Here is a 115,343-nt window from a genome sequence, read left to right as displayed (position 1 = left end):
GTCGAATCGATGAAGACCAAACCCTGATCGAGCTTCGGCAGCAGCACGTCGCCGAACACGTCGAGCGTTGGCGAAGAGCGCCACTCCGGCGTCACCACGGTGATGCGAATCGAGCTGCAGAGTTCGCCATGCAGATAGACGCCGAACACCCAGGCATTCGGAGCATCATCGAACTGATCGACGACGCGCTCGTCCGCCGAGGGCCGGATCGCGCCTTCGCGCAGATAGGCGCGGTAGCGAAGCCGGTAAATCTCGTCTTTCTGTTCGGGGGTCTGAGCGAGGCGGTAGTCGACTTGATCGAGAGGGTCCGCAAGCCTTCCTGTCGCGGGCTTGATGGCCTCGGCCGCGGACCTCATGTGGTAATCCCCTCAACAACCCAACAACTTCAACGCGTGCCAAAAGATTAACAGCTTCTTAATTTTCGTCAAAGCAATCGCGGCAATACAGTTAACTTGTGACCGCAAGGGTGCAATTCGAATCGAGCAGTCGAAAGGTTTCACAACTATCGATTGAGGAAATTGCGCTGGATCAAGCAATCGAGCGCGAGGGAACCACGTGCAGCTGGTCGTCGGTGCGCCGGCCGTGCGAGGCGTTGAGCAGCTGGCGGATGCGCACCGCGGGAACCGGCCGGCTGAACAGATATCCCTGTGCTTCGGTCACCGCGCCATCGGCGCTGATCAGTTCGAGCTGCTCATTGGTCTCGATGCCCTCGACCACCACCGACATGCCGAGATCCGCCGACAACCGCGCCACCCCGCGCAGCAGGGTCAACGGGCGATCGCTGTCGATGCCTTCCAGGAAGGAGCGGTCGATCTTGACCTTTTGCAGCGGGAAATTGTGCAGGTAGCTGAGCGACGAGTAGCCGGTGCCGAAATCATCCAGCGAGATCCGCACGCCGAGCGAACGCAGTTGCGACAACACGTCGTGGGTCAGCTCGGTGTTGTGCAGCAGCGAGGATTCGGTGATCTCGATCTCGAGGCGTTGCGCCGGCAGGCCGGAGACCTCGAGCGCGTAGCGGACCTCGCTCAGCACGTCGCGCTGATGGAACTGCTGCGGCGAGAAGTTGACCGCGACGCTCACTGCCTCCGGCCACTTCATGCATTCCATGCAGGCCTTGCGCAGGATCCAGCGGCCGAGATCGACGATCAGGCCCATGTCCTCGGCGACCGGAATGATGTCGACCGGCGAGACCGTGCCGCGCACCGGATGGTTCCAGCGCAGCAGCGCCTCGCAGGTGCTCACCTTGCCGGACTTCAGGTTGATCAGCGGCTGGTAGAACAGCTCGAATTCCTCGTTGGCGAGCGCCTTGCGCAGATCGAGCTCGAGGATCCGGCGGGCCTCGACGGTTTGCGCCATCTCGTCGCGGAAGAAGCAGAAAGTGCCGCGGCCGTCGGCCTTGGCGCGGTAGAGCGCCATGTCGGCGTTCTTCAGCAGCGTGTCGGCGCCGACGCCCGGCGCGGTCATGGCGATGCCGACGCTGGCGCCGATCTCGACCAGATGGTTGTCGATCTTGTAGCGCTCGCTGAGGCGGTCGACGATGCGCCGCGCCAATGCCGCGGCGTCCTCATGCGAGTGGATGTTCTGCTGGAACACGACGAACTCGTCGCCGCCGAACCGGGCCACGAAATCCTCCGGACGCAGCATCTCGCGCAGCCGTTCGGCGACCGCGCAGAGCAGCTGGTCGCCGCAGGGATGGCCGAGCGTATCGTTGACCTGCTTGAACTGGTCGAGGTCGACGAACAGCAATGCGGAGCGATGGTCGCCGTGCTGCACGGCGAGCAGCCGGCCGATCTCGTCGCGGAAATTGACGCGATTGGGCAGCGCGGTCAGCTCGTCGTAGCGCGCAAGGTGGCTGATCCTGGCCTCGGCGTCCTTGCGCTCGGTGATGTCCTCGACCAGCAAGACCGTGCCGCCGCCTGCCATCGGCTGGAACGTCCAGTCCAGCGAACGGTTCTGGGCCGGATCGGGGTCGCTGGTGACGATGTCGCCGCGCTGTGAGCTCTCGATCTCGTAGAGAATCTGTTGTGCGGCTGCGGCCGAGATCGCGCCGGACAGCACGCAGGCATTGCAGATGTCGGTCGCGCTGGCGCCGCGCTGCACGAAATCGTCCGACAGCTGCATCATCTCGATGAAGCGGTGGTTCATCACCGCAAGGCGGCCATCGGCGCTGAACATGCACAGGCCGTGCGGCATGTTGTTCAGCGCGGTATCGAACTGGCCCGCCAGCGCCGCCTCGCGCTCCTTGGCGATCCATGCGTTGACGTAGATGCGCTGCAGGCTGGAGGTGAGGTGCCGGATAGCGCTGAAGAACACCAGGCTCAGCAGCGCAAGGGCGATGTGATAGGGACCGCCGACATACATCAGCGCCGCGATCAGGGGACCGATCGACATCAGCAGATGCTGGTGGAAGATCTGCGGCCGGCCGAAGGTCCGCCCTACCCCCGCTGAGGTGTAGGCGACCACCGTGGTCACGCAGAGCATATGGGCGGCGGCATCGCTGGTCGTGAGCAGCACGGCTGCGCCCCACAGACCAAGCGTGATACCGTAGGCGAGGCTGCCGATCCGGTAGCGCTTCTCCCACGTCACGGATTCTTCGACGGTGAGACGGGAACTGCGCTGCTGATAGCGGTACATCTGCAGCGCGCGCGCCAGACCCACCACGATGAACAGCGGCACGCACAGCCAGGACAGCAGATTGCCGGTGACGAACGCAATCACGGCGCCCGCGATGGCGGGGCCGAAGGCGCCGAAGATCATGGGCGCGGGGTTCATGAACAGGGAATCGACCAGCGCCGCGGAGATCGTCGGCGACATCGACTGGTCCGGTTCTCCCGTCTGGCTTGCAAACTGCATTGAGAGCGCGCGTCCTTTTCAGCTCGCACTCTTACTGATCGCAGGTGAAGTCTTTCTGAGGGAACATCGTTAGCGATTCGTTGCCGCAACCCATTGGCAGCCGAAATTCGTCATAAAATTCAGTGCGCTAGGTAAGAAGTGCCGGCCGCCCCGGGGTTCCCCGGAGCAGCTCTGCGCGAACCTCACGACAACAGCGGCGACCAGGCGGGGTCGGAGGCAAAACCGGGGGTCGGCACCCTCAGTTCGTTGCGCCCGGAGACGTCGATCGTGAACAGCGACGGACCGCTGTTGCCGCCGGGATCGCGGAAGAACATCACGACGCGCCCGTTCGGCGCAAAGGTCGGGCCTTCATTGTGGAAGCCCGAGGTCAGGATGCGCTCGCCGGAGCCGTCCGGTTTCATGATGCCGATCGCGAACTGCCCGCCGCCCTGCTTGGTGAACGCGATGTAGTCGCCGCGCGGCGACCACACCGGCGTCGAATAGGTGCCGTCGCCGAACGAGATGCGCTGTGCTGCGCCGCCGGTTGCCGGCATCACGTAGATCTGCGGCTTGCCGCCGCGATCGGACTCGAAGCAGAGCCGCGTGCCGTCGGGCGCATAGGATGGCGAGGTGTCGATGGCCGGCGTGTCGGTCAGCCGCGTCATCGACTTGGAGCGCAGATCCATCACGAACAGGTTGGAGTTGCCGCCCTGCTGCAGGCTCATGATGACGCGCTGGCCGTCGGGCGAGAAGCGCGGCGAGAACGACATGCCCGGGAAGTTGCCGACGATCTCGCGCTGGCCGGTCTCGATGTTGAGCAGATAGACGCGCGGGTCGCCCTGCCCGAACTCCATGTAGGTGATTTCCTGGGTCGACGGCGAGAAGCGCGGCGTCAGCACGAGATCGGAGCCGCGGGTCAGATAGCGCACATTGGCGCCGTCCTGGTCCATCAGCGCGAGGCGCTTGACGCGGCGATCGGCAGCGCCACTCTCGTCGACGAACACGACGCGGGTATCGAAATAGCCCTTCTCGCCGGTCATGCGCTCGTAGATCTGGTCGGAGATGATGTGTGCGATGCGGCGCCAGTATTCGGCCGAGGTGTCGTACTGCTGGCCGGCGAGCTGCTGGCCGGTGTTGACGTCCCAGAGGCGGAATTCCGCCTTCACGCGCCCGTTGCCCTGGCGTGTCATGCGGCCGGTCACCAGCGCCTGCGCGTTGATGCTCTTCCAGTTGTTGAAGTTCGGCGCCGCGTCGATGTTGATCTGCTTCTCGAGATAGGCGGCCTGATCGATCGGCGCGAACAAGCCGCTGCGCTTCAGGTTGTTGGTGATCACCTGCGTGACGCCGACGCCGACTTCGGCGTCGCCAGGCGTGCCGGCGGCGAAGTTCGGGATCGCGATCGGCACCGGCGCGAACTCGCCCTCAGTGATGGTGATCCGCTTCTGAGCGGATGCGGGGCCGGTGAGACCACTCAGCATCACGCCGGCGGACGCCATGCCGGACAGGATCTGCCGGCGGCTCGGACGAAACAGCGCTTCAGGCAATCGGGTCTTGTCAATCATCGCTCGAACTCATGCTCGTAAACAGTGGCGCGCATTCTCAGCTCTGCCTCTCGGTAAAGGCCGGCTCAAAGAACTGCCACTCCTCAAAGAAACCTGGAGGCAACCGATAGGGCTGGCACTCGATGATCGCGCGCAAGCCGCTCTCCTGGTACACCCGAAGGTAAGGCGTCTTCGCCGTTCCCACCACGACCGGCATGCCTTCCAGCGTACCATCGCGCTTCAAATGGATTGAGAACACGGCCTCCGCCATTTGCGCTTCTATTCCACCGTAAGGCTTCTTCCAGCAGCGTTCGACCTGCTGCCGGAACATCGCGCCCCAGGTCGCGGAGTTGTCGGCGGCCTTGCCCTTTGCCGTGCCGAGCGCGGCGTTGGCGTTCAGCGCATCGCCGGTCGCCGCAGCCCGCGTCGGGTCACGCTTGTCGAGCAGCGCTGCGATCTTGCTCTGGTCGAACACGCGATCCTTCGGCTTCTGCTCCGGCGGCGGCTTGGCTGCCTGTTGAACCGGCTTCGGCGGCGGCTTCTTCTCTTCCTTCTTGATTGCTTCCGCGATCGGATCGGGCTTCACCGGATCGGGTTTCTTCTCGACCGGCTTCGGCTCTTCCTTCGGCTTGTTCTCGACCTTCTTCGGCGGATCCGGTTTCTTGTCTTCCGGCTTCTCCACCTTCGGCGCCGGCTGCGGCGCGGTGTCGGTCACGACAGGCGGCTTCTTCTCTTCGACCTTGCCGACGGTGTCGTCGACCGGCTTGGCCTCGGCGACCTTGTCGACCAGCGGCTTGGGATTTTCCTTCTTGCCGTCCTTCTGGCCGGTCATGACATGGGAGAGCTGGTCGGCGGAGATCACGTCGACCGCGACCGACTCTTCTTCGGGCATCACGTACGCCCTGGTCGAAAACGACACGAGGCCCCACCCGATCACGAGGACGTGCAGGACAATCGATGCCGCCAGAGTCTTGTCGACCTTGACCTTCAAATCAGGCTTCCCCGTGCCTTGGCATGATGGTTATCCGCCTTCCGGGATGATGACGATATTCGCCTTGAATCCCGCGGCCCGGACCTCCCCGAGCAATTTCATCATATCCGTGTAACAGACGTCCTTGTCGCCACGAAGATAGACCACTTTTTCGGCGTCCGACCGGGCATCCCCGATCGCCTTGATCTTGGCCGGAAAATCGGCGGCCGTGACCGGCGCGTCGCCGAGATAGAGCTCGACATTCGAGTTGCAGCCTCCACCGGTGCGCTTGACCGACAGCGTCAGCGGCGGCTGGTTCGACGAGATCGACTTGCCGCCGCTCGCGACCGGCAGGTCGATGTCGATGTTCGACGTCATCAGCGGCGCGGCGACCATGAAGATGATCAGCAGCACCAGCATCACGTCGACCATCGGCGTGACGTTGATCTCGGCCATCACTGGCTTGCGCCCGCGCCGGCGTCTGCCACCACCGCCGGACCCTGCCATGCTCATCGCCATGATCGTGCGCTCGCAAGGGTGACCATCGTGACCATCATAAGTCTCAGCCCCGCTCGTCGATCTGACGCGACAGGATGGCGGAGAACTCGTCGGCGAACCCCTCCAGGCGCGCGGCCTGCCGGTTCACCTCCGAAGTGAACTTATTGTAGAAAATAGTCGCCGGAATTGCGGCAATCAGGCCGATTGCGGTCGCAAACAGCGCTTCCGCGATACCGGGCGCCACCACCGCCAAAGAGGTGTTTTTCGAGGCCGCGATCGACTGGAAGCTCGACATGATGCCCCAGACGGTGCCGAACAGGCCGACAAAGGGGCCCGCCGAGCCGACGGTGGCGAGCACCAGCAGCCGCCGTTCCAGCCGCTCCACTTCCCGGGCGATCGAGACGTTCATGACCTTCTCGATCCGGGCCTGCAGGCCGGCAAAGGACCGCGATTGGCTCTCGAAGGAGCGCTTCCACTCCCGCATCGCCGCCACGAAACAGGCCGCCATCGACTGGGTCGGCTTGGCCGAGAGCGCCCGGTAGAGTTCCTCGATCGACTGACCGGACCAGAACGCCTGCTCGAACTTGTCCATCGCCCGCTTGGTGCGGGCGTAGAGCAGGATCTTGTCGATCGCGATCGCCCAAACCCACACCGAGCAGGACAAAAGTCCCAACATCACGCATTTGACGACCCAATGAGCCTGCCAAAACAGCGCGATCAGCGACACATCGCTCGATGCCAGTGGCAGAGTTGACTGAGCCACGTCGGCGGGATTCATCGGCAATATCCTCTCAACGCAAGTGTCCCCATCAGGCGGGCCGCCAATCGGCACCGATTCCACGGCCGCATCAGGCGCGGCGAAACTGCGCGAAAGCCTCTTGCATCTGTCGCATGGGGGGCCCATCCAAAGCCGGGCCCTGCTTCCCCTGCCAACATGTCAAAACGAGGGCTTCTCACGCGGCATTCCGATCCTAACCAAACGCTAATCATGGTTAAGGCGAGGTTACCAAAGGGAAATTTGGAGGCGGGAAATGCCGCCGGCGGAGGGGATTGGCGGGTTCCGCAGATGAATGGATTCGGCGGTTGGCGGGGTGATGCCGGGCGCCTCCTCCCCGCGTCGTCCCGGCGAAAGCCAGGATTCATAACCACCGCATTTGATTGTGAACGGGATCGTGGCTCCAGCGCCGGGCAACGGCTGATACTTGATGGGTCTTGGCTTTCGCCAGGACGACGTGGATGTCCATTGAACCGCAGAACAAGTGGTGGAATGGATTCCGGGCTCTCGCTTCGCGAGCCCTCAGGTGCGCAATTGCGCACCGGGGAATGACGAGCTGCGGTTAGCGAAGCGTAACCCGCCGCCCTTCTGCGAATGATGACGGAGCGTTGGTGGGTTACGCCTTCGGCTAACCCACGGCTACGGCTCTTTCGTCAGGTCAAATGCCTGACGATCGCAAGCCCGGCGAACAGACCCGCGATCGACAACGCCACCGAGCCCGCGACATACAGCGCGGCAAGGCCGAGTTCGCCGCGCTCATAGAGCAGTGCGGTGTCGAGCGAGAAGGCGGAGAAGGTGGTGTAGCCGCCGAGGATGCCGGTCATCAGGAACAGCCGCCAGGGCTGCGAGGCCTCGCCCTTGAAGGCGAGATAGCCGGCGATCAAGCCCATCACGGTCGAGCCTGTGATGTTGATGATGAAGGTGCCGTAGGGAAACGCGGTGCCGATGCAGCGCGCACAGGTGACGTTGATCAGATGCCGCAGCGTTGCGCCGAGGCCGCCGCCGAAGAAGACGAGGAGATAGCTTGCAGCGTTACCCACCAATGCCCCCGCCGGTGTGTCGAGAAGCTCACAATACACGCCGCTCAAAAGCTCACCCTCCCCTGGAGGGGGAGGGTCGGTTCGCATGAAGCGCAGCGGAATGCGAAACGGGGTGGGGTGATCTCTCAACACGGACGATGTCGCGCGTGGATAGACCGTCACCCCACCCCGCCGCTCATTTCATTCGCGTCGACCCTCCCCCTCCAGGGGAGGGCGAGAGGGTCGAGCCGAATTGCGACCCGCGCTTAGCCGGCCTTGCCGAACAGTTCGTCGACGTAATCCCAGTTGACGAGGCTGTCGACGAACGCCTTCAGATAGTCCGGGCGGCGGTTGCGGTAGTCGATGTAGTAGGAGTGCTCCCAGACGTCGACGCCGAGGATCGGCACCGCACCATGGACCAGCGGGTTCTCGCCGTTCGGGGTCTTGGCGATCTCGAGCTTGCCGCCCTTGACCTGCAGCCAGGCCCAGCCGGAGCCGAACTGGCCGACGCCGGCGGCGGCGAAGTCGGTCTTGAACTTCTCGAAGCCGCCGAGGTCCTCGTTAATCTTCTTCTCGAGCCGGCCGGGCAGCTTGCTGCCGCCGCCATTCGGCTTCATCCACTTCCAGAAGTGGATGTGGTTGTAGTGCTGACCAGCATTGTTGAAGACGGCCGCGTTCTTGCCGAACGAGCCCTTCACGATCTCCTCGAGGGACTCGCCTTCGAATTCGGTCCCCTTGATCGCGTTGTTGCCGTTCGTGACGTAGGCCTGGTGATGCTTGTCGTGGTGAAACTCCAGCGTTTCCTTGGACATGTAGGGCGCAAGGGCGTCGTGGGCGTAGGGCAGATCGGGTAGCGTGAAGGTCATGGGGTAATGTCCAACAGAGGGTGGGAGACTACACTTAACGGGTCCCCCTTATAGAAGGTTCCACGGCGGAGAAACACCGCATTTTCGGATCGTGTATGACAGATCGGCGCAGCCGAGGACCAAGTGCAAGGCCAAGACCTGGGACCTGAGACGATGAGCATCGAAATCGACATTCTCAACGGAGATGCGTCGTGGCGGCACGCCGAGCCGCTGCTCCGGGCGGTCTGGAGCCCGGATATCATGGAGAAGAAGCAGTGGGCGGACACCAAATGGGCTCACGCGGATTTGCGCGTGCTGCTCGACGCGCCCGACGACAGCGGGCTGGCCTGCCATGTCGGTATCTATTTCCGGACGATCACCTGGAATGGCCACAAGGTGCATGTCGCCGGCATCGGCGGGGTTGCGACCCGCGAGGACTGCCGGGGGCGCGGCTATGCGTCACTCGCGTTAGATGCCGCCGTGCACACCATTCGTGCCAATGACGCGGTGAAATTTGCAATCTTATTCTGCGAGCCGCACAATTTCGCATTCTATCAGGCGCGCGGCTGGCATCCCTTCGCCGGCGAGGTGATTTGCGAACAGCCCTCCGGGCAGATCCCCTTCGAGGCCATGGCGCCTTTCGTCAACGACATCGTCCGCGCGCCACGCCAGGGCAAGATCGACCTATGCGGCCTGCCGTGGTGACCCCTGCGCGAGCGCGGGTGGCCTGAGTCAGCCCCGCGCCGTAACATGTTGATCATCATTTATTGATTCCGAGTCCGAACAATTGAAGTCGAAGAGCGCCGCATCGGCAGTAGGCCCCCTCTCCCGCTTGCGGGGGAGGTGAAGGCAATCAGCGCATGACCATCGATGCCTCGATCGACGACATCAACCCCGCCGCGGCCACGCCTGCGGTACCGGTCGATCATTTGTTGACGGCGCCGATCCTGCCGACGCTGCTGCGGCTGGCGATCCCCAACACGATCGCGATGTTCGGCTCGACGCTGGTCGCGGTCGCCGAGACCTCCTATATCGGCCGGCTCGGCACCGAGCCGCTGGCCGGCATCGCGCTGGTGTTTCCGTTCGCGATGCTGACGCAGATGATGTCGGCCGGCGCGATGGGCGGCGGCGTCTCGTCGGCGATCAGCCGCGCGCTCGGCGCCGGCGACCGCGACCGCGCCGCCGACCTGGCGCTGCATGCGGCGATCATCGGTGGGTGCGCCGGATTGTTCTTCACCGTGATGATGCTGGGCTTCGGTCAAAACTTCTATGCGCTGCTCGGCGGCCGCGGCGGCGTGCTCGAACAATCAATGCATTACTCTCAGGTGCTGTTCTCGGGCGCAGTCTCGATCTGGCTGGTCAACACGCTCGCCTCCGTCGTGCGCGGCACCGGCGACATGCGCGTCCCCTCGATGACGCTGATCACCGTCTCGACGATCCAGATCGCGGTCGGCGGCGTGTTCGGTCTCGGGCTGTTCGGCATGCCGAGCCTCGGCATGCGTGGCGTTGCCGCGGGCCAGCTCACGGCTTTCACGTGTGGTGCGATCTTCCTCGCCTGGTATCTCGCCAGCGGCCGCAGCCGGCTGAAGCTCGACTTCGCCGCCTTCAGCTTTCAGCGCGCGATGTTCCTCGACATCCTGAAAGTGGGCGCGATCTCCTGCCTGTCGCCGCTGCAGAGCGTGCTGACCATCCTGATCTTCACCAAGATCCTCGCAGGCTTCGGCACCGAGACGCTGGCCGGATACGGCATGGGCTCGCGGCTGGAATTCCTGCTGATCCCGATCGCATTCGCGGTCGGCGTCGCCTCGGTGCCGATGGTCGGCATGGCTGTTGGCGCGGGCCTGGTGACGCGGGCCCGCAACGTGGCGTGGATCGCCGGCACGGTTGCCGGACTTGTCGTCGGATTGGTCGGACTCGTGGTCGCACTCAAGCCGACGCTATGGATTGCGCTGTTCACCACCGATCCCGGCGTGACCGCCGCAGCCTCGTCCTATTTCGCGCTGGCCGGCCCGGGCTTCGGCTTCTTCGGCGTCGGCGTCTGCCTGTATTTTTCCTCGCAAGGCGCAGCCAAGGTCGGCGGGCCGGTGCTGGCCGGGACCATCCGCCTGCTGCTGGTCGGCATCGGCGGCTGGTGGCTCGCCACCGCGAGCGCACCCGCGTGGACGCTGTTTGCGCTGGTGGGAGGTGCGATGGTGGCATTCGGCCTCGCGACCATCGTGTCGATCAAGCTGACCCGCTGGGGCTAGACCCGGAGGGCCGGGGCTCGCGCTGCGCATGCGGTCGCGACAAGGCACCGCCACCCTTCCGAGCCTTGCCGGAGCATGGCGGCCTCGGAAAAAAGCTGCAAAATTTCCGGATCATGCCCGCCTGATCGCGCGATTATTACATTGCAGAAATCTTTCGACTTGTTATGCAGGCCGACCTCTTGGGGAATACGTCATGGCCTGCAAATTCCGATTCGTGATCGCAATCATTGCGACGGCACTCGCCGTGCCTGCCGCGCATGCACAGGGCGCGCCCGAGCCTTTCGGCGTCTGGCAGACCCAGGCGGGCGATGCCCGCGTCAAGGTCAGCAAATGCGGCGGCGGCATCTGCGGCGTGGTGGTCAGCCTGCGCGACCCGATCGATCCGATGACCGGCAAGCCGCAGGTCGACAACAAGAATCCCAATCCGTCGCTGGCCAACAGGCCGATCATCGGACTGCCGCTGTTCTCCAGCATGCAGCCGGTTGCCGCGGGCAGATGGTCGGGCCAGATCTACAATGCCGACGATGGCGGCACCTATGCGAGCAGCATCTCGGTGACCAGCGAGAGCACGCTGCGCGTCGAAGGCTGCGTCGGCGCGCTATGCGGCGGCGAGACCTGGACACGCGTCGGGCGGTGAAGGCCAGGCGGGATTTTTCCTTCACCTCCCCCGCAAGCGTGAGAGAGGGCAGAATCCCGATGTTGCGACAACTTACACCGCGCGCGTCTTCAGCACGGTGGCGGCCGAGGCGTAGCCGCCGCGGGCGCCGTCGATGAAGTGGACGTGGTCGGCGCGCATCACCGACGGCGTGAAGCAGGTCATCATCGCGGCATCCTGCTCGTGCAGGCCATAGCGCACGATGCCCTGCCCGGCTGCGGCGACCAGGCGCTGCTCGAGCTCGGCGGCAAGCTCCGGCGTGCAATCCAGGATCATGCGCAGGCCGTCGTCGAACTTGCGGAAATCTGAGTTCTCGACCACCTGCTGAAGATAGAGCTTTGGCGCGAACGTGCCGACCTTGAGGCCGAGCCGAAACACGACAAAGGCCCAGAGCGCAAAACCGAGCACCGCGGCGCGCCGCATCGCCAGCGGTCCGCCGAACCGCTTGGCGCGCGCTTCGTATTCGATGCCCTGCGGCGGAAAGCGCAGCGGCGGGCCGCCCGGCGGCACCGGCCGTCCCGCGTCGGGGCTTTTCTCGATCCGCACGACGAGGTCTTCGATCACCTTGCGGAAGGCGGCGGGATCGGCGTCCTTCGCTGGCAGCACCAGCACCGAGAGGATGACGCCACGCGCCGACGGCATCACCTCGAAGCGGCAGGACAGGCCGGACAGATCGGGCTGTGTGCCCTCAGGCGCCGGATCGAGCGCGAACTCGCCGCGCTTCATCGCGGCATCGGCAAACGCAAGACCGCCGCCGGAGAACATCGCATAGGACAGATTGGCCGACGGACCGAAGCGCGCGACGCGCACGTCGGCCCCCGCGGCGCGGATCGCCGCGATCGGCACCAACGCCACCCGCAGCACCAGATCGAGATCATCGCGCACCCAGCGTGCCGTCGCGGCGAGTGCCTCGCGCGCCCTGTCGAGATCGGCGGGCGCGACCGCGAAGCTCGCGCCGTCGCCGCCGAACACGAACGGGAATTCGCGGCCATCCAGCGCATTGGTGACGGCGGCGACCACCGCGGCACCGGCCATGTTGACCGCCTTGTAGCGCTGCGCCGCGATCGCCTTGGTCGACTCGACGATATCGGCGACGCCGACCGTCCAGTCGTCGGGCAACGGCGCATACAGCGCCGGATCCATCAGGCGCGCGAAGCCGCGAAACACCGGAATGCCGCCGTAGAAGATCTCGCTGCCGCCAGCCATCGTAACGCCGTGCTGTTTCCGCCTGTCACGACACTCTCTAGCAGATACGCGGCTGGTTGGGACCGGGTTTTAGAAGCGTCGCCCGGATGGAGCGAAGTTCCGTCATCCTGAGGTGCGAGCGCGGCGAGCCTCGAAGGATACACAAGCGCCGGTGTGCGGCGCCGTCAGCTTGCGTCGCTTGCGAAACCGTAGCCCGGATGAAGCGCAGCGAAATCCGGCGGACCTCGCGACTACGGCAGCGTGCTGGTCCCGTCATGCTGAGGAGGCCGCGCAGCGGCCGTCTCGAAGCATGACGGGATAAGAGGGCTACGAGTGCCCCTACTTCCCCAAGCCCCGCAGCACGAGCTGGTTCAGGCGGCTGGCGAATGCGGCAGGGTCGTCGGGCATCTCGCCGTCGAGAATCTGCGCCTGCTCGAACAGCAGGAGCGACAGATCCTTCGCCTGCGCGGTGTCAGTCGCGAGCGCGGCAACCAGCGGATGGCGCAAATTGATCTCGAGGATCGGCTTGGTGATCTCGCCGCGGTTCTGCTGGGCGAGCAGCCGCTCCAGCGCGCGATCGCGCGCATCGCCGCCGGCGACGAGGCACGATGCGCTCGCGGTCAGCCGCTGCGAGGCGCGGACATCGGAGACGCGCCCGCCGAGCGCATCCTTGATCACGGCGATCGTGGTCGCGGCATCGGCAGCGGGCTCGTCCTTCTTATCCTCGGACTTGTCGTCGACCAGCGGGATCAGGCCGAAATCGACGTCGCCCTGGCTCAGCGACTTCAGCGGCTTGCCGCCGAACTCGAGCGGCGCCGAGGTCCAGAACGCATCGACCGGATCGGTCAGCAGCAGCACCTCGATGCCACGCGCGCGCGCGGATTCCAGCTTCGGGTTCGACTTCAGCCGCTCGACGCTGTCGCCGACCAGATAATAGATCTCGGTCTGGTTCGGCTTGAAGTCGTCGACAATCTGCTTCAGCGAGCGCTTCTCGCCCGACGTCGTGGTGAAGCGCGCCAGCGCCAACAGCTTCTCGCGGCGCTCGAAATCCTCCCACAGACCTTCCTTGATGACCGGACCGAACGCGTCCCAAATCTTTGTGAAGGTCTCCGGCTCCTTCTCGCCGAGCGTTTCCAGCTCGCCGATCACGCGGCTGGTGACGGCCTTGCGGATCTGGGCGAGCTGCGGATTGTTCTGCAGCATCTCGCGCGAGATGTTGAGCGGCAGATCCTCGCTGTCGATCACGCCGCGGATGAAGCGGAGGTAAGCCGGCAAGAGCTCGGCGTCGTCGGCGATGAAGACGCGGCGGACATAGAGCTTGACCTTGCCCTTGCGCTCGACCTGGAACAGGTCGAACGGCTTTTGCGACGGCGCGAACAGCAGCACGGCATAGGACTGGCGGCCCTCGGCGCGGTAATGCAGCGTCATCGCCGGCTCGTCAAACGCGCCCGCGATCTGCTTGTAGGCCTGCGCGTAGTCTTCAGGCGAAAGCTCGGATTTCGAGCGCTGCCACAGCGCGCTCGCCGAGTTGATCTGGCGCGGCTCGCCCTCCTCCGGCACCAAGAGGATCGGGAACTGGATGTTGTCGGAATATTCGCGGACGATGCGCTCGATCTCGTAAGCCTCGAGATATTTCGCGGCGTCCTTCTTCAGATGCAGCACGATCTCGGTGCCGCGCGCGACGCGGCTAGCGGCCTCCTCGCTTGCCGGCGCGATCTCGAAGCCGCTGCCGCCTTCCGACGACCACACCCACACCTCGTCAGAGCCGGCGCGGCGGCTGGTGACGACGATCTTGTCGGCGACCATGAAGGCGGCATAGAAGCCGACGCCGAACTGGCCGATCAGATTGGCGCCGTCCTTGGCCTCGGTCAGCTTCGACAGGAACGATCTGGTGCCCGAGCGCGCGATGGTGCCGAGATTGTCGATCAGCTCCTGACGCTCCATGCCGATACCGGTATCGACCACGGACAGCGTATCAGCCGCCTTGTTCGGGACGATCCTGATCTCCGGCGGCGTGCCGTCGGTGATCAGGCCGGGATTGGCGATCGCCTCATAGCGCAACTTGTCGCAGGCGTCGGATGCGTTCGAGATCAGTTCACGCAGGAAGATATCGGTCTCGGAATAGACCGAATGCACCATCAGGTGCAGCAATTCGGCAACCTCGGCCTGGAACGGCTGGGATTCGGCGGCGGCGATTGTGGTCATGCGGAAAACTCGGACAAACGGTAAGTGGAGGGAAAGCCCTGATATAGCGCGATCGCGCCGCCTGGCAAGACGAGCGGGGGGAAACCGTCAGTCCGAGATCGCGGAGATATAGCGCTCGACCGAACGGTCGAACGCCGCCCTGGCGTCGGTTGCGATGTTCTTGCCCCACCAGGCGCCGTAGATCCGATCATACGCCAACGGCGCGACCGTGCGCGCGATGCGGCGGACTGATGAAGCGTTGAGCGGGATGTAGTTCGGGTAGGAATACATGAAGCTGACCGAGCGGCGGTCCATCGCGACCATCGCGATGTCGCCGGTCAGGAGCGCGCCACGCCCGTCCGCCCCCTTGCGCCAATGCAGCATGGTGGCGCCGGCGAAATGGCCTCCGGCACGCACCAGGAGAATGTCGTCGGAGATGCGATGGCTGTCGCCTTGCCACGGCACGATCGACCGATAGGGCCGCGTCACCCATTGCGCATCGTCGTCGTGCAGATAGACCGGCGCGTCCTCGAACGCCGCGCTCCAGTCGGCGACCGCGCCATAATAATGCGGATGCGAGATCGCGATCGCCTTCAGCCCGCCGAGCGACCCGACATGCGCGACCGCCTCGGCGGTCGCGAGCGGCACGCAGTCCCACATCACGCAGCCGCCGCGATCCGGCACCAAGAGCGCGCGCTGCCCGATCGCAAAGGACGGCTCGAGCGCCAATCCAACGAGGCCAAGATCGTCGCGCCAGACCAGCCGATGCCGCTGCGCGAGCTCCTCGCGCGTCAGCCACGCCTGCCCTTTCCAGTTCACATATTGCCGCTCGTCCTCGCAGATCGGGCAGGACGGTGGCGGCGTCGCGGCTTCAGGAAATTGCGCGCCACATTGTTCGCAAGTCCAGAGGGGCATTGAGACCACACTCGTTGGGGTGAAGCTGGTCCCCTGATCTACGTCAGCAGCGCAACGCGTTCAATGCCGGCGCCCCAGTTCCATCTGCATCTCCGCTGGCGCCGCGCCGAACTTCCGGCGGAACGCGCGATGGAAATAGGACAGGTCGTTGAAGCCGACCGTATAGGCGATGTCGCTGACCTTGCGGCCGGCGCCCTGCGCGTGCAGCAGCAGCCGGCGCGCCTGCAGCAGGCGCTGCTCCAGGACATATTCCGAGAACGTGGTCCCTTCGGCCGCAAACAGGCGTTGCGCCTGGCGTATGCTCAGCGCATTAGCCCTTGCTATGGCCTCGATCGTGAGCTTGCCATTGTCGAGATTCTTCAGAACGTCGGCCTTCATCAGATCGAGCCGCGCCTTCGCCACGCTGTCCCGTACGGCGAGCTCCTTGTGCTCGGCACTGCTGCCGAGCACGAGGCCGACCAGATCGGCCAGATGATGCGCCGCCGCCTGCTGGCCCGGCACATCCAGATCACCGGCCAGTTCGGTGCAGAGCGCGGAATAGCGCTCGATCATCGCGCTCAAGGCTGGCTCGCGACCGAGCGTCCGCGCCAGCTGGGTCTCGGCCATGGGGGCGACCTGGAGCAAAAGGCGGCGCGGAAACCGCGTCGTCGTGAAGCTGCCGGACTGGGTGAGATCGGCGGTGCCGACGATATTCATCTCGGTGAGGCACATCTGGCCGCGCTTGAGCTCGATCGTCTTGCTGCCTTGTGTGACCTGCACCGAGCCGCGCGTCGCGAAGATCAGCACAAGGTCGTCGCAGCCGTCGCTCAGAAGCGCGCGGGTGCGGGCAAAACGGGCCGAGCCGCCGCGCGGCGTCGCGATCGCGACCGTATGCAGCAACGTGAACTCGTTATGGCAATCGATGCGGTTATCGTCGGTCGGTCCGACGTCGAGCCGGCAGAAGCCGCGGCAGATGCCCTCGCGCCAAGCCTCATAGGCCGGCCCTTTCGCCAGCCCGTGATGGAAGATCGAGAACCGGTTGGGCACCTGTGTCTCGGACATGTCCGTGCTCCGAAAGCGCGATCGATCGAAACGAAGCGACGAACGATCGCGTTCTTCCCGGCGTGCGCATGTCGTTCCTGTCCCTACGCTTGGCGCGACGGTCCACGACTCCGGCGGGGAGCCTGATACCACTCCGACGATTGACGGTAAAGCTATTCACGAGATGCAACCCTATGATGCAAGGTGCGAAAGCCGGGAATAAAACGGCGCAGCAGTTTCGTGACGCCGCCCTGCCATGGCTCGACGATGCCTATGCGTTCGCCCGGGTGCTGATGCGAACCGAGGCGGACGCCGAACAGGCCGTGCAGGACTGCTATCTGCGCGCACTGCGCCAGTTCGACGGCTTTCGCGGCACCGCCGTCAGGCCGTGGTTGCTCGCGATCCTCAAAACCGTCTGCCAGGAGCAGCAGTCCCGCCGCTCCAGTGCGCCGCTCGCTCCGGCATCTGAGGCCGAGCCGCGGCGCGACTCCCCGACCATCCGGCAACTCGTCGACGAGCTGCCCGCACCACTCGGCGAGGTCATCGCACTGCGCGAATATCTCGATCTCACCTACAAGGAAATCGCCGAGGTCACCGGCGTTCCCGTCACCGCCGTGATGTCGCGCATCGCGGAAGCCCGCGGCCTGCTGCGCGCGGCGCGGCGAGCAGCGCAAGCGTCCGCGGAACCACCGGCGGCGAGGCCTGCGGGCGGCGCGTCAAAATTGACGGTTTACCGCGCGAACGCCTGTTGAACCGCCGAGGACTCGGTCACGCCGTTGGCGATCAGGAGTTGAAGCAGCACGCGCGCCTTCTGCGGGTTGAGATCGAGCGAGACCGCAAAGCCGAGCTTGTCGTCCTCGACCTCGACGTTGCGGTTGACATAGCCAGAGCCGACCCGGGTCGAGCGCACCACCACGACGCCCTGCTTCGCCGCGGCCGCCAGCGCATCGATCGCGACCTTTGATGAATTGCCGTCACCGACGCCGGCCAGCACGATGCCCTTAGCGCCGCGCTTGACCGCATCCTCGACCTCCGCGGCATCCATGTTGGCGTGCGAATAGATGATGTCGACCCGCGGCAACGGCGGCGCATCCGGCAGCTTCAACTTGGCCGCTTTGACCGGTGCGGCCGGTTGCAGGAAGCGGAGCGAGCCGGTGTCGACATAACCGACCGGACCGGCATCGGGCGAACGGAACGTCTCGACGCTGGTGGTATTGGTCTTCTGCACCCAGCGCGCGGCATGGATGGTGTCGTTGAGCACCACGAGCACGCCGCGGCCGCGGGATTCCGGCGCCGATGCGACCCGCATCGCCTCGTAGAGATTGGCCGGACCATCGGCCCCGATCGCAGTGGAAGGTCGCATCGATCCGACCAGCACGACCGGCATGTCGGTATCCAGCACGTTTTGCAGGAAGAACGCCGTCTCCTCCATCGTGTCGGTGCCATGCGTGATGACGACGCCGTCGATTTCCTTGTTGTCAACAGCCGCGCGGATGCGCTTGACGAGGTCGAACCAGACCTTGTCATTCATGTCCTGCGAGCCGATCGACGAGATCTGCTCGGCCGAGATCTGGGCGAGCTTGTCGATGCCCGGAATGGCGGCGATCAGGTTCGCTGCGCTGACCTTGCCCGAATCATAGGCATTGCCGGCGCGTGCATTGGCCTGGCCCGCGATGGTGCCGCCGGTGCCGAGCACGAGCACCCGCGCCAGCGCGCCGCCGGCGGGCGACTGCTGGGCAATGGCCGGCGACGCAAGCCCGATCACAAGGGCTGCGGCAAGGCCGATGATAATGCGTACGGAACGAGCCGATCGAAGCGAGTGCGGCGTCATTTCTTCCCCCAGCGACAGATTGCCTGTTCACAACTCGTGGTTTTATCGCGCAAGAAATGGACAAACTTGCGGCGGAAACCATCGGGGACAGGATTCCGACCTTCCCGGCCGCTCTTACCCAGTATCCCGCGATACACTGCCTTGTTTTCCGACGCTCCCGCAAAATCTTGACACCGCCGACATGACGGCGCACATTTTTCGAATATTATTCGAATTCTGGTGAGGGCATGCAATTCGAGCTTCCCGACGATCTCCGCGTTCTGCAAGGCCAGGTGCGCGAGTTCGTGCGCAGCGAGCTCAAGCCTCACGATGCCGCGATCGAGGCAACCGGTAAGGTGCCGGAGAGCGCGATGGCCGGCCTGCGCCGGATGGGATTGTTCGGCACCAACACGCCGAAGCAGTTCGGCGGGCTCGGCCTCTCGATGCTCGGCAGCTGCCTCGCGATCGAGGAGCTCGCGAAGGCGCACACCGCCTTCTACTATCTGAGCGGGGTGAACGTTCATATCGGCTCGAAGGCGATCGAGTTCTTCGCGCAGCCTCCGGTTCGCGACAGATGGTTGCCCGAGCTCGCCAGCGGCCGCATGATCGGCGCCTTCGCGCTGACCGAGCCGAGCGCCGGATCGGATGCCGCCCGCATCCAGACCACGGCGCGGCGCGACGGCGATCATTACGTGCTCGACGGCCGCAAGACCTACATCACCAATGCGCCGGTCGCCGGCGTCTTCACGGTGTTCGCCACGCTCAACCCGTCCGCGGGCGCGAAGGGCATCGCGGCGTTTGTCGTGGACGCGAAGACGCCGGGCCTCTCCATCGGCCGCCTGGTCGAGATGGCCGCCGGCCGCGGCTCGGCGCATGCCGAGGTGATCTTCGAGGACTGCCGCGTTCCGCGCGAGAACCTGCTCGGCCAGGAGGGCGACGGATTTGCCATCGCGATGCGGTGTCTGGATGCCGGGCGCGCGCATTGGGGCGCCTATTGTGTCGGCGCAGCGAGCCAGCTGCTGGACTACGCGCTCGAACATGTCTCGGAGCGCGAGACATTCGGCCGCAAGCTGCGCGACCACCAGGGCATCGAGTGGCAGATCGCCGACATGGCGAGCGCGCTGCATGCCGCACGCCTGGTCGCCTATGAGGCGGCCTGGCGTTACGACCAAAGCGACGCCGCCGCCCGCACCGCCGCCGCGGCACTATCCAAATATACCGGCGCCGACATGGTCCAGCGGGTGGCCGACATGACCATGCAGCTGTTCGGTGGTGCCGGCTATTCCAGGGACCTGCCGATCGAGCGCATCTGGCGGGAAACGCGGGTGGTCCGCATTCTGGATGGCACATCGGAGATCATGCGGCAGATCATCGCCCGCAACGCGTTCCGCAACCATGAACGGCGGAACGCGTCAATCTGACAGCGGCCTCTTCCACTTTATGTTGCAATAGTTCTTGGTGATCCACTTCCGCTGTCTTACTGTTTTTGCGGGATGGGAGAAGGAAGTGGCTTCGGGGACGACGCTCAAGCTCAAGCAACAGCGCAGCCGCGATCGGCGCGAACAGATCCTCTCGGCAGCGACCAAGCTGTTCGGCCAGCGCGGCATCGACGGCACCTCGCTCACCGAGGTCGCTGCGGTGGCGAAAGTACCGCTCTCCAGCATCTACGATTATTTCGAGGACAAGCGTGCGCTGGTGCTGGATGTGCCCGAAGGCAATTTCGAGGCGCTGTATCAGAAGACCGAGCCGCTGCTGGTGAAGGGCGGCGACCCCGTCGAGCAGCTTCGCATCATCTTCCTGACCAACTTCCAGTACATCAAGGACAACCCGAGCTGGGGCCGCGTGTTCTTCCTGGAGATATGGCCGAGCGTCCTTGCCGCCGAACCGCGGGTCAAGAAGGCGGTCGACAAATATGCGCTGCGCTACGTGCAGCTGATCAAGCAGGCGATCCGCGCCGGCACCTATCGCCGCAACCTCGATCCCTACGCCGCGATGTCGCTGATGATGGGCGGCATGTGCCACCTGACCGCGGTCTGGCTGCTCTATGGCCGCAAATACGATCTGGTGAAGAAGGGCAAGACGCTGTTCACCACGCTGCACAACGGGTTCGTTCAGCGTTAGCTGCGCCGGTGCGCGGCCCTGGCTTCGGCGGCGCGAATGATTTGATCCAAATTCGGCGCTGTTTGACCTGTCGTCGAAATGATCCGCCCCCAGAAAACCAATACACAACTGTCGAAATCCTATTCTAGTATGATGCCATGGGCGACCCGCGGTTGGACTCGCGGGCACTGGGGATGGGAGCGAACCGATGGACGTCAAGGCTGTTCTGCCGCCGCGTGGCCGCGACTATCGCCTCGATCTGCTGCGCGGCTTCGCCAACTGGGCGATCTATCTCGATCACATCCCGAACAACGCGGTGAACTGGATCACGCAGAAGAATTTCGGCTTCAGCGACGCGGCCGATCTGTTCGTGTTCATCTCCGGCTACACCGCGTCCTTTGTCTATGCGCGGATGATGCTGGAGCGCGGGACCGTGATCGGCGCCACCCGGCTGATCAAGCGGGCCTGGCAGATCTATGTCGCGCATGTCCTGCTGTTCGTGATCTACATCGCCGAGATCGGCTATCTCGCGCAGCGCTATCACGACCCCAATCTGGAGAACGAGTTCAACGTCGCGGGCTTCATGCAGAACCCGGCGGAGACGCTCTATCAGGGCCTGATCCTGGCGTTCAAACCGGTCAACATGGACGTGCTGCCGCTCTACATAGCGCTGATGCTGGTCTATCCGCTGGTGCTGTGGGCGATGCTGCGGAAGCTCAATCTGACGCTGGCAGCCTCGTTCCTGCTCTATCTCGCCGCACGGCATTTCGGCTGGAATCTGCCGGCCTATCCGGGCGGCTCATGGTACTTCAACCCGTTCTGCTGGCAGTTCCTGTTCGTGTTCGGCGGCTGGTTCGCGCTCGGCGGCGCCAGCGAATCGATCACATTCATCCGCTCGCGCGCCTTCCTGTGGCTCGGCGGCGCCTATCTGTTGTTCGCGCTGGTCATGACGCTGGCGGGCCGTTTCCCGGAGCTGGGCCAGGCGATGCCGGCCTGGCTCTATGACGCCTTCAACCCGAACGACAAGACCAACCTCGCGCCCTATCGCGTGCTGCACTTCGTGGTGCTGGCCTTCTTCGTCACGCGCTTCCTGCCGCGCGAATGGTCCGGATATGAATGGCCGCTGTTCCAGCCGATCATCAAATGCGGCCAGCAGTCGCTCGAGGTGTTCTGCTCGGGCGTGTTCCTTGCCGTGGTCGCGCATGTGGTGCTGGTCGAGGTCTCCGGCAGCCTCTGGATGCAGATCCTGATCAGCGCGATCGGCATCGTGCTGATGACCGTGCTCGCCTATTACCGCTCCTGGTCGAAGAAGGTCGACAAGGCGCCGAAGCCGGCCGTGGCTGCGCAGGCGCCGGCGGCCGCGAAGCCGGCGGAATAGCCGGCCGGTGTGCAAAGTGCTTTCTTCACACGAACCAGTATCCGCTTCGCTCGAAAACGCTTTGGAGTGACGGGATGTCCCGCGCCTTTACTCACGACCATCCCGACATCCTGCAGCTCGAAGCCGACGTGCTCGACGCGCGGCCCGGAGCAATCCTGCTAGAACACTCGCCGTTCTTTCCGGGCGGCGGCGGACAGCTTGCCGACCGCGGGGTTCTGAGATGGTCCGGGGGCGTGCTGCCGGTGACCGCCCTCGCGCGTGACGAACGCGGCCTCTGGCACATGGTCCCCGGCGACGGCCTGATCTCCGGCAAGGTCATGCTCGAAGTCGAGCCGGCATTTCGCGCCCTGATGTGCGAACTGCACACGCTGGCCCATGTCGTCAATGCGCTGGTCTATACGCAGTTCGGCGGCGCGCTTCTGACCGGGGCGCAACTCAATGCCGACGGCAGCTTCCGGGTCGATTTCGATCTGCCCGGCGCCGACAATGAAGGATTGCGGGCGCTCGAGGCACCGCTGAACGACATCATCCGGCAGGACCTTCCGGTAAGCGCCGCCTTCATGGCGCATACCGAAGCAGAAGCTACACCCGGATTGTTTCGCAGCAAGGCCGTCGCTCCGCCGGTCGGGGAGGATGGCTTTGTCCGGATCGTCGAGATCCTCGGTCTCGACAGGCAGGCCTGCGGCGGCACCCATCTGACGTCGACCGGGCAGGCCCGCCCTGCGCGCATCGTCAAGATCGACAACAAGGGCCGCCAGAATCGCCGGATCAAGGTTGCGGTCTGACCGGCTCTCGCACGCCGCGTGCGCTTGCTATTTCGCGAGTGGCTTGCCGGCCGTCTCCGGCGCGAGCCCGATCAACGGCAGACCGATTACGTAGATCAGCGACAACATCGAGATCGCCAGCGGAAAACTCCCGGTGCGGGCGGCGAGCGCGCCGATCAACGTCGGGCCGGCGGCGCCGAGCACGCGGCCCATGCTGAAGGCGAAGCCGGAGCCCGAGCCGCGCAACGCTGCTGGAAACATCTCCGGTAGCCAGATCGTGAATAGGCCGAACACGCCATTGGTGAAGAAGCCGAGCACCGGCAGCAGCACCATGAACAGCGTCAGGCTGTCGAGCCATTCGATCGCGACTTCATAGCAGACCACGACGGAGATCAGCCCGCCGATGAAGAACAGCACCGCGGTGCGGCGCCGACTGCCAAGCCAGCTGGTGATCCATGGCACAAGAAGGCAGCCGATCAGCGTGCCGATATTGGTGATCAGCCCGGCCACCGCGCCCATCTCCTGCGCATGCGCCGGCGTCGCCCCCGCCGCGACCAGCTTGGTCGAAATCACGGTGGGCGCCCAGAAGTTCGACGACCACAGGCCGAAGATGATGCAGGCCATCATCAGCGCCGCGGCCCAGGTGGTGCGCGCCTGATCCCCGGCGAACAAGGCGGCGACCGAAGGTTGCTCGCGCGACGCGCTGCTCTCGGGTTCGGGAATGTTGCTGCGCAGATACGCAATCAGCAGCGCCGGCAGGATGCCGAGCAGGAACATGCCGCGCCAGCCGAGCGTGCTGCCGATCACGAGCGTCACGGCGGCGGCGAGGAACAGCCCGGTCGGCGTTGCCGTATGCAGCCAGCCCGCGAGCCGCACCCGCGTGTTCTCCGGCACGGATTCCTGCAGCAGCGGCGTGCCCGCGGCCCATTCGCCGCCAATGCCGAAGCCGGCAACGAAGCGAAACAATGCGAACATCACGATACCTGTCGCAAGGCCGCATAGCGCCGTGAACAGCGAGTAGACCAGCACCGTCCAGCACATGATCCTGACGCGCCCGTAACGGTCCGCGGCCCAGCCCCAGACCATCGAGCAGGCCCAGCCCAGCATGAAGATCGAGAACAGCAGGCCGCCATAGATGCCGATATTGGCCTTGCTCGGCTCGATGCCGCTGGCGGGCAACAGCTCGCTCAGCGCGCTGACCAGGATGTAGCCGTACATCGAGGAATCGAAGCCATCGAGCATCCAGCCGAACCAGGTCGCCCAAAACACTTTTCGCGGCGACACCGCACCAGTCGCCGCGACCGGCGGCGCAACGGCATCAACGATGCTCTCAGTCATGTTTCCTCGCACGTTTCTTTTGTGCTGCGGACTATGACGAGGTTTGCGCGAGGGGACACCACCGGCAAACGGGACGGAGGTATCCGGCATGAGAATGGCGGCGCCGTTCACATCGATGTCACGGCGACGGCCGGCTCAAAGGTGTGACGGTGGAGATCGCATCGTGCCTGGGGATCATGCCGCGGTTCGCTCGACGCGGCGCGATCGGCTTGTTAAGCCGCGTGCCGCAAGGACAATTTGAGTCGAGACATGACCGTAGCGATCGAGATGGGACAAACGACGGCCGGCGCATCGGCGGCCATCGACCTCGAGGAGCTATTGGCGACGCGCCTCCTGGTGCAGGGCAATTCGGGTTCCGGAAAATCCCATCTGCTGCGCCGGCTGCTGGAACAGAGCGCGCCATGGGTGCAGCAAACCATCATCGATCCCGAGGGTGACTTCGTGACCCTGGCCGAGCGATTCGGCCACCTCGTCATCGATGCCGAGGACCATACCGAGCGCAGCCTGCAGGTCGCCGGCGAGCGCGTGCGCATCCATCGTGTCTCGACCGTGCTCAATCTCGAGGGGCTCGACGCCGAGAATCAGATGCGGCGCGCCGCGGCCTTCCTCGGCGGCATGTTCGAGGTTGCCCGCGACCATTGGTATCCGATGCTGGTGGTGGTGGACGAGGCGCAGCTGTTCGCGCCGGCGATCGCGGGCGAAGTGTCCGACGAAGCGCGCAAGCTCTCGCTCGGCGCGATGACCAACCTGATGTGCCGCGGCCGCAAGCGCGGGCTTGCCGGGATCATCGCGACCCAGCGGCTGGCCAAGCTCGCCAAGAATGTCGCCGCCGAAGCATCGAACTTCCTGATGGGCCGGACCTTCCTCGACATCGACATGGCGCGCGCCGCCGACCTGCTCGGCATGGAGCGGCGGCAAGCGGAGGCGTTCCGCGACCTGGAGCGCGGACAATTCATGGCGCTGGGACCCGCACTCTCCCGCCGCCCACTGGGCTTGCGCATCGGTCCGACCGACACCCAACCGCGCAACGCGGCGCCGCGGCTGATGCCGCTGCCTGAAGCGGTGCTCGAAGACGCGCGCGCGATTATCCTGGCCGCGCCGCCACCTGAAACGGCGGCCAGGCCGCCGCGCCGGACACCGCCGCCCGACCTGCTCAGCCAGCTGATGGCCGCCAAGCATCCGGCACCGGAGCAAGATCCCGAAGCCACGGAGCCGCCGCCGAGCGCGGAGCAGCTGGCCGAGCGGCGCGAGCGGCTGGATCGCATCCTGCGCGCGATCCTCGCCGAGCCCGACGCCGGCTTCCGCGCCATCGGCGTGCTCTATCAGGAGTTCGTGGTCCGCTGCCGGATCGAGGGTTTCGGTGCCGTCGTGCCCGAGCTGACCGATTTTCGCCGCATGCTGACGCGCGCCCGCGCCGGGCTCGGCACCGAGATGGCGGAGGACGACGCGTGGCAGGATGTCTCGCTGCGTGCCGCCATCCTGCCCGAGGACATGCAGGGCGTCTTCATGATGATCGCCCGCGCCGCGAAGGAAGGCTGGCCCTGCCCGAGCGATGCAGCGATCGCCCGCGCCTATGGCACGCACTCGCTGCGCCGCGCCCGGCATCTTCTGACCTACATCGAGGAGCAAGGCCTGATCGTCTGCCAGCTTGACGGTGCCGGCCGGCGGATCGTGACACTCGTCGAACTCGCCTGGGCCACGGCCGCAGCCGATCCGAATGCCGACGAGGCGCAGCCGGAAGCAGCGTGCAACAGTTCGACTGCGTGATCGGACGCTGGACGACGAAGCGTCCGGTATTGCGCGGAATCCGGCAAGCGTCGCAAGACACGAAAAGGCCCGCCGAGAGGCGGGCCTTTTTGTCTCTGCCGATTGAGGGATCTGGCTGCGGTGGGCCCGCGACAGGCCCACACAGCCCTCTTCAAGCCTCACGCATGCTGCGGCTGCGCGAGCTGGCTGACCTGCGTCGCCGGCGGATCGACAACCAGGGTACCGCCATGGCCGTCACTCGAGGTCGTGAAGGTCGAGGCCATGTAGTTGCCGAGCAGCGCAATACTCGCCGTGACGGTGCCGTCCGTCACCGTGAGCGTTCCGTGCGATGAGTCTCCGCTGAAGGTCGGCGTGTGAACGTTCGCGAAATTGATATTCGCGAAATCGATCGCGTCCGAACCGGTCATCCCGGCGACGGTTCCGCTAAAGCTCGCGGAATTGTCGAGCTTCAGCGTCCCCGTCGAGCCCTGGAACGTCACGGAGGCATTCGACGCCCCCGTCAATTCGAGGGTGCCGCTCGGGACGATGGTGGCGCTGCTCGGGCTCTCTCCCGTCACGTTGAACGACTGCCAGGCTCCCCACGCGGTGCCGTCATTGGCCCGGATCCAGAGCTGGTCGGTGCCCGAGCCGGCCTGATAGGTCGCCTGGGCAAGCTGTGCCGCGGTGACGTCGATCTCTGTATTCGCAGGCTCGTTGACTCCGCCAACGTTCCAGCGGCCGTTGGTGTTGGAATCCCACAGCGCATACTTCGTGATGGCATCGCCGTCGGCGTCCGTCGCAGTGACGAGGTTCGCAGCAGCAAAGGTCTGCCCCGAGACCGTCACGACGTTGGAGACCGCGACCGTCGGCGCCTGATTGGTGGCGGTGGCCGTGAAGGCCTTCCAGCTGCTCCACTCGCTGCCGTCATTCGCCCGCACGTAGAGCGTATCCGACGGCGAGCCGCCGGGGCCGAACACGTAGCTGACCTGCGACAGGTTCGCCGCCGCAACATCGATCTCGGCGTTGGCCGCCTGGGCGACACCGTTCACCACCCAGTGGCCATTGCCGCCGGTGTCCCAGAACGCGTACTGGGTGATCGGATCGCTCTCGGCATCCGAGGTCGAGAACAGGCTCGACGCCGCCACCGAATGGTCGTGGATCCCGGTCGCGTTCGCTGCCGTCACGACCGGAGCCGTGTCGGGTCCCGGCGTTGCCGTGAACGCGGTCCAGGTGCTCCACTTCGATCCGTCGTTCGCCCGCACATAGAGCGTGTCGGCTGGAGAGCCGCCAGGCCCGAACACGTAGCTCACCTGTGAGAGGTTCGCCGCGGCGACATCGATCTCGACGTTGGCTGCCTGGGCGACACCATTCACCACCCAGTGACCATTGCCGCCGGTGTCCCAGAACGCGTACTGGGTGATCGGATCGCTCTCGGGGTCCGAGGTCGTGAACAGGCTCGAGGCGAGCGCCGACGTCTCACCATGAACCGCGGTCACGTTCGGTGCTGTGACGACCGGAGCCTGATCGGGCCCTGGGGTTGCCGTGAACGCAGTCCAGGCGCCCCACTTCGATCCGTCGTTCGCCCGCACGTAGAGCGTGTCGGCTGGAGAGCTGCCGGGACCGAACACGTAGCTGACCTGCGAGAGGTTCGCCGCGGCAACATCGATCTCGACGTTGGCGGCCTGGGCGACACCATTCACCACCCAGTGACCATTGCTGCCGGTGTCCCAGAACGCGTACTGGGTGATCGGATCGCTCTCGGGGTCCGAGGTCGTGAACAGGCTCGAGGCGAGCGCCGACGTCTCACCATGAACCGCGGTCACGTTCGGTGCCGTCACAACCGGAGCCTGATCGGGGCCCGGGGTTGCCGTGAACGCAGTCCAGGCGCCCCACTTCGATCCGTCGTTCGCCCGCACATAGAGCGTGTCGGCTGGAGAGCTGCCGGGCCCGAACACGTAGCTCACCTGTGACAGGTTCGCCGCGGCAACATCGATTTCGACATTGGCGGCCTGGGCGACACCATTCACCACCCAGTGACCATTGCCGCCGGTGTCCCAGAACGCGTACTGGGTGATCGGATCGCTCTCGGGGTCCGAGGTCGTGAACAGGCTCGAGGCGAGCGCCGACGTCTCACCATGAACCGCGGTCACGTTCGGTGCCGTCACAACCGGAGCCTGATCGGGGCCCGGGGTTGCCGTGAACGCAGTCCAGGCGCCCCACTTCGATCCGTCGTTCGCCCGCACGTAAAGCGTGTCGGGCGTCGAGTCGCCGGGCCCGAACACGTAGCTCACCTGCGACAGGTTCGCCGCGACGACATCGATTTCGACGTTGGCTGCCTGGGCGACACCATTCACCACCCAGTGACCATTGCCGCCGGTGTCCCAGAACGCGTACTGGGTGATCGGATCGCTCTCGGGGTCCGAGGTCGTGAACAGGCTCGAGGCGAGCGCCGACGTCTCACCATGAACCGCGGTCACGTTCGGTGCCGTCACAACCGGAGCCTGATCGGGCCCCGGGGTTGCCGTGAACGCAGTCCAGGCGCCCCACTTCGATCCGTCGTTCGCCCGCACGTAGAGCGTGTCGGCTGGAGAGCTGCCGGGCCCGAACACGTAGCTGACCTGCGAGAGGTTCGCCGCGGCAACATCGATCTCGACGTTGGCGGCCTGGGCGACACCATTCACGACCCAGTGGCCATTGCCGCCGGTGTCCCAGAACGCATACTGGGTGATCGGATCGCTCTCGGGGTCCGAGGTCGTGAACAGGCTCGAGGCGAGCGCCGACGTCTCACCATGAACCGCGGTCACGTTCGGTGCCGTCACAACCGGAGCCTGATCGGGGCCCGGTGTTGCCGTGAACGCGGTCCAGGCGCCCCACAGCATCCCGTCGTTCGCCCGCACATAGAGCGTGTCGGCTGGAGAGCTACCGGGACCGAACACGTAGCTGACCTGCGAGAGGTTCGCCGCCGCAACATCGATTTCGACATTGGCGGCCTGGGCGACACCGTTCACCACCCAATGACCGTTGCCACCGGTGTCCCAGAACGCATACTGGGTGATCGCATCGCCATCAGCGTCCGAGGTTGCGAACAGAGTCGAGGCGAGAGCCGACGTTTGCCCATGATTGGCGGTGACGTTCGATGCCGTAACAACCGGAGCGGTTTCGGGCCCCGGCGCTGCCGTGAACGACTTCCAGCCTCCCCACAACGTTCCGTCGTTCGCCCTGATGAACAACGTATCAGGGGCTGACCCTGCCGGCCCGAAGACGTAGCTCACCTGCGACAGCTGCGCCGCGGTAATGTCGATCTCGGTGTTGGCAGGCATAGCCACACCGTTCACCACCCAGTGGCCGCTTCCGCCGGTGTCCCAGAACGCGTACTGGGTCATCGTGTCAGGATCCGGATCACTGACGGAGAACAGGCTGGATGCGGCAATCGACGTCTGGCCGTGCGCCGCAGTGACGTTGGCTGCGTTCACGGTCGGCGCGGTGTCGACAAACGCCTTTGCCGTAAACTGAGTCCAGCCGCCCCAAAGCGTGCCGTCATTGGCGCGCACGAAGAGGGTATCGGTCGAACCGCTTGGACCGAATACGTAGCTCACCTGCGACAGGTTGGCCGCCGTGACATCGATCTCGGCGTTGGTGGGCTGGACGGTGCCGTTGACGACCCAGTGTCCGTTACCTTGGGTGTCCCAGAACGCGTATTGGGTGATGGGATCGCCATCGGCGTCCGTGACCGAGAACAGGCTGGAAGCGAGCGCAGAGCTCTCGCCAAAGATCGCCTGCACGTTGGGCGCTGACGTGACCGGTGCGATATCGGCGCGCGTCGTGACCAGCGTGCCGCCGCCGGTATCCGTGCTGACGCTGAACCGCACGCCAGGCGTCTGATCAAGCTGCAGATCGAAGGAGGAAGCCCCCTCGGTGACATGCAGGATGTTGCCGGCCAGCAAGGTCGCCGACCCGCCCGATACGAAGTTGAGGCCTGCCAGATCGATGCTGTCGCCCAGCACCAGGCTACTGACGGTGGTGCCGGCCAAAGACGTGCCGTCGACCTTGAGCTGGCCGCCGGACCCGCCGAAGGTGATGCCGCCGCCCGCGACGCTTGCAGCCTGCAATTCGACCACGCCGCCGGAGATCGTGACCGGCCCCGTGGAGCCGCCAGAAGATACGATTTCACTGCCGCCGGCGAATACCGCGACGTTGCTCGTCGTCGTTCCGGCAAGATTGAACGTGCCGCCGCTCGACACCGCGATGTTGTGCGCCGTGCCTCCGGAAGAAATGTTCAGCACGCCGCCACTCGACACACCGACGAACGCCGCCGAGCCGCCGGCCAGAACGTTCAATATGCCTCCGGACGTAACGCCGGTTCCCGAGCCGACCCCACCGGAGATGAATCCGCCGGACAGAACATTCTCGACACCGCCGGCATTGACGCCAGTATTTCTCAGCACGGTGCCCGCAACATTGAAGATGCCGCCGTTATACACGCCGACAAAGGAAGCCGTGGCGCCAGCCGACAAGTTCAAGGTGCCGCCGGAAACCCCGGTCCCGGATCCGCTCGCGCCGGAGATGGATCCACCGGACAAGACGTTCTCGACGCCGCCGCTGAAGACTGCTGCATTGTTCAGCATCTGGCCCGCAACGTTGAAGGTGCCGCCGCTGGACACACCAACTAACGCCGCCGAGCCACCGGCCAGGACGTTCAATATGCCGCCAGCAGAAACGATGTTTGCCGCACTCAACGACCCGGACATCAGTCCGCCGGACAGCACGTTCTCGATACCGCCGCTCGAGACCAGCGTGTTGCTGGTGATCGTACCTGCAACATTCAGCGTGCCGCTCGACACCGTAAGGTTGTGCGCCGTGCCGCCGGCGGAGACATTCAGCGTGCCACTTGAAACCGTCAGGTGATCCAGTGCACCGCCCGAAAGGACGTTGACGGTGCCGCCGGATATGCCCGTCCCGGAGCCCGGGACACCGGTGACGACACCACCCGAGAGAACATTCTCGACGCCGCCGTCATAGACGCCGACATTGCCGAGCACCGTGCCAGCCACGTTGAACGTACCGCCACTCGACACACCGACGTGAACCGCCGTACCACCGGCCAAAAGGTTCAATACGCCGAGCACTCCGGTCCCGGAGCCCGTGGCTCCGGAGATCAACCCGCCGGACAGCACGTTCTCGATACCGCCGCTCGAGACCAGCGTGTTGCTGGTGATCGTGCCTGCGACATTCATGGTGCCGCCGCTCGACACCGCAATGTTATGCGCCGTGCCGCCGGCGGAGACATTCAGCGTGCCACTTGAAACCGTCAGGTGATCCAGTGCACCGCCCGCAAGGACGTTGACCGTACCGCCGGATATGCCCGTCCCGGAGCCGGTCACGCCGGTGACGACACCACCGGAGAGAACGTTTTCAACACCGCCGTCCCAAACGGCCACACTGCTGAGCACGGTGCCCGCGACGTTGAACGTACCGCCGCTCGAAACACCCACAAACGCTGCCGAGCCGCCGGCCTGAACATTCAAAGTGCCGAGAACTCCGGTCCCCGAGCTGATGGCTCCGGAGATCAGTCCACCGGACTGCACGTTCTCGACACCGCCGGAAAACACCATCCCATTGCTGAGCACGGTGCCTGCCACATTGAACGTGCCGCCGCTCGACACGCCGACAAAGACCGCCGAGCCACCGGCCAGAAGGTTCAGCGTACCGCCAGAAATGCCGGTCCCCGAGCCACTAGCTCCGCTGATCAGTCCACCGGACAGCACGGTCTCGACGCCGCCCGCCAGGATGCCTGTATTGCTGGTGACGGTGCCGCCGACACTGAGCACACCGCCGGACGAAACCAGGATGTGGTCGGCGGTGCCGCCGGCTTCGACGATGACCCTCCCGGCATCGCCGACACTCGTCGCCGAACCGCCGGCGAGAATGTCGAGCAGACCGCCGCCCGAAATCTGCGCCCCGGACGCGAGACCTCCCGACGAAACGGTTTCAACGCCTCCGCTGAGCACGAACTGGTTGGTGACGATGCCGCTGTCGTTCAGCGCACCGCTGGCATAGACGAACATCGCGGTCGCGGTGCCGCCCGATTGCACGTTCACCGTGCCGCCGGAGATCGCGGTGCCAAAGCCTCCGGACACACCCTGGACCACGCCGCCCGACAGCACGTTCTCGACGCCGCCGCTGTACACGCCGACAGAGCTCAGCACCGTGCCCGCGACATTGAAGATGCCGCCGCTCGAGACGCCCACGTAGGACGCCGAGCCGCCAGCCGACAGGTTCAACGTACCGCCCGAAACGCCGGTCCCGGATCCGGGCGCTCCGGAGATGGACCCGCCCGACAGGATGTTCTCGACGCCACCAGCGTAGACACCCGTGTAGCTCAGCACACTGCCGGCAACATTGAAGACGCCGCCGCTCGACACACCGACGTGGACGGCCGAACCACCGGACAGAAGATTCAGTACGCCGAGCACTCCGGTCCCGGAGCTCGTGGCTCCGGAGATCGCCCCGCCGGACAGCACGTTCTCGATACCGCCGCTCGAGACCAGCGTGTTGCTGGTGATCGTGCCTGCAACGTTCATGGTGCCGCCGCTCGACACCGTAATGTTGTGCGCCGTGCCGCCAGCGGAGACATTCAGCGTGCCGCTCGAAACCGTCAGGTGATCCAGTGCGCCGCCGCCAAATACGTTGACCGTGCCGCCGGATATGCCGGTCCCAGAACCCGTCACGCCGGTGACAACGCCACCTGAGACCACATTCTCGACGCCGCCGTCATAAACGGCCACATTGCTGAGCACGGTGCCCGACACGTTGAACGTGCCGCCGCTCGAGACACCGACGAACGCCGCCGAGCCACCGGCCAAAACGTTCAGTATGCCGCCGGCGGAAACGCCGGTGCCTGAGCTGATCGCCCCCGAAATGAAACCGCCCGACAGTACGTTTTCGACACCGCCGCTACGGACCCCGATCATGCTGAGCGTCGTGCCGGCTACGTTGAAGACGCCACCGCTCGAAACCGACAGGAATGTAGCCGACCCGCCCGCCAGAACATTGACCGTGCCGCCGGAAATGCCGGTCCCCGAGCCGATGACTCCGCTGATCAGCCCCCCAGACTGGACGTTCTCGACGCCGCCGGTGAACACCGCGGTGAAGCTGTTGACGGTCCCCGCCACGTTGAGCGTGCCGCCACTCGAGACGGCGAAGCGATCGGCCCCGCCGCCCGCGCTGACGACGGCACTGCCGCCGCTGGAAATCGTGGTCCCGACCGCGTAGCCGCCGGAATCAACCAGGAGCTGGCCGCCGCCACTCAGCGTCGTCACGGTTGCCGAGCCTCCGTTGAGGACCTCGAGCGTGTTGGCTCCCGTTTCGGTCAATCCTGAGCTGGTAACACCCGAGCTTACAAATGTGGTGCTCATGGCAGCGCTCCCCAATGAAAAAGGTCAGTTCTTGAAAAATAAGCTAGAGCTTGAATCCAGGAATCGTCTTGATCACCGACTTCACATGATCGACGGTGATCAGCCTCGTGCACTCGAACTGACGCGGCGTCCCCTTGTGGCGGGGGCACCAGAAAAAATCCTTGTGGTCGAATCGAACCGCCGGATCGTTCCAGCAGCTGTTGCAGGCGTGATAGTTGATGACGCGGTAGGGCGTAGCAAATTCATTTGTCGGATGCGTGAAGCCCGCGATCATCACGACCGGAGTGCCGACCGCCCAGGCCAGCCAGGCAAGCCCGCTGGAAAGGCCGATGAAAAAGTCCGCATGGTTGAGCAGATTCGCCCGCTCCTGAATCGGGCGGTCACCGGTCCAGTCCTCCGCGCCGTTCGGAATGTGATTCCATACCAGCTCGTGGCCGTGCGTCGGCTTCTGATCGATGCAGATCACGCGATAGCCGGCCTGCTTGAGAAAGCCGGTCAGTTCGCGCCAGCCGTTCGGGTTATTCCAGTACTTGCATTGCGTGGTGCTCTGCACCGCGATGCAAACGTAGGGCTCGGGGATGGGCCTTTGATCATCGGCCAGCGAGATGCGTGGCGCCACCTCGGTCGGATCGACGCCGAGGATGTATCCGGCGGTGCGGTGCAGCCCCACAAAACGGAAGTCGCACGGCTGGTAGACGAAATTCTTGTCGTCGAAAAACAATCCGACGCTGTACGTGGCGTAATATCGGTCGGTTTGGATTTCCTCATGCGTGACGAAGTTGATCTCCGGATACGCATCGCGAAACAGCGGGATCAGCTTCTCCGCCATTGCGCAGGTCAGCCTGCAATTGTGAGCTGTCCTGAACTTCTCCACATAGGGAAACCAGCCGATCGTGTCGCCCAGGGTGCCGACCGGAAGCTGGATCAGGACGTGACGATCCGTCGCGTTGTACTCATGCGAGAAAATGACATCCTCGCCCTGCAAGACCTCGATACGGAAACGAATGTAGTAGCGCTTTGAGCTGTTGACGCGTCCGCCCGCGAACTGCGTCTCGAACAGAACATTGCCGGTCTCGGCATCCCAGAGACGCACGCGCCAAGGGCCTTCGGCTTCGGGACAAACCACCCGGGCGCCGTCGTTGAAGTCGAATCGCAGTCCTTTTGGACCGACTTGCGTGGGCAGTTCGGCGGCCGCCGGATAGGCACGCTTGGGCGCATCGGCATCCGGCGCAACCGCTTCCGACTTGGCAGGTACGGCGCTGGTCGACCGATCAACGATGACTTTGGGTTGGTCGGCCACATGGTCAATCGGACGCTTCAGCCCGATCGCCGGCGCGACGGCAATCGCATTCACGAATATCCCCTGCCCTGAAAATATAAAGACCGCTAAAAATGCGGGCAGAAGGTAAGCGAGATTGACAACCGCGTCAACGGACGAAAACCTTAGCGGGCACCCCCTTGCAGCCGCTCGTCCCGGACCGGCAGAAACAAAGAAGCATGAATCGATGAGCCGCAATCCCAGCAAGGTCCCGTTTGTGATCGCAGCGTCGGCGCATGGCCCGCTGATCGTCAACCGGCTGGACTACCACACCGCGGGCGACCACATCTTTGGCGTGGGGATTCAGATTCTCGAGCACGGTGCGTTCGACGTCACCGAGATCGAGCTTACCAAGGGTCTTCTTGCACTGCGAAGAACCTACCGAGGGGATGGCGTGGTCGCCGTCGACTGCGGGGCGAACATCGGCGTTCACACCATCGAATGGTCCAAGCACATGGACGGCTGGGGTTCGGTCCTTGCCATCGAGGCGCAGGAGCGAGTCTACTACGCTCTTGCCGGCAACATCGCCATCAACAATTGCTTCAACGCGCGGGCGATGCACGCGGTTATTTCGTCGGAAACCGGCAAGACCTGGGTGCCGACCTTAAGCCATCAGGAACCCGCCAGCTTCGGAAGTCTGGAGGTGACGCAACGCTCCGGGACGGAGCAAATCGGCCAGAAGATCGATTATTCCCAGGCCAACGGCACTGAAACGGCGATGATCACCCTGGACTCCCTGAATCTGAGCCGCTGCGATCTGATCAAGATCGACGTCGAAGGGATGGAGTTGAAGGTGCTGGAAGGAACCAGCGCCACGATCCGGCAGCATCACCCCGTCATTCATGCGGAATTCATCAAGACCGACAAGGCCGCACTGGTTCGCAAGCTGAACGATCATGGATACCGGACCTACGACGCGGGGCAAAACTGCCTTGCGATCCATGAATCCGACCCGACCCTGAGCCACGTGGAATCGCGAACCACGTCATGACGGCCTGACCGCCGAATTCCTTCACCGCTCGCGGAGAGCATCCTGCCGGTAGCGCATGATCGGAGACAGCAAATAGCTCATGACGCTGCGGGCGCCCGTCCTGATTTGGACGGTTACGGTCATTCCCGGCGAAAGATTGATCTCCTTGTCATCGACGACCATCTTGGTCCGGTCGATCGAGACATGCGCGACATACACCGGCCCCGTCCCCTTGGGCTCGCTGCTGTCCTCCGTCGCTCCGCCATTGGGCTCGCGGGCCGGATCCCGCGCCTTGTCGCGGGACACGGAATCGCGCGAGACGCTGACGATCTTGCCGTGCAGCAGTCCGTAACGCGTGAAGTTGAACGTATCGACCTTGATTTCGGCGTCCTGACCCGGGTGCACGAAGCCGATATCGCGATTTGAAACCATCGCTTCGATTTCAATCAGATTATCGCTGGGTACGACGACCGCGAGCGTCTGGGCGGCAGTTGCGACGCCGCCGACAGTGTGCACGGCCAGTTGCTGCACCACGCCATCGATCGGTGCGGCAAGTCTTTGAAGGCTGGTCCGGTGCTCGGCTTTGGACACCTCGTCCTTGAGGCTGCCGGCCTTCTGCGTCGCCTTGGCCAGATCATCGTACAGGCGGTGCCGGTATTCCGAGACAAGCTTGGCGCGCGTCTCTTCGAGCGCTGCGACGGCCGCATTGGCCTCCTGGAGCTTGCTCCGTTGCACCAGGATGTCCTGCTGCATCCCGACGAGCTCCTGGAGCTCCTGCAGATATTGCAGCTTTGAACCGTACTCCCGGTCCGCCAGGTACTTGCGGACCCCGACGCGCTCCTGCAGCACCGGCAGCAGAGCTTCAATCTTGGCGATGCTGGCGTCGATCGTCCTGGTCTCCGCGACCTTCTGCACCCGTTGCCGATCCAGTTCGGACAATTTGGCGCGCTGCTCGGAATCCTGACTGCGCAAGTACTCCAGATGCATTTGAATCAAGGCGGGCGGCGTGTCGTCCGGTACGCCCTCAAGCGCGTCGGTATTTCCGTCAAGCGCAGAGCGGGTGCGTGAAATATCCAGCTCTGCCGACAGAAGATCGTTTTTCAGGTGCTGAAGCTCCGCCTGATTGCTGGTCGGATCCAGCTCGATCAGAATCTCGCCGGCCTTGACGGTTTGGCCGTCGCGGACGTGAATGGCCCGCACCACTCCGATCTCGAGCGGCTGAACCAGCTTCACGCGGTCGCCCGGTACGATCTTTCCTGGTGCTGAGGCAACGATGTCGATCTTGCCGAGCCCCGCCCACGCCACGGCGCAGCAGAACAAGGCAGCAAGCAAGCCGGCGGTCAGCCTGGCGGTGGGAGACGGCGGCGTCTCGACGATTTCGAGGGCGGCCGGCAGGAAGGCCAGCTCGTCCCGGGTTTTCCCCCCGACCGCAAGCGCTTCACGAGCCGACTTCATGGATCCCCGCCTGCAACCGGTACAGCGACGCGTATCTTCCGCCTGTGCTGAGCAACTCCTCGTGGGATCCCTGTTCGACAAGCCGGCCGCGATCAATGGTGATGATCCGATCGGTGCGCCTGACGGCGGACAGACGATGTGCGATGACAAAAACCGTTCGTCCCTTCACGATCCGGTTCATATTGTCCTGAATGACCCTTTCGCTTTCGTAGTCCAGCGAACTCGTCGCCTCGTCGAAGATTAGGATGCGGGGATCGGTGATCAGGGCCCGCGCGATCGCGATGCGTTGCCGCTGCCCTCCCGACAGACTGGAGCCGCGCTCGCCGACGACGGTGTCGTAACCTTCCGGCAGTTCCAGGATGAATTCGTGAGCTCCCGCCAGCTGAGCCGCGGCGACCACCTTCTCCATCGGAGCGGCCGGGTCGGCGAGCGCGATGTTTTCCCGTACGCTGCGATTGAACAACACGTTTTCCTGCAGGACGACGCCGACCTGGCGACGCAGCCACGCCGGATCGACCATCGCAAGGTCGACCCCGTCGACAAGGACCCTGCCCTTCTCCGGAACGTAAAGGCGCTGAACGAGCTTCGTGAAGGTGCTCTTGCCCGAACCGGACGGACCGACGATGCCGACGACCTGGCCGGCCGGAATGCTGATGTTGATGTCGTGCAGCACTTCGGGTCCATCCACCCGATAGCGGAAGGACACATGCTCAAGTGTGACCTGACCCTTGATGGGCGGCGGCACGGCGCGACCGGGGCTGAACGTCAGCTCGGCCGGCGTATTCAGGATGTCGCCGAGCCGCGCGACGGAGAGCCTGGCCTGATGGAAGTCCTGCCAGAGCTGCGCCAGCCTCAGAACCGGCGCGCTCACGCGTGACGAGAACATGTTGAAGGCGATCAACTCGCCGACCGTGAGGCTTCCGTCGATCACCAGCTTGGCGCCGGCGTAAAGGATCACCGCGGTGACGAGCTTGCTCACGAACTGGACCGATTGGCTCGCGACATTCGCCAGGCTGAGCACGCGGAAGCTGGCCGCCACGTATCCGGCAAGCTGCTCCTCCCAGCGGCGCTGCATCTGCGGTTCGAGCGCCATGGCCTTGATGGTCTCGACACCGGTCACGCTCTCGACGAGAAAGGCCTGGTTTTCGGCCCCGCGCTCGAATTTGGTATCCAGCCGCTGACGGAACATCGGCGTCGCGCCGGCCGAGATGCCGACATAAAGCGGGAAGGACCCAAGCACGATCCAGGTCAGGATCGGCGAGTAGATAAACATCACCGCGATGAAAACGACCGTGAAGAACAGGTCTATCACGACCGTCAGTGCGGAGCCGGTCAGGAAGTTGCGAATGTTCTCCAGCTCGCGGACCCGCGCAACCGAGTCGCCAACCCGGCGAGCCTGAAAATAGGCAATGGGCAGCCCGATGAGGTGCCGAAACAAGCGGGCTCCCAGTTCGACATCGATCCGGTTGGTCACGTGGGAGAACAAGTAGGTCCTCAGTATCGCGAGGGCCGTCTCAAAAACCGCGATGCCGATCAACCCCACGACGAGCACGTCGAGTGTGCTGAGTGTGTGATTAACCAGGACCTTGTCGATCACCACCTGAAAGAACAGCGGCGACACCAGTGCAAACAGCTGCAAGAAAAAGGAGGCGATCAAGACCTCCACGAAATGGTACCGATATTTGTGGATTGCCCCCAGAAACCACGACAGGTCAAAGCGGCGCGCAAGATTGACCAGTCCCGCCCGCCGGCTCACCAGAATCAGCTTGCCAGTCCACACCGCTTCCAGGTCGGCCCTGGTGATCAACTCCGGGCGCTCCGACAGAGGCGATTGAACGAGGATCTTGTCGGCGCCCACCTTGGCGAGGATCAAATGGCCGCCGTCGCGTAACAGCGCGATGGCAGGAAGCGGGACCTTCTCGAGCCTTAGCCAGTTGGTGCTCAGCTCGCGAGCCTTGACGCCGGTCGAGCGCGCGTAGCGCAGCATCTCCGGCGTTCCGAACGGGCCGTTGCCGACTTGATGACGAATCTGGTCGACATCGGCCGGGAGGCCGTGAAAACGCAGCAGCATCGCGAGCCCAACTATCCCGCTGTCTGCTGTCGTACCGCTCCGCGTTTCAATCATCTCGCGATTTAATCTGCTCAGTAGCTGAAAATAACTGCAGTCGAAGGTGAGCCGAGATTGCCGTGAGCGCGCCCCGCCCCTGCCCGTCGGCCTCGCGGTCAGCGCAAACTGACTATTCGCAACGAAACGACAGAGCAGCAAATGAATATGACAGGCAGAGTACTATGGCTCTTCGCCGAGATGCAATTGGCGTTATCAACGGCCAAGCCGAATCCGCGAGCAACATCATGCCGATCCTGGAGTCCATCGCGGAACCATTCGGAAAGCCGAACCAGGCTCCGTAGTCTTACGGATCGCGGCACGCGATATGGCTGTCACCGGGATCGAAGGGATGATCGCGTCGGCCTTATCGCGTATATGAGGGTCATGCCCTTCCGATCTTGCAGCATGCAAGAATAGCCCGGGCCTCTGTGCCATGCTCCAAGCCCGTCGCGCCCGAGGCGCTGGACACAGCCTCACGCGCTTTGTCCGGTGCCGGCCGTTTGGCGCCTGTTGACTACGCCGTGACTGGTCAGCATGAATACTACTGATCGTTGCTACGCTACCATAGATTGAAGGCCCGACCAAGATGACCTGGAATTATTCAGTAACATTGAACGATTCATCGAACGTAGGCGGATCTGCCGACACGTCTCTTGTTTACGATCTCGAGCAGGCCCTCAATATTTGGCAGCGATATATCCTGGGCATCGGCACCGTGGTGGTGTCACTCAACATCCTGCCCACCGCCGTTGGCCGCGCCGACGGCGGACCGACCTCGAGCTACTACATCGGGACGAATGGCGGGCTCGCGGTGTATGAGCCGTCAAGCCAGTACGAGCTGACCACGGGACAGCACGTCCCTGGAACGACAAGCGACATCACCATCAACATCGATCCCGGCTACTTCCAGTACATCGACCTCGACTATGGCCTGAGCTGGTCCAGTCAGGTGCCTGGAAACGTGATCAATCCGATCAACGTTTTTCTGCATGAGCTCATGCACGGCTTCGGCATGACGGGCTGGTACAGCCAGAGCGGCCAGTTGGCCGGCGCTTACGAATCCGAGTTCGACACCCTGATTCAAAAGACCGCAACCGGGGCCAACTTTGTTGGTGCGAATGCCGAGGCCGCTTACGGCGGCCCGGTGCCGTTGACCACCAACAGCACCACCCAGAACTACTACCATTTCGGCAACCAGCAATCCGACCTCTACGCCACCCCGTCGACCGTGAAGGATCCACTTACGCTGGACCTGATGAACGGGATCGTCTTCTACGCCGATTACCAGTACGCGATCTCCAACCTGGACATCGGAGTTCTGAAGGACCTCGGATACAGCATCCGGACGACACCGGTCGTCACTGCCAGCGATCAGTCCGCCGCCCGAAATCAGGTTTATGCGGCCTCATCGTTGTTCTCGGTGAACATGGCCACGGGCGATACCATCACCGAATATTCCTTCTGGGACACCAATGGCAACGGTCACTGGACAGTGGGAGGAACAGTCCAGGGCACCAACACCGAGATCGACATCAGCGCGTCGCAATTGGCCCAAGCGAGTTACCAGGCCGGCCCCGGCTCGGACACGCTGTGGGTGAGAGCCTTCGACGGCTATTTGTGGAGCGACTGGAAATCCTTCGTGATTTCTCCGGCTGATCATGCGCCCGTGGTCACGGCAACCAACGTGACCGGGTCGCACGGGCAGCTCTCGGTGGCTGAATCCTCGCTGTTCTCGACCACCGACGCGGACGGCGACACGATCGCCCAATATGCATTCTGGGACACCGAGGGCCACGGGCACTGGGCGATCAATGGTGTCACGCAAGCCACCAACGCCGAGATCGACGTCTCGGCCGCCAGCCTCTCGCAAGTGAGCTATGTGTTCGGTACGGCCCCGGACACGCTCTGGGTCCGCGCCTATGACGGATATCTCTGGGGAGCATGGGTCCCGTTCACGGCCACGCCAACTCCGGATCATGCTCCCGTTGTTTCGGCTTCCGGCTTGACGGCAGCACACGGGCAAATGTCGGTCGCGGCTTCGAGCCTGTTCAGCGCCACCGATCCGGATAGCGATACGATCACCCAATACGCACTCTGGGACAGCAACGGAAACGGCGCTTGGCTGGTGAATGGTGCCGTTCAGGCCACCAATGCCGAAATCGACATCACTCCTGCTCAATTTGCCCAGACGAGTTACCAATTCGGCTCGGCTCCGGACCAGCTCTGGGCCAGGGCTTACGATGGAACGCTGTGGGGAGCATGGGTCCCGTTCACGGCCACGCCAGGTCCGGATCATGCACCGGTGGTCAACGCAACCGACGTGTCGGCGACCCATGGCCAGGATATCGCCGCATCCAGTCTCTTCAGCGCGACCGACGGCGATAGCGACACGATCACCGCCTATCAGTTTTGGGATTCAACGAGCGATCCGGCCAGCGGCCACTGGGTGGTCGGCGGAGTGGCGCAGGCCACCAACATCGCCATCGATGTGACGCCCGCGCAATTGACGAGTGCCTCGTTCCAGTCGGGCTCCGGCTCGGATGATCTGTGGGTGCGAGCCAATGACGGCATCACATGGGGAGCCTGGAAGGAATTCCACGTCAACGCGCCGATCGACCATGCTCCCGTGGTGAGCGCGTTGGACATGACCGCAACGCACGGTCAGGACATCGCCGCGTCAAGCCTGTTCACGGTCAGCGACGCCGACAACGATACGATCACCAACTTTCAGTTCTGGGACTCGACCACCGATCCTGCCAGCGGTCATTTTGTCGTGGCCGGCGTAACCCAGCCCGCGGGCCAGAGCATCGATGTGAGCGCAGCCCAACTGGCCAACACCTCGTTCCAGAGCGGTTCGGGCTCCGACGATCTCTGGGTGCGCGCCTTCGACGGCATGACATGGGGCAACTGGAAGGAGTTTCACGTCAACGCGCCGGCCGACAACCTTCCGATCGTATCGGCCACCGACTATTCCGCGAGCCACGGCCAGGATATCGCGGCCTCCACGCTGTTCTCGACCACCGACGCGGACGGAGACACTATCGCCAACTATCAGCTGTGGGATTCGACGTCTGATCCCAGCAGCGGGCACTGGGTGGTCGCCGGAGTAGCTCAGGGCACCAATGTCGCAATCGATGTGACGGCAGCCCAGCTCTCGAACACAAGCTTTCAGAGCGGCTCCGGTTCAGACGATCTCTGGGCGAGGGCCTACGACGGCTTCGCCTGGGGGCCGTGGAAGGAATTTCACGTCACCGCACCGATTGACCATGCTCCGGTCGTCACCGCATCCGATTTCCACGCGACTGCCAACCAGAGCGTGGCCGCATCGAGCCTGTTCTCGGTCACGGATGCCGACGGGGACAGCATGAACCAGTATCAATTGTGGGATTCGACGCCGTCGGCAAGCAGCGGCCACTGGAGCATCGGCGGCAACGCGCAGCCCACCAACACCGCAATCAACGTCAGTGCGGCCCAGCTCGCCAGCACGACTTTCGATGGCGGCACCGTGTCGGACGACCTCTGGGTTCGCGCCAACGACGGCATGACCTGGAGCGCCTGGCAGGAATTTCATTTCATCGTCTAGGAAGCTGCCCGGGTTACGGTGAGGCGCTGATCCGCGCGCCAAGCAATCGACGTCGCGAATCTTTTCCAAAAAAAAATGGCCCGCGAGATGCGGGCCATTTTATCGGAACCGATTGGTCCGAACTTTGGTTGCGGGGACCCGCAACAAGCGCCCCCTGCGACTACCGCGACTCCGATTTGCCGCATGAATTCAACGGGTTCTAGAGCCTAGAATTAAGGGCGCCGCTTGGCGTCTCAGAGGTAATGACCGATATGACCGACACTGTGAACGGTGGCCTCCCCGAGGCCGCCGCTAAACCCGTTGGCGCCAAGCGCGGGCAGGACTTTAACGACATGCTCGGCCGCTCCGAGCCCGGCCGGATCGCCGACATCCTCGAAAACGGCGACACCGATCTGTCGGAGTTTGCCGCCCAGGCCGGGCAGCCGCCCCACGAGCGCGCCCTCGCGATCCTTGTTGGCGACGACGCTGCCGGCGCCCCCCGGGAGCGGAAGCAAGGCGATGCGGGCGCTGTCGACGCGCCGAGCGCTTCCCCCCGTTCCTGGGGGTTCGATGTCGACGAAATCAACCGAAACTACGCGGTGGCCATCTGGGGCGGTAAAACCGTGGTGGTGAACGAACAGGCCGCCGGCCCGGTCAATGACCGGGTGCGGGTGATGTCGTTTGAGTCCCAGAGCGCTTGGTTCGCAAACACGTGCACGGAAATCAAGGGTTTGGACGGCAAGATTCGGCCCGTCACCTGGGCGCAAGCTTGGCAGAGGCACCCCGATCGCCGACAGTACGAGGGGATCGAGTTTTTCCCCAATCCGGATGGTGCCGCGGGCACACCGAATTATCTCAATTTTTGGCGCGGTTTCGACGTAACGCCATCACCCGCGGGGCACTACACCAACTTCCGCGACCATCTGCTTAACAATGTCTGTGACAGCGATCCCGGGCTGTTCAACTACGTTTTTGGATGGATGGCGCACCTCGTCCAGCGCCCCCGAGAGCGGCCCGGCACAGCGCTCGTGCTGATCGGTCGTCGCGGGACAGGAAAGAGTAAGGTGGGTGAAGTGCTCGGATCATTGTTCCCGGCGCACTACTTCCAGGTCGACGATGCGCGATACATCACGGGCCAGTTCAACGAGCATATGGCAAGTTGCTTGCTTTTGCAGGCCGAAGAAGCGATTTGGGCCGGCGACAAGGCGGCCGAGGGACGGCTCAAAGGCTTGATCACCAGCGAGATGCAGATGATTGAGTCAAAGGGCGTCAATGCGATCCGCATGCGCAATTTCGTTCGCGTGATCATGACGTCAAACGAGAGTTGGGTTGTGCCCGCTGGCATGGACGAACGACGGTTCGTCGTCCTCGATGTAAACCCACGGTGCGCTCAAAATCACGAATATTTTGCCGAGATGGATAAGCAATTGAACGAGGGTGGGCGTGAGCGGTTGCTCCACGACTTGCAGACGTTCGACCTGAGTCAGTTGAACCTTAGGCATCTCCCGCAAACGCCGGCGCTGCTTGAGCAAAAGATTCGGTCGCTCGATTCGATCGATGATTGGTGGTTCAATCGTCTCCACGAAGCAGGCGACTGGCATACTCAGATCGAGATCGACGACATCTATAAAGAATACCTCGACTCCATCGGTGTTGGTCGCAAACGGGGCAAAGCCGAGTTTGGCAAGCGGCTCACAAAACTTGTACCTAATCTTCGCAAGGTTAGACCAACAATGGAAGTCGCGCCGGGCGTGATGGATCGCGTGCGGTGTTATGAGTTGCCATCGCTTGACGAGTGCCGCGCGGCATTCGATGATCTGCTTGGGCAGCCCGTTCCCTGGCCGCCGTTCCTCCCGAGAGAGGGCGAGCGGGCGAAGCAGTCGGCCGATCCGGATGATGTCGTTCCGTTCTAGGCCTGTCCAAAGGCGTCCAAGCGCGTCCAGGGTGTTCAAAATCCAAAAAGTGTCCGCGCCACAGCGACTCGTCCAAGGAGTCCAGGGTGTCCAAAGCACTTTCTTCGCGCGCGTAGGTGAAGGCAAGCCGGTCTCGATCATGGGGCCGCCTTCTGTGTTTTATCTCAACCCATCAAAGTCCTTTGACACCTTGGACGCCTTGGACCAACCCGCAAATCACGGGCATTTCTCGCGGTCCAAGTGACTCACCGTCTCTGGGACTGCTTGGACGAGCCGACAATCACCAACCATGAGTCCCTGTCTCTGATGAGACGCGCCCGCCGCGTCGGATCGGACGGTGGAGCTTTTCCTTACTGAGGATCAATGTCTAGACCAACACGAGATCAGATCGAATTCGCTAAAAGGATGACTACCAAACAGCGCGGCGTGCTGCATTCGCTGTGTATGTTCGATTGTTACATGAGCGCCAGTGAGATCGCGGACGAGGAATTGAAAGAGATCGTCCGTCACCAGCTTGCTCGATATCACTCCACCACTGGTGTCGATGGGCGCCTCTCCTGGGGCGTGACTGCTGTCGGTCACACCATCTCTCGACAAATCATGCTCGGCAAACTGTAGAGGCGGGGGCGCGGGTCCTTCCCGGCCCCTGCCCCCCACGGTGCAAGCGCGCCCCGAAGTATCACTAGCCGCAGATTTCAATTTCTGGGTTGACACGGTTGACAGGTTGACAAGCGGTCCTCGTGGGTTCGGTCCTAGGAGGACACTGTGCTCCTGCCGATCTAGGGGCTTTCCTAAACCCTCTCAGTGGAGAGAGAGAATCTAGAAAAAGAATTGCTCTACTGCTGCAGATTGGGTCCTCTCGCGAGGGAAGAGAATCGTACTCTAGGACAAAAGAATTGCTGGACTGCTGCAGCTCAGGTCCTCTCCCTTGGGCATCAGTGGTCCTTGAAACCGAAATCGAAAGGACTTCTCGACCAGACCAACCAGCCGCCACGACGCGTCGAGGCTCGCGAAGCGTATTGTCCACGGATATCATTCAGCCCCCTCCGCTCCCGCAACGATAGGATGCGGAAGGTCAGCGACCGGTGCTGGCCCTCTCGACTCCGCACCCGTCGAGCTCTTGAGGAGGCCGAATTGAGCAATCAGACACAGCGAGAATGTAATGAGCACAACCGTGCCGAGCACGATCACGCGCGCTTTCTCCTCCGCCCACAGATTGCTTTCAAAATGCTGTCGCGCGACTATGAGCAGGGTAAGGAGCAGAATTCCTCCGGTGAAGCCCATGACCGACGCCAGCCGCGGAAGGATTGTATCGCGCGTTTGAACAATATCTTCCTTTGCCGGGTCAGCTTGACGATCGAGGTAATAGTTGATGTAGACGGCGATCAACGCGGGACCGATTGACCACGGCGCGTTTCGGTGGAGGTATTCCGTCAGTTGGTCCCAATCGATGGCAGCAGCGGGGTGGTTGATAATTGAGGCCGCCACGCCGCCAAAGATCGATATTCCGAACGCCCCAAGCAGAATCCACGCATATGTGACCAGGCTAGCGTGGGTCCTGTCCGGAGAGACTCGCCAGGCGAGATTGCGGACAAGCAGGACAAAGAAGATCGGCGAGAAATAAGTGCCTATTCCGGCGATCAGCCAACGCTGGATGTAGTCGGTCTTCTGATGGCCTATCGCTGACCAAAAGTCCTTCCCGGACATCAGATCGTACCCGGCGGCACAAAGGTAAGGTCCCAGCACCACCGTCGCGGCGAGCGTGACGATGTAGAGTGCCGAGTATTTTAAGGGGGACTCGGCGATCGTTGAGCCGAGGTCAATCCCAACCTCCTTGCAGCTTGCATAGAATTCACGGCGGTTGCTCGCCTGCGTCAACAGAAGACACGCCACGTATCGTGAATATTGAGATCGCAACTCCTCAAGGAATTCTTCCAGCGCAGCGTAGGTCCGGGACGCGCCCGTTCCAGACCGGTTGCACAGCATCAATTGACCGGCCGCGATGAATTGATTCGCGGATTTTTCGAAAGCGAAGCTTGGATCCGAAATGACGTCCTCCCCCGCAGAGGTGGCCCGGTTGGACTCCACCCAAAGGTACATGGCCGAGAGTTCTGCCCACCGCCTCTTGATATCCGGCCGCTGCCGGGAAAAATCGGAAAGCGCAACACCGAGAGCTGGATTATTTGCGACCTCTATTCGCAGCGAAGTTGGAACGACCAACGCGTTGAGCAACCGCTCTTGTACCCGCGCGCACGCGAACGGCACCGAAATGGACGAATAGACAATTGTTCGGAAGCTATAGATGAAGTTGCCGCGAAAATCGCCCTCGAGAAAGTGGAAAAATGCAATGGTTATCGCGAGCGCGATCGCCAGGAGACTCGGGTTTGATTCGGCTGCCATCTTCACCACATCCGTGACCGCGACCTGGCTGGCGGGTGGCAACAACTGCACGAGCAATGGAAGCTCGCGGTAGAAGATCAGAGCAAACGCGTACACGCCGAGGCAGAACGCCACGAAAACCGTCTCACCGAGCAAGAAAGGCCGCCGCCGAACGAGATATTGCGGAGGAGTGGGAACGTCCGAAATGGCAATCGCCTTTTCGAACGCCGACCGCGAATACAAGTAGCCGCATATCAAACCCACCACCGCGACAATACCGCCAGCGATCTCGTTTTCCATTTCGATCTCCTTGAAAAATCAATGCTGAACGTCTGCTCTCAAGGTCGACCATTTAGCGTGATGGCACGAGCCGTCGCCATCCAATCTGGGGCGGAGGGCAGTTCGATCGGTTCGCCACTTCGCAATAGCGGAGCGCCCATATCTTTTCGTACACGTCTCTCGCGTCGCGCTCCGAACGGTATTGAATCCTGGCGCGGCAGGATCATCCCCGACTCGAATTGCTTCGAGGCATTCGGCGTCCGCAGTTGCGTCCAGCCCGTCTTGAAGTCATATGACCCGATATAGCCGCCCGCCAAAATCTGCAGCGGTCCCTTCATATGCCCGCAAAAATCAAAGCGGGAGCCGGGAGATTTGGCGTCAAACCATGTTGGGAGAATAAAGTCGGAAACTAACGTGTTGCCGATCACATACCCATAGCCGTCGTCCTCGCAGGGATCGCAGACCTCGCACGCAAGTATCTGGCAGCTGTCCATTCCGATGTTCAGACAGCAGCGGTCCATCCAGGGGTCCGCAAGCATTTCAAGCAATTCATGGCTCGCAGTCACGGTCCAGTTGTGACCGCTTTCTGTATCGGTGCGAGCAAATATCTTGCCCAACGGCAGCCCCTCGACGGTCAGGTCGTGATAGCCGACGGCGCTTGCCTGATCGGCGTCGTCAAGAACGACCAGCCACCAGGATCCCGGCTTTGGCGGATCGCCTTTGCGCGGACAGAACTGTAAATCGGCCTCAACGGCCCAAGCCGACGCGAAATCACGCTTCACTTGCGTTTGCAGATCACGTGTCGCAGTAGAAACGGCTTGATCGGAGAGGACCGTTGAGAGATTAAGGAGGCTGATCGTCTGCATGACCTGCTCTCATTTCCTTATTGGTTATTGTCTCCTCCTTCGAGGGGCCGGAGAGGTTGAAGAATCTGCTCCGGCCTCCCAGGCGCTGCCTTGCTTCCAGGCGATGAAGGGCGGGATGATGCCGGCAATGATCACATCATCCGCGGAAGTTCTCGGGCTAGTACCCTTTGCTTTGCAGAGTCGCTGCCACGATCGGTCCGGCGACTTGAACGACACGCGCCACATCGTGGAACCAATCCTTGCTTGTCGAGCCGTCAGCCTGTAGTCCAAGGTCGAGGATTGGCGGGACGATCCCCGGCCGAGTAAAACCGTTAAAGCTGTCAAGCCAGTCCTTTCTGGCGTCTCCCGTCGATCGATAGCCTTTGCTCTGCTGCGCGGCGATGAACGGCGCAGCGACAACTGCAATCCTGCTCACGTCGTCAATCCAGTCCTTGGCGACGTCGCTATTGCCATTGGCCTGATAGGCCTTGCTCTGCAGGCTCGCGACGATCGGCACAACGACACTGGCGATACGGCCCACATCGTCGATCCAGTCCTTGTTGTCGCCCTTGCCGTTCGCCTGATAGCCCTTGCTCTGCAGGCTCGCGACAATCGGCACAACGACACTGGCGATACGGCCCGCATCGTCGATCCAGTCCTTGTTGTCGCCCTTGCCGTTCGCCTGATAGCCCTTGCTCTGCAGGCTCGCGATGATCGGCACAACGACACTGGCAATACGGCCCGCATCGTCGATCCAGTCCTTCTGCTGCATATTGGTCGGCATTTGCATTCCTCCTCTCGTCATCAATAGGATTGTGGTTATAACCCGCGCGACGGCTTGCTGTTCGGCGTCGCGTTCGTTTGCATCGGTCGGCTTTGCGTTCGGTCGATCCTGCGGCAGTGGCGAGCCTCCTTCTACTTCGTTGAGCAAAATGAACTCGTGGCTGGCCAGCGCCGCCGGCCGGGGCGGACATTTGAGCATCGGGGTCTGCTTGATCCCGATCTCGCGCAGTCGCTGCCCGGCGGCTTCAATGACCGCCTGAGCCGACGGAGTCGAACCCAGCGACCCGATTGTGCTGGTCAATGCATAAGTGAGGGCTGACAGCCCGTTTGTCTGCGACGTGGAGGCGGCGGCCGTCTCGTCCTCAAGACAGGCCGAGACCAAAATCGCCTTACTGTCGCTCTTGCGAAGTTGCGTAACTTCGAAGTCTGCGCTTTTTGCCTGGCTCAGGTTCGCTTGCAGCGAGCCTTCGGAAATCGGCGCGAGATATCCAAACGGACTGAACCCCGTGACCGCGGAGACATTCTTGCTGTGGGATTCGACTTCGTCCGGATCAAGCGAGATCCATCGCTTCAGTTTTGCGACTTCAATCTGTCCGTTCGCGCGGGCAAAGAGCTTTTCCATTCCGCCCGAGAAGCAGGCGTCGATGATAATGGTCAGGATCCCTGACGGAACGTCCTTCATCAATTCCGCAAGTTCCTGGTCTTCAAAAAATTGAGCGTCCTGGGTAACAAGCGCGCTTTCAAGTACGCCATTCCGAACAGGGCGGTAGCCGTGTCCCGAAAAGAAGAACACGAGGCGATCGGCCGGGCCGCAGCCGGTGACCAGTTGCTGCAATTCCCGGATGAGGCTGGCCTTTGAAGCATCCCCGTCCAGCAGGACTGTTTGGTCTTCAAATCCAAATTCTTCCCTGAGCAGGGAGACCATGGCGCGAGCGTCCGAGACACAACTTGGGAGTGCATTCGGTGGAGGATAGTCGTTGATCCCGACCACCAGCGCCTTCCGTTTCGGTGATTGCACAGCATCGCGTGCCGCGGCGGGTGAGGCCCCGTTAAATCCTTTCGTCGCTTTGAGATCTTCAGACTGCTGAGCCATCGTTATCTCCTCGCTGTGCCAGCGCCCCGCACCCTGATCAGGTGAGGAGGTGGCAGCTTGCGCCAGCGCCTGTTCTAATCGATGCGCGGCTCTACTCTGGCATAGGCCCTATTCGCCGACCGCGAGCCCCGCGTCCGAAAATCGAAAAAAAAGCGTGAAAGTTGCGTCCCGTCGAGTATCATCTTGGGGTGGAGCGCACCGATGTTGATCCGCACCTCGAAATTCAAGCTTCGCCTTCTTGGTCCGTTCAGTCTCGTGGACCCTGAAGGCCGTCGGATTTCGATACCGAGCCGAAAGGGGACCGCGCTAATCGCCATGCTGGCCATGTCCAGGGAGGGCGAACGGGCACGTGGCTGGCTTCAGACACAGCTTTGGGGCACGCGGGGGTCCCGGGAGGCCCAAGGAAGCCTCCGGCGCGAGCTGTCGGATTTGCGCAAGCGGCTCAACCGCCAGCCTTGGGCGCCATTGATCTGCGAGCGCGACCGGGTCCGGCTCGACCTAAGTGTCGTCAGCGTCGATGTTTTCGAGCCCGACGCCGATGCGCGCGCGCGGGACTTCGGCCAGCCGGGAGAGTTTCTTGAGGGACTCGACATTCCGGGCGAGGAAGACTTCGAGGATTGGTTGCGAGGCCACCGCAACCGTCCGCCTGGGCAGCTGGGAGGTCACAGACCGACTGAAACCGCAAAGCCCGAGCCCCCCGCTCCCCCGGCGATGCCAGACCCGGACCTCACGTGGCTGCCGCAGCGTCCGGCGGAAGGCCCGTCGCTCGCGGTGCTTGGATTTGCAAACCTCACCGGCGATGCCAACGAAACCTATTTCGCCGAAGGGTTCAAACAGGAGTTGGTCAACCGGCTGTCACGGCTCCGGTGGCTGGCCGTCATCGCCGGTGACCCGGGCGTTTCAGAAAGTTCGTCGGTCGCAAGGCAGCATGCAAAAATTCTGGGTACGAAATACCTGCTCGATGGCACTCTGCGTTCGGCCGCCGATCTCATCGCCATTGACGTGACGCTGTACGAATCAAGCCGTCTCCAAGTGATTTGGTCGAAGCGGCTAGAGATCGCACGATCAATCGTTGGCGTTGCTCTCGATGAGTGTTTGCAGGAAGTGGTCGCGCATTTGGGCGCCACGATCGATCATGGCGAGCAGTTGAGTGCGCATGAAAAGCGGCCGTCAAACGCCAATGTCACCGATCTGCTTTGGCGGGGTCGATGGCACCTCAACCGATTGCAGCATGCAGACTCCGAAGCGGCGCGCGAGCTGTTCGCCCAGGCTCTGGCACTCGACCACTACTCCTCGGAAGCCTTGATCAACGTCACCCACGCGCTGGCCTGGGAGATTTGGACCGGCCGACAGCCGGCGCATCGCGTGCACGAGATGCGCCGGCTAGCCCAACGATCCATACGGGCCGATCCCGGGGATGGACGGGGTTATTGGCTCGCGGGCACCGCAGAGACTTGGCTGGGACACATGCAACCCGCCCTCGACCTCCTCCTCCAGGCGGTCGAACTGACGCCGAGCCTCGCCATTGCACACGCGCAGATCGGTTGCACACTGAACCTCTCAGGTAAGGCGGATCAGGCGGAGCGGCCGCTCCAGCTTGCTCGACGGCTTAGCCCATTCGACGTCCATCTCTTCTTCGTCCTGGGCGAATTGGCGATGATGAGCAATCTTCTGAAAAAATACAGCGACGCGATCACCTACGCGGACCTCGCCATCGTGCGGCGAGAGCAATATTGGTACGCCCATATGGTCAAGATCGACTCGCTGGTCCGGCTCGGAGAAAGAGAGCAGGCCCGTTCCGCATTCGACGAGCTGATGAGCATAAGGCCCCGGTTTTCGGGCGCCTATATTGATTGGATTCCGTTTTCCGATCGTTGCCACAATCGTGAGTTCGCCGAAACCGTGTTTTCAGTCTCGGTACATCATACGCTGTAAATTGTTTGGAGCTCTCCGCTAGCGAGGCATTTTTCAAAATCAAGAGGACCTTATGGGGCCCGTAAGAGCGTTTGGGGATATTCAGCAGGCGTGGACATTAAAATATTTCGACAAGATCACGGCGGCCGAACAGAAGCCCAGGGACGAAGACACCACGCCTGCCGGCAGCTTTGATTTTGATGATCTGGGACCCGACGGGCTTTTGTCGCCAATCACAAGGCGCATTTGGCTGTGGGCCCTGCGGGCCATCTTGGCATTTTTCCGGATATTCTGGCCCATCCCAAGGTTCGGCCGCCTCGTCATCGTCACGCGCGACGCCGACGTCCGCGAGGTGCTTTCGAATCCGGCCACCTTCACGGTGCCCTATGGCCCTGAGATGGAGGAGCTGGGAGGTGGCACGGTAACCTTTGTGCTCGGTCTCAACGGCGATCAGCAGCGCTGCCAACACAAGCTAATTGCTGACCTCTCACACGACGGGGATACCGAATGGCTCATTCGCCGATCGGGGGAAATCGCGACCACGCTGATACACGCGTCCGGTGGCCGCATCGACGTGATGAAAGATCTCATCACCCGGGTCGCGGCGGAAACATGCGCCGAGTTTTTCGGGCTGTGGATCGACGACACCGACGCTTTCGCCGAGTGGGCGATGTCCATTTCCGCGCTGCTCTTCGCCGATCCGTTTGGCAAACCTGCCATCCGAAAGCTGGCACTTGCGGGAGCTGCGCGCGTCCGATCGGTCATCGACGACTCTGTGGCGCGCCTCTCGGCTGCTCCGAGCCAACCACCCCCCAGCGGTCTTGACAGTACAATTCTCCAAAGACTCGTCGCGGCGGGCATCTCTGACGACGCAGTTCGCGCCATCATGGTCGGTATGATCACCGGATTTATTCCAACGACCACTCTGGCCGCTGGCAACATCGTCGAGGAATTGTTGACGCACCCTGCCAAAATGCGGGCCGCCAAGGCTGCCGCAAAAAGCATGGGCCATGCCGTAGAGCAAGACGCCGGCGGAGCACGCGAGAAGCTGACTTCCGTTCTCTTCGCGGCGGCGCAGCTCAATCCGGCTTTGAATCCGGGGCAGTGGCGCTATGCCAAGGACGGTGGAACGATCGGTCATGGCTTGAGCGAGCGGTCGATTCGCAAGAATTCCGTGCTGCTTGTCGCAACGGCTTCGGCGATGCGCGACAGACCCGACAAGGGGTATGAATTGGTTTTCGGATCGGGGGTCCATGCGTGCCTCGGAAAGGCGCTGGCGATGGCGCAAGTCACCGAGGTGCTCGCAGTGCTGCTGCAGCAGGAGAAGCTAACTGCAAGCAATGACCGATGGGGACGTATTTATCGCGTCGGGCCCTTTCCACGCCGGCTCGACATGGAATTTGCGCCTGAAGGCTGCTCGCGAAGCCATAGCATGGTCACAATCCTTGCGCCATTGGCGCAGAACGCCGACCAAAAGGCCTGGCGAGACAGAATTTGTAGTTTCGGCAATCCGGCCAACCCAGACATTGCAGAGGCCTTTCGAGCAACGGGCGTCGTCCACTTTGCCTCGCTAAACCTGATTGACCTTGGAGAATCACAAGTACCTGCCCCCCATCTCCTGTTGGAACTCAACGGCGACGGCGACGCAGATTCCCTGATCGACGCGGTTGGCCAGCACGCAAGCAAATGGCTGCAACCGTTGTTCGAATCCGCAGCCGATGGGAACATCGCACCGCGCGAGACAAGCAGCAAACGATCGCTCGTCACCATGCTGAAGGCTCACATGCTCGACCTTCATGCGCGGCCATGGGGGACGACCGGGCTGTGCTTCTATGGCATACCGGGGCAATCCATCGATGACATCGAGCGGCAGAAGCTTTTGGCGCGGTACTGCCGCAGCACTGTCGATTACTTCGTCTCGCTTCATGCTGGATTCGGCAGTCATGCCGTGGACATCCTGAAATTTGTTCGGGGTCTCATTCAGGGCGATCCGAGATGGCGGAATAATACTGACCCGGACATCAGGAAATTCCTGTCCGAGGGCGGCGAATTCAGACGTTATCTCATGATCCCGAGCCGCCAGCAGCCACAAACCTTGGCCTGGCAAGCACCGCCAAGCCGCACGTTGGCGATCCTCGGTTCGCCGACGCTGTTTCCGGTCTATGGATGGCTGAGCCTCGCTGCGATCCTCATCAGCGTCGCCTGCTTCGAATGGCTCGGCTTTTCCTTTGCCGTAGACGACCTGCCGATGACTCTTGGGCAATGCGCGATCGCGCTGGTGGCGGGATGTTTCGGCACCGTCACGCTGGTTGGCATCGTGGTCACCGCGTTCTTGTTGAGGCTCCATTACGCCGACATCCACGACAAGCCGCAGGACTTCGAACCGGATCTTGCCAAGCTTCGCGAGATCGCCAAACACGAGAGCGTTCCAGGCTTTGTACAAAACCACTTTCTGTCCGTGTCCCCGCTCAAGCCAGGTGTTTTCCGGAAGCTGACCCTGGGGATTGCTCTCTGGGGCATCGAGCTAGTCGTTGCGCGTGCGTTCCGCCCCGGGTTCATTTTCAACATGGGGACCATCCATTTCGCGCGCTGGTTCCGTCCGCCCCGGTCGGAGCACCTCGTTTTCCTCTCCAATTACGACGGCAGCTGGGAAAGCTATCTGGAGGACTTCATCACCAAAGCTCATGCCGGACAAAGTGCGGCGTGGAGCAACGCGGTCGGCTTCCCACGGACGCAATTTCTCGTTGGTGGCGGAGCTGAGGACGGGGACCGCTTCAAGCGATGGGTCCGCCGTCAGCAGGAGCCAACGCAGTTCTGGTTCAACCGATTTCCGGACCTTACAGCCGATCAGATCCGCAACCATGCCGTCATCTGCTGGGAGTTGGCGCGCGCCTCCACCGACACGCAGGCTCGCGCATGGCTCAGCTATTTCGGCTCAATGCCGAAGACCGATGCGGAGCTCGAGACGCAGGAGGTGCAGTCGATCATCTTCCGCGGCTTCAGACATCTTGAGCACATGAAATTTGTAGAGATCCGCCTTCCCGAGCGCACAGCGTGCGCCGAATGGTTGAGGACTCTCGTACCGAGTTTGGACACGCATACAGGTGCCAACCTCACATTTGCGCATGGCCCTTTCGAGATAACGTTCGGCGACCGTCCCTCGATGGGCGATGGCGAGAACACAGCGACCTTTGTCGCGTTCACCGCGTCGGGCCTGTCCAATCTCGGCTTACCTGGCCCGAAGAATTCCTCTGCGGTCGCGACGTTTCCTGCCGTCTTCAATATGGGGATGGCCTCACGACATCGCATTTTGGGGGATCCAGATCCCGAGGACATCAAACCTGAGGACACCGATGCATCATGGAGATGGTCGGATGCCAGCACCGAAAACGGGGCACACGCCATCCTCCTGTTATATGGGAGGTCCAAGGAAGAGGTCGATGCTCTTTTTCGCCGCCATCAGGACAATCTGCCAAGCGGCGCCCGCATCTTGTACCAGCTTGATACCCAGCCGACCAAGAAGGGGTTCGGCTACGAGCCTTTCGGTTTTCGCGACGGCATCTCCCAGCCCGTCATCCGCGGGACGCAGCGATTTGTCCGAGGCGTGCAACCCCGCGACATCATGGAGCCGGGCGAGTTCTTGCTCGGTTACAAGAACAATCAGGGATATTATCCGCCGACCCCCGTCATCGCGCGCGAGAAAGATATCAGAAACAGGCTGGGCTCCGTTCCGATCTCCGCCGACACTCGCTTCTCGGCATTCCAGGACCCACGGCCCCAAGTTCGTGACTTTGGGCGGAATGGAAGCTTTCTTGCGATCCGCCAACTTCGGCAGCGCGTCAAAGACTTTCATGATTTCGCTGAGGAACGCGCCGAAAAGCTGCGCGAGACGCCGCGCCTTGCGGATCAACTGGGAGGACCGGTCACACGGGAGTGGGTCGAAGCAAAGATGATGGGCCGTTGGCATGATGGCGTGCCGCTAATCGACCGTCCCATCGCGCCATCAAAGAAACACGATACATCCGAGCCCCCTGCGGGCGAGCACCACGACGAGGCAGAGGCTCGCGAGGATCGATCGGGCCATCACATACATCGCAACGAGCGCCGGTTGCGCTCCGATACCGATTTGGATTTCGGCGTTGACGATCCTCAGGGCTATTATTGCCCGTTTGGCGCCCATATTCGACGAGCAAACCCGCGCGGCAGTCTTGCTCCCGACGACAGTTCCCAACTGGAAATCACCAATCGCCATCGGCTTCTGCGACGCGGCAGGCCTTACGAGCAAGAGAACGAGCAGGGGCTTCTGTTTGTAGGTATATGCGCCGATCTCGAGCGCCAATTTGAGTTCATACAACAATCCTGGCTGAATGCTCCCGGCTTTGCAGGCCTCACTAATGAGCCCGATCCGATCGCGTCGGTGAAGTCTGAAGATCGTTCGACGCGCTTCACGATCCCAACATCGGCCGGATCGCTGTCGCTGGCCGGAAGTAGCAACTTTGTCACGGCGCGCGGTGGGGGTTATTTTTTCCTGCCCAGCCGGTCGGCTTTGATGTTTCTGGCCGATTTGAACCAACCGAATGCGACATCTCACTTGGCGACTAGTGATTGCTCCGGAGCTAAGGACGTTCCATAGCTGCTCATTACAGTAAGGCCTTTCCACGCTTTCACGAGGCCTCGCACTCGGTTCGGCATTTGCAACTTACTTGGTTTGTTTGTGATAGCCGATCCGAGGATTCCATTTGCGCAGAGCTTTCAGGCCATACGTTTCGGCCAACAGAGATTTGACATCTGCGCAGTTCTTTAGCTTGGCTGGATTTGCGAGCGCCTCAACTACGTCCCCGCAAGCTCGCGGACTTGCGAAACTAGTACCCAGAGTTCCACTCAGGTTGGCTAGATGGGCCATGTACGGGCTTCCTGATGGAGCTCTCGTCGTGTCGTATTCGGCTGCTGGACCACGGGATGACCCTTCCCAAATTTTTCCCAAGTGCCCAAGTCCAGCAACGCTGAGTACTTTTTCATCGCTAGCCGGCACCGCGATGCTTCCTTCGGGGCCGCCCTCCACGAATGCTGTCAGGCGAGGTTCTTCGGCTACCACAATCCAGCTGTTGATCGCGACATCAGTAGTCGCATTCAATTTGAACCTTACACGAAGCGGAGGCAAACGGGAGCTCAAAGGAGATGAACTCAGTCCAAAGGCGATGCACCTGAAACCATCTTGGCATGGGGCCCCGAAGAGTGAGTGCGTGACTATGTTGGAGGGAAGGCCGATGGAATTGGTTGCTAGCGTGGCTCCCGCATTGGCCGGGTCGATTACAAGCGTGCCATGCTTGGCTAGCTTGCCATTTGCAAGAACCTCATTGATCTCCGCCTCGATCGAAACTCCCTTTGCAAACGAGTCATCCCACCAAAATTCAATCAGAACCTCCTTGCAGTTCTGCCCAGTCTGCAGGACGAGGAATTCGGGCTCATTGGCAAGCAGAATACGTTTCGCCGAACATCCACTACCGCCTTCATTACCAGCCGCTGCGACGACAAAGCGCTTTGAACCGCCCCGGGATTGCCGGAGGCTCCAACTCTTGAGAAGGTGGAGCCATGACGAGCAAGACGACGAACAAGTTTTCACCCGAGGTTCGGGCCCGTGCGGTTCGGATGGTTCTGGATCACGCAAGCGATCACCCCTCGCGCTGGGCGGCCGTGACATCGATTGCGGCGAAGATTGGCTGCACGCCGCAGACGCTGCATGACTGGGTCAAGAAGGCCGAGGTCGACAGCGGGCAGCGGGCCGGCGTTCCGACCGACATGGCCGACAAGCTGAAGGCCCTTGAGCGGGAGAACCGCGAGCTTCGGCAAGCCAACGAGATCCTGCGTAAGGCAAGCGCTTATTTTGCGATGGCGGAGCTCGACCGCCGGTCCAAGCCATGATCGCCTTCATCGACGATCATCGTGGGGCGCATGGGGTCGAGCCGATCTGCAAGGTGTTGCCGATCGCCCCCTCGACCTACCACGCTCATGTCGCCAAGCGGCGCGATCCGGCCAAGTTGTCGGCCCGCGCCAGGCAGGATGCCAGGCTGAAGATCGAGGTCCGGCGCGTGTTCGAGGAGAACTTCTCCGTCTACGGCGCGCGCAAGGTCTGGCGGCAGCTCAAGCGCGAAGGCTTTGATGTTGCCCGTTGCACAGTGTCGCGACTGATGCGGGACATGGCTTTACAAGGGGTAATCCGCGGCAAAACCGTCAAAACCACGATCAGTAACAAGGCCGCGCCATGCCCGCTGGATCACGTCAACCGCCAGTTCAAGGCGCCAAGGCCGAATGTCCTGTGGCTCTCCGACTTCACCTATGTCGCGACCTGGAGCGGCTTCGTCTACGTCGCTTTCGTCATCGACGCCTATGCCCGCCGGATCGTGGGTTGGCGGGCCTCGCGCACGGCGCATGCCGGCTTCGTGCTCGATGCACTGGAGCAGGCGCTGCATGATCGACGACCGCTCCATCGTGGCGGGCTCGTGCACCACAGCGACAGAGGCAGCCAATACGTCTCCATCAAGTACACCGAGCGCCTGGCTGAAGCAGGCGTGGAGCCTTCTGTCGGCCGCGTCGGAGATTCCTATGACAATGCTCTCGCCGAAACGATCAACGGCCTCTACAAGGCCGAGGTGATCCATCGGCGCGGACCATGGCGACACTTCGAGGCCGTCGAGTTCGCGACTCTGGAATGGGTGGACTGGTTCAACAACCGTGAGCGTCATGCGGAGACCACGCGCTGAGGGTTGATCTGGTCGGCTAGGAAGATCTCGCGGAATGGTTTGTCGCGAGGTCACAATGTCAAAGGATAGTCGTAAGGATAGCGATAAGGATAGGCATATGCCTATCCTCGAACACGGCGCCGACACGCTGCAGCGTGTCGAGATCATCACCGGGACGGGCCGACGTCGGCGCTGGTCGACCGATGCGAAGGCGGCGATTGTTGCGGAGAGTTTTGCGCCGGGCGCAAGCGTGTCCGCAGTGGCGCGGCGACACGACATCAGTCCAAGCCTGTTGTTTCTCTGGCGTCGCCAGGCTACGCGGGCGCAGGTCGCGGAGCGCGGGGACAGAGGCATGCCACCTGGCTTTGTGCCGGTCGCGATCACCGGCTGTGGGCGCCCGAGTGAGGAGCAGGCGGCGATCGAGATCGAGGTCGGCGCGATTCGCATCCGTGTCAGGGGGACAGTGGACCGGGAGGCACTGTGCGAGGTGCTGGCGGCGGTCGGGACGGTTGGTCGATGATCGGGCTTCGAGCTGGGTTGTCGATCTGGATTGCGACGCAGCCGGTCGATTTCCGCCGCGGCATGGACTCGCTGGCGATGCTGGTGAGCGAGGCCTTTGGAGCCGATCCGTTCGACGGCGGACTTTATGTCTTCCGCTCCAAGCGCCGAGATCGCGTGAAGATCCTGACTTGGGATGGAAGCGGCCTTGTCCTTTACTACAAAAGAATCGAGGGGCAGTTCACCTGGCCGCCGATCAAGGAAGGCGTCATGTCGCTATCTCATGCTCAGCTCTCGGTGCTGCTCGATGGCTCGGACTGGAAGCGTGTGCCGATGCGAGTTGTGGATCAGCCGATGCGAGCTGGTTGATCATTATCAAGAGTCGTTCGTCACTCATGCGGAGTTGTTGTAGAATCGCTCTGCATGAGTGATTTGCCTTCCGATCCAGCATTGCTCCGACAAGCCGTGATGACGCTATCGTCACGGCTTGCGGCGTTGTCGGAGGAATGCAGCACGCTGGCGACCGAGCGTGATGCAGCGATCGCCCAACGCGACGCTGCGATCCAGGAGAACGACAAGCTCCTGATAATCCTGTCCCAGTACAAGCGCACGATCTTCGGTCCGCGCTCCGAGACACTGGATATCGGACAGCTGTCTCTCTTCACCATCAGGGCACAGGCGGTTCGTGCCGCCGCCAACGACGACGTGACCGGAGGCAGGCTGCCTGACGGAGCGGAGGGCCGTGGAAAGCGACCGGCGCGACGCAACCGGGGGAAGCTTCCGGAGCATTTGCCGCGCATCGATGTCGTGATCGATATCGAGAGCCACATCTGCCCTTGCTGCGGCGAGCAGCTGCACAAGATCGGGGAGACCGTCAAGGAAGCCTTCGACGTCATTCCGATGCAGTACCGGGTCAAGCGCATCATGCGTCCACGGTACGGCTGCCGGGGATGCCGCCAGGGTGTTCTGCAGGCACCCGCGCCGGCCCAGGCGATCGACGGTGGAATGGTGACGGAAGCCTTGCTGGCCCACGTCGCGGTGATGAAATACGGCTACCAGCTGCCGCTGTATCGCCAGGAACAGATGTTTGCCGCCCAAGGCATCACGCTCGACCGGCAAACGCTGGCCTCGTGGATGGGCCGCGTCGCCTGGTGGCTGAAGCCGCTTCACGCGCTGTTGCGCCGCGCAGTGATGTCCTACCCGCGGCTGTTTGCCGACGAGACGCCGCTGCCAGTTCTCGATCCCGGCCGTGGCAGAACCAAAGTCTGCCAGTTCTGGGCGATCGCCACCGACGACCGCCCGTGGGGCGGCCCGGCGCCGCCGGCAGTAGTCTACGTGTTCGCCGAGGATCGCAAGGCAATCCGCGCCAGGCAGCTGTTTGGAGACTACGACGGCATCCTGCAGGTCGACGGCTACGCCGGGTACAAGGGGCTGATTAAAAACGGCGGCCGTCTGGTACAACTGGCGTTCTGCTTCGCGCATGCGCGGCGGAAGTTCTGGGACGTCCACATCGCGACGAAATCGCCGATTGCCGCGGAAGCGCTGCAGCGGATCGCGATGTTCTACGCCATTGAGGATCGCATTCGCGGTTTGCCGGCGACGCAGCGAGCTGCGGTGCGACAATCCGACACCAGACCGCTGATCGAGGACTTCAAGCCCTGGCTCGAGGCGCGACTGCTGGAAGTCTCGAAGAAATCCGGCCTTGGCAAGGCGATCCGCTACACCCTCAACCATTGGGATGGCCTGACGCGATTCATCGATGATGGGCGCATCGAGATCGACAGCAATACGGTCGAACGCAGCATCAAGCCGATCGGGCTGGGAAAGAAAAACTATCTGTTCGCAGGCAGTGAGGGCGGCGCCGAAACCTGGGCCACTCTCGCATCACTCATCAACTCCGCAAAGCTTCACGACATCGACCCACGGCACTATCTTACTGATGTTCTCGAGCGCATCGTCTCCGGACGTACCAAGATCAATCAGCTGAACACGCTGCTGCCGTGGAATTGGAAAGCCGAGCGCGATGGTTCGGAGCCAAAGCTCGCCGCTTGATCAGTTCGACGGCAAGGCGTCGGGAACTTCCTGCGCATCGCTGGCGTCGTCGTAGATCTCTTCGCGGATCACGCGCAGCGTTACCTCGTGCAGATACACTTGCAGCGCACCCTCCAGCTCGGTGAACTCGGGCAGCAGGACTCGATCAACGAAGCCCCGTGACGCACGGACCATCACCGTGTTACGTCGCTGTCGGCGATATCGAAACGGCCGCAGCCCATATCGGCGGCAAAGCGCCAGAAACAGGTGCCGAGACCACTGGTCGGGAAGTGAGAATTGCTGTTCGATCGGTGGATCGTGGCGAGCAAGTTCCTCGACCCGGGCCCGCACCCGCTGCAGCGCGGCTTCCGCTGCAAGGCGCTCACCAGCAGTTCCGGCACCCACGAACAACGCCTCGATCTTCCGAAGCTTCTCGCGCAGCTGCGACTCGCTGGTCATTCTGATCCCCGTTGCCCGCTCCGAACCGGGATCAACCCATCACCGCGCGCCGGCGGCGTCAATCATCCCGACCGCGCTATCCAGAGCATTCCGCGCAAGTCAAGCCCAGGCACCCGTGATCCTCTCGTGACGCTCACCAACAACCGAAGGCTCCTCGAGCCCATCGGCAACATACCGCCGGCCGAGGCCGAGCAACGCTACTACGCCATGCTGGAACAACCCGCCATGGCGGCATAACTTAAACCAAATGGCCTCCGGCAATCCCGGGGCGGTTCACGCAGGATGGAACAGCAAAGCGTGAGCGGAAGGTGCTCCAATTATAGCGACAGCCTACAATGAACCAGCCTAAAACGAACGTTTCCGGAGTGCCTCAACTATTCAGTGACGGCTCGATGTCAGCGCCGACCGGCCCGACCTCAAATCAAATGCGCCATTCTCACCGAGTAGTAATCCCTTAAGAACCACTCCCACCTTTTGGGGGTCCACCAGCCCTACAGTCACAATTCCGATCAAGTTGTCCGCTTTATTGGTAATCTGATGAAGCGAGATCAGGCCCTCGTGTTCCGCTAGCTCGTGATGGTGAGGATAAAGCAGCATCAGGCGATCGCACTCGTAAACATGGGAGTAGGCCATCATTTGGTAGACATCGGCCTGACCTACTCCTCGCTTTGCATCGTCGATTGCTCCCTTGAGCCGTTTCCATTTTGTATCGATCACTAACAGGGGCTTGCCATTTCGACTCACAACGATGTCAGGTCGCGTCGCAAAGCGCGCCGCCCCCGTATGCAGATCTATGAGCGCGTGTTTCCTAGGTCCTTGCAACTGCACCGCAAGGTCTGTCCCTCGTAAAGCGCTCCGCAGGATCCGCCCGACAAACTCTTCAAAAAGCGTGTTCATTTCAAAGAGTAGCGAAAACCCTTCAACCGAGCCCGACGTTGTCGATTGGAACTGATGTTGGAGAAACAGCTTCGCAAATCGGAGCAGTTCTGCCCAAGCCGCATTGGTTCGATCGATGAGAACCCGATCCCAGCGCAGCGAGCCAATCGGGACAGTCGCCACACTATCATAAGCAAACATGAGCTCGGCTAATCTTCGTTGATTCTCAATATTCGAGGAGATTGCACGAAGACGCGATATCGCCGCCTTCATGATCTGATTTAGAGGGACGTTCTGGTTCAATTCATCAAATCGACACGCCAGCTTTTGTGGCGTCGACACCATGATCGTAAACTGTCGAACTACATCGAGGGTCCCACGCAGCGCTGTAACGTCTTCCTCCAATTCCGTGTACTGCCGCGGAATTCCCTGGCGGAGCGCGGCAAACAGCTTTCCGCAAAACATGCGAATGATGATCTCGAGCATATTGTCACTCTGCCAACCAAGCGCTGTGACCGGACCTGTGGCGATATCAAGATCGAGAACCTTCGCCAGCATATGTACTAAGCTTCGGCGAACTGCCTGATCGTCACTTGCGCCCTCGATCTTTGGCAAAATCTCCAGGGTCACTCCATTCGCAACGAGAACTCCAACAACCTGTTGCGCCAAAAGGCTTGAGGATCTATCCACTAAGATCCTCGCTCCGCCATCACCTCCTAGCTTTGTCCGCCGAGCGACTCGCAGCAAGTTTTCAGCGAGAGGCCGGGTAAAAGCACCCGCCCCACTCGACGGCGCCTCAATTGGTAACCCCGTCCACTCCCTTACTGTCCGACGGATCATTGCATCAGGCCTTCGAAGGCTCCATCCTCAAACTTCGAACGGATTGCATACCGAAATCGCTCGGTTATATCGGCTTCCGGAAGCATCGATGGCGCGGGCAGTCTGATGCGATTGATAAAACGCCCCTCATCGCTTGTCTCCCCAAGTACTATTCGCACCTTTTCCCAATCGTCATAGAAATACTCGGCCAGTAGCGGGATGACCTTCTTTCGCATCACGTCATCCAACTTCTCCCGCGTATCGCACTCCATGAAGTAAGCATGTCCTATCTGGTGCTCTCGATCGAATAAATACTCGATACGCTCGTTCAGGCGAAGCAAAACAGACGACAGGTCAACTCCCTCTACATCTCTGCTAAGAAGAATTGCGTCGGGCATTAGCTCTTTGAATTGAAATCTTCGGCGCAGGGCTGTATCTAGCAGCGCAATAGAACGATCCGCTGTATTCATCGTGCCAATGATGTGCAGGTTCGGAGGCACTCCAAAATCTTCTCCGGAATAGGGCAGGGTGACGGTCAACGCGTTGATGCGGCCGAGGCGCTTATCCGGCTCTAGAAGCGTTATAAGCTCGCCGAAGACCTTCGAAACATTTGCTCGATTGATTTCGTCGATAATCAGAACGTAGGGAAGTGGCGCGCCTCCAGGTCGACCCTCATTTTCAGTCTCGCCAATAAGCGTTGCAAGCGCGGAGCGATTGAGCTTTGCCGTATCCAGCTTGTAGAGCGCGGCCTGCGTAAACTTCCCCTGTAAGATCGTCTCGACGGGGAGAGCCCGCTCAAACACGCGTAGCCAGCGAACTTTTCGTCGATGACGAAATTGGGGCGCATTACCATGGTACTCATACGGCCCGATAACTTCGCCCACCGCTCGAAATTCCGTATTCCCATACGCGATAATGACAATGTCTCCTTCCTTCATTACCGCACGCATGTAGTGAGACTGACGGACCCGAGAACTCTGGCTGTTGACGTCCGGGTCTTTGGTTCGCCACTCATTCAAGATCGCATCAAATTGCTCATAAGCGGAGTTACTCCAATCGAATCCCGTACCCCATCCTAGGGCGATGTAGCTTCCCTCTATAGCCGCCCGATAAATTTCCTCATCGCCGTCCGCCGCGCCCAACGACATCTTGAAGAAGTCACGTTTGCTTAGATCAATGTCCGTTGAAGCCGCATGACCGGCCTGTTTAGCCACTGACGCCACACGCTTAAAGACGCCATCTGTCGGCTTCAATCTGAAACCCGTGCTTGTCTGATTGTCCGCCTCCTGGTCGGGGCTCGTATCAGGCCTCAGCCCCTCCACAAATTCTTCATAGCTATAACTCTGATGGAACGTTACGAAAGCGATGCGACCAGCTCTTTTGAGCGCATTGAATCGCGCCATAACTGCTCCGCGACCAACGCCATCTGGCAACTTTCCATCACACAGCAACACGGCTTCACGCGCACTCGAGTATGTCTTCCCAGTGCCTGGCGGGCCATAAAGGATCAAGTTGGTCGCCGTTTGGCCAGCCACGATATTCTCGTCCTTCAATTCTGTTGCATTACGTTTTGCCGCTTCATCTGCGAAGTCAAAGCGCTCGTACCAGTCCAACGCAAACTTTAGCTGCGCTGCGCTCGTCACCCGCACGCTTCGCACGGGTCGGGGAAATCCCTTCTCTCTGAAAGAAACTGCGGGTTGATGAGTCAGGCGATTAGGCAAGTTCGAATGTCGCCCCTCATTTGCCTCATACAATCTTTGTTCAACGACTGGGATTTTAGCTCCGCTGTCTTCAAACCAGAGCTGTACAATCGAATTGCCGCGCTGCAGCGCTATCGCCCTCTTGTCCGACAAATCGAATGACACCAGGTATTTGGTATCCACGTCAGGCGTTCCATAGCGGCGACGCAATTCGGCTTCTGCGCTCTCAGTATCGATTTGCTCATTGTTGTTCGGCGCGAATGCAAAGACCGTCGTCGAGCTGTTCTGAGGTCCTTCCCGCGAAATCTGCGAAACGCTTGCGTCGACAAGAAATTTGTCGCTCCCAATTGCACTGCACACAGCTGGGATGGCGTCACTAAGACCCATTTGCTTTTGTACATCACCCGCTCTGACAGAAACGGACGTGTCCCCACGGGCCCTTGCCGGTTCAATGAAATTTGCACGTACGAACCAACGGATATCGTCAGCTTGACTCATAGGTAATTTTCCAAATTATCATACGAACGAAAGTAGATAGCGCAGCCGGATTTCGAACAATGCCCGATTGGACGGCCGTACCATTAGATTATGAGGAATACGGCAGAGGAAGCGAGACGTTCGTCGCATCAGACGCCACTTTTGACGCTCGCTCTATAAAAAAGAATACATCTCCGGCTAATCCTGAGCGCCAGGAGCATTTCTTAAAGCAGTTGAGGAACATTGCGTGGCATCTCGGCACCGACGAGATCCCCGTATTTTTGAACTTCAATGGCAAGCAGCTGCGTATGGACAAAGGCTGCCTCGGCCACGCCGTCGCGGCAGGAGCAATCGAGGCCCCCAACGATGGGCCACGCGGCCACGTCGTGACTGTGACTCTCTTGCAGCAATTGGACCCCGGATCGAACGACGAGGATAGCTCGCTAAGCAGATTCAAGGCGGATTACCGCACCTATGTGCTAGCCAAATACAACAGATTCGACATCACGCGCCAGAGCGGCAGGGATAAAGCATGCTACTTCAAAGCAACGGACTTTCCGACGTACATGCGCTTGGTACACAGTTTTGCGAAATCTACGGTCGCTCTGGTATGCGAGGGCCGTTGGAAGGAAATAGCTTTGGCGACGTTAGTAAACTTGCCGACTTCGGTAAGGATCGAACGGCACGACAAGACGGTTCACCTCGTCACACGCACTCTTCCGGTCGATATTGCTTCTCCCGTCGAAACTCAAAGAGATGCTATCGACGCTGCAATGCAGGCCGCGGAGTCCCTGCTTCCCTATGCTGAGCAGGTGCGGACTGCGAGCAATCAGTAAAGCCCTTAGGAAGGGCTTGATCTTCCTAGATTCGCAAATGAGATGGTATGGAAGAAGTCGTCCAATGGCCGACAGACGCCACACTGCCGAGAGGATGACCGGCTTCAGAGACCGTGCCCCGCTGAGATATTTGATTCAGGATTACCCTTTGAGATCCTCTCTATGATGGCCGGCCGGATGTAACTTCCTACAAGGACCTCGACCTCGTCGCCTTCTTCCGCACCGAGCAAAGCCGTCGCCACTGGCGTGAGGTGGTGGATAATTCCGCGCGAGGTATCGGATTGCGCCTTACTGATGGTCACATTGATCGTCCTCTTGTCATCAGTCAGATAGCGAAACTTCACCGTGTCTCCGACTTCCACTCTTCGGTCATTGTTCGAGCTCGGTTGCTTTGCATCAGACGGCGCGACAATAATCGGCCTGCTATCGCTAAGAACATCGGACGCACGTCGTTCGGGCTTTAACCTGATTTCGGGAGACGTGGCGCCGGGTTGGGGGGTCCTAAGAAATTCCTTTTCACGGCGTTTCAAAGCAGAAAGCTGATCGATTACTGCCTTCCGGAGCTTCTCTGCTTCTTGACGGGGGCTGTTAAACCAGTCCGTTGACCAGATTCGATGCAGCCTCCAACCCAAACCTTGAAGGATCTCTTGTCTAAGCCGGTCACGGTCGCGCGCTGACTTAGCCGAATGATAGCTCGCGCCGTCACACTCGACCCCGAGAACAAACCCATGTGGCCAATCCGGATGACGAACGCCAATATCGACAAAATAGCCGGCCACCCCTACCTGCGGCACGGGGGTACAGCCCATCGCCTTTATCTGTTCAATGACAAATAGCTCAAAGTCTGAGTCTGGCTCTCGCTCAGTTGTCTCACCGGAATCGAGAACACCGCTCGCCGAATACTCCAGCCAGCGCTTGAGCATGTGCGCACCGGCGTTGCTATTCTCCTCCGCCTCGATATCTCCAGCAGTCATTGACGAGAACGTCACGATCTTTTGCTTCGCACGGGTGAACAGGACGTTTAATCTCCGCTTGCCCGCGAGGCCATTTATGGGACCAAAACGCTGCATGACGCGAGCGCCTGGTTCCTCCGCACCGTATACCGTCCCTATGAATATGACGTCGCGCTCATCGCCCTGTACATTCTCTAGATTCTTGATGAAAAACTCCTCGAGACCGTCGTTCCGTTCCCTCCACGCGTCGACATACTTCTGTACCGAACGGCTGTTCGCGACCGCGTATTCGAACTCCTCGATGATAAGGTCACGCTGCTTCTGATTCAGGGTAACCACACCAAGCGACCTATCAGGATCCGTTTGCATGAACTCGACAATCGCGTCGATCATCGCCTTCGCTTCAACCGGATTGGTGCCGGCTTTGTAGCGTCCCTTCACGTTCCTAGACTCGACCCCCATATGCGCGATCGCCTCTGTCGGGGAGGGGAACACGATGAGAGAGTCATCGTAGACTAATCTGTTTGAGAATTTGATGAGACCCGAATGGCGCGAGCGGTAGTGCCAACGAAGGCGCCGGGCTGGACGGAATGAGCCATTGGCCATTTCCAGTATCGACTCGTTTGAGACAGCTTCATCCTCGTCTGCCTCCTCGTCATCAATCACCGTCTTGAAGAAGCTGCTCGGTGGAAGCTGATTAGTGTCGCCAACAACCACAGCTTGCGAACAGCGCAAAAGAGCGCCGATCGCAGACTCCGGTGGCATTTGGGAGGCCTCGTCGATAATGCAAAGGTCAAATTGGATGCTGCCTTTTGGCACGTACTGCGCAACCGCCAAGGGTGACATCATCCAGCAGGGCTTGAGTTCGATCAGCGCCTCTCCGGCCCGTTGCGTTAAATCGCGAACGGGTATGAACCTCTGCTTTTTGTTGATCTCATTCTCAATCAGCGACATGTTCGTCCAGGTGGACTTTCTGCCAATCCCATTGCCCATCGGTGGACGCGCAGTGGCCTGCACCGTGGCGCGAAGCTGCTTACGCGACAACTGAATTAATTCTCGATCCTTCTCGACGAGGGTAGCTCTGAGTTCGTCCAGCCTCGCACCTCGATATCGGCTGAGCTTGCGACCCAACTGCGCGTACACGGCCTTAGCCAACTGGCGTATAGCAAGCGCTTCAACTTGAGAGCCCAACCCTATTAAGGAGCCATGCCGCTGTCTTTCCTGTACGAGGGGCAGGATTCCTTCCGGGCCGGCATCGGTAAGCGCTGTCGCGAAGGTCGCGAACGCAAATAGACCACTTCCGTCCAAGGATGCTTGTTCGAGTGCTTCGGCGGCCTCGGAGAGGCTCCGATCGCGCGTAAATGCATCCGCTTCAATCTTTGCAATTTCGGCCAGCTTGGCCAAAGTGGTCGTGAGCTTGTCCTCTGAGGACAGCGCCGCGCTGATAGCTTGAGAAGCCGCCAGCGGGTCTCCCCTGAAGAGGACATTCCGGAGCAGAGAGGCGTGATTTTCGGTCGACTGCGCCCATTTGCTCAGCGCCCCCAGGTGCTCGCTTTGGGTCTTGTGACCGGCGAAACGCTCGCCCAAGAGTTCGCGCGCTTGTTGGTGATCGTCGAGGCCGCGGCGCTGCGATATAAGCTTTTCCAACCGCAGCCTTACATCTCGGATTTCGGCGAGCCCGACCTCCCGATTTCTGATCACGTCGGCAACTTGCTCGATCTCGCCTATCGCATGGTCAATCCGTGCAGCGTCCTGTTCCGCAGCGGCGATCCGCTCATCCAGGGATGCAAAGCTGATCGAAATACCCGTGGCAGGAATTGCGGGAAATAGGTCGAGTTGGCTCAATGGGCCGTCGCGCAAAAGCCCGCGCAATGAGATGTGCTCGGGTCCACCAAATTCCCCTGAGATTCCCTCAAGAAACCGCGCCAAGCGAACGAACGGCTCGAAGTGGGTGTCCAAACCACGATAGTAAAACCCAAATAGGCCACTCGCATCGGCCTGCGTGTTGAACTCGGCAGATCTGCGCTGGAATGAAAGAAACTCATCGAGGCTTTGGATTGCCTCTGCTTTAGAGAACCTTGACGAACGCGAGATCGACCTGAAAAGCCGCTTTGCCTCGCGGTACTTAGATGAAAGAAAGGAAAATGTTCCGGCGCTGCGGAAAGTTGAAACGCAAGCGACAAGTGATCCAGGCGAAACATCGGCAGATAGGGAGATCTTCTCCGAAAGGCTTGTCCGCAGACTCTGTAGCTGCTGCCCCTCCTCGCACAATCGGCGCAAGTGAAAGTGAGCGTCCTCTTGCGAATGCTTTCCAGTCCTCATCGCAAGTGCTTCGCGCCCGACTTCTCGACATAAAGCGTGCGCCCTGCCTATATCATCCAGCGACCAACTTTTTGCGGCCTCATGAGCGCTGACGAGCGGCAACAACTTAGCCGCTATCCCACGAGCTGTATTTGCTGATGCTCGGTGGCTCTGCGCCTCCTGGGCTAGCTCGCCTTCGCTGATGGAGGAAAGTGTGGCGCGTACGCAGATCTCCTCCAATCGCCGGATCTTCTTTAAGGCCGCCGCGCCTGGTTCCTCCGCAAGTTCGGACGCAAGTCGATCTTCGGTTGCATTCAGATCGTCGCATTCCTTGAGAAACGAAGCTAGTTGGCTCGCTTTACCCTCGGCGAGCACCTGGCGAACCAGCTCTGGTGAGTGCATCTGCAAATGCTCGGTACACGCCGGCAGGAATTCCCGAAGCGCCTCTAAGCTCGAACGAATCTGATTCTCAAGGCCCCAAGGCTGGAGTGCTTCCAATGCAATCGAAAGTGCTCGAGCTTCGTTGGAAGCTTTGGCGGCAAGTGCGCACACCTCTTCAACGGTAAAGCGGTCGGGATTAACAAGCTGGGTGTCCTTCCACGCAAGACCCGAGACGAGTACCTCTGCATGAGCCTTCTCGATCTGTAGGCCCACTTGCACGAGCCCCGATAAACCTGAAGCTGTTTGCGTCTCGCTCCGAAGCTTACAACGCTCGAGCGCTTCGTTCGAAATTCCGGTTAGCCGATCACTGGTCGCGATGCTCTTCCCAAGGATGGCGTGGACCGTCAGTCCGGATTGACCAAATTCGGTTGTCAGCAGGTCGATGTAGTCCGCCAGTTCTTGACGAACACGCCGGAACTCATCGATTTTAGTGTCATAGCCCCGAATTGCCTGGCTCTGCTGCATATCCAGTCGAGCCCGTATGGACTCAATCACCTGTTCACGCGTCGACTTCTCAGCTTGAAGCGGCAACAAGAATTCGCCCAAGCCGACTGCCTCGAGCCGCGATTTGACCACGTTTAAAGCGGCAAGCTTCTCGGCGACGAAGAGAACCTTTTTGTTCGCTGCAAGCGCTCCGGCAATCGCATTTACAATCGTTTGAGACTTGCCCGTACCTGGTGGGCCCTCAACTGCCAAATTCCGGTCGTCGGCTATATCGACCAGAACGCTGAATTGGGATGAGTCAGCGTCCATGACGAGGCACGGCACCTTGGCCTCGATGTCGGGCTTATCTACTTCATACTCGTCGGCGAAGGGCGAGGCTCCAGCGGCTTCCGAGCCAGCAAGAAGTGACTGCACAACATCGTTTTGCGGAAAGCCGGGCTGGCTCGGATCGAGATCGTGATACATTGCCATTCGAGCAGAAGGAAAGACGCCGATCGCGACCTGACGTCTGACGCGCCATTTCCTGTTTTTAGGCAGGACGCTCCCAACGTCGGCGAGGTAAGCCTCAACCGACGTTCCGTCGAATCTGGGCATTTCTATCGAAAATTCGAGGCTCAGCTTCTCAGTGAGGACAGCATTCAACTCTGGCACATCACCCATTCCAGCGATGAAATACTTGGGGCCCTGCGCCGTTCGGACACGCTTGATTTCGACCTGCAGAAGGATAAGAGGCGCGAACGAGCTCTCACCCCGATCATCCTCCGACCACTCCAGAAACCCGAACGCAACATGGAGCACGTTCATGCCGGTTTCCTGTAGCCAGGTCCGGCTCTTGGACATGATCGCATTTAGCTTTCGCTCGAGATCGCTAGGCAGCAATAGGGTTTGGATCTTGTCGTCCGTATGGCGTCCGTCGGCGTGCTCGGCTTCGACCGCGGGCAGATCGTAAGAAGGAAGGATGCCGTTATTCTTGGCGTGCTGGGTAAGATTAATTTCGGACTTTTGCACTCGCGGCGGCATTCCGAGTTGCTGTCTCACTCGGTCTTTAAGAGCGCGTTCTGCAGTGCGGGTCTTGTCGAGATAATCATCGCCGTCTCGATCGACGGCTTCCATAGCGACAACGTAGTCGTCGTCTGTTAGTCGCGCGTTGATGAGCGCTTCGCGGAACGCGTCTGCCTGTTCGTCACGAGGATCCCCTTCGAGGGGTGGAAGAGGTATCAGTTCCAGTTCTTGCCCATTACAGAGTTCAAAGAACAGCACGTCCGGAAGCTCGTCCACGGTTCTCAGATGAGCGTTCGAGCGTGGACCGAGTTTGGTCGAAATAAGAGGATTGCGCCTACTCAGATCGAGCAGCTTTGGACGAAGATTCTCGATTCTCGCGCGGATCAGCGTGTCGAGACTTTCAGATCCAGGCTTCATGTTGGAGCTGACCTTCAATTATCGGGGAGCTTAGGACCAAAAGGTCCTAGTGGTGCAGCGATATTGGGGCGAAAAGCCGCCCGGACGAACGGAAAGGTCGAAGCGAGCTCAAATTCAGCGCAAATGCTTGTGGATCGAAGTTCACTACCGCCCCTGACATCTCGCTTTTAAAGCTGCGAGTTATGCTCAACCGCTACCTTTTTATGTTGTACAGCCGCGCGTTGTGTCCAGAAGATTATGCCCACTCCCGACGAAAGTAGGTCCGTACAAGCCCGGCGTTATTACCGGAGCGAGTTGATCGACTAGACGGGCAGCAAATTAATGCCGGGCTTTTCCTCCGCCACAGCACTTTGCCAAGCTTGTCGCCCTTTTGTGTTTCTGTAAGTACCGGACAGAGCGAGCATTTCTGCCGGCGTCAAACCAAAGACCACCGGATGGTCCAACGATATGGGCCCAAAACCTAGCTCCGCTGAAAAAAAATCCCTGAATGAGAGTGGGGCCGGTCCGCGAGCGGAGACGCGCCTGAGGAATTAGCCACCCCCCACCCAATCAATCGACGGCTTTTCGAGGACAGAACGGTTGAACTCGAGCCTCATCGCGGTCTCTTTGCGCGTGAACCACCGCTACGTGATTCTACGAAGATCGGCGTATGCCGTACCTTCTTCTAGTCGCCAAGCCCTGCGACTGCGCCATCCAGGGGAAGTGCTATTCGACAAAGAAGCCCCTCAGGGTCAAACTTGACGGTCACCTCCCCGTCAAGGTCATGAGCCAAGGTACGTTCGAGCAGCGTAGATCCAAAGCCGCGGCGAGCCGGCGGAGAGACCACCGGGCCGCCAACTTCCTGCCAAATGATACCGAGCTGTGCCCCTGCACCGCTAGTTCTTCTCCAGTCAACTTGCACGCGGCCCTCGTCCTTGGAGAGCGCTCCGTATTTCCTCGCATTCGTACACAACTCGTGCAACGCCATCGCAATCGAAACGGCCTGTTTTGGCGTCAGCAGAACTCTCGGGCCGGCGAGCGATATCCGATTCGCGTTTGTCCCCTTGGCATCAAGAGTTGTCTCGGCGAGCTCCGCCAGCGACGCGTTCTCCCAGTTTGCATGCGTGAGCAGATCGTGTGCGTGCCCTAGTGCAATAAGCCGCCCCTCAAACGCATGTCGTGCCTCAATAGGATCGGCATTATTCCTGAAAGTCTGGTGCGCGATGGCTTGGACAATCGAAAGCGTATTTTTGACGCGATGGTTGAGCTCGTCCACGAGCAGCTCGCGGGCCTTCTCAGCTTCGTCGCGCTCGGTGACGTCGACATTTGCTCCAATCATTCCCATAAATTCGCCCGAAGTCGAAAAGCGAGGATGGGCGCGAGTTTCAAGCATGCGATAGCGGCCCTTCGCATCGAGGTAACGGGCCTTCAGCTCGAAGTCGCTACGTGCATTTAGAGCACAGGAGACTTTGCTGACTACGCTCGCGCGGTCTTCCGGGTGCAATGTATCGCTCCAATCGAATTCTGGAACTCCTTGCGCTGAAACGCCCCAGAACTCGCGTAGCATCTGATTGAGCTGGACGCATTTCCCGGCCGCATCGCTCATCCAGATCATCACGGGTGCGTTCTCAACCATGAGTCGGAAACGCTCTTCGGACGAGCGAAGCTCAATCTCGGCCTGTTTGGCCGTGGTGATGTCGAGTGCCACACCGATAAAGCCGACATGCTCTCCGTGCTCATCGAACCTAGGCTGGGATACGGCTTTGATCCATCTCCAATCTCCATTCGTTCGCAAGATTCTGATCTCGACCGCGAATAAGTTCTTAGGTGGATCACGGCTCACTGGCACAAGCTTTCGCAGCTGCTCGGCCTTCAGGATTCGCTCGGCATCTTCCGGGTGCACCCGGGCGCGCCAATCAAGTCTAAGCGCCTCCTCGTAATTCAACTCAAAGAATTCCGTGTACGCCTGATTTACGAATGAGCGATCGCCGTCGAGTTTGGTGACCCACATTGGAATCGGCGCGCTGTTGGCTATCGTTCGAAATCGCTCCTCGCTCTCACGGAGAGCCTGTTCGGCAAGTTTTGCGTCCGTCACGTCGAAGTGCGCGCCTATCAGACGGATCGGTCGACCATCGGTATCTCGGTCGATTTGAGCCGCGACCCGGACCCAGCGTGTCCGGCCGTCGCTCGGCCGAATAATGCGATATTCAGCTGAGTAGTCCGAGGCGGTACTTGCCAAAGAATCGAGAAACTGGCTTTCGACGCGAGTTCGATCCTCAGGATGGATGCGCGCAACCCAGTCCTCATGAGTCTCGTTGGCTGCCGTCGGAGGGAGGCCGTGGATTATCAAATATTCGGGCGACCTGCGGTTGCGGAAGCCGTCTCGAAGGTCGACCTCTACTCCACCAATACCGGCGATCCGGTGGATCAGCGCCAGCTCCGCTTCGCGCGCTTGCAATTGCCGGAGCAGCCGGTGCACGTCTGATCCAGCATCTTGTGTCAAAGCACTCAATTGTAAATCTCAGGTTAGGTGATTTAAAACGTAGCCCAACGCTCGCAAGGAAAACTGGTTCCCAAGGTCAAGTCGACCACTACTAAACGCCTTCCGATTGATACCCCGCTTTTCAGCGGCCGAGCAGTACCAGCGATACTTTTTGCGGTTAACCAACACCCCCGTGCGATCCCCCCACCTTTTGTTCAAATGGGCTTTTTGTTTTTATTTCCGAACTTTTTGCGTGTGAACCATGGAGACCGGTCGCGTATCCAAGCTTCCAGACTTTTGCCCACCCCCCGGGGCTCGAAGTCCAAGCAGCAAAGAGCCCGACTTTAGAGCTCTAATGGTGCTCCGACTTTGTAGCAAGCTGCGGGCGGCCTGTTACGACCGATCGACGGACATCGACCGCAAGACCGCCTCATAGAGCGTCCCGTCGTCGAGTTGCCTACGTCGCTCCAATGCTGTGATGTGCTCCAGTTCGCGATCAGTCATCCGCATAAGCACTTCCCAGCCGCCAACACGTTGAGCTATGCGGTTCTGGGTGACTTCGGTGGGCTCCTGCTTAGCTTGGAAGGCCTTCAGTCGCTCGGTAACGCTAGTCGTCGCCTTTGTACTCCGGTCCATGTGCGGGTTAGCCGTAGGTGGATGGGCGCTCGCTCGCGAACGCTCATCGGCTATAACAATTGAAGGTTCTATTGAAGGTTCTATTGAAGGTTTAAGCCGCACAGCTATGCGGCCCGGGCTTCGTCCGCGGTGCGGCCTGGTCAAGCCGCAATCTGCACTCACCAGATACGGGTTACCCGTAGCTGGCGGGACGATTTCAGGCGTAGCCGCGATCTGCGGCTTGGTTGCCGCGTCGGACATATTGAGCTGGTAGTGAAACGTTTGCCATTGACCGCGGCGTTTGGGCGCCCTCGTGACGGATATTAGGCCCTGAGTGATCAGCTTTTTGGTCTGTCTCTGAACCGTATCGAGAGACATTTCAGCATGCTCGCTGAGTGTCCTCTGCGAGGGCCAACAATAACCGTGTTCGTCGGCATAGTTCGCGATTGCGAGGAGCAAAAGCTTCCGCCCGCAATGGCCGACTTTCTGGTGCAATGCCCACGCTGTTACCTGCCAACTCATCAGAACTTGCCCGTATCGGAACAGCTTTTCGGGCAGTTCGAATGATTGGAGATTGCAGCGTATGCAGCGCGTCGGCCACGAAAGCGGCCCAGTGGGCGATCGTCGGCATCAAAGGCAGCATACAGCTTTGGTGAAACCTGTACGAAGCGGCCGAGGTGTGTTTCGGCATGGAATAAGGACCCCGTTTCGGGGTGATCGGCATCCAATCGGGACCCCGGGATAAGGGTCCACAGTGGCTTCCATCGAGTCATGGAAGCCGAGGTTGGGATGCTGGTGGTGGAGACGATTGGTAAGATCCGTCGCGCCTACTTTGTTGATGGTCGTCCGATCAAGGCGATCTGCCGAGAACTTGGCGTATCGCGGAAGGTGGTTCGCAAGGTCATTCGTTCTCAAGCGACGGAGTTCCGGTACGAGCGCGAGACGCAGCCGCTCCCGAAGATGGGTGCCTGGAGTGCCGAGCTTGATCGGTTGCTGGCAGGGAATGAGAGCAAGGCGGCGCGGGAACGGCTGACGCTGATCCGGCTATTCGAGGAACTCCGCGGCCTGGGTTATGCCGGCGGCTATGATGCGGTTCGTCGATACGCCCGACGGTGGACCAAGGAACGCGGCACCTCGACAGCGTCGGCTTATGTGCCGCTGAGCTTTGCACCAGGCGAAGCCTACCAGTTCGACTGGAGCCACGAGGTGGTCCTGCTGAGCGGCACCACGGTGATGGTGAAGGCTGCTCATGTTCGGCTCTGTCACAGTCGCATGCTGTTCGTGCGGGCCTATCCGCGGGAGACGCAGGAGATGGTGTTCGACGCCCACGACCGGGCATTCGCCCTGTTCAAAGGCACCTGCACCCGCGGCATCTACGACAACATGAAGACCGCGGTGGAGACGATCTTTGTCGGTAAAGGCCGTCTCTACAATCGCCGCTTCCTGCAGATGTGCAGCCACTATCTGGTCGATCCGGTCGCCTGTACGCCAGCGTCGGGCTGGGAGAAGGGGCAGGTCGAGAACCAGGTCGGGCTGGTCCGGGAGCGCCTCTTCACGCCGCGGCTGCGGTTCAAAAACCTCGACGAGTTAAACGCCTGGCTGCTCGACAAGTGCATCGCCTACGCCAAGGCTCATCGCCATCCGGAGCTGGTCGATCAGACGATCTGGGACGTGTTCGAAGCCGAACGCCCCAAACTCGTTCCCTATGCCGGCCGCTTCGACGGCTTCCATGCGGTGACAGCATCGGTCTCGAAGACCTGCCTGGTGCGCTTCGACAACAACAAGTACTCGGTCGCAGCCAGTGCAGTCGGACGACCGGTCGAGGTTCAAGCCTATGCCGATCGCATCGTGATCCGTCAGGATGGACGTATCGTTGCCGAGCACCCGCGATCCTTTGGCCGCGGCGATACCGTCTACGACCCCTGGCATTATGTGCCGGTGCTCGCCCGCAAACCCGGCGCCTTGCGCAACGGTGCTCCCTTCAAAGACTGGGTGCTGCCGGCCGCGATCGAGCGGATCCGGCGCAAGCTGGCCAGCACCGACGATGGCAATCGGCAGATGGTCGACATCCTCACCGCGGTGCTGACTGACGGTCTGTCCGCGGTGGAAGCGGCTTGTGCCGAAGCGCTCAGTCACAGCGTCCATTCCGCCGATGTCGTTCTCAATATCCTGGCCCGTCAACGTGAACCCGCCCCACCGGCCAACATCATGACGCCGGCCGCACTGACGCTCCGTCATGCACCGATCGCCGATTGTGCCCGCTACGACAACCTCCGGAGGACCATCTGATGGAACGAACCCAAATCTTCGACCTCATGGGCGAACTTAAGCTCTACGGCATGAAGGCTGCCTTCGACGAGATCATGGCAACTGCCGTCAAGCGCCAGCACGAGCCTCAACGCATTGTCGGCGACCTGCTCAACGCCGAGATCAACGAGAAGCAAGCCAGGTCGATCAAATACCAGCTCACCATTGCAAAGCTGCCGCTCGCCAAGGACATCGCCGACTTCCAGTTCGACGGCACGCCGATCAATCAGACTCTCGTCAATGATCTCGCTGGCGGCGGCTTCATCGCCCAACAACGCAACGTCGTGCTGGTTGGCGGCACCGGTACAGGCAAAACCCACCTGGCCATTGCCATCGCCAGAAGTTGCATCCGCGATGGCGCCAGAGGACGCTTCTACAACGTAGTCGACCTCGTCAACCGGCTCGAGACCGAGACCCGCAACGGTCGGCAGGGACGGCTCGCCGAGCATCTGACCCGCATGGACTTCATCGTTCTCGACGAGCTGGGCTATCTGCCGTTCGCGCAATCCGGCGGTCAGCTCCTGTTCCATCTCATCAGCCGGCTCTACGAGCGCACCTCCATCATTGTCACCACCAATCTTGCGTTCGGCGAATGGCCCAGTGTGTTCGGTGATGCCAAAATGACCACCGCGCTACTCGACCGATTGACCCATCACTGCGACATCGTCGAGACCGGCAACGACAGCTGGCGATTCAAAAGCCGCGACGATGTTCAAACAACCCGCGCTCGCGCCGTCTCCGCAACCCCGACCAGCTCCGACGACCCGAGCGCTACCAGCAGAGCACGCCGATCAAAGGGGTCACTTTTGGATGCCGATAGGGGGTCCCAGTCGAACGCCGATTGACAAATAGAAGCGCAGCGAGCCGATTGGCCTGCCGTTGCAGGACTATAAAAAACAGTATCAAACCCAGCAGCAGAACGATGACCGAAAGTCCCATAGCCAGGCTGTGCAATCGGAAAACGATGGGAGACCAAAGAAAATTAAGCACCATCTGTCCGAGCCAAACTTGCAAGGCGGGGCCATTAATCTCCTGTAGGTAGGTACGCCATCCGGCGATTGCGATCATCACATACAGAATGGACCAGGTGGCGCGAACACCCAGTTTGGAGGATTGAATGACGGCTTCTGCAGCCCAGCGTACCATGCGCCCGGCAAGTTGGTTGCGCCGATCAGCCAACCAACACCGACAACGGCTACAAGAAAGATGAGCAGACTTCGATTTCGTGCTTTCATGATCCGATATTGCCCGTTCAGCAACGGTCAGGAATAGGACAATACAGGCATCGACGGGTCAATTACCCCGGGGGCGCCATTCGCGGCGTGCCCGATGGCACGCTAAGTTATTCCGGCAGGGGCAGATAATGCGCCTGCGAGTCGGCGAAATTTGCAACAGGAACCATCGAGATCGACGTCTGTTCTTGACTCCTATGAGTGAGCTGTTGCCAATCCTCGTCGAGAAGTCGATTCAGATCGCCTGGGACTTCCTTGAGCGCTCCGGCGAAATCACAGATCCTGTCGACGCGAGCCGCTTCCTTCTTCGAAACATCGACGACATGGCGCGGGCTGGTGAGCATCGGCCACTGATGCTAGCGAACCATGCCATCGACGCATATCGGCGCTACAAGCGCCTGCTCGCAGCATGATCAATCCTAATTGTTCGATCTGCGGCGGTTTGGGCTCGGTCTGCGAAAACCATCCGCATTTGCCGTGGACGAAGGATCCGCGGGGGTGCCAGTGTGGCGCAGGGATGAGGTGCGCGTGCAACAGCTCCGACGACATTGATGTAGGCGTTGAGAAGCCCGATGTGAGCGGGGTCCTCGAGGAGAACCCGCCTCCCAAGAATTAGCGCCGCGTGATCTTCTTACGGCGGTTGTACGGTGAGCGGTTTATCGGCCGTAGCGAGATGCCTTCCCGCTACGCTTTGCTCGCGATCGAGCCCTTCGGCCTCTCCATCTTTAGGCTAATGACGCCTGTTGGGATGTTCGCTCTCGCCAGCGACCGAAGCTGTTTGACTTCTTTATCCGTCCAGGGCTGGCGCGAACGGCGCTTGTACTTTGGGTTGGCTTTGCGTGGGCCCTTCTTGCCGATAAGTGAGCCCGGTCGCTTGCGTTTGCCATGGGGCACCTCCTGATCGGATGAACACACGAAACAGACCACCAGTTCCTACTTAGGAACGTTGCGCCTAAGCCGCAGTTGTTTGAGAATGAACAGCCTTACGAAGAAAGATCAATTCGAACGCTCAAAAATCGATCTGCACGCGCCCGATCAAATGAAATGCTGGGCTCATGCGCTGGGTGTCTCGAAGGAAGAGCTTCGTAAGGTCGTCGATAAAGTCGGGAATTCTGCCGCGGCCGTCCGCAAGGAGCTGGAGGCGAATCGTGACGAGAGAACAAGAAGTCAGCGCTGAATGTGCACGGGAGGCGCGCAGGCAGGCCGCGCTGCTGCCGCCTGGTCCAGTCAGAGACGCGCTGCTTGAAAAGGCTCGCCAGTACGAATTGGCCCTACAGACTGTTTTGCATCACGATGCCAAAGAACCGCCCCTGGGATCCCGCTGAAGACGACCTTCTGCATAAGCTCATCACGGAAGGTCGCTACGCTGTCGACATCGCCGTCGAGATGAGCCGCAGCGAATCAGCAGTACGGCTCAGAGCCAAGGTTCTAGGTCTAAACTTTGCCACCGCGCCGCGCGGCCCCAGGCCGAGATAACGCGGGTCGTCCCAGCCGAATGCTGGGAAGACCCGCAAGCCGGCTACTTGGACCTGGTCGAGCCGCCCGACTTCATTCCAGTGTTGGTCCCTGTCGTCTGACCGGGAGCGTATCCCGAGGCGCCGGGGCCGCCAGCCTTCGAGCCTCTTGCCTGCAATTCCTGTCCAGGCGCATAGCCCGAGGCGCCAGGGCTTCCCTTCTTGGAGCCCCTGTCTTGCATCTCATGGCCGGGAGATTTGCTCGAGACGCCTTGTGCGAAGAAGGCGGTGCTCGAAGCCATCAGGCATGCCGCAGAAAGTGCGATGATCGCGCGCTTCGTTTTACTCCAGAGTGAGCCCGCCAACCAACCACCCGATCCGAACGACGTTCCATGAATGTTGCTCATCAGGCTCTTGGTCGATGCCATCGCAAGAGCTTGCCGAGTTCTATTTTGCGGACGCAGCCGTCGTGAACCGGAGGTGAACGCATCGTTCAGCGGGCATTCCAACACGCAACTGATAATCTGTTGGGTTATTAGTCAAAACGGGTGGAGACTTATAAGATGAAACGGCTTCTCGCAATCGCATTTATTGGCTGTGCTTTTTCGCTCTCGCCAATTTTGTCGGCATCGGCCATGCCGATGGCAACGCCGCATACCCTGGGTAGCACAGACGATGGAGTTATCCAGGTCAGAGGCGGCCATGGGCATGGGCATGGACACGGGTGGGGCCATCACGGTGGTCGTGGCCATCACTACGGTTGGCGGCATCATCACCGCCATTGGTGGTGACTCACTGATTAGAAGACAGAGGCCGCATAAATCTGCGGCCTCTCTTTATCGACTGACGCTGCCGCCTCGCCCACTGCTTGAGACTGAGGAAAGACCGAAGCGTCAGGCGCAGACTTCCTCGGCTCGATTTCGCTCATCGAACGTTATGGAATATCGGTCTATTCGACCGCCGACAACATGGTTGGCGCGCCCGGAACGAGGCGGCGCGTCACATAGGAAACCCTTGTTTTCCAAGTAAAATTCTTCGTCTTGCCTGTCCCTTGATACCACAAACGTGTACCACACCCAAGCGGCCTATTTAACCTTTGAGCGGTGGCGCGCGGCACCGGGCGCGGGAGCATTTTGACGCTGGTCGCCGATACGCGCCAAGAGCGCGCTTGCCGGCTCATCCCTTAGGTCTTGGGGGACGAGTTCACCTCGGAACGCCTTGGTAAGGATGGCTTGATCCAAGTGATCAATCAGCTTTCGCGCGTTGGCCGCCTCGGAAGATAAACCGTCGATCCAAGCGAATGACGCTCCGATACGACGGACGAGTTCGCACTGTTCATCGAGGCTGGGAAGCAATAGTGTGAGGTTCCGAATTTCGGTGCTGTTGATGTTGTTCACGCCGCTTGTGGACTTAGCCAAGCTCTCGATCTGCGCTCTCGTTTCCGGAGCCCGCAACCAATATTGGATCAACTCAGGATACGCCAAGGTACGATCTAATCTTAGACGGATAAGATATCCCGCAAAAAGCATTCCCTTCGCTTGTCGTTGAACGACGGCAGAACGTCCCACCAGATCGAGGCTCCCGTTCGACCGGATTACGAGGATATCACCCTCCTCAAGTTGAAGGGCGTTCACCTCATCCCGGCTGAACTTGGCTGACTTAATGTCGTCCAGCGTAATGCGGCCGCGCTGCACATTTGGAATTCGCAACACGTTAACCGGCCCACCATCGTAGCTACACTTCTTTGCAGTGCCGTACCTGATGTCTGTTATGACCGCGCCGAGAGAAGTTTTCTCCCATGATCCATTGCACGCATTCGCAGTGCGCCACTCGTGCGTCAATTCGCCTCGAAAAGCAGCCGCCAAGATTGCTTGCTTATACTTCTCTACCAGCCGCGAAACGCAGTCGAGCTGTTCGCGCGCACGATCCGTGCTTGAGAGCAGGCCATCGATTTTTGCCACAATTCGCCGTTGTTCCGGCAGAGGAGGCAGAGGGATCGCTGCTTCAGAAACATCGCGGTCCGAAACAGCTGGATACATCGTGCCGTCCTGCGACAGCGATACCGCGTCTACAAATTGATCCGCTGAGGTCCATCGAAAAAGATATCTACTATCGACGGCGCCATTGGGCCTGAGCACTGCAATGCCGGTAGATGTTAGCTGTCCGTCAAGCTCCGCGGGAACAATCGCAATGTTCTTGAGGTAGGTTCTGACGGTCGAAAACAGCGTATCTCCAGCGCGAATGACGCGGCGCGCTCTCGATGGGGCCTTCGCACCCCGGATCGCGCTCGGATTGGCGATTGTACAAGACTTATTGTCAATCGATCCGATGTCCACGTACTTGAATGTTTTGTTCGGCGTTTTTCTGGGATCAACCGTCTCAAATTTTTCGGTTACATCCGAAATCGTAACTTGGCTCCAATTGTTCGGAATGGTCATTCAGCCGCCTCCGATAGACCGGCGGCTCCTTCAGCTTCGTTGATTTCCAATTCTTCAGAAACCGTTTCGATATCTTCAAGCGCAGCCTTCAAGTGCCCAATGATTGCTGCTGCTATATCCTCTGCATCGGTCAACTTTTCTTCGGCTTCGGCTTCTGTGTCGCGCAACCACGAAATATCTAAGCTATCGTTTCTCGCCCCGATTGCTTCGCGCGTAAAGCAACGCCAACGTCCACCTTCGCCCTCGTCCTTCCGCGCGGCTCTGCCGTTCGCATCCCTACCATAGACTTTCTCGAACGCTGCAAAATCGTCGACTGTGAGCGGCCGCGTTTTGCCAAAAGCAGGCATGTTCGCACGCATGTCGTAAACCCAAGTCGACTTGGTATTCGCTTTGTCAGTCTTGCCACGCTGGAAGAACAGGACGTTTGTCTTAACGCCCTGCGCATAGAAGATACCGGTCGGCAGCCGAAGAATGGTGTGGAGATTGCAAAGCTCCATCAACCATGTGCGCATTCGACGGCCTGTATTATCCTCAAATAGAACGTTGTCGGGCACGACCATCCCCACCCGGCCACCCGGCTTCAAGGCGCGGACAACGTGTTCGACGAAAGCCAATTGCTTATTAGATGTATCGGCCGTAATCGAGAAATCGGATCGCGTTGGTCTGCCGCCGCCCTTCTTGGTACCAAACGGCGGATTGGTCAGCACAAGGTCGGCCTTTGGTAACCGCTCTCCATCCGGCGAAAGGGTATCCGCGAGGTCCACGCCGCCCTCAATGCCATGAAGCAAAAGGTTCATTAGGCAAAGACGATGGGTGTCGGGGACCAACTCCGCGCCAATGAACGCACTATGCCGCTGGAAATGGCCTTGTTGCTCCGTCAACTTGTACAAATCGTCGGTCTTATCCTTAATATAGCGGTCAGCCGCGACCAGAAAGCCTGCTGTACCTGCGGCGGGGTCTTGTACTACCTCACCGACCTGCGGTCTCAGCAAGCGCACCACACAATCGATCAGAGGTCGCGGCGTGAAATACTGTCCGGCACCTGACTTCTTATCCTCGGCATTCTTCTGCAATAGACCCTCGTAAAGATTACCGAGCCCCTCCTCACGAGCAGAAAACCAGTCAAGCTGATCAATACTTGAAGTCAGCGCCTTCAGATTGGTCGGCTTGCGAAGGCGCGTCTGCGCATCTACGAAGATGGCACGGACCAAACCGTCTTTTACCTCTGCCTTGCCAAGGTCGAGCAACAGACGCTTGTAGTAGTCGAGTTGATCGAGGCCGTCGCGCTTCGCCAGTTCGCGCCAGCGGTATGCCTTGGGAAGCCGCTCTTCCTTCTTTGTCTCCTCAAGCATCTTGAGGAAGAGCAAGTATGTCAGCTCGGTCACATACTCGTTGTACGTGATGCCATCGTCACGCAGGATATGGCATAATGACCAAAGTTTCGCGACGATGTCGGTTGTGTTTGACATTACCCCGCCTTCTTCCACATTTCCTCGTTGATGCTACTCAGCAAGCTCTCAAGCTCGCCATCGAAAACCCTATTAAGGCGCGCAAATCCGCCATCAGCTGCGAAAGGTTCCCGATCAAGGGCGTCGCGGTCAACCACGACTTCCTTCTCGACTTGCTCGGCGATGCGGCGGAGCCACCTCTTTTGAGGATCACTCCAATTCTTGCCGATCAACACCCGCTGGATCGCGGCTTTCACCCGATCCGCATAAGGCACCAGCGGGTCACCTAAGGCCGCCTGCCGGACAAAGCCAATGATGGAAGCGGCGATATCCACATTCTTGGCGTCGGCCCACGCCCGACGGAGATTAACCTCCGAATACCCCTTCAAATCGAGCGCAGCGCGAAGGTCTCGTAAGTCCGCCCGCGTTAGGTCGCGCGGCCGCTGAACCACGAGTTTCAAGGCTGCTACAGTGTTAACGTTGTCGCGCACGTAGGCTTCAAAGCCCTCTAGAAAATCTTCCGGCTTATTCGCCGCGCCATATCCGCGCGTGACTGCTATAACCGCGTCGGGGTGATGCGAGATAGGCATGAAGCGTGGTTGCCCGTCTCCGTCACCCTGCCAATCCAGGATCGGCCCAACCGCCGACCGAGACGAGAACCATTCCGACAGCGCTGCGGGCTTTGCGTCCAATATGCGCTTCAGGGTCGCCTCAGGCGCTTCTCCGGCCGCGGCTTCAAACTTGACGCGCGCTTCGGGCGATAGCCTCTTCATGGCTCGGCGAAGCTTCACAGCAAGCTGCTGGCGAATGGTTTCCCGGTGAGCGTCTTTATCTGCCGTCACCAGCTCCTTGAGGAGCTGCTCGAAGCTAATTGATGGGTTGACCACCACCGGCTTCATGTCCGTCAATTCCTGCAAATGCGGATACAGGTCCACGGCATCGAAGATGCGGAACACTTCCTTGCCAATATCGGGGCACAGCCGCGTCGCTCGGCCGATCATTTGCTCATAGAGGATGCGGCTGTTGACCCTTCGCAGAAACACCAGATTTGTGATGGATGGTACATCCACCCCGGTCGTAAGCAGGTCGACAGTGACGGCAATCTTAGGATCGGCATCGTTGCGGAACGAACGAATAAGCGTTCCCACCCGATCTACGCTCCCGGTAATCTTCCTCACCGTCGCGTCATCGATATCACCGTATTTCTTCGCGAACGCCCTTTTTATTTCGGCCACGACAATATCAGCGTGGGCATCGGTAGCAGCAAAGATCAATGTCTTCCCAGCCCCCGGGGCCGATGGGTCGATGTGGCTCGCAAGCTCCTCAGCTACCACACGATTGAATTCCGCAGTGATGACCTGCTTGTTGAACTGCTCGACATCAAACCGGATTTCATCGGGTGCATGAGCTAAGTTGATTTCGCCGGTGCGGGTATTCAACAAGTCCAACTGCTTGTTTTTCTCGAAGATGATACCGGCACGCGCCAATGCCGTCTCGATGCGCACAGGAGGCTCGTGGTCGATCAAATAGCCGTCAATGACCGCCTGCCGATATGAATATTTGAAAATCGGATCGCCAAAGATTTCAGTGGTGTGTAATGCTGGTGTGGCCGTAAGCCCAATTTTCACAGCGTCGAAGTACTCAAGTACGCGGCGATACTTGGAAATGTAGTCTTCTTGACCCCGGAAGCTCAGCTCGGCGTCGGACATTTCCCGATCAAGCAAGTAGCCGCGGTGACACTCGTCGATTACCATGAGGTCGTATTGGTCCACTGGCGGCGCTTCCGAGCTGTCGGCCGCATACAATACGCGCTTGACGAGACCTTGTATGGTGCAAATGTGGACCTTCGTTTCACTCTCAGGTGTCACGTCGGAGAGCCTCTTGAGGCCGAAGATGTCGGCAAAGGCCTTTCCCGATACGACCTTTGTCGTCGTAAACTCCCCAGCGGCTTGCTCACCAAGAGCTGATCGGTCAACGACAAAGCAGACGCGCCGAAACCGCTTCGTTTCGAGCAGGCGGTAGAGCATTGCTATCGCTAGCTTAGTCTTTCCCGTACCCGTCGCCATAGCGAGCAACATCGAACGGCGACCACCGCCCAAGGCTCCTTCCACGGCCCGTATCGCGCCCTGTTGGTATTCTCGGAGCGGAAAGCCAAACTCGAAGGGCATGTCCTTCAGAGCAGTGTCAGCGGCATCTGGATTGATTTCGAGCTGCCCGAGAAGGCCTTCAGGGGTTGGCCAACCCACCAGCGCTCGGCGGTGATTGGCCGAACGTCGCGTATCGCGAAACCAGATACCACTCTCAGTTTCGATCTGCTTCAGATAGGAACGGCCATTCGCCGCAAAAACAAACGGCACACCGTGGGTGCCCCACGGCCTACCTTCCGCAAATGAGAACGCCGCGTCGGGTTTCATTCCCATCGAATAGCGCTCGGCCTGATCGATGGCGGCCGATACGTTCTTACGTTTCCGCTTTGCCTCGACCACGCCGACCAGCGTTAAACCTACGAACAATGCGTAGTCTGCCGGACCACTCGCGGTCGGCCACTCGGCAATTGCAAGATTGCGTCCCTTTGCAGGTCGAGCATCCGCACTATGGCGCAAGGATTTTGTGTCAGCTTCCCAACCACTGTCGCGGAGCTGCTGGTCGATGAGGTCTCGGGTAGACGCTTCGTCGAGATCGATTTTTTTGGCAGCTTCTTCGCCGCGAACCACCAACTCGGACAACTCCACCTGCGAAGTCTGCTTTGCAAGCTCTTGGACCTGGTCGAGCGGATCACGCACGATGCGAAGCGCATTCGATATTGCAGATACGTCCTCCGAGAATTGAGGCTTAAAGTCTTGGCTCCGTGCTACGCTGCGAAGTTTTTCTTGCTCAGCTTCTTGCGCCAGCGCCTCCCACAGCGTTCGCTCCTCTTGAACTTGTTTGAGCTTTTCTTCGATACCTTCGCGGGCACGCGCGCTCTCGTGCGCTTCGCCGCGGGCAGTCTCAAGCGCTCGCACAGCAGCCGCCAGCTCCTTCTCGAGCTCGCTCAGTCGCGCGGCGTTCTGATCAATCTCCGTCTTGGTGGGTTTCGACGGCTCTGCGAACTGTGATGGCTTGAAATTTGGCTGCTTCCCATAAGCCCGGTGAAACCAGACGCCCAACTGCCACGCAAACTTCAGGGCCGACAAGGCTTCTTTGAAGCTTCCTTCGCCTTCATGAACGGCACGATTGCCTATCTTCCGTATGGCATGGAAAACGTCGGCAACTTCTCTGGGTGTTATCCGTTCGAGGCTGAGCCGCCTAAGCGTATCTTCAAAAGTCTCTCGTTCACCGAGGTATAGGGCATGACGAGCAGCGACGATTTTACAAAGCAGCTCGGCGAACTGTCGAAGCTTGAAAATTGCAGTGTTGGGGTCATCGTGTAGGTAACGCTCGGCGGCCGCTCCGTATGCCTGCAAACGAGCGTCGTGAAGCCTTAGGAATTGAAAGTTGCCAGCCTGCGTCATTCCTCCCCCGCGCGCTATCTATCTGCGATAAGGCGCGCCGCTGCAACCTGAAAGAAGGTCGTACTCTTTGAAACGCCGAGACGCACTCTGCTGAAAGCGGCTTGGCGGCGGCGGCCCTTTAAGCCCTATCTTTGAAACTGGGGGATGCCATGAATTTCCCGAGGGGCCCCCGGAACAAAAAGGGGACCCGTTGAGGGGACGCAGAGGGTGTCAACGGGTAGGCCAAAGTCGCACTTTCATTCTGTTCGTAATTCGGCCACTTCATGAACAGCCCATCTCGGTGCGGCCTAGAAACTATTTGAAAACGACTGAACTTTTAGTCGTCCACATGCACCGAAAATTGAACAATTGCTCGGATTCAGATGCGGCGGCAAGGCGAGTTCGAAATTCAACTCGCAACGACAGTGGCCGAGCCCAACTGTTCGTCGCGCGTAGTTGGTTGAGCGAGAGAGATTCAAAACCAGCTCTCAATAAAGGCTCTGTTTCCCGCAAAAATGCCGTACCGTACCGACTCCCGACGTTCTAGGATTCGGAGAAAAATGCATTCTCCAGGCCCATTCGCGGCGCATTTTAAGTACGGCCGGCATTCTCCGAATCGGAAAAACACGCGAAAACAGGCGCGTTTTCGAGCCTCCCTCACTGTCGAGGTACGAAGTTTTGGGGCAAACTGGCGGACCGAGATGGATTCAAACACACGGTACGACATCCAAACGCAACGCTTAGCCCGAGCGATCACACGTTCGCCCTTAGAGAGCCAAAATGGTAACCAGACCATTTCTCACAGCGAAATCAATTATTTAAATTACGGGAGCGTGGAATCCCAAGCGGGGGCACGACCTTACGCGTTATGCCTGAGTCGGCACCTGGCCCCGCCAAGGCCATCATCGAGGAAGTTGCCGAGCTTGGAATCTACGGTGGCAACTAAGGCGAGTTCCAAGTTTTGGGCGATGGAGGATTCAGCAACACCATCGACGCCTCTGCTCTAAGGCGTCGATCGTACCGACGCGTGCTTGGCGGGTTGGTCGAGGCCCAAGGCGGCCGGGCGTACCAGCCGCTGGAAGGCCGCTAGGCTTCGCAGCGCGAGGCGGCCTTGAGTTTAAAATCCAAGCCTGGGTATCGCAGCGCGCCACGTCAAAACGGAGGCCGCACTGGCCAACGACGCAGGTTGCATGGGTACTGAAAATGCCAAGCGCTTGGGTGCAGCCCTCTTTAACGGCTTGTGGAGTTACCCAAAAATGTCGAGCCCAGATTCGCATATTTTACAAAGCTTTACGTTCATAGTGGTCGGCGAGATTTTTACTTATCAGTTTTGGGCAAAGCAAACTAAAATGCAAAAGGTGCCTGTGCCGCAGGCTTTTCTTTCATTTTCTGGTTTTGAATTTGTCAGGGGGTCTTTGACTGCCAGCACGGTTGGGTGCATTGGGAAGACGCAACCCTAAAAAGGGTGTCAGCCTCCTACATCATCATAACCAGGCGGAAAACGAATGGGGCATTCGGTCGAAATTGAGCGTCTGTTGCAATGGGCATTTCGCGAAGAGTTGCCAAAGCGCGCCGGCCTCGGCCCGCGTGGTCCGCAGAGCGCTTGGCAAGCAACCGAGCGTTATGCTCGGCTCGGGTGCCTGATCCGCACGAGTCTCTCGGCCTCAACGTCGGCAATTCCCCATCGCGACGCGCTGATCATCGCGGATCACGTTACGGGACTTCGGAGAAGCATCGCCATCAATCTCCATGAGTGGAAAGCATTCCTGCTGGGCGATCTCCTTACTCTCGCGGATGAAATCGCTAATCCTTGGATCAGTGTGGATGAAGTCGATCTCATCGAAAATCACTCACGCGCCGGAGTTTCGCCCGATTGGCATCGCTATCCTCCCAAGGCGATGCCTGAGATTGGCGCGAACGGAAAGCAGAAAGTTTACGGCAAGCGATACGGCAAAGATCGCTACAGCGAGGGCGCATATTGCCCTTTGCAATGGATCAATCTTGCCGGCATTGCGCGCGCGAGAGCGGAATACACTGTTTGGCGCGGATCGCTTGATCGGCTAGCGAGATCTCTTGACGGCAAACTGAGGAATTACGTGGCTCTGCCGCCAGCAGCTCTGCCGGCGCCTTGGACGCGCCCCCACTAAGCAGTGCCGAAAATCAGAGAAAGACGAACACCAATGCTAAGCATTTGGTGATTGATTGACGCTCGAAACCATCGCCGAACAGGCGCTCCACACTCTATCGGTGATGGAGACCGTCAAGGTCAAGCCGATTGCAAACAGCGTTCATGCTGCACATCGGGCTGCGCCCGCCGATAACGCTTGGGGTTGTTGGTCGAAGCTACCGAAATACGCGTCGAAGGTGATCAGGTATCTCAGTGGCAGCAACGGCCTGACCGACGCACCTCGAAGGCTGGAGTCCACGGCCTTGAGGCGAAGTGCCGTCTCGAGTTCGGCGCCGGCACTATGAGCGGCAAAGCCATTTATTCGCATCCCGGCGCCTAAAGCGCCTCCAGGACCGGCGCGGACACGAGCCGCGCTACCGTGCGTCCTTACTTCAAAGCGGCAGTTCTCCCGCGGACCTTCCTGCCTTGCAGCTTGCACGACCGTACTTTAATTTCCAGGCTAGATCACCATGCTCGACGAGAAATCAAGCGCGCGTGCGCGCGGCAGTACGCTGCCGCCGCCGGCGCCGCGAGACTCGTCGCGGGAAGCGTTGAAGGCCCTAGTACGGGCGCTTGCGCGTGCCGACGCAATCGAGGATCATCGGCCCCGGAATGGCGGCGTTGAGGGGGGCGACAACCAGTGAAAGCAGCGATCTACGCCCGGTTTAGCGACAAAGACAAGCAAACCGACAAATCGATCGATGATCAGGTTGCGCTCTGCCGTACCATGTGCGAGCGCGACGGCTTGATGGTCGTCGAGGTCTATTCAGACCATGGTATTTCCGGCGCCAGCACCGTGAACCGCCTCGGCTTGCAGCGCCTTATGCGCGATGCGAAAGCCGGCAAGTTCGCCGTAGTCGTCTCCGAGTCGCTCGATCGCATCTCGCGTGATCAGGAGGATTTGGCCGGCATCCACAAACGTCTCAACTTCGCGCGGGTCGAGATCAGAACATTCGTTGATAACACCGTCGGCGAGATTCACGTGGGCGTCAAGGGCCTCGTCGGCGCGCTCTACCTGAAAGACCTCGCGCAAAAGACGCGACGCGGCCAAGCCGGCGTTGTTCGCGACGGCCGCCACAACGGTGGTCGCAGCTTTGGTTATCGGCCGGTGCTGGGCCGGCGCGGTGAACTTGAGATCGACGAGGCCGAGGCCCAAACCGTGCGGCGGATTTTCGACCTCTACATCGACGGCAACACTCCGCGCGACATTGCGGCTCGTCTTAATAGGGAACACATCGCAGGACCGCGCGGCGGCGTGTGGAATGCCTCGACGATCGGTGGCAGCCGTACGCGCCGCAATGGCATCCTGCAAAACGATCTCTATGACGGCCGGATCATCTGGAACAGGCAATCATTCGTCAAAGACCCGGAGACCGGCAAGCGGATCAGCCGCCCCAATCCGCGCGACCAGTGGATTACGGCCGAGGCCGAACATCTGCGCATCATTGATGCCAAGGTGTGGCAGACGGCGCAGGGACGCGTCGGCGACCGCGCTGGCACGCCGCACAAGGCGCGGCCGACGCATCTGTTATCCGGCCTTGTGAAGTGCGGCAAATGCGGCTCGGGCATGATCGCATGCGGCACCGACAAGCGCGGCGTGCGCCTAATGTGCTCTCGCCGCCGTGAGACCGGCCTTTGCGACAATGCGACCGGGGTGCCGCGCGTCGTCGTTGAGGAGCGTGTGCTCAAAGGGATCGAGCATCACCTCGCCGATCCCGATCTCGTCGCCGAATATGTCGCCGAATACCACCGCATGAGCCGCGAACTGAACAGCAGGGCTGCCGTCCACATCAGGACGCTCGAAAAGCGCCTCACGACGGTCAATACCGCGATTAACCGGCTCGTCGATGCGATTGTGTCCGGCACGCCGGCTCGAGCCGTGCAGGATAGGTTGGCGGCTCTGGAAGCCGAGCGCGACGAGATCGAGCGGGAGCGCGCCGGCGTTGGCGCCGATCCGGTCGAGTTTCATCCCAACGCGGCCAACGCCTACCGGCTCAAAATAAGGTCACTCAAGAAATGGCTGGCGGATTCGGGCGACGAGGCGCGACAAGCCGCCTTCGCCGGCATCCGTGAGATTATCGAGAAAGTGACGATCCATCCGCGCAGACCGGGCGAACCGGTGGGAATCGAGATCGACGGCCAACTCGCCGCGATCCTGCGACTCTCTGACACCGTTACCGGGGCCGGAGAGTCGCAGGGCGCGATGGTTGCGGGGATAGGATTTGAACCTATGACCTTCAGGTTATGAGCCTGACGAGCTACCGGGCTGCTCCACCCCGCGTTAAACCGTTGCGTGCCTTGCAGAAAGAGTGCCCGAGCCGGTCGGCCAACGCATCAGATGGCGCCGATCGATCCGTCCGGAGGGCTTCCTGAGAAGGCGACCCGGACCGAAGCCGTCGGGTGCGAGGGGTATGTATCAACGTGAGTACGGTTTGGAAAGCCCCGGATGCGGGTTTTTGAGGATTTTGTGACGCCGAAATCGATGGTTTTCCTGGCAAATCTACCGCCGGGAACCCGCTCTTGCCAGATCGCGCGCAAAAGCGGAGCTTGGCACCCAACAAAATCCGTCAAGGACACGTCATTCGAGGGGAAACGCCATGGACCGGCCATTGAAGAGCCCGGGGCTGCATGCGCTTGAGGACGCCTTTCATCGCCAGTTCGAGCTGTCGCGCAGTGAGCCGGCGCCGACATTGCAGGCGCGGCTCGACCGGCTGCGCCGCCTGCGCGCCGCGCTGACCGAGAACGAGGCGCGATTCGAGGCGGCGATCTCGGCCGATTTCGGCCACCGCTCCACCGTCGAGACCGCGATCGCCGAAACCATGCTGGTACTCGGCGAGATCAAGCATGCGGCCAAGCACCTCAAGGGCTGGATGGCGCCCGAGAGGATTCCGACCACGCTGCAGTTCGCGCCGGCCAGGAACCGGCTGATCCCGCAGCCGCTCGGGGTGGTCGGGATCATCGCGCCCTGGAATTATCCGCTGCAGCTGACCCTGGCGCCCGCGGTCGCCGCGATCGCCGCCGGCAACCGCGCCATCATCAAGCCGAGCGAGCTGGTGCCGCGCTTCGCCGAGCTGCTGGGCGAGGTGATCGAGAAGAAATTCGACACCACCGAGCTCGCGGTCACCGATATCGACGACGAGATCGCAAGGGCCTTCGCCGCCCTGCCGTTCGATCATCTGATCTTCACCGGCTCGACCCGCGTTGGCCGGCTGGTCGCGGAGGCGGCCGGCCGCAACCTGACGCCGGTGACGCTCGAGCTCGGCGGCAAATCGCCCGCGATCGTCGACGGCTCGGCCGACCTCGACGAGGCCGCGCAGCGCATCGCCTATGGCAAGCTGCTCAATGCCGGCCAGACCTGCATCGCGCCCGATTACGTGCTGGTGCCGCAAGCCTCGGTGCAGCCGTTCGCGATGCGGCTGCAAGGCCACATGCAGCACATGTTCGGCACCGATCCAAAGAATCCCGACTACACCTCGATCGTCTCGGACCGGCACTATGCCCGGCTCGAGGGCCTCGTCGCCGACGCCGCCGCAAAGGGCGCGACCATCATGCAGCCGGCGGCGCCGAACGATCCCGAGTGGAAGGCGAGGCGCAAATTCCCGCCGACCGTGATCGTCGATACGACGCCCGAGATGACCGTGATGCAGGAGGAGATTTTCGGCCCGCTGCTGCCGGTCCTGGGCACCCGCGACGCCACCGAGGCGATCGCCTTCGTCAGCCGGCGCGACCGCCCGCTGGCGCTGTACTGGTTCGGCACCGACAACGCCGCCCGCGATGCGGTGCTGGCGCGCACGGTGTCGGGCGGCGTCACCGTCAACGATTGCCTGTTCCATTTCGCGCAGGCCTATCAGCCGATGGGCGGCGTCGGCGCGTCCGGCACCGGCGCCTATCACGGCGAATGGGGATTCAAGACGCTGACCAAGCTGAAGCCGGTGTTCTACCGCTCGCGCTTCAACCGGCTCGCCGATCTCTATCCGCCCTATGGCGCGAAGATCGCGCGACTGGAGAAGCTGATGCGGTTGTTGTCGTAACGCGCAGAGTGTCATTGCGAGCGAAGCGAAGCAATCCATAGCGACGCACAACGGAGGGATGGATTGCTTCGTCGCTACGCTCCTCGCAATGACGGATAAGAACGAAGACCAGGGGAAACATACGTGACTGACACATTCGATTTCGTGGTGGTGGGCGCAGGCTCCGGCGGCTGCGCAGTGGCGGGGCGGTTGTCGGAGGATCCGGCGACCTCGGTCGCGGTGCTCGATGCCGGCGGCAAGAACGACAATTGGGTGGTGACCACGCCCGGCGCCATCATTCTCATGCTCTCGAGCAAGCTTAATAACTGGGCGTTCGACACAGTGCCGCAAAAGGGCCTGAACGGCCGCATCGGCTATCAGCCGCGCGGCAAGGGGCTCGGCGGCTCAAGCGCCATCAATGCCATGGTCTATATCCGCGGTCATCGCGCCGACTACGATCACTGGGCTTCGCTCGGCAACACCGGCTGGAGCTACGCCGACGTCCTGCCCTATTTCAAGCGTTCGGAGAACAACACCGAGCTCGACGGCGAATATCACGGCAAGGGCGGACCGCTCAACGTCACGGGCCTGCAGTCCGACAATCCGGTCAAGGAGACGTTCCTGCAGGGCGCGCGCGAGGCGCAGTTCCGGATCCGCGACGATTTCAACGGCGCCGAACAGGAAGGCCTCGGCATCTACCAGGTGACCCAGAGGAATGGGGAGCGCTGGAGCGCCGCGCGCGGCTATATCCATCCCCACATGGGCCGCCGGCCCAACCTGCGGATCGAGACGCAGGCGCAGGCGACCCGCATCATCTTCGAGGGCAAGCGCGCCGTCGGCGTCGAATACATGCAGGGCAAGGAGAAGAAGGTGCTGCGCGCGCGGCGCGAGGTCATCCTCTCGGCCGGCGCGTTCCAGTCGCCGCAATTGCTGATGCTGTCGGGCGTCGGCGACGCCGCGGCGCTCGGCAAGCACGGGATCGCCAGCGTGCATGATCTGCCGGGTGTCGGACAGAACCTGCAGGATCACCCCGATTTCGTGTTCGGCTTCTCCTCCGACGCACCTTATTTTTCGGGACTGTCGTGGAGCGGCATCGGGCGGATCATCAAGGGTATCGGGCAATACCGGCGCGAGCGGCGCGGCCCGATGACCTCGAACGTCGCCGAATGCGGCGGCTTCCTGAAGACGCGACCTGAGCTCGACGTCCCCGACATCCAGCTGCATTTCTGCATGGCCATGGTGGAAGACCACGGCCGCAAGCCGCGCTGGGGCACCGGCTTCTCCTGCCATGTCTGCCTGCTGCGCCCGGCCAGCCGCGGCAGCGTGCGGCTGAACAGCGCCGATCCCCTGGCGGCCCCCGCGATCGATCCGAATTTCTTCGGCGAGGACAGCGACGTCGAGACCATGGTCGCGGGCTTCAAGATGACGAAGCGGCTGCTCGATACGCCCGCGCTGCGCGCGCTGCAGCAGAAGGACATGTTCACGTCGGATGTCCGCACCGACGACGACATCCGCAGCATCCTGCGGGCGCGCTCCGACACCGTCTATCATCCGGTCGGCACCTGCAGGATGGGCACCGGCGATCCGCTTGCGGTGGTCGATCCTAAGCTGCGCGTGCACGGGCTCGAGGCCTTGCGCGTGGTCGACGCCTCGATCATGCCGACATTGATCGGCGGCAACACCAACGCGCCGACCATCATGATCGGCGAGAAGGCCGCCGACATGATCAAGGCCGAGATGCGGGCGGGCTGACCAAATGCGCAGGGTGGGCAAAGCAAGGCGTGCCTACCTCTTCGTCGGCGGCTCTTGATGGTGGGCACAGTGCAAGAGCGCCTTCGCGCACCCTATGAGACTGCCGTCGCAGGGGCGCACTGCCAAAATATCGAAAACAACCCCATGCAAAGGTGCCGGCGGCTGCCGGCGTTCGACAGGGCAACTTGACTCGTCGGGCAAATCAGCGGCATTCTTCCATTATTCCGAAATCGTGCAGACGCCCCGCGGCCCCTCCAACACGTCGTCCCTGCGTAGTGCGCAATTGCGCACGAAAGCAGGGACGACGATGAGGACGGTTCCCGCAGGATGAGATTTCGTTCGCGGTTTTCGCTGCGCTTCATCCGGGCTGCGAAGTTAATTCAACAAAAACCCGCCATCGACCGTCACGACCGTGCCGGTCATGTAGCGCGAGGCGTTGGAGGCGAGCAGCATGATCGCACCGTCGAGATCGGATTCGGCACCGACGCGGCGCTGCGGAATCCGTTTTGCGAGCCGCTCGCCTGCCGGCGTCGACCAGAAATCATGGTTCATCTCGGTGTCGATGTATCCCGGTGCCAGCGCGTTGACGCGGATGTCGCTGCCGACGAGTTCCAGCGCCATCGCTTTGGTGCCCTGGATCATGCCGGCCTTGGAGATCGCATAGGGCGAGACCGCCTTAAGCACGCCCTGCCCGAGCACGGACGCGACATTGATGATGTTGCCCGGCTGCTTGCGCAGGATCATGCGCCGCGAAAGCTCGGTCGCGAGGAAATAGGCGCCCTTCAGATTGGCGTTGATCACGGCGTCCCAATCGGCCTCGGTCTGCTCGGTCGCGAGCTTCTCGATCGCGATGCCGGCATTGTTGATCAACACCGAGACCGGACCGAGTGTGGCCTCCGCGGCGTCGAGTGCCTTCGCAATGCTGGAAATATCCGCAACGTCCATCTGTACCGCGGCTGCGCGGCCGCCTTTGGCCTTGATCTCCTCCGCGAGGCTTTTCAGCTTTGCGGTCTGGCGTGCCGCCAGCACCACGGCAGCGCCATGCGCCGCCAGCACGCGGGCGAATTGCCGCCCAAGCCCCTGCGAGGCACCGGTGATGAGGATGATTTCTTTACTGACATCGAATAGGTCGGACATCGGCAGGTTCCCGGATTGAAGCGGACGAGTGATAGCGACAATTGTCCCTGATGTAAGCAGGTTTGATCAACCAGGGGACCGCAGGAGATCGGGGCAGGAATCCTTATCCATGAACCTCTTCGACATCGTCGTGACGCTCGGGTTGTTGTTTGCGGTCGTCACCGGCTTCACGACGGGCCTGCTGCGCAGCGCGGTTACCATCCTGGCCTATCTCGTCGCGATGCCGCTCGCAGTCGCGGCAATGGCGATGATCGGGCCCCACATCGCGACGCTGCCGTCGTCACCGTTTCCGCCTAACGGGGTGCTGCTGTTCGGTCTCTTCCTTCTGATCGGCGTCTTCCTCGGAAAGATGGCGCGGACGATGCTCGACGACACCATCGGCTCGGAGATCGGGATCGGTGACCGGCTCGGCGGCGCGTTGCTCGGCGCGATCAGGGTCGGCCTCGTCGTGACCACGCTGGTGCTGGTGTTCGATCAACTGGTGCCGCTGGCGAGGCAGCCGCAATTCCTCAACGGATCGCAATTGCGGCCGCTGTTCTCCGCGGCCGGACAGGCCGGATTCCGGTCGCTGCCGCCCGAAGCCACCATGGCGATCGAGCGGCTGCGGCGCGAGCAGCGCATCTAAAGCGTGATGAGATTAGGTTCAGCTGGAACGGCGTCGGAGGGTTACCTCTCCCTTGGGAGAGGTCGATTTGCGCAGCAAATCGGGTGAGGGGTTACGATCTATCGAGAGAACGAGAGCCCTCACCCGGATTGCTTCGCAATCCGACCTCTCCCCGGCGGGGAGAGGTGAACCGAGACCGCGCCAAGCCGATTCAACCAAAACTCATCCTGCTTTGCCCGAGCGCATTCCCCCGCCTGTTCCGACCCGGCATGCACTTATGCATTGCACGTCCCTTACCGGCGCCGCCGGGCTTGGCTAGACTGGCGCCATCGAAGCTTTACAAACCAACCCGACATCACAGGGAGTGAACTCGTGGATCTTGGAATCAAAGGCCGCCGCGCCATCGTCTGCGCATCGAGCAAGGGACTGGGCCGCGCCTGCGCGATCGCGCTCGCCAATGAGGGGGTGCATGTCACGCTGACGGCGCGCGGCGCCGAGGCGCTGAAGCAGACCGCCGACGAGATCCGTAAAGGCCATCCCGACATCACGGTCACCGAAATCGTCGGCGACATCACGACGGTGGCCGGACGCGAAGCCGTGCTCAAGGCCTGCCCCGATCCGGACATCCTGATCAACAATGCCGGCGGCCCGCCGCCCGGCGATTTCCGCAACTGGACCCGCGACGACTGGATCAAGGCGATCGATGCCAACATGCTGACGCCGATCGAGCTGATCAAGGCGACCGTCGACGGCATGATGGCGCGCAAGTTCGGCCGCATCGTCAACATCACCTCGGCGGCGGTGAAGGCGCCGATCGAGATTCTCGGTCTGTCGAACGGCGCCCGCGCCGGCCTCACCGGCTTCGTCGCAGGCCTGTCGCGCAAGACCGTGATCAACAATGTCACCATCAACGGCCTGCTGCCGGGCCCGTTCGAGACCGACCGTCTGCGCGGCACTGCGAAGCCCGAGGCCGAGAAGCGCGGTATCTCGACCGAGCAGGTCCTGGCCGAGCGCGCCAAGCTGAACCCCGCCGGCCGCTTCGGCCATCCCGACGAGTTCGGCTACGCCTGCGCCTTCCTGTGTGGCGCCAAGGCCGGCTTCATCACCGGACAGAACCTGCTGCTCGACGGCGGCGCCTTCCCGGGTACGCTCTAGTGCCGCCGATTTGAAGCTCCTGCACTATATGCGGCGAGGCCGATTGGGAGCTTCAAATCGGTCAAGCGGCACTAGAGATTCACGAGTCTTCTAGCGCCCTCTTGCTTTCCGAAGTTCGCGCAAGAGGTCGCTGGACGAGTTCACGAACTTCGGAAAGGGGCGCTAGATGAAGGCGGTCTGGTACGAACGAACAGGCGCGGCGCCGACGGTACTCACCGTCGGCGAGATGCCGACGCCTGACGCCGGCCCTGGCGAAGTCAGGGTTCGTCTCGAGGCCTCCGGCGTCAATCCGGCCGATGTCGGCCGCCGCAGCGGCAACTATCGCGCGATGGAATTTCCGCGCGTGATCCCGAACAGCGACGGCGCGGGGATCATCGACCAGATCGGTGAAGGCGTGACGCGTTTTGCCGTCGGCGACCGCGTCTGGCTGTTCAACGGCCAGCGCAACGGACGCGCCTTCGGCACCGCGGCCGAGTACATTACGCTCGCGGACTACCTGGTGACGCCGCTGCCGCAGGACGTGTCGTTCGCGGCCGGCGCGACGCTCGGCATCCCCTGCATGACCGCGTGGTGCGCGCTGTTTGCCGACGGTCCGATCTCCGGGCAAACGGTGCTCGTCACCGGCGGCGCCGGCGCCGTCGGCCACTATGCAGTGCAACTCGCCAAGTGGGGCGGCGCGCGTGTGATTGCGACCGTGAGCTCACAAGTGAAGGACGTGGAAGCGCGGCTTGCCGGCGCCGATACGGTCGTCAACTACCGGACCGAGGACGTCGTCTCCAAGGTAATGGCCTTCACCGAGAACCGCGGCGTCGACCGCGTGATCGACGTCGATTTCGGCGGCAACCTCGCGATCACGCTGAAGATCATGGCGCCGAACTCGACGATCGCGGTCTACGCCACCAACGGCAACCGCACGCCGACACTGCCGGTGCGCGAATTGATGGAAAAGTGCATCACGGTGCGCTCGCTGGTGCTGTTCGCACTGCCGCCGCCGCTGCTCGCGGCCGCGCAGGCCGACATCACGAACTGGCTGGCGTCGGGCACCCGTGTGCACAACATCGCCGGCCAATTTGCGCTGGCGGAGACCGCCGAGGCCCACCTCGCCGTCGAGAAGGGCGACAAGATCGGCACCGTGATCGTCGATTGCGCGCGGTAACTCGCGTTGCTCTACTTCCCCCTCTCCCCGTTCTTACGGGGAGAGGGTTGGGGTGAGGGGCTGTCACCGCGAAGAAGGTGACGGCAGGGACTGCGGAAGCTCCCCCTCACCCGGATCGCATCTGTCGATGCGATCCGACCTCTCCCCGCAAGCGGGGCGAGGTAAGAACAACACACTTCTGCTTCCTACTGGATCGGGGTGATGCGCTCGTCGCTCGGCGGTATGCCGAACTCGTCGAGCCCTTCGGCAAGGAGATCGCCGAGCATCGGTTCACCCAAGAGATAGCTCGCGGTGCGGCCGTTGCGCCCGCGCGCAGCCTCGCGGCGGAGATCGGCCCATTCCTCGATCGTGCCGTCGCCGCGGCCGAGCCGCATCAGCGCGACGAGGTCGACCTGCTCGTCCTCGCTCAGCGCATCGATGAAGCCCGTGATCTCGCGCGCCACCGGATCGTTACCGTCGTCCTCCAGCACGTCGATCATCTCATCATCGGCCCCGTTCGAGCCGGAGTCCGGATCGACGATCCCCTCCTTGACGTCGAATTCCCGCGCCTTCTCGATCAAGAAACCAACTTTTTCAGGGGAGATTGTGAGTTCCGGCATTTGCGCACTCCTTCGTCCGACGAAGCGGTAACGCGGGAGGCGCCGACTTGATCCATTGCGCCGGCGCGCGGAAACCCGCATGGTCCGGCCATAAAAGAAAGAGAGGGCACGCCGCATGCACTGGACGATCGGCAAGGTCAAAATCACAAAAGTCGTCGAGCTCGAGACCGTCGGCAGCACGCGCTTCATCCTGCCGCTGGCCGGCCGGGAAGAGATCCAGAGCCTGCCCTGGCTCATCCCGCATTTCGCCAATGAGGATGGCCGGCTGAAAATGTCGATCCATTCGCTGCTGGTCGAGACGCCGGAGCACCGCATCATCGTCGACACCGGTCTCGGCAATGACAAGCAGGGCCGCAACGTGCCGACCTGGAACAACCGCAGCGATCCGTTCCTGGAGAAGCTGACCGCGGCGGGATTTGCGCCTGACAGCATCGACACCGTGCTGTGCACGCATCTGCATGTCGACCATGTCGGCTGGAACACGAAACTCTCCGGCGGCAAATGGGTGCCGACCTTCGCCAATGCGTGTTACGTGTTCGGCAAGACCGAATTCGAGCACTGGCGCGACCACAGCGACGATGCCGCGCATGCGGCCGTGTTCGCCGACTCGGTGAAGCCGATCGCGGATGCCGGCAAGGCCGAGCTGGTACCGAGCGATCATCGCTTGACCGAGGAGATCACGCTGATCCCGACGCCGGGACACAGCCCCGGCCACATGAGCATCCACATCAAGTCCGGCGGCGCGGAAGGACTGCTGACCGGCGACGTCGCCCATCATCCTTGCCAGATGTATCACCTCGACTGGTCGTCGACCGCGGACTCCGACCAGAAGCAATCGGCCGCGACGCGGCGCGAATTGTTCTCGCGCTTTGCCGACACGCCGACGCTGGTGATCGGCGGGCATTTCAATGCCGGCCACATCAAGCGCGACGGCGACGCCTTCAGGTTCGTCGCGCTGGGGTGATCGGACCGAACTGACCTTGAATTAAGGCTTGGCTGCAATGCAGCGCGCTCATGGCGGTTGAATTTCCCGGCGTGCTGTTCCATGAAGCGTGTCGAGGTATAGCAGTAACAATCCTCAAGACATCGTAGGGAGTGATCAACATGAAGCTTGTTCGTTATGGCGAAAAGGGTGCGGAAAAGCCCGGCCTGATCGATAAATCCGGCCAGCTCCGCGATCTCTCGGCCCATCTGAAGGACCTGACCGGCGACGCCTACACGCCGGAATCGCTGAAGAAGCTTTCCGCGCTCGATCCCGCCTCCCTGCCCGCCGTCTCCGGCAAGCCGCGCTTCGGCGCCCCTGTCACCGGCATCTCCAAATTCGTCGCGATCGGCCTGAACTATTCCGACCACGCCAAGGAAACCGGCGCTCAGATCCCGACCGAACCGATCATCTTCATGAAGGCGAATACCTCGCTGTCCGGCCCGAACGATGCCGTCGAGAAGCCGCGCGGCTCGACCAAGCTGGACTGGGAGGTCGAGATCGCCGCGATCATCGGCACCCGCGCCAAATACGTCTCGGAAGCCGACGCGCTCAACCACGTCGCCGGCTATTGCGTCTGCAACGACGTCTCCGAGCGCAACTTCCAGACCGAGCGCCTCGGACAGTGGACCAAGGGCAAGTCGCACGACACCTTCGGTCCGGTCGGCCCCTGGCTCGCCACCAAGGACGAAATCGCCGACGTGCAGAACCTGTCGATGTGGCTCGACGTCAACGGTCAGCGCCGCCAGACCGGCTCGACCAAGACCATGATCTTCACGATGGCGAAATGCATCTCCTACGTCTCGCAGTTCATGACGCTGCTCCCCGGCGATATCATCACGACGGGCACCCCGCCCGGCGTCGGCCTGGGCATGAAGCCGCCGACCTTCCTCAATGTCGGCGACATCGTGACGCTCGGCATCGAAGGCCTCGGCGAGCAGCGCCAGGAAATCGTCGCGGCGTAGTTGCCGGTCCGTCATCCTGAGGAGCCGCGAAGCGGCGTCTCGAAGGATGAGCCCAGCACACCGTCATCTCAGCGGATGGGTGACGAGATAGTATTGGTCGTTGCCCATCCTTCGAGACGCGCGCCGATGGCGCGCTCCTCAGGATGACGGCGGTGTACTCGGAAAGAGGTCATTACCATGAAACTCACCTTCTCTCCCGCCTCCCCGTTCGCCCGCAAGGTGCGCGTCGCGGCGATCGAGCTTGGCCTGATCGACAAGATCGAGCTGGTGCCGGCCAGCGTCGCGCCGGGCACGGCCAATGACGAATACTCCAGGATCTCGCCGCTGAAGAAGCTGCCGGTGCTGATCCTCGATCATGGCGACGTCATTTTGGATTCCTACGTCATCGTCGAATATCTCAACGAGATCGGCGGCGGCCGGCTGATCCCCGGCTACGGTCCGCGGCGCTGGCAGCTGAAGACCGATCATTCGCTGCTCAACGGCATGCTCGATTCCATGCTGCTGTGCCGCTACGAGAAGATGGTGCGGCCGCAGGGCTCGCTGTGGCAGGCCTGGTATGACGATCACTGGAACAGGGCCTGGGCCGGCATGGCGCGGTTCGAGAACCGGCCGGACGTGCTGAACGGCGCGTCGTTCGACATCGCGCAGATCGGCCTCGTCTGCGTGCTCGGTTACGCCGATTTCCGCTTTGCCGACTGCGGCTGGCGCAAGGCCTATCCCAAGCTCGATGCGTTCTACCGGAAAATGCTGGAGCGGCCCTCGGTGAAGATCTCGGCGCCGCCGCCGGCGTAGCAAGGCTACGCGTGGGGAGAACGACGATGCGCGAAGTCTCCCCCCGCCTCTAACGTCCCGGCGAGCGTTGTGCTCGCGTCGACCGTCTTTGGCACAGCTCTGCGAGCCGACGACATGAAAGCTGGACAACAGAGCCAGCCTTGCGGATCGCCGGCCAAGCGCGACGACAGCCGGACGATTGCCCGCCTCCCTCGTCCCGATCTCGACCTTGTGATGATGACGACGGCAGCCCGGTACGGCCAACCGAAGGAAGGCCTTGCGGCAAGGGACATCCTCGCCAACATCATCATTCCCGCCGTGCGCGACGCGCACTAGCATTTTTTTTCGCGTTCTCTTCCCGCGAACCGGACTCCACTTCGCTCGAAACGCCAACGCCAAGGAATCACCATGAGCCTGAAATTTGCCGCCGGCGATCTCACCATTCATCGCATTGTCGAGGAGGAAGGCCTGTTCCTGCCCGCGCACGACATGCTGCCCGGATTGACACCGGAGCTGCTCGCGGAGAACCGCGCCTGGATGAAGGCGGCCGGCGCACTCGATGACAGCGACACGCTGATCCTGGCGTTCCAGTCCTACATCGTGAAGACGCCGCACCACACCATCCTGATCGACAGCTGCATCGGCAACGACAAGCCGCGGCCGGGGCGGCCGAGCTGGAACATGAAGACCGACGACAACTATCGACGTGGCCTCGCGGCGGCCGGCTTTTCGGTCGGCGACATCGACTATGTGATGTGCACGCATCTGCATGTCGACCATGTCGGCTGGAACACGCGGCTCGAGAACGGCCGCTGGGTGCCGACCTTCCCGAACGCGCGCTACGTATTCGACAAGAGCGAGTTCGACTACTGGACCGAGACAAACGCCAAGGCAGAGGTCCCGCCCTTCGTCGACAGCGTGCTGCCGGTGGTCGAAGCCAAGCGGGCCGAACTGGTCGGCAATGATTTTGCGATCGGCGATCATATGCGCGTGCTGCCGACGCCCGGCCACACGCCGGGTCATGTCGCCTTCACCTTCGGCCGCGGCAAGGATGATGCGGTGTTTGCCGGCGATTTGATGCACTCGCCGATCCAGACGCTCTATCCGGAGTTGTCGCCGAAGTTCGACGTCGACCCGGCACTGGCCGCGAAGACGCGGCGCAGCTTCCTCGAGCGCTATTGCGACACCGATACGCTGTGCTGCCCCGCACACTTCCCCTCGCCGACGGTCGGCAAGATCAGGCGGAAAGGCAACGGGTTTGTGTGTGAGACGGTGTAGCTGAGGCCACTTGCTCGATCCACCCTCCCCTGGAGGGGGAGGGTCGGCTCACAGCGAGCGCAGCGAGATGTGAGACGGGGTGGGGTGATTTCTCAACACGGGCAGCACCCGATACGAGAGACCTTCACCCCACCTCGGTTCGCATTTCATGCGAACCGATCCTCCCCCTCCAGGGGAGGATAAGAAGAGCGCGCCCCGCTCAATCAAACAGGCTCGGCGTGTGGTTCACCACCGCGCCTTCGATCTGCAGCATCTTCAGCTTGGTCACCACACCGCCATTGGCCGAGAAGCCGCCCGGCTTGTTGCCGGCTGCCAGCACCCGGTGGCAGGGTACCACGATCGGGCACGGGTTGCGGCCCAATGCCTGGCCGACGTCGCGCGACAGCTCGACGCCGCCGAGCTGTTTGGCGATATCGCCATAGGTCACGGTCTTGCCCGGCGGAATCTTCCGCGCGATGTCGTAGACGCCGCGGTTGAACTCGGGCACGCCGTCGAGATCGAGCACGATGTCGGCGAGGTCGTTCGGCTTGCCGGCGAGCAGCTCGATCATGCCGTCGATCGCGTGCTGCACCTCGGCCGGCGGCGCCGCCTCGGTGACGTCGCCGTTGCGCTGGAGGATGCGCTTGCGGGTCTTCTCCTCGGTGCCCATCGGAAGCTGTACGGCGGTGACGCCGTGCTCGCCCCAGACGACGCCGCAGGCGCCGATCATGGTCTCGAAGATTGCAAAATGCTGGCCGGTCATGGCTCGCTCCAGATGTTCCTTCATATCGTTTGGGCTCACACATTCGAGCCTGTTGCTGATCTGAAATCTAGGCTTGGAGAATGTTGCTATCCACCCGAATTCCGTGGGAACTTGGGCTAAATCAACAACATCTCCTCCCCTGCGCGAGCCTCCAAATGCACAGCCTCCACGTCAACGGTTTCGACATGCCTTATCTCGATATCGGAGAGGGCCCGCCGCTGGTCTGCGTGCACGGCTCGCTGTGCGATTTCCGGATCTGGTCGGCGGTGCTCGGCCCGCTGACGCGGCGGCATCGGGTGATCGCGGTCAGCCTGCGGCATTTCTTCCCGGCGCATTGGGACGGCGTTGGCGACACCTATTCGATCGCGCAGCATGTCGACGACGTCATCGCCTTCATCGAGACATTCGACACAAGGCCGGTCGACCTGATGGGGCATTCCCGCGGCGGCCATATCTGCTTCCGCGTCGCGCAGCGCCGGCCGGACCTGCTGCGCAAGCTGATCCTCGCCGAGCCCGGCGGCGAGCTCGACGCAACCCTCGATCCGAATTTCAAGCCGGGCCCCTCGCCGCTGGCGGCGCGCTTTGCGGCGTGTGCCGCAGAAATCGCCAAGGGCGACATCGACGGCGGCTTGCAGATCTTCATGGACGCGCTCGAAGGGCCCGGCGCCTGGAAGCGGATTCCGGCGACATCCAAGCAGCTGTTGCGCGACAACGCGACCACCCTGCTCGGCCAGACCCGCGACCAGCGCCCGCCGTTCTCGAAGGCCGACGCGGAGGCGATCAGGACGCCGACGCTGTTCATCGGCGGCGCCAACACCAAGGGCATTCTGCCGAAGGTGCTGCACGCGCTTGCCGCCAATGTGAAGGGCGCGCGCACCGAGATGATCCCGGGCACCACGCACCCGATGTTCGAGCAGGCCCCGCAGCGCTATTGCGAGATCGTGCTGGATTTCTTGGCGAGCTGAGGCGGCGGTACACCTCTTCACCTCGCCCCGCTTGCGGCTATCAGATTCACACATTCTGAAGCCTTAGATTGGCGCCGTATTTGATGGCGTGGAACTTGGCAAGGCCGATGCGGATGACTTTGGGACCCGGCTTGCCGTAGTAGCCGGTCCAGCCGCCGAGGCGTGCGATGACCCAAGCGACAAAGGCCAGGGATCCCTTCGGGTGCGGATTGCGTTGCCGCTCGGTCTTGCCTTCGAGCCGGGCGGAGACGGCTTCGAGGATGGGTTGGTCGTCCGGCTCGAAGGCATCGCTCAGGAGCTGATCCGTGTTGCCGTCGCGGGCCTGGACGAGTTGCTTGATGGTGATGGCCGCAACGGCTGCAGCAGCGACGAAGTTGATCATGGCCTGCGGGTCGCCGATATCGGCTTCCTCTATATCGAAGCCTGCCGTCTTGAGCGTACGGAAGAACTCCTCGATCACCCAACGCGTCCGGTAGAAGCCGACCACTTGACGCGCGTCGTTCAATGTAGCGACAGCGTGGGTAGTCAAAAGCCGCCAATGCACAGGTGCGCTACCGTCTTTCGGCTCCGATACCTCGCGGACATCGACCAGCGTCAGGTGAACCGTCTCGGGCAACGTCGGATCGGCTCCATGGAGCGGCCGGCATACGGCCACCGGCGCGAAGCGCACTGCGAACTCGGTATCGCGCGCGCGCCGTCCTGGTGCGGCGGGGACCGTCATGGCAACGCGCCCTTGTTCGGCCTGGGCGTCGATGAAGGTGAACAGCAAATCCGGGTCTTCTTCGGACCCCTCGATCCGCCGATTCTGGCAGGCCCTCACAACCAATTCGACGTTTTGCGGACGCTTCACGAACAGTTCGTAAAAGTCGCTTTCGCGGTCCGATACCATCGTGACGCTGGCCGCCGCAGCCAGTACCTCACCCGCCCGTTCGCTGCTCTCGATCCATCGTTGCGATTCCTTAGCCGCCGTCGCCCGCTTGCGCCGTGGTGCCAACTCCTCTCGGTTACGGTTCCAGACCTGCATCGAGACCAGACCGAGCAACCCTTGCGTCTCGGCCTCTACCGCCAGTGCCACATGCAGCAACAAACCCGCGGCATTGCCTTTGGCGACCGGTCCGTAGCATTGTCGCGACCGCCGGCCGCCCAAGATCAATTCCGACGTGTCCTGTGCGACAACAACATGCCGACCAGCCGCTCGCTGCCCGGTGAGGTCTCCGGCATGCCGTGACATCTCTGCGGCCGTCACCGACGGATTGTGAAGAAGCCGGCGAAACTGCATCTCGCCCGCACGGTCCTCACCGAGGCGGCGGATGCACGAGCCAGGCCGGGCCACCAGCGCCGCATGCAGCCGCGCCCCCCTTTTTCCAGGCGACGATCGCCAAATCGTCCCAGTCCATATGCCACCCCGGCCATCAAAACCTCCACCGGCTTGCCTACCGATAGAGAATCCCGCTTTACCGCTAATCGCAACCCAGATGTGTGAATGCGATAGCCGCTTGCGGGGAGAGGTCGGATCGCATCGGCAGATGCGATCCGGGTGAGGGGGTACAGGTCCGTCCACGCACACCACTCGCGGAGAGAGCCCCTCACCCCAACCCTCTCAGAGCGAGCTTCGCTCGTCTCGACCCCGTAAGAACGGGGAGAGGGAGAACAGACCTTTACACCTTCCACGCGCCGACCGGCTGCCGCACGGCGACGTTGAGCCGGTTCCAGACATTGATCGCGGCGATCCCCAGCACCAGCGACGCGAGCTGCTGCTCGTCAAAATGCTTCGCCGCCTCGTCCCACACCGCGTCCGTCACCGGATCCTCGCGGTCGCTGAGGCGGGTCACCGCTTCGGTCAGCGCCAGCGCGGCGCGCTCGGCTTCGGTGAAATACGGCGTGTCGCGCCAGGCGCCGACCGCGAACAGCCGCTCATCGGTCTCGCCGGCACGCTTGGCAAGCTTCGGGTGCATGTCGACGCAGACGCTGCAGCCATTGATCTGGCTGGCGCGCAGATGGACCAGCTCGAGCAGCTTTTCCGGCAAAGCCTGTTTGGTGCTCTCGCTGAGCGCCTGCAGCGCTTTCATCGCATCGGGAACAACCATCACCGGGTGGTTCATGCGGGCTTTCATCATCTCACTCTCCTGATTTGCCTTTTGACGCCGCCATGCCGATCTGCTGTCACATCGGCCTGGTTTCGTTCGTCATGGCCATGACGGAGCGGACAAAGGGAATGTGACCGATGGACGAGAAAGAATTTCTGGCCGAACAGTTCGAGGCCAACCGGCCGCGCTTGCGGGCCGTGGCCTATCGCATGCTGGGTTCGACCGCCGAGGTCGACGACGCCGTGCAGGAGGCCTGGCTGCGGCTCGGCCGCACCGATGCTGCCACGGTCGACAATCTCGGGGGTTGGCTGACCACGGTGGTCGCGCGGATCTGCCTCGACATGTTGCGCTCGCGCAAGTCGCGCCGCGAGGAGCCGATGGGTGCGCACGTGCCGGAGCCGATGGCGGACAATCCGTTCGAGCGCGAGACCGAGATGGCTGACTCGGTCGGTGCGGCGCTGCTCGTGGTGCTGGAGACGCTGGCGCCGGCCGAGCGGCTGGCTTTCGTGCTGCACGACATGTTCGCGGTGCCGTTCGAGGAGATCGCGCCGATCGTCGGACGCACGCCGGCCGCCGCGCGGCAACTGGCGAGCCGCGCCAGACGCCGCGTGCAGGGCGCGCCGCCCGCGCCGGATGCCGATCTCAGCCGGCAGCGCGGCATCGTCGAGGCCTTCCTCGCAGCGTCCCGCAACGGCGATTTCGAGGGGCTGCTTGCCGTGCTGGCGCCCGACGTCGTGGTACGCGCCGATCAGGCGGCGCAGCGGCTCGGCTCGCTGCCGGTCATCCGTGGCGCCGCGGCTGTCGCCGAAAGCTTCAAGGGACGCGCGCAGGCGGCGAAGCCAGCGCTGGTCGACGGCGAGATCGGCGTTGCCGTCATCTTCGGCGGCGCGCTGCGCATCGTGCTGCGGGTCACGATATCAGGCGACAGGATCGCGGCGATCGATGCGACCGCCGAGCCCGCGCAGATCGAGACACTCGATGTCGAGGTGCTCGATCAGGCCTGACGCGGCTGGAGACAGATGGTTTGCGATGTTAGTGTCCTCCCAGCGCTGTACAGGGAGGATACTCATGAAACTATCCATCAAATTGCTCGCGTCGGCCGGTCTGTTCTCGCTCGCCTTCGCCTCCGCCTTTGCCGCCGCGGATGAAAAGCTGCGCGCGGCCGCCGAGCAGGCCCAGCCGGCCGTGATCGAAAGCCTGCACGACATGGTGTTGATCGAATCGGGCTCCAGCGACGTCGAGGGCCTGAAGAAGATGGCCGACTACACCGAAGCGCGGCTGAAGGCGCTCGGCGCCAGGACCGAGCGGCGCAAGACCACGAAGGGCGCCGGCGCCGACATGGTGATCGGCACCTTCGAAGGTACCGGCAGCAAGAAGCTGATGCTGATCGCGCATATGGATACGGTCTATGAGCACGGCATCCTCGACACCCAGCCCTACAAGGTCGACGGCAACAGGATCTACGGGCCCGGCATTGCCGACGACAAGGGCGGCATCGCCGTCATCCTGCATTCGCTCAAGATCCTGAACGATGCGGGCTGGCACGACTACGCAAAACTCACGGTATCGTTCAACCCGGATGAAGAGGTCGGCTCGATCGGCTCGGGCGAGGTCATCGCCGAGCTCGCCGACCAGCACGACGTGGTGCTGTCCTGCGAGCCGACGGTCGCGCCGCCGGTGGCCAAGAACGAAAGCCTGCTGCTCGGCGCCAGCGGCACCGCGACCGGCACGATGGATGTGAAGGGCAAGGCCTCGCATGCCGGCGCCGCGCCGCAGCTCGGCCGCAACGCGCTGCTCGAGCTCGCGCATCAATTGCTGCAGACCCAGGACGTCGCGAAATCCATCCCAGGCACGCAGCTGAACTGGACCACCGCGAAGGCCGGCACCGTGCGCAACCAGATCCCGGATCACGCCAGCGCCGGCGCCGACATCCGCCTCACCATTCCGGACGGCGTACAAAAGCTGCAGGCGGCGCTCGACGAAAAGGTGAAGGACAAGCTGATCCCTGACACTGAGGTAACCGTGAAGGTCACCGCGGGCCGCCCGCCCTTCGTCGCGAACGATCGTGGCCGCGCGCTCGCCAAGCAGGGACAGGCGATCTATGCCGAGCTCGACCGCACGCTGGATATCGCGGAGATGACCGGCGGCGCGACCGATGCCGGCTACGCCGCGCGCAGCGGCAAGGCCACCGTGGTCGAAAGCTTCGGCCTCGCCGGCTGGGGCTATCACGCGCGCGACGAATACATCGACACCAACTCGATCGTGCCGCGGCTCTATCTGATGACGCGGATCCTGATGGAGCTTGGCAAGGCGAAGTAGCGGGGGCGGCATCCGATAGCCGCCATGCTTAGCTGGCGAAAGTGTCCACGATGTCTCAGAACACCCGTCCACCATCTCCCCGGGCTGAACAGTCGGGGAAGCACAGGGAGGGGTGCCGCTTGTCGCTGCGTGGCCAAGGCGCGACTGCAGCCGCAACGGACGCCGCAATTTTCCCCTGCAAATCCTCATGATTTCAATCACTTAGCATTTCCGCAACTCCCGCCTTGACCGCTCCTGCAACCCGCAGTAGCCTCCATTTTCGAACACGGAATTCTGTATTCCAATTTGGACTGTTGGCATGATCCCGTTGGACCCGCTTCCGAACCTGATCGACCAGGTCTACGGGCGATTGCTCGAAGCGATCATCGACCGCACGCTGCTGCCCGGCCAGCGCATCACCCAGAACGAACTTGCCGATCGGCTCGGCGTCTCGCGCCAGCCGATCTCGCACGCGCTGCACCTGTTGCATCGCCAGGGCCTTGTCGCGGAGAGCGGCAAGCGCGGCTTCGAGGTGACGCAGCTCGATCCGCAGCGCATCCGCGAGCTCTATGAAGTGCGCGGCGCCATCGATGCGCTGGCGGCACGGCTTGCCGCGACGCGTGTGAAAGAGGATTCCGCGGCACGTACGCAGCTCGAAGGCGCGCTGGAAGCCGGGCGCGCGATCGACGACAACGCGCCGCTGGCGCGCCTGATCGCGCTCGACGTCGACTTCCACAGCGCGATCTATCGGCTGGCCGGCAATACCGCGATCGAGGAAATGATCGCGCCGCAATGGCCGCATATGCGCCGCTCGATGGCGACCGTGCTCGCCGAGCTCGATTACCGCGGCAGCGCCTGGACCGAGCACGAGACCATCGCCGCGCACATTTTCTCCGGCAACGCCGCCGCCGCTGAGGCCGCCGCGTTGGCCCATGCGCAGACGGCGGGGCAGATGACCGAAGAGAAGCTGAGGGCGATCGACGTGGCGGCGTGAGCAGGACCGTCACGGCGCCAAGAACGAAAACCAATAATCAAAGGAGGAAAGCACCATGAAACTGACGCCGGAGCAGATCGAATTTTTCCATCGCGAAGGCTGGCTGTTCCTGCCCGAGCTGTTCAGCCAGGAAGAGGTCGATTTCCTCGCACGCGAGGCGGTCTCGATCTATGACGCCAACCGCCCCGAGGTGTGGCGCGAGAAGAGCGGCGCGCCGCGCACGGCCTTTGCCGCGCATCTCTACAACGAGGCGTTCGGCCTCCTCGGCGCGCATCCGCGCATGATCGACCCCATCGAGCAGCTGTTCGGTGAGAAGGTCTACATGCATCAGTTCAAGATCAACGCGAAGGCGGCCTTCACCGGCGACGTCTGGCAGTGGCACCAGGATTACGGCACCTGGAAGCGTGACGACGGCATGCCGGAGCCGCGCGCAATGAACATCGCGATCTTCCTCGACGAGGTGATGCCGATCAACGGCCCGCTGATGCTGGTGCCGCAGAGCCAGACCGCGGGCGACCTGAAGGCGTCGCACGATCTCGAAACCACGTCCTACCCACTGTGGACGCTGGACGAAGAGACGGTGACGCGGCTCGTGAAGCAGGGCGGCATCGTCGCGCCGACCGGCAAGCCCGGCGGCATGCTGATGTTCCACGGCAATCTGGTGCACGGCTCGAGCGGCAACATCACGCCCTACCCGCGCAAGATCGTCTATTTGACGCTGAACGCGGTCTCGAACTACATCCGTACCCCGACGCGGCCCGACTACATCGCGCACCGCGACTTCACACCGATCCAGACGGTTGCCGACGACGCGCTGCTGCGGCTCGCCCGTGCGCCGCGGCAGGCAGCGGAGTAGACTGACGCCTACCCCCAAACGTCGTCATGGCCGGGCTTGTCCCGGGCATCCACGTCTTAACATGCTCGCGGCACCGAAGACGTGGATGGCCGGGACAAGCCCGGCCATGACGGAAATCCAGGGAGCTGCGCTACACCTCGGACACCCATCATGAACCTGCATCACCTCCTCAAAACCCGCGCCGCCGCCGGCAAGCCGGTTCGCGTCGTCCTGATCGGCGCCGGAAAATTCGGCTCTATGTTCCTGTCGCAGGTGCCGCACACGCCGGGGCTCGAGGTGCCGGTGATCGTCGATCTCGACCGCGACCGTGCGCGCGAGGCGTGCCGCACGGTCGGCTGGGACGATGCGCGGATCGGCGCGACAACCTTTACCGACGACGGTGCGCGCGCGATCGCAGGCGGCGCGTTCGACGTCGTGGTGGAAGCCACCGGCAATCCCGCGGTCGGCATCCGCCATGCCCGCGCGGCGATCGCCGCCGGCAAGCATGTCGTGATGGTCAATGTCGAGGCCGATGTGCTGGTCGGCCCGCTGCTCGCCGAGGAGGCGCGCAAGGCCGGCGTGGTCTATTCGCTCGCCTATGGCGACCAGCCGGCGCTGACGGCGGAGATGGTCGATTGGGCGCGCGCGACGGGATTCCGCGTCGTCGCTGCCGGCAAGGGCACGAAATACCTGCCCGCCTATCACGACGTGACGCCGGCAGGCGTGTGGCAGCATTACGGGCTCACCGCCGGGGAGGCGCAATCCGCCGGCATGAACCCGCAGATGTTCAACTCCTTCCTCGACGGCACCAAATCAGCGATCGAGATGGCGGCGATCGCCAATGCCTGCACGCTCGACGTGCCCTCGGAGGGCTTGCTGTTTCCGCCCTGCGGCGTCGACGACCTGCCGCATGTGATGCGGCCGCGCGACAAGGGCGGCGTGCTGGAGAAATCCGGAATCGTCGAGGTGGTATCGTCGCTGGAACGCGACGGCCGTCCGGTGTTTCGTGATTTGCGCTGGGGCGTCTATGTGGTGCTGGAGGCACCGAACGATTATGCCGCCGATTGCTTCAAGCAATACGGCCTCAAGACCGATGCGTCGGGCCGCTATGCGGCGATGTACAAGCCGTATCATCTGATCGGGCTCGAGCTGAATATTTCCGTCCTGTCGGCGGCGCTGCGCAACGAGCCGACCGGGCAGCCGCGCGGCTTCCGCGGCGACGTCGCAGCGGTGGCGAAGCGCAATCTGCGTGCCGGCGAGATGCTCGACGGCGAAGGCGGCTACACGGTATGGGGCAAGCTGATGCCCGCCTCCGCCAGCCTCGCCGCCGGCGCATTGCCGATCGGGATCGCGCATCGCGTCAAGCTGAAGAACGACATCGCCCATGGCGCTGTCGTGCGCTGGAGCGACGTCGAGGTCGACGAGAGCAACGACACGATCAAGACGCGCAAGGCGATGGAGAAGGCGTTCTCGCGCTAGCGTTTCCTGCCGTTAGCTCAAACGCAGAGTTTTTTCACCTCTCCCCGCTCTTTTGCGGGGAGAGGTCGGATCGCATCGCAGATGCGATCCGGGTGAGGGGCGAAGCACGCTGCTCAACAAGCAGCGAAGTGCTCGCCGGATGGATGCCCCTCACCCCGCCCTCTCCCCGCAAGCGCGGGGCGAGGGAGACGAGAGAGCGGTGCCCGATCGGCTCACGGCAGCAGCCGGCGCGCTTTCGCTAGCTTGAACCATTTGCGGAACATCGCTTCGGTATCCATCATCTCGGTGAAGCCGGCCTGGTTGATCTTCACGGTCGAAACGATCGAGGGTGGACCGGATTCAGTCTGCCCGTAGCGCATGCTGTAATCGGCATATTGAAACGACAGGCCGACGAACTCTTCCAAGCCCGGCGCGATCAGGTCGTGCTTCCTGCGCAGCTCGTCCCACAGCGGGATCCATTTCGGATACTCCTGCGCCAGCGAGAGCGGCACATGCCGGCCCGGCGTCATCTCGAGCGCATCCGATACCGCGGGCCAGATATTTTCCCAGGTGAAGACGTCGCCGTTGGTGACGTTGAAGGCTTCATTGCGTGCGGCCTTGGCATCGCCCGACCAGGCGATCGCGCGCGCCAAGAGATCGACGTCGACCGCCTGCGCGACGCGCGGCGCACCGCCGGGATAATCGAGCGGCCTGCCCTGCGCGCGCAACACCGCCGCATAGACGCCGAGCGGCGGGATCAAATCCATCGCACCGCCCATGGCTTCGCCGATGATCAGCACCGGACGCAGGATGCTCCAGTGCCAGCTCTTGCCGCGTTGCAGCTCACGCAGGAAATTCTCCTGCGCCCAATAGAAATTCGGCTGCTCGTACATTTCCGAGCGGCCCTCGCGCGCCGGCACCGTGAGCGGCCGGACATGCACGCCATAGGCCTTGGTACCCTGCAAGAGCGCGACATGCTTGAGATCAGGCGCGACGGGCTCGAGCACGCCCATCAGGTTGCGCAGCATGCGGTCGTTGGTTTCGATCTGCCCGGCATCGCGCCAGCCATCGACCAGGCTCGGCGCTTCATAGAGCGCGGCATAGATCAGGTGCGTTGCGCCAGCGAGCTCGGCCGCGGCGCGGCGGCAATCCTCGGCGCTGGTGAGGTCGATCCGCACATGCTGCGCACCGTAGAGATCGCGCGGCTTGCGGCGCGACAGCGCAACGCGCTCGCACTCGCCGGATGCGCCGAAGTGTCGCAAGGCGGCGTTGCCCACGAGGCCCGTCGCGCCGGCGACCACGACTTTCTTGTTGGCCATGTCCTTGAACTCCCATCAACTCACCTGCCCTGCCTAGCAGATCACGGCAAGACCGACAGGTATCAGATGAGACCAACAGCGCCGATTTTCCTTCGCAGCTGCAACGAAGGCGGACGCTTGATTTCCTCCGGCAAACGATCATCCTGACCAGCGGAACCGAAAGCTCGGATTCCACACACAAGAGCCCGTCGAGGGCCACCGGACACATCACCACAGCAACGTCGATCGATCGGCGAAGGAAGACGGCATCAAGATCGTTCCCCTTGTCGAGGCATCGGCACACAGGAGGAATACGCATGAAGCGTCGTGATTTCTTGAGGGCAGGCGGCGTCGGGCTGGCTGCGACGGCGGTGGCTGCGCCCGCGGTCGCGCAATCGATGCCGGAGGTCAGGTGGCGGCTCGCGGCAAGCTGGCCGAAGGCGCTCGATACGCTCTACGGCGGCTGTGAATTCTTCTGCAAGCGCGTCGCCGAAATCACCGACAACCGTTTCCAGATCCAGTCCTTCGCCGCCGGCGAGATCGTGCCAGGCCTGCAGGTGCTGGACGCCGTTTCCAACGGCACGGTGGAGATGGGCAACACCGCGCTGTATTATTACTGGGGCAAGAATCCCGCGTTCACCTTCGGCACCTCGCTGCCATTCGGCCTCAACACGCGCCAGCATATTTCCTGGCTGCAATGGGGCGGCGGCAGCGATCTGATCAACAACCTGCTTGCGGAATACAACTGCGTCGGCATTCCGACCGGCTCGACCGGCGCCCAGATGGGCGGCTGGTTCCGGAAGGAGATCAAGTCAAT

The 115,343-nt window shown here is 61.5% G+C and carries 81 protein-coding genes, 1 tRNA gene, 2 pseudogenes and 1 other annotated feature (2 of these 85 cut by a window edge); of the genes and pseudogenes, 44 read left to right on the top strand and 40 right to left on the bottom strand.

The window, feature by feature from the left end; genetic code table 11:
• The 8 genes from HU230_RS38830 to HU230_RS38795 form a co-directional block, all read right to left on the bottom strand.
• Nucleotides 1-356, bottom strand: the 5' end (the start) of a protein-coding gene (locus HU230_RS38830; protein ID WP_176533697.1) for an N-acyl amino acid synthase FeeM domain-containing protein. The gene continues 379 nt to the left of window position 1, outside the view; 356 of the gene's 735 nt are visible here — the first part of the coding sequence; it begins with the start codon at nucleotides 354-356; the stop codon falls past the left edge of the window.
• 172 nt (nucleotides 357-528) lie between these two features.
• Nucleotides 529-2,853 (bottom strand): putative bifunctional diguanylate cyclase/phosphodiesterase, encoded by a 2,325-nt coding sequence (locus HU230_RS38825; RefSeq protein ID WP_176533698.1) that lies wholly within the window; start codon nucleotides 2,851-2,853, stop codon nucleotides 529-531.
• Between the two features lie 182 nt (nucleotides 2,854-3,035).
• Nucleotides 3,036-4,328, bottom strand: a complete 1,293-nt coding sequence (gene tolB / locus HU230_RS38820; RefSeq protein ID WP_420831871.1) for a Tol-Pal system beta propeller repeat protein TolB — start codon at nucleotides 4,326-4,328, stop codon at nucleotides 3,036-3,038.
• A 103-nt stretch (nucleotides 4,329-4,431) separates the two neighbouring features.
• Nucleotides 4,432-5,364, bottom strand: coding sequence for a cell envelope integrity TolA family protein (locus HU230_RS38815; protein WP_176533699.1), 933 nt, complete (start codon nucleotides 5,362-5,364; stop codon nucleotides 4,432-4,434).
• Between the two features lie 30 nt (nucleotides 5,365-5,394).
• The gene (locus HU230_RS38810; protein ID WP_028340645.1) at nucleotides 5,395-5,862 is read right to left on the bottom strand and encodes a biopolymer transporter ExbD; all 468 of its coding nucleotides are present in this window, start codon (nucleotides 5,860-5,862) and stop codon (nucleotides 5,395-5,397) included.
• A gap of 43 nt (nucleotides 5,863-5,905) precedes the next feature.
• On the bottom strand, nucleotides 5,906-6,619 hold the full coding sequence (gene tolQ, locus HU230_RS38805) for a protein TolQ (RefSeq protein ID WP_016846954.1): 714 nt from the start codon (nucleotides 6,617-6,619) through the stop codon (nucleotides 5,906-5,908).
• 650 nt (nucleotides 6,620-7,269) lie between these two features.
• The gene (crcB, locus tag HU230_RS38800; RefSeq protein ID WP_176533700.1) at nucleotides 7,270-7,656 is read right to left on the bottom strand and encodes a fluoride efflux transporter CrcB; all 387 of its coding nucleotides are present in this window, start codon (nucleotides 7,654-7,656) and stop codon (nucleotides 7,270-7,272) included.
• 245 nt (nucleotides 7,657-7,901) lie between these two features.
• The gene (locus HU230_RS38795) at nucleotides 7,902-8,501 is read right to left on the bottom strand and encodes a superoxide dismutase (protein ID WP_176533701.1); all 600 of its coding nucleotides are present in this window, start codon (nucleotides 8,499-8,501) and stop codon (nucleotides 7,902-7,904) included.
• 153 nt (nucleotides 8,502-8,654) lie between these two features.
• Between HU230_RS38795 and HU230_RS38790 the strand changes: the two genes are divergently transcribed.
• From HU230_RS38790 to HU230_RS38780, 3 genes are all read left to right on the top strand, one after another.
• Entirely contained in the window at nucleotides 8,655-9,185 is a 531-nt protein-coding gene (locus tag HU230_RS38790) for a GNAT family N-acetyltransferase (RefSeq protein WP_176533702.1), read from the top strand.
• Between the two features lie 155 nt (nucleotides 9,186-9,340).
• On the top strand, nucleotides 9,341-10,726 hold the full coding sequence (locus tag HU230_RS38785; RefSeq protein ID WP_176533703.1) for an MATE family efflux transporter: 1,386 nt from the start codon (nucleotides 9,341-9,343) through the stop codon (nucleotides 10,724-10,726).
• Nucleotides 10,727-10,919: 193 nt separating this feature from the next.
• Complete coding sequence (locus HU230_RS38780) at nucleotides 10,920-11,363, top strand: DUF2147 domain-containing protein (protein WP_176533704.1); 444 nt, start codon at nucleotides 10,920-10,922, stop codon at nucleotides 11,361-11,363.
• Between the two features lie 72 nt (nucleotides 11,364-11,435).
• On the opposite strand, the gene HU230_RS38775 is transcribed toward HU230_RS38780, so the two are convergent.
• The 4 genes from HU230_RS38775 to HU230_RS38760 form a co-directional block, all read right to left on the bottom strand.
• Nucleotides 11,436-12,587, bottom strand: coding sequence for a DUF3095 domain-containing protein (locus HU230_RS38775; RefSeq protein WP_176533705.1), 1,152 nt, complete (start codon nucleotides 12,585-12,587; stop codon nucleotides 11,436-11,438).
• Nucleotides 12,588-12,905: 318 nt separating this feature from the next.
• Nucleotides 12,906-14,771 carry a molecular chaperone HtpG gene (htpG, locus tag HU230_RS38770; RefSeq protein WP_176533706.1) on the bottom strand — a complete coding sequence of 622 codons (1,866 nt, stop codon included), beginning with the start codon at nucleotides 14,769-14,771 and terminating at the stop codon, nucleotides 12,906-12,908.
• Between the two features lie 87 nt (nucleotides 14,772-14,858).
• A complete protein-coding gene (locus HU230_RS38765; RefSeq protein ID WP_176533707.1) occupies nucleotides 14,859-15,665 on the bottom strand; it encodes an MBL fold metallo-hydrolase in 807 nt (268 codons plus the stop codon).
• Nucleotides 15,666-15,725: 60 nt separating this feature from the next.
• Nucleotides 15,726-16,706, bottom strand: a complete 981-nt coding sequence (locus HU230_RS38760; RefSeq protein WP_224944032.1) for an AraC family transcriptional regulator — start codon at nucleotides 16,704-16,706, stop codon at nucleotides 15,726-15,728.
• Nucleotides 16,707-16,882: 176 nt separating this feature from the next.
• Here HU230_RS38760 and HU230_RS38755 point away from each other — a divergent pair, with 176 nt between their 5' ends.
• Nucleotides 16,883-17,437 carry a sigma-70 family RNA polymerase sigma factor gene (locus HU230_RS38755; protein WP_338077331.1) on the top strand — a complete coding sequence of 185 codons (555 nt, stop codon included), beginning with the start codon at nucleotides 16,883-16,885 and terminating at the stop codon, nucleotides 17,435-17,437.
• Here HU230_RS38755 and HU230_RS38750 read toward each other — a convergent pair.
• Nucleotides 17,416-18,516, bottom strand: coding sequence for an asparaginase (locus HU230_RS38750; RefSeq protein WP_176533709.1), 1,101 nt, complete (start codon nucleotides 18,514-18,516; stop codon nucleotides 17,416-17,418). The two genes, HU230_RS38755 and HU230_RS38750, sit on opposite strands and share 22 nt — an antisense overlap.
• A gap of 227 nt (nucleotides 18,517-18,743) precedes the next feature.
• Here HU230_RS38750 and HU230_RS38745 point away from each other — a divergent pair, with 227 nt between their 5' ends.
• The 4 genes from HU230_RS38745 (at nucleotide 18,744) to HU230_RS38730 (ending at nucleotide 22,758) form a co-directional block, all read left to right on the top strand.
• Nucleotides 18,744-19,916, top strand: coding sequence for an acyl-CoA dehydrogenase family protein (locus tag HU230_RS38745; protein ID WP_176533710.1), 1,173 nt, complete (start codon nucleotides 18,744-18,746; stop codon nucleotides 19,914-19,916).
• Between the two features lie 85 nt (nucleotides 19,917-20,001).
• Nucleotides 20,002-20,616, top strand: coding sequence for a TetR/AcrR family transcriptional regulator (locus HU230_RS38740; protein ID WP_176533711.1), 615 nt, complete (start codon nucleotides 20,002-20,004; stop codon nucleotides 20,614-20,616).
• Nucleotides 20,617-20,803: 187 nt separating this feature from the next.
• Nucleotides 20,804-21,973, top strand: a complete 1,170-nt coding sequence (locus HU230_RS38735; protein ID WP_176533712.1) for an OpgC domain-containing protein — start codon at nucleotides 20,804-20,806, stop codon at nucleotides 21,971-21,973.
• A gap of 74 nt (nucleotides 21,974-22,047) precedes the next feature.
• Nucleotides 22,048-22,758, top strand: a complete 711-nt coding sequence (locus tag HU230_RS38730; RefSeq protein WP_176533713.1) for an alanyl-tRNA editing protein — start codon at nucleotides 22,048-22,050, stop codon at nucleotides 22,756-22,758.
• Nucleotides 22,759-22,785: 27 nt separating this feature from the next.
• On the opposite strand, the gene HU230_RS38725 is transcribed toward HU230_RS38730, so the two are convergent.
• Entirely contained in the window at nucleotides 22,786-24,075 is a 1,290-nt protein-coding gene (locus HU230_RS38725) for an MFS transporter (protein ID WP_176533714.1), read from the bottom strand.
• A 249-nt stretch (nucleotides 24,076-24,324) separates the two neighbouring features.
• Between HU230_RS38725 and HU230_RS38720 the strand changes: the two genes are divergently transcribed.
• Complete coding sequence (locus HU230_RS38720) at nucleotides 24,325-25,842, top strand: helicase HerA domain-containing protein (RefSeq protein WP_176533715.1); 1,518 nt, start codon at nucleotides 24,325-24,327, stop codon at nucleotides 25,840-25,842.
• Between the two features lie 158 nt (nucleotides 25,843-26,000).
• Here HU230_RS38720 and HU230_RS38715 read toward each other — a convergent pair whose 3' ends face one another.
• Both HU230_RS38715 and HU230_RS38710 read right to left on the bottom strand, forming a co-directional pair.
• Nucleotides 26,001-33,236 carry a hypothetical protein gene (locus HU230_RS38715; protein WP_176533716.1) on the bottom strand — a complete coding sequence of 2,412 codons (7,236 nt, stop codon included), beginning with the start codon at nucleotides 33,234-33,236 and terminating at the stop codon, nucleotides 26,001-26,003.
• Nucleotides 33,237-33,279: 43 nt separating this feature from the next.
• Nucleotides 33,280-34,752, bottom strand: a complete 1,473-nt coding sequence (locus tag HU230_RS38710) for an autotransporter strand-loop-strand O-heptosyltransferase (RefSeq protein WP_224944029.1) — start codon at nucleotides 34,750-34,752, stop codon at nucleotides 33,280-33,282.
• Here HU230_RS38710 and HU230_RS38705 point away from each other — a divergent pair.
• Complete coding sequence (locus HU230_RS38705; protein ID WP_176533717.1) at nucleotides 34,742-35,545, top strand: FkbM family methyltransferase; 804 nt, start codon at nucleotides 34,742-34,744, stop codon at nucleotides 35,543-35,545. The genes HU230_RS38710 and HU230_RS38705 overlap by 11 nt on opposite strands.
• A 21-nt stretch (nucleotides 35,546-35,566) precedes the next feature.
• Here HU230_RS38705 and HU230_RS38700 read toward each other — a convergent pair whose 3' ends face one another.
• Complete coding sequence (locus tag HU230_RS38700; protein WP_176533718.1) at nucleotides 35,567-36,979, bottom strand: HlyD family type I secretion periplasmic adaptor subunit; 1,413 nt, start codon at nucleotides 36,977-36,979, stop codon at nucleotides 35,567-35,569.
• Complete coding sequence (locus HU230_RS38695; protein ID WP_176533719.1) at nucleotides 36,963-39,104, bottom strand: type I secretion system permease/ATPase; 2,142 nt, start codon at nucleotides 39,102-39,104, stop codon at nucleotides 36,963-36,965. Before HU230_RS38695 ends, HU230_RS38700 begins: the two co-directional genes overlap by 17 nt.
• Before the next feature lie 568 nt (nucleotides 39,105-39,672).
• On the opposite strand from HU230_RS38695, the gene HU230_RS38690 reads away from it, so the two are divergent.
• The 3 genes from HU230_RS38690 to HU230_RS38680 all read left to right on the top strand — a co-directional run bounded on the left by HU230_RS38690 (nucleotide 39,673) and on the right by HU230_RS38680 (nucleotide 45,179).
• Nucleotides 39,673-42,669 (top strand): hypothetical protein, encoded by a 2,997-nt coding sequence (locus HU230_RS38690; protein ID WP_224944026.1) that lies wholly within the window; start codon nucleotides 39,673-39,675, stop codon nucleotides 42,667-42,669.
• A 242-nt stretch (nucleotides 42,670-42,911) separates the two neighbouring features.
• Complete coding sequence (locus HU230_RS38685) at nucleotides 42,912-44,561, top strand: DUF5906 domain-containing protein (RefSeq protein ID WP_176533720.1); 1,650 nt, start codon at nucleotides 42,912-42,914, stop codon at nucleotides 44,559-44,561.
• A gap of 405 nt (nucleotides 44,562-44,966) precedes the next feature.
• On the top strand, nucleotides 44,967-45,179 hold the full coding sequence (locus HU230_RS38680) for a hypothetical protein (protein ID WP_176533721.1): 213 nt from the start codon (nucleotides 44,967-44,969) through the stop codon (nucleotides 45,177-45,179).
• Between the two features lie 414 nt (nucleotides 45,180-45,593).
• Here HU230_RS38680 and HU230_RS38675 read toward each other — a convergent pair whose 3' ends face one another.
• The 3 genes from HU230_RS38675 to HU230_RS38665 all read right to left on the bottom strand — a co-directional run bounded on the left by HU230_RS38675 (nucleotide 45,594) and on the right by HU230_RS38665 (nucleotide 49,940).
• Nucleotides 45,594-47,240: a hypothetical protein gene (locus HU230_RS38675; RefSeq protein ID WP_176533722.1), complete on the bottom strand. Its 1,647-nt coding sequence runs from the start codon at nucleotides 47,238-47,240 to the stop codon at nucleotides 45,594-45,596.
• 38 nt (nucleotides 47,241-47,278) lie between these two features.
• A complete protein-coding gene (locus HU230_RS38670; protein ID WP_176533723.1) occupies nucleotides 47,279-48,085 on the bottom strand; it encodes a hypothetical protein in 807 nt (268 codons plus the stop codon).
• Nucleotides 48,086-48,242: 157 nt separating this feature from the next.
• Nucleotides 48,243-49,940 carry a caspase family protein gene (locus HU230_RS38665; protein WP_176533724.1) on the bottom strand — a complete coding sequence of 566 codons (1,698 nt, stop codon included), beginning with the start codon at nucleotides 49,938-49,940 and terminating at the stop codon, nucleotides 48,243-48,245.
• Nucleotides 49,941-50,141: 201 nt separating this feature from the next.
• Here HU230_RS38665 and HU230_RS38660 point away from each other — a divergent pair, with 201 nt between their 5' ends.
• The 6 genes from HU230_RS38660 (at nucleotide 50,142) to tnpC (ending at nucleotide 61,144) form a co-directional block, all read left to right on the top strand.
• On the top strand, nucleotides 50,142-51,875 hold the full coding sequence (locus HU230_RS38660; protein ID WP_176533725.1) for a hypothetical protein: 1,734 nt from the start codon (nucleotides 50,142-50,144) through the stop codon (nucleotides 51,873-51,875).
• 52 nt (nucleotides 51,876-51,927) lie between these two features.
• The gene (locus HU230_RS38655) at nucleotides 51,928-56,487 is read left to right on the top strand and encodes a Dyp-type peroxidase (protein ID WP_176533726.1); all 4,560 of its coding nucleotides are present in this window, start codon (nucleotides 51,928-51,930) and stop codon (nucleotides 56,485-56,487) included.
• A gap of 959 nt (nucleotides 56,488-57,446) precedes the next feature.
• Nucleotides 57,447-58,615 (top strand): IS3 family transposase gene (locus HU230_RS38650; protein WP_420840822.1). Its coding sequence is split into 2 segments (ribosomal slippage): nucleotides 57,447-57,744 and nucleotides 57,744-58,615, totalling 1,170 coding nucleotides; the frame shifts between segments, so codons are not numbered across the junction.
• Nucleotides 57,731-57,847, top strand: a sequence feature (AL1L pseudoknot). It overlaps the preceding gene by 117 nt.
• 97 nt (nucleotides 58,616-58,712) lie before the next feature.
• The gene (gene tnpA, locus HU230_RS44210) at nucleotides 58,713-59,114 is read left to right on the top strand and encodes an IS66-like element accessory protein TnpA (protein WP_166202958.1); all 402 of its coding nucleotides are present in this window, start codon (nucleotides 58,713-58,715) and stop codon (nucleotides 59,112-59,114) included.
• Entirely contained in the window at nucleotides 59,111-59,461 is a 351-nt protein-coding gene (tnpB, locus tag HU230_RS38640) for an IS66 family insertion sequence element accessory protein TnpB (protein WP_166202960.1), read from the top strand. Before tnpA ends, tnpB begins: the two co-directional genes overlap by 4 nt.
• 99 nt (nucleotides 59,462-59,560) lie before the next feature.
• On the top strand, nucleotides 59,561-61,144 hold the full coding sequence (tnpC, locus tag HU230_RS38635; RefSeq protein ID WP_176535223.1) for an IS66 family transposase: 1,584 nt from the start codon (nucleotides 59,561-59,563) through the stop codon (nucleotides 61,142-61,144).
• Here tnpC and HU230_RS38630 read toward each other — a convergent pair whose 3' ends face one another.
• The 3 genes from HU230_RS38630 to HU230_RS38620 all read right to left on the bottom strand — a co-directional run bounded on the left by HU230_RS38630 (nucleotide 61,145) and on the right by HU230_RS38620 (nucleotide 65,475).
• The gene (locus HU230_RS38630) at nucleotides 61,145-61,582 is read right to left on the bottom strand and encodes a hypothetical protein (protein ID WP_018268855.1); all 438 of its coding nucleotides are present in this window, start codon (nucleotides 61,580-61,582) and stop codon (nucleotides 61,145-61,147) included.
• Between the two features lie 378 nt (nucleotides 61,583-61,960).
• Complete coding sequence (locus tag HU230_RS38625) at nucleotides 61,961-63,088, bottom strand: McrC family protein (RefSeq protein WP_210284313.1); 1,128 nt, start codon at nucleotides 63,086-63,088, stop codon at nucleotides 61,961-61,963.
• A gap of 206 nt (nucleotides 63,089-63,294) precedes the next feature.
• The gene (locus HU230_RS38620) at nucleotides 63,295-65,475 is read right to left on the bottom strand and encodes an AAA family ATPase (protein WP_176533728.1); all 2,181 of its coding nucleotides are present in this window, start codon (nucleotides 65,473-65,475) and stop codon (nucleotides 63,295-63,297) included.
• A gap of 59 nt (nucleotides 65,476-65,534) precedes the next feature.
• Here HU230_RS38620 and HU230_RS38615 point away from each other — a divergent pair, with 59 nt between their 5' ends.
• Nucleotides 65,535-66,290 carry a hypothetical protein gene (locus HU230_RS38615; protein ID WP_176533729.1) on the top strand — a complete coding sequence of 252 codons (756 nt, stop codon included), beginning with the start codon at nucleotides 65,535-65,537 and terminating at the stop codon, nucleotides 66,288-66,290.
• A 104-nt stretch (nucleotides 66,291-66,394) separates the two neighbouring features.
• On the opposite strand, the gene HU230_RS38610 is transcribed toward HU230_RS38615, so the two are convergent.
• The 3 genes from HU230_RS38610 to HU230_RS44205 all read right to left on the bottom strand — a co-directional run bounded on the left by HU230_RS38610 (nucleotide 66,395) and on the right by HU230_RS44205 (nucleotide 75,446).
• Nucleotides 66,395-71,866 carry a DUF4011 domain-containing protein gene (locus HU230_RS38610; RefSeq protein WP_176533730.1) on the bottom strand — a complete coding sequence of 1,824 codons (5,472 nt, stop codon included), beginning with the start codon at nucleotides 71,864-71,866 and terminating at the stop codon, nucleotides 66,395-66,397.
• A gap of 646 nt (nucleotides 71,867-72,512) precedes the next feature.
• Nucleotides 72,513-74,306 carry a PAS domain S-box protein gene (locus HU230_RS43910; RefSeq protein ID WP_176533731.1) on the bottom strand — a complete coding sequence of 598 codons (1,794 nt, stop codon included), beginning with the start codon at nucleotides 74,304-74,306 and terminating at the stop codon, nucleotides 72,513-72,515.
• Nucleotides 74,307-74,702: 396 nt separating this feature from the next.
• Complete coding sequence (locus HU230_RS44205) at nucleotides 74,703-75,446, bottom strand: helix-turn-helix domain-containing protein (RefSeq protein WP_176533732.1); 744 nt, start codon at nucleotides 75,444-75,446, stop codon at nucleotides 74,703-74,705.
• Nucleotides 75,447-75,713: 267 nt separating this feature from the next.
• Here HU230_RS44205 and istA point away from each other — a divergent pair, with 267 nt between their 5' ends.
• Both istA and istB read left to right on the top strand, forming a co-directional pair.
• Complete coding sequence (istA, locus tag HU230_RS38595; RefSeq protein ID WP_176535224.1) at nucleotides 75,714-77,213, top strand: IS21 family transposase; 1,500 nt, start codon at nucleotides 75,714-75,716, stop codon at nucleotides 77,211-77,213.
• Nucleotides 77,213-78,076, top strand: coding sequence for an IS21-like element helper ATPase IstB (gene istB, locus HU230_RS38590; protein WP_166107168.1), 864 nt, complete (start codon nucleotides 77,213-77,215; stop codon nucleotides 78,074-78,076). The genes istA and istB overlap by 1 nt, the downstream gene beginning before the upstream one ends.
• Here istB and HU230_RS44200 read toward each other — a convergent pair.
• Nucleotides 78,003-78,466 (bottom strand): annotated as a pseudogene (locus tag HU230_RS44200) (TspO/MBR family protein). The gene istB and the pseudogene HU230_RS44200 overlap by 74 nt on opposite strands.
• Nucleotides 78,467-78,672: 206 nt before the next feature.
• Here HU230_RS44200 and HU230_RS38585 point away from each other — a divergent pair.
• The gene (locus HU230_RS38585; protein WP_420840821.1) at nucleotides 78,673-78,876 is read left to right on the top strand and encodes a hypothetical protein; all 204 of its coding nucleotides are present in this window, start codon (nucleotides 78,673-78,675) and stop codon (nucleotides 78,874-78,876) included.
• Nucleotides 78,877-79,436: 560 nt separating this feature from the next.
• Nucleotides 79,437-79,640, top strand: coding sequence for a DUF3606 domain-containing protein (locus tag HU230_RS38580; protein ID WP_176533735.1), 204 nt, complete (start codon nucleotides 79,437-79,439; stop codon nucleotides 79,638-79,640).
• A 1,362-nt stretch (nucleotides 79,641-81,002) separates the two neighbouring features.
• Here the strand turns inward: HU230_RS38580 and HU230_RS38575 are convergent.
• The 3 genes from HU230_RS38575 to hsdR are packed head-to-tail and all read right to left on the bottom strand — an operon-like array spanning nucleotide 81,003 to nucleotide 87,294.
• On the bottom strand, nucleotides 81,003-82,355 hold the full coding sequence (locus tag HU230_RS38575) for a restriction endonuclease subunit S (RefSeq protein ID WP_176533736.1): 1,353 nt from the start codon (nucleotides 82,353-82,355) through the stop codon (nucleotides 81,003-81,005).
• Nucleotides 82,352-83,824 (bottom strand): class I SAM-dependent DNA methyltransferase, encoded by a 1,473-nt coding sequence (locus tag HU230_RS38570; RefSeq protein WP_176533737.1) that lies wholly within the window; start codon nucleotides 83,822-83,824, stop codon nucleotides 82,352-82,354. Before HU230_RS38570 ends, HU230_RS38575 begins: the two co-directional genes overlap by 4 nt.
• A complete protein-coding gene (gene hsdR, locus HU230_RS38565; protein ID WP_176533738.1) occupies nucleotides 83,824-87,294 on the bottom strand; it encodes a type I restriction-modification system endonuclease in 3,471 nt (1,156 codons plus the stop codon). Before hsdR ends, HU230_RS38570 begins: the two co-directional genes overlap by 1 nt.
• Before the next feature lie 1,169 nt (nucleotides 87,295-88,463).
• On the opposite strand from hsdR, the gene HU230_RS38560 reads away from it, so the two are divergent.
• The 3 genes and pseudogenes from HU230_RS38560 to HU230_RS38550 form a co-directional block, all read left to right on the top strand.
• Nucleotides 88,464-88,733, top strand: a complete 270-nt coding sequence (locus HU230_RS38560; protein ID WP_176533739.1) for a hypothetical protein — start codon at nucleotides 88,464-88,466, stop codon at nucleotides 88,731-88,733.
• Nucleotides 88,734-88,778: 45 nt separating this feature from the next.
• A complete protein-coding gene (locus HU230_RS38555; protein WP_176533740.1) occupies nucleotides 88,779-89,420 on the top strand; it encodes a hypothetical protein in 642 nt (213 codons plus the stop codon).
• 660 nt (nucleotides 89,421-90,080) lie between these two features.
• Nucleotides 90,081-91,076: pseudogene (locus HU230_RS38550) on the top strand (recombinase family protein); the annotation flags it as partial.
• On the opposite strand, the gene HU230_RS38545 reads toward HU230_RS38550, so the two are convergent.
• The 3 genes from HU230_RS38545 to HU230_RS38535 form a co-directional block, all read right to left on the bottom strand.
• Nucleotides 91,044-91,409 (bottom strand): hypothetical protein, encoded by a 366-nt coding sequence (locus HU230_RS38545; protein ID WP_224944020.1) that lies wholly within the window; start codon nucleotides 91,407-91,409, stop codon nucleotides 91,044-91,046. The pseudogene HU230_RS38550 and the gene HU230_RS38545 overlap by 33 nt on opposite strands.
• 36 nt (nucleotides 91,410-91,445) lie before the next feature.
• Entirely contained in the window at nucleotides 91,446-91,583 is a 138-nt protein-coding gene (locus HU230_RS38540; RefSeq protein ID WP_224944018.1) for a hypothetical protein, read from the bottom strand.
• Between the two features lie 61 nt (nucleotides 91,584-91,644).
• Nucleotides 91,645-91,721 (bottom strand) — tRNA-Met (locus tag HU230_RS38535).
• 316 nt (nucleotides 91,722-92,037) lie between these two features.
• Between HU230_RS38535 and HU230_RS38530 the strand changes: the two genes are divergently transcribed.
• The gene (locus tag HU230_RS38530) at nucleotides 92,038-93,471 is read left to right on the top strand and encodes a coniferyl aldehyde dehydrogenase (protein ID WP_176533741.1); all 1,434 of its coding nucleotides are present in this window, start codon (nucleotides 92,038-92,040) and stop codon (nucleotides 93,469-93,471) included.
• A gap of 123 nt (nucleotides 93,472-93,594) precedes the next feature.
• Entirely contained in the window at nucleotides 93,595-95,202 is a 1,608-nt protein-coding gene (locus HU230_RS38525; protein WP_176533742.1) for a GMC family oxidoreductase, read from the top strand.
• A 375-nt stretch (nucleotides 95,203-95,577) separates the two neighbouring features.
• Here HU230_RS38525 and HU230_RS38520 read toward each other — a convergent pair whose 3' ends face one another.
• Complete coding sequence (locus tag HU230_RS38520; RefSeq protein WP_176533743.1) at nucleotides 95,578-96,339, bottom strand: SDR family NAD(P)-dependent oxidoreductase; 762 nt, start codon at nucleotides 96,337-96,339, stop codon at nucleotides 95,578-95,580.
• Between the two features lie 109 nt (nucleotides 96,340-96,448).
• On the opposite strand from HU230_RS38520, the gene HU230_RS38515 reads away from it, so the two are divergent.
• The 3 genes from HU230_RS38515 (at nucleotide 96,449) to HU230_RS38505 (ending at nucleotide 99,254) form a co-directional block, all read left to right on the top strand.
• Nucleotides 96,449-96,964, top strand: coding sequence for a CvpA family protein (locus HU230_RS38515; RefSeq protein ID WP_176533744.1), 516 nt, complete (start codon nucleotides 96,449-96,451; stop codon nucleotides 96,962-96,964).
• A 351-nt stretch (nucleotides 96,965-97,315) separates the two neighbouring features.
• Complete coding sequence (locus HU230_RS38510; RefSeq protein ID WP_176533745.1) at nucleotides 97,316-98,098, top strand: SDR family oxidoreductase; 783 nt, start codon at nucleotides 97,316-97,318, stop codon at nucleotides 98,096-98,098.
• Between the two features lie 166 nt (nucleotides 98,099-98,264).
• Nucleotides 98,265-99,254 carry an NADPH:quinone reductase gene (locus tag HU230_RS38505; RefSeq protein WP_176533746.1) on the top strand — a complete coding sequence of 330 codons (990 nt, stop codon included), beginning with the start codon at nucleotides 98,265-98,267 and terminating at the stop codon, nucleotides 99,252-99,254.
• Between the two features lie 185 nt (nucleotides 99,255-99,439).
• Here the strand turns inward: HU230_RS38505 and HU230_RS38500 are convergent, their stop codons facing one another.
• Entirely contained in the window at nucleotides 99,440-99,853 is a 414-nt protein-coding gene (locus tag HU230_RS38500) for a DUF3775 domain-containing protein (RefSeq protein WP_176533747.1), read from the bottom strand.
• A gap of 115 nt (nucleotides 99,854-99,968) precedes the next feature.
• Here HU230_RS38500 and HU230_RS38495 point away from each other — a divergent pair, with 115 nt between their 5' ends.
• The 5 genes from HU230_RS38495 (at nucleotide 99,969) to HU230_RS38475 (ending at nucleotide 103,849) form a co-directional block, all read left to right on the top strand.
• Nucleotides 99,969-100,817: an MBL fold metallo-hydrolase gene (locus HU230_RS38495; RefSeq protein WP_176533748.1), complete on the top strand. Its 849-nt coding sequence runs from the start codon at nucleotides 99,969-99,971 to the stop codon at nucleotides 100,815-100,817.
• Between the two features lie 140 nt (nucleotides 100,818-100,957).
• Entirely contained in the window at nucleotides 100,958-101,800 is an 843-nt protein-coding gene (locus HU230_RS38490) for a fumarylacetoacetate hydrolase family protein (protein ID WP_176533749.1), read from the top strand.
• 177 nt (nucleotides 101,801-101,977) lie between these two features.
• Entirely contained in the window at nucleotides 101,978-102,592 is a 615-nt protein-coding gene (locus tag HU230_RS38485; RefSeq protein ID WP_176533750.1) for a glutathione S-transferase family protein, read from the top strand.
• A gap of 114 nt (nucleotides 102,593-102,706) precedes the next feature.
• A complete protein-coding gene (locus tag HU230_RS38480) occupies nucleotides 102,707-102,907 on the top strand; it encodes a hypothetical protein (RefSeq protein ID WP_176528449.1) in 201 nt (66 codons plus the stop codon).
• A 72-nt stretch (nucleotides 102,908-102,979) separates the two neighbouring features.
• Complete coding sequence (locus HU230_RS38475) at nucleotides 102,980-103,849, top strand: MBL fold metallo-hydrolase (protein ID WP_176533751.1); 870 nt, start codon at nucleotides 102,980-102,982, stop codon at nucleotides 103,847-103,849.
• Nucleotides 103,850-104,048: 199 nt separating this feature from the next.
• Here HU230_RS38475 and HU230_RS38470 read toward each other — a convergent pair whose 3' ends face one another.
• A complete protein-coding gene (locus HU230_RS38470) occupies nucleotides 104,049-104,591 on the bottom strand; it encodes a methylated-DNA--[protein]-cysteine S-methyltransferase (protein ID WP_176533752.1) in 543 nt (180 codons plus the stop codon).
• A gap of 155 nt (nucleotides 104,592-104,746) precedes the next feature.
• On the opposite strand from HU230_RS38470, the gene HU230_RS38465 reads away from it, so the two are divergent.
• Nucleotides 104,747-105,556, top strand: coding sequence for an alpha/beta fold hydrolase (locus HU230_RS38465; RefSeq protein WP_176533753.1), 810 nt, complete (start codon nucleotides 104,747-104,749; stop codon nucleotides 105,554-105,556).
• A 46-nt stretch (nucleotides 105,557-105,602) separates the two neighbouring features.
• Here HU230_RS38465 and HU230_RS38460 read toward each other — a convergent pair whose 3' ends face one another.
• Complete coding sequence (locus HU230_RS38460) at nucleotides 105,603-107,126, bottom strand: IS4 family transposase (RefSeq protein WP_224944015.1); 1,524 nt, start codon at nucleotides 107,124-107,126, stop codon at nucleotides 105,603-105,605.
• 88 nt (nucleotides 107,127-107,214) lie between these two features.
• Nucleotides 107,215-107,670 (bottom strand): carboxymuconolactone decarboxylase family protein, encoded by a 456-nt coding sequence (locus HU230_RS38455; RefSeq protein WP_176535226.1) that lies wholly within the window; start codon nucleotides 107,668-107,670, stop codon nucleotides 107,215-107,217.
• Nucleotides 107,671-107,780: 110 nt separating this feature from the next.
• Here HU230_RS38455 and HU230_RS38450 point away from each other — a divergent pair, with 110 nt between their 5' ends.
• From HU230_RS38450 to HU230_RS38430, 5 genes are all read left to right on the top strand, one after another.
• A complete protein-coding gene (locus HU230_RS38450; RefSeq protein ID WP_176533754.1) occupies nucleotides 107,781-108,647 on the top strand; it encodes a sigma-70 family RNA polymerase sigma factor in 867 nt (288 codons plus the stop codon).
• A gap of 64 nt (nucleotides 108,648-108,711) precedes the next feature.
• Nucleotides 108,712-109,962, top strand: coding sequence for a M20/M25/M40 family metallo-hydrolase (locus HU230_RS38445; protein ID WP_176533755.1), 1,251 nt, complete (start codon nucleotides 108,712-108,714; stop codon nucleotides 109,960-109,962).
• A gap of 298 nt (nucleotides 109,963-110,260) precedes the next feature.
• Nucleotides 110,261-110,935, top strand: coding sequence for a GntR family transcriptional regulator (locus HU230_RS38440; protein WP_176533756.1), 675 nt, complete (start codon nucleotides 110,261-110,263; stop codon nucleotides 110,933-110,935).
• A gap of 55 nt (nucleotides 110,936-110,990) precedes the next feature.
• The gene (locus HU230_RS38435) at nucleotides 110,991-111,791 is read left to right on the top strand and encodes a phytanoyl-CoA dioxygenase family protein (protein ID WP_176533757.1); all 801 of its coding nucleotides are present in this window, start codon (nucleotides 110,991-110,993) and stop codon (nucleotides 111,789-111,791) included.
• A 150-nt stretch (nucleotides 111,792-111,941) separates the two neighbouring features.
• Nucleotides 111,942-113,249, top strand: a complete 1,308-nt coding sequence (locus HU230_RS38430) for an NAD(P)H-dependent oxidoreductase (RefSeq protein WP_176533758.1) — start codon at nucleotides 111,942-111,944, stop codon at nucleotides 113,247-113,249.
• A gap of 212 nt (nucleotides 113,250-113,461) precedes the next feature.
• On the opposite strand, the gene HU230_RS38425 is transcribed toward HU230_RS38430, so the two are convergent.
• The gene (locus tag HU230_RS38425) at nucleotides 113,462-114,547 is read right to left on the bottom strand and encodes an NAD-dependent epimerase/dehydratase family protein (protein WP_176533759.1); all 1,086 of its coding nucleotides are present in this window, start codon (nucleotides 114,545-114,547) and stop codon (nucleotides 113,462-113,464) included.
• Nucleotides 114,548-114,843: 296 nt separating this feature from the next.
• Between HU230_RS38425 and HU230_RS38420 the strand changes: the two genes are divergently transcribed.
• A protein-coding gene (locus tag HU230_RS38420) for a TRAP transporter substrate-binding protein (protein ID WP_176533760.1) crosses the window boundary here: on the top strand, nucleotides 114,844-115,343 show its 5' end (the start). 589 nt of this gene lie beyond the right edge of the window; 500 of the gene's 1,089 nt are visible here — the first part of the coding sequence; it begins with the start codon at nucleotides 114,844-114,846; the stop codon falls past the right edge of the window.

Origin of the sequence: Bradyrhizobium quebecense (genome assembly GCF_013373795.3) — a bacterium.
Lineage (GTDB): Bacteria > Pseudomonadota > Alphaproteobacteria > Rhizobiales > Xanthobacteraceae > Bradyrhizobium > Bradyrhizobium quebecense.
The sequence above is the reverse complement of the archived record's forward strand: the minus strand, read 5'-3'. Positions and strand labels throughout refer to the sequence as shown.

Coding starts and splice junctions, on each gene's coding strand:
- HU230_RS38825 (WP_176533698.1), bottom strand. CDS start 2,853: ATGCAGTTTGCAAGCCAGACGGGAGAACCGGACCAGTCGATGTCGCCG.
- tolB (WP_420831871.1), bottom strand. CDS start 4,328: ATGGCGTCCGCCGGCGTGATGCTGAGTGGTCTCACCGGCCCCGCATCC.
- HU230_RS38810 (WP_028340645.1), bottom strand. CDS start 5,862: ATGGCGATGAGCATGGCAGGGTCCGGCGGTGGTGGCAGACGCCGGCGC.
- tolQ (WP_016846954.1), bottom strand. CDS start 6,619: ATGAATCCCGCCGACGTGGCTCAGTCAACTCTGCCACTGGCATCGAGC.
- HU230_RS38795 (WP_176533701.1), bottom strand. CDS start 8,501: ATGACCTTCACGCTACCCGATCTGCCCTACGCCCACGACGCCCTTGCG.
- HU230_RS38790 (WP_176533702.1), top strand. CDS start 8,655: ATGAGCATCGAAATCGACATTCTCAACGGAGATGCGTCGTGGCGGCAC.
- HU230_RS38785 (WP_176533703.1), top strand. CDS start 9,341: ATGACCATCGATGCCTCGATCGACGACATCAACCCCGCCGCGGCCACG.
- HU230_RS38780 (WP_176533704.1), top strand. CDS start 10,920: ATGGCCTGCAAATTCCGATTCGTGATCGCAATCATTGCGACGGCACTC.
- HU230_RS38775 (WP_176533705.1), bottom strand. CDS start 12,587: ATGGCTGGCGGCAGCGAGATCTTCTACGGCGGCATTCCGGTGTTTCGC.
- htpG (WP_176533706.1), bottom strand. CDS start 14,771: ATGACCACAATCGCCGCCGCCGAATCCCAGCCGTTCCAGGCCGAGGTT.
- HU230_RS38765 (WP_176533707.1), bottom strand. CDS start 15,665: ATGCCCCTCTGGACTTGCGAACAATGTGGCGCGCAATTTCCTGAAGCC.
- HU230_RS38760 (WP_224944032.1), bottom strand. CDS start 16,706: ATGTCCGAGACACAGGTGCCCAACCGGTTCTCGATCTTCCATCACGGG.
- HU230_RS38755 (WP_338077331.1), top strand. CDS start 16,883: ATGCAAGGTGCGAAAGCCGGGAATAAAACGGCGCAGCAGTTTCGTGAC.
- HU230_RS38750 (WP_176533709.1), bottom strand. CDS start 18,516: ATGACGCCGCACTCGCTTCGATCGGCTCGTTCCGTACGCATTATCATC.
- HU230_RS38745 (WP_176533710.1), top strand. CDS start 18,744: ATGCAATTCGAGCTTCCCGACGATCTCCGCGTTCTGCAAGGCCAGGTG.
- HU230_RS38735 (WP_176533712.1), top strand. CDS start 20,804: ATGGACGTCAAGGCTGTTCTGCCGCCGCGTGGCCGCGACTATCGCCTC.
- HU230_RS38730 (WP_176533713.1), top strand. CDS start 22,048: ATGTCCCGCGCCTTTACTCACGACCATCCCGACATCCTGCAGCTCGAA.
- HU230_RS38725 (WP_176533714.1), bottom strand. CDS start 24,075: ATGACTGAGAGCATCGTTGATGCCGTTGCGCCGCCGGTCGCGGCGACT.
- HU230_RS38720 (WP_176533715.1), top strand. CDS start 24,325: ATGACCGTAGCGATCGAGATGGGACAAACGACGGCCGGCGCATCGGCG.
- HU230_RS38715 (WP_176533716.1), bottom strand. CDS start 33,236: ATGAGCACCACATTTGTAAGCTCGGGTGTTACCAGCTCAGGATTGACC.
- HU230_RS38705 (WP_176533717.1), top strand. CDS start 34,742: ATGAGCCGCAATCCCAGCAAGGTCCCGTTTGTGATCGCAGCGTCGGCG.
- HU230_RS38700 (WP_176533718.1), bottom strand. CDS start 36,979: ATGAAGTCGGCTCGTGAAGCGCTTGCGGTCGGGGGGAAAACCCGGGAC.
- HU230_RS38695 (WP_176533719.1), bottom strand. CDS start 39,104: ATGATTGAAACGCGGAGCGGTACGACAGCAGACAGCGGGATAGTTGGG.
- HU230_RS38690 (WP_224944026.1), top strand. CDS start 39,673: ATGACCTGGAATTATTCAGTAACATTGAACGATTCATCGAACGTAGGC.
- HU230_RS38685 (WP_176533720.1), top strand. CDS start 42,912: ATGACCGATATGACCGACACTGTGAACGGTGGCCTCCCCGAGGCCGCC.
- HU230_RS38680 (WP_176533721.1), top strand. CDS start 44,967: ATGACTACCAAACAGCGCGGCGTGCTGCATTCGCTGTGTATGTTCGAT.
- HU230_RS38675 (WP_176533722.1), bottom strand. CDS start 47,240: ATGGAAAACGAGATCGCTGGCGGTATTGTCGCGGTGGTGGGTTTGATA.
- HU230_RS38670 (WP_176533723.1), bottom strand. CDS start 48,085: ATGCAGACGATCAGCCTCCTTAATCTCTCAACGGTCCTCTCCGATCAA.
- HU230_RS38665 (WP_176533724.1), bottom strand. CDS start 49,940: ATGGCTCAGCAGTCTGAAGATCTCAAAGCGACGAAAGGATTTAACGGG.
- HU230_RS38660 (WP_176533725.1), top strand. CDS start 50,142: ATGTTGATCCGCACCTCGAAATTCAAGCTTCGCCTTCTTGGTCCGTTC.
- HU230_RS38655 (WP_176533726.1), top strand. CDS start 51,928: ATGGGGCCCGTAAGAGCGTTTGGGGATATTCAGCAGGCGTGGACATTA.
- tnpA (WP_166202958.1), top strand. CDS start 58,713: ATGCCTATCCTCGAACACGGCGCCGACACGCTGCAGCGTGTCGAGATC.
- tnpB (WP_166202960.1), top strand. CDS start 59,111: ATGATCGGGCTTCGAGCTGGGTTGTCGATCTGGATTGCGACGCAGCCG.
- tnpC (WP_176535223.1), top strand. CDS start 59,561: ATGACGCTATCGTCACGGCTTGCGGCGTTGTCGGAGGAATGCAGCACG.
- HU230_RS38630 (WP_018268855.1), bottom strand. CDS start 61,582: ATGACCAGCGAGTCGCAGCTGCGCGAGAAGCTTCGGAAGATCGAGGCG.
- HU230_RS38620 (WP_176533728.1), bottom strand. CDS start 65,475: ATGAGTCAAGCTGACGATATCCGTTGGTTCGTACGTGCAAATTTCATT.
- HU230_RS38615 (WP_176533729.1), top strand. CDS start 65,535: ATGCCCGATTGGACGGCCGTACCATTAGATTATGAGGAATACGGCAGA.
- HU230_RS44205 (WP_176533732.1), bottom strand. CDS start 75,446: ATGAGTTGGCAGGTAACAGCGTGGGCATTGCACCAGAAAGTCGGCCAT.
- istA (WP_176535224.1), top strand. CDS start 75,714: ATGCTGGTGGTGGAGACGATTGGTAAGATCCGTCGCGCCTACTTTGTT.
- istB (WP_166107168.1), top strand. CDS start 77,213: ATGGAACGAACCCAAATCTTCGACCTCATGGGCGAACTTAAGCTCTAC.
- HU230_RS38580 (WP_176533735.1), top strand. CDS start 79,437: ATGAACAGCCTTACGAAGAAAGATCAATTCGAACGCTCAAAAATCGAT.
- HU230_RS38575 (WP_176533736.1), bottom strand. CDS start 82,355: ATGACCATTCCGAACAATTGGAGCCAAGTTACGATTTCGGATGTAACC.
- HU230_RS38570 (WP_176533737.1), bottom strand. CDS start 83,824: ATGTCAAACACAACCGACATCGTCGCGAAACTTTGGTCATTATGCCAT.
- hsdR (WP_176533738.1), bottom strand. CDS start 87,294: ATGACGCAGGCTGGCAACTTTCAATTCCTAAGGCTTCACGACGCTCGT.
- HU230_RS38560 (WP_176533739.1), top strand. CDS start 88,464: ATGGGTACTGAAAATGCCAAGCGCTTGGGTGCAGCCCTCTTTAACGGC.
- HU230_RS38555 (WP_176533740.1), top strand. CDS start 88,779: ATGGGGCATTCGGTCGAAATTGAGCGTCTGTTGCAATGGGCATTTCGC.
- HU230_RS38545 (WP_224944020.1), bottom strand. CDS start 91,409: ATGAAACTCGACCGGATCGGCGCCAACGCCGGCGCGCTCCCGCTCGAT.
- HU230_RS38530 (WP_176533741.1), top strand. CDS start 92,038: ATGGACCGGCCATTGAAGAGCCCGGGGCTGCATGCGCTTGAGGACGCC.
- HU230_RS38520 (WP_176533743.1), bottom strand. CDS start 96,339: ATGTCCGACCTATTCGATGTCAGTAAAGAAATCATCCTCATCACCGGT.
- HU230_RS38515 (WP_176533744.1), top strand. CDS start 96,449: ATGAACCTCTTCGACATCGTCGTGACGCTCGGGTTGTTGTTTGCGGTC.
- HU230_RS38505 (WP_176533746.1), top strand. CDS start 98,265: ATGAAGGCGGTCTGGTACGAACGAACAGGCGCGGCGCCGACGGTACTC.
- HU230_RS38500 (WP_176533747.1), bottom strand. CDS start 99,853: ATGCCGGAACTCACAATCTCCCCTGAAAAAGTTGGTTTCTTGATCGAG.
- HU230_RS38495 (WP_176533748.1), top strand. CDS start 99,969: ATGCACTGGACGATCGGCAAGGTCAAAATCACAAAAGTCGTCGAGCTC.
- HU230_RS38490 (WP_176533749.1), top strand. CDS start 100,958: ATGAAGCTTGTTCGTTATGGCGAAAAGGGTGCGGAAAAGCCCGGCCTG.
- HU230_RS38485 (WP_176533750.1), top strand. CDS start 101,978: ATGAAACTCACCTTCTCTCCCGCCTCCCCGTTCGCCCGCAAGGTGCGC.
- HU230_RS38480 (WP_176528449.1), top strand. CDS start 102,707: ATGAAAGCTGGACAACAGAGCCAGCCTTGCGGATCGCCGGCCAAGCGC.
- HU230_RS38475 (WP_176533751.1), top strand. CDS start 102,980: ATGAGCCTGAAATTTGCCGCCGGCGATCTCACCATTCATCGCATTGTC.
- HU230_RS38470 (WP_176533752.1), bottom strand. CDS start 104,591: ATGACCGGCCAGCATTTTGCAATCTTCGAGACCATGATCGGCGCCTGC.
- HU230_RS38465 (WP_176533753.1), top strand. CDS start 104,747: ATGCACAGCCTCCACGTCAACGGTTTCGACATGCCTTATCTCGATATC.
- HU230_RS38455 (WP_176535226.1), bottom strand. CDS start 107,670: ATGAAAGCCCGCATGAACCACCCGGTGATGGTTGTTCCCGATGCGATG.
- HU230_RS38450 (WP_176533754.1), top strand. CDS start 107,781: ATGGACGAGAAAGAATTTCTGGCCGAACAGTTCGAGGCCAACCGGCCG.
- HU230_RS38445 (WP_176533755.1), top strand. CDS start 108,712: ATGAAACTATCCATCAAATTGCTCGCGTCGGCCGGTCTGTTCTCGCTC.
- HU230_RS38440 (WP_176533756.1), top strand. CDS start 110,261: ATGATCCCGTTGGACCCGCTTCCGAACCTGATCGACCAGGTCTACGGG.
- HU230_RS38435 (WP_176533757.1), top strand. CDS start 110,991: ATGAAACTGACGCCGGAGCAGATCGAATTTTTCCATCGCGAAGGCTGG.
- HU230_RS38430 (WP_176533758.1), top strand. CDS start 111,942: ATGAACCTGCATCACCTCCTCAAAACCCGCGCCGCCGCCGGCAAGCCG.
- HU230_RS38425 (WP_176533759.1), bottom strand. CDS start 114,547: ATGGCCAACAAGAAAGTCGTGGTCGCCGGCGCGACGGGCCTCGTGGGC.